General features: G+C 38.1%; 110 protein-coding genes, 2 tRNA genes, 1 other RNA gene, 1 pseudogene, 1 riboswitch and 1 other annotated feature (2 of these 116 cut by a window edge). Of the genes and pseudogenes, 51 read left to right on the top strand and 63 right to left on the bottom strand.

Going from position 1 to position 115,343, the window contains the following annotated elements; translation table 11 throughout:
• Nucleotides 1-331, top strand: a pseudogene (gene adhE, locus A6E03_RS12105) (bifunctional acetaldehyde-CoA/alcohol dehydrogenase) (its annotated part extends 2,270 nt beyond the left edge of the window); the annotation flags it as partial.
• 177 nt (nucleotides 332-508) lie between these two features.
• On the opposite strand, the gene A6E03_RS12110 reads toward adhE, so the two are convergent.
• The 3 genes from A6E03_RS12110 to sodB form a co-directional block, all read right to left on the bottom strand.
• Complete coding sequence (locus A6E03_RS12110; protein ID WP_065600945.1) at nucleotides 509-1,180, bottom strand: SDR family oxidoreductase; 672 nt, start codon at nucleotides 1,178-1,180, stop codon at nucleotides 509-511.
• A gap of 222 nt (nucleotides 1,181-1,402) precedes the next feature.
• A complete protein-coding gene (locus A6E03_RS12115; protein ID WP_065591538.1) occupies nucleotides 1,403-1,909 on the bottom strand; it encodes a VC2046/SO_2500 family protein in 507 nt (168 codons plus the stop codon).
• 207 nt (nucleotides 1,910-2,116) lie between these two features.
• The gene (gene sodB / locus A6E03_RS12120; RefSeq protein WP_065591539.1) at nucleotides 2,117-2,701 is read right to left on the bottom strand and encodes a superoxide dismutase [Fe]; all 585 of its coding nucleotides are present in this window, start codon (nucleotides 2,699-2,701) and stop codon (nucleotides 2,117-2,119) included.
• Between the two features lie 235 nt (nucleotides 2,702-2,936).
• Here sodB and grxD point away from each other — a divergent pair, with 235 nt between their 5' ends.
• Nucleotides 2,937-3,272 (top strand): Grx4 family monothiol glutaredoxin, encoded by a 336-nt coding sequence (grxD, locus tag A6E03_RS12125; RefSeq protein ID WP_060990545.1) that lies wholly within the window; start codon nucleotides 2,937-2,939, stop codon nucleotides 3,270-3,272.
• 120 nt (nucleotides 3,273-3,392) lie between these two features.
• On the opposite strand, the gene A6E03_RS12130 is transcribed toward grxD, so the two are convergent.
• The 3 genes from A6E03_RS12130 to rnt form a co-directional block, all read right to left on the bottom strand.
• Nucleotides 3,393-4,706, bottom strand: a complete 1,314-nt coding sequence (locus A6E03_RS12130) for a response regulator (protein WP_065591540.1) — start codon at nucleotides 4,704-4,706, stop codon at nucleotides 3,393-3,395.
• Nucleotides 4,707-4,896: 190 nt separating this feature from the next.
• On the bottom strand, nucleotides 4,897-6,225 hold the full coding sequence (locus A6E03_RS12135) for a Na+/H+ antiporter family protein (protein ID WP_065591541.1): 1,329 nt from the start codon (nucleotides 6,223-6,225) through the stop codon (nucleotides 4,897-4,899).
• A 47-nt stretch (nucleotides 6,226-6,272) separates the two neighbouring features.
• Nucleotides 6,273-6,938: a ribonuclease T gene (gene rnt, locus A6E03_RS12140; protein WP_065591542.1), complete on the bottom strand. Its 666-nt coding sequence runs from the start codon at nucleotides 6,936-6,938 to the stop codon at nucleotides 6,273-6,275.
• A 201-nt stretch (nucleotides 6,939-7,139) separates the two neighbouring features.
• Here rnt and A6E03_RS12145 point away from each other — a divergent pair, with 201 nt between their 5' ends.
• Nucleotides 7,140-8,018 carry an OmpA family protein gene (locus A6E03_RS12145; protein ID WP_065591543.1) on the top strand — a complete coding sequence of 293 codons (879 nt, stop codon included), beginning with the start codon at nucleotides 7,140-7,142 and terminating at the stop codon, nucleotides 8,016-8,018.
• A 35-nt stretch (nucleotides 8,019-8,053) separates the two neighbouring features.
• On the opposite strand, the gene A6E03_RS12150 is transcribed toward A6E03_RS12145, so the two are convergent.
• From A6E03_RS12150 to A6E03_RS12195, 10 genes are all read right to left on the bottom strand, one after another.
• A complete protein-coding gene (locus tag A6E03_RS12150; RefSeq protein ID WP_065600946.1) occupies nucleotides 8,054-8,488 on the bottom strand; it encodes a DUF2753 domain-containing protein in 435 nt (144 codons plus the stop codon).
• Nucleotides 8,489-8,626: 138 nt separating this feature from the next.
• Nucleotides 8,627-9,043 (bottom strand): lactoylglutathione lyase, encoded by a 417-nt coding sequence (gloA, locus tag A6E03_RS12155; RefSeq protein ID WP_065600947.1) that lies wholly within the window; start codon nucleotides 9,041-9,043, stop codon nucleotides 8,627-8,629.
• Nucleotides 9,044-9,083: 40 nt separating this feature from the next.
• Complete coding sequence (nth, locus tag A6E03_RS12160) at nucleotides 9,084-9,719, bottom strand: endonuclease III (RefSeq protein ID WP_065591545.1); 636 nt, start codon at nucleotides 9,717-9,719, stop codon at nucleotides 9,084-9,086.
• Nucleotides 9,720-9,739: 20 nt separating this feature from the next.
• Nucleotides 9,740-10,426, bottom strand: coding sequence for an electron transport complex subunit E (locus A6E03_RS12165; protein ID WP_065591546.1), 687 nt, complete (start codon nucleotides 10,424-10,426; stop codon nucleotides 9,740-9,742).
• A complete protein-coding gene (rsxG, locus tag A6E03_RS12170) occupies nucleotides 10,426-11,058 on the bottom strand; it encodes an electron transport complex subunit RsxG (RefSeq protein WP_065600948.1) in 633 nt (210 codons plus the stop codon). Before rsxG ends, A6E03_RS12165 begins: the two co-directional genes overlap by 1 nt.
• Before the next feature lie 4 nt (nucleotides 11,059-11,062).
• The gene (rsxD, locus tag A6E03_RS12175) at nucleotides 11,063-12,118 is read right to left on the bottom strand and encodes an electron transport complex subunit RsxD (RefSeq protein ID WP_065600949.1); all 1,056 of its coding nucleotides are present in this window, start codon (nucleotides 12,116-12,118) and stop codon (nucleotides 11,063-11,065) included.
• A 2-nt stretch (nucleotides 12,119-12,120) separates the two neighbouring features.
• A complete protein-coding gene (rsxC, locus tag A6E03_RS12180; protein ID WP_065600950.1) occupies nucleotides 12,121-14,532 on the bottom strand; it encodes an electron transport complex subunit RsxC in 2,412 nt (803 codons plus the stop codon).
• Between the two features lie 3 nt (nucleotides 14,533-14,535).
• Nucleotides 14,536-15,117 carry an electron transport complex subunit RsxB gene (gene rsxB / locus A6E03_RS12185; RefSeq protein ID WP_065591550.1) on the bottom strand — a complete coding sequence of 194 codons (582 nt, stop codon included), beginning with the start codon at nucleotides 15,115-15,117 and terminating at the stop codon, nucleotides 14,536-14,538.
• Nucleotides 15,118-15,119: 2 nt separating this feature from the next.
• The gene (rsxA, locus tag A6E03_RS12190) at nucleotides 15,120-15,701 is read right to left on the bottom strand and encodes an electron transport complex subunit RsxA (RefSeq protein ID WP_065591551.1); all 582 of its coding nucleotides are present in this window, start codon (nucleotides 15,699-15,701) and stop codon (nucleotides 15,120-15,122) included.
• Between the two features lie 144 nt (nucleotides 15,702-15,845).
• Nucleotides 15,846-15,921, bottom strand: a tRNA-Asn gene (locus A6E03_RS12195).
• Nucleotides 15,922-16,398: 477 nt separating this feature from the next.
• On the opposite strand from A6E03_RS12195, the gene uvrB reads away from it, so the two are divergent.
• From uvrB to A6E03_RS12210, 3 genes are all read left to right on the top strand, one after another.
• Nucleotides 16,399-18,429, top strand: coding sequence for an excinuclease ABC subunit UvrB (uvrB, locus tag A6E03_RS12200; protein WP_065591552.1), 2,031 nt, complete (start codon nucleotides 16,399-16,401; stop codon nucleotides 18,427-18,429).
• A 305-nt stretch (nucleotides 18,430-18,734) separates the two neighbouring features.
• Nucleotides 18,735-20,162 (top strand): quorum-sensing sigma-54 dependent transcriptional regulator LuxO, encoded by a 1,428-nt coding sequence (gene luxO, locus A6E03_RS12205; RefSeq protein WP_255310634.1) that lies wholly within the window; start codon nucleotides 18,735-18,737, stop codon nucleotides 20,160-20,162.
• Between the two features lie 14 nt (nucleotides 20,163-20,176).
• Nucleotides 20,177-20,512 carry an Hpt domain-containing protein gene (locus A6E03_RS12210; RefSeq protein ID WP_065591553.1) on the top strand — a complete coding sequence of 112 codons (336 nt, stop codon included), beginning with the start codon at nucleotides 20,177-20,179 and terminating at the stop codon, nucleotides 20,510-20,512.
• Here the strand turns inward: A6E03_RS12210 and yvcK are convergent.
• Nucleotides 20,501-21,379 carry a uridine diphosphate-N-acetylglucosamine-binding protein YvcK gene (gene yvcK, locus A6E03_RS12215; RefSeq protein ID WP_065591816.1) on the bottom strand — a complete coding sequence of 293 codons (879 nt, stop codon included), beginning with the start codon at nucleotides 21,377-21,379 and terminating at the stop codon, nucleotides 20,501-20,503. The two genes, A6E03_RS12210 and yvcK, sit on opposite strands and share 12 nt — an antisense overlap.
• Nucleotides 21,380-21,619: 240 nt before the next feature.
• Nucleotides 21,620-21,767, top strand: a riboswitch (molybdenum cofactor riboswitch).
• On the opposite strand from yvcK, the gene moaA reads away from it, so the two are divergent.
• From moaA to moaE, 4 genes are all read left to right on the top strand, one after another.
• Nucleotides 21,756-22,745, top strand: a complete 990-nt coding sequence (gene moaA, locus A6E03_RS12220; RefSeq protein WP_065591554.1) for a GTP 3',8-cyclase MoaA — start codon at nucleotides 21,756-21,758, stop codon at nucleotides 22,743-22,745. Its footprint overlaps the riboswitch before it by 12 nt.
• A gap of 12 nt (nucleotides 22,746-22,757) precedes the next feature.
• Nucleotides 22,758-23,237: a cyclic pyranopterin monophosphate synthase MoaC gene (moaC, locus tag A6E03_RS12225; RefSeq protein WP_012550453.1), complete on the top strand. Its 480-nt coding sequence runs from the start codon at nucleotides 22,758-22,760 to the stop codon at nucleotides 23,235-23,237.
• On the top strand, nucleotides 23,234-23,479 hold the full coding sequence (gene moaD, locus A6E03_RS12230) for a molybdopterin synthase sulfur carrier subunit (RefSeq protein WP_065591555.1): 246 nt from the start codon (nucleotides 23,234-23,236) through the stop codon (nucleotides 23,477-23,479). Before moaC ends, moaD begins: the two co-directional genes overlap by 4 nt.
• A 1-nt stretch (nucleotide 23,480) precedes the next feature.
• Nucleotides 23,481-23,927, top strand: a complete 447-nt coding sequence (gene moaE / locus A6E03_RS12235) for a molybdopterin synthase catalytic subunit MoaE (protein ID WP_065591556.1) — start codon at nucleotides 23,481-23,483, stop codon at nucleotides 23,925-23,927.
• 118 nt (nucleotides 23,928-24,045) lie between these two features.
• On the opposite strand, the gene A6E03_RS12240 is transcribed toward moaE, so the two are convergent.
• From A6E03_RS12240 to cmoA, 5 genes are all read right to left on the bottom strand, one after another.
• On the bottom strand, nucleotides 24,046-25,011 hold the full coding sequence (locus A6E03_RS12240) for an alpha-L-glutamate ligase-like protein (RefSeq protein ID WP_065591557.1): 966 nt from the start codon (nucleotides 25,009-25,011) through the stop codon (nucleotides 24,046-24,048).
• Between the two features lie 3 nt (nucleotides 25,012-25,014).
• Nucleotides 25,015-26,523 (bottom strand): inactive transglutaminase family protein, encoded by a 1,509-nt coding sequence (locus tag A6E03_RS12245; protein ID WP_065591558.1) that lies wholly within the window; start codon nucleotides 26,521-26,523, stop codon nucleotides 25,015-25,017.
• 109 nt (nucleotides 26,524-26,632) lie between these two features.
• Complete coding sequence (locus tag A6E03_RS12250; protein ID WP_065591559.1) at nucleotides 26,633-27,400, bottom strand: ATP-dependent zinc protease; 768 nt, start codon at nucleotides 27,398-27,400, stop codon at nucleotides 26,633-26,635.
• Nucleotides 27,401-27,479: 79 nt separating this feature from the next.
• Nucleotides 27,480-28,454: a tRNA 5-methoxyuridine(34)/uridine 5-oxyacetic acid(34) synthase CmoB gene (cmoB, locus tag A6E03_RS12255; RefSeq protein ID WP_065600951.1), complete on the bottom strand. Its 975-nt coding sequence runs from the start codon at nucleotides 28,452-28,454 to the stop codon at nucleotides 27,480-27,482.
• A gap of 53 nt (nucleotides 28,455-28,507) precedes the next feature.
• The gene (gene cmoA, locus A6E03_RS12260; RefSeq protein ID WP_065591561.1) at nucleotides 28,508-29,236 is read right to left on the bottom strand and encodes a carboxy-S-adenosyl-L-methionine synthase CmoA; all 729 of its coding nucleotides are present in this window, start codon (nucleotides 29,234-29,236) and stop codon (nucleotides 28,508-28,510) included.
• 371 nt (nucleotides 29,237-29,607) lie between these two features.
• Here cmoA and aspS point away from each other — a divergent pair, with 371 nt between their 5' ends.
• The 16 genes from aspS (at nucleotide 29,608) to nadA (ending at nucleotide 44,035) form a co-directional block, all read left to right on the top strand.
• Nucleotides 29,608-31,383: an aspartate--tRNA ligase gene (aspS, locus tag A6E03_RS12265; RefSeq protein ID WP_065600952.1), complete on the top strand. Its 1,776-nt coding sequence runs from the start codon at nucleotides 29,608-29,610 to the stop codon at nucleotides 31,381-31,383.
• 150 nt (nucleotides 31,384-31,533) lie between these two features.
• Nucleotides 31,534-32,055, top strand: a complete 522-nt coding sequence (gene ruvC, locus A6E03_RS12270) for a crossover junction endodeoxyribonuclease RuvC (RefSeq protein WP_060990573.1) — start codon at nucleotides 31,534-31,536, stop codon at nucleotides 32,053-32,055.
• Nucleotides 32,056-32,146: 91 nt separating this feature from the next.
• The gene (ruvA, locus tag A6E03_RS12275) at nucleotides 32,147-32,770 is read left to right on the top strand and encodes a Holliday junction branch migration protein RuvA (protein WP_065600953.1); all 624 of its coding nucleotides are present in this window, start codon (nucleotides 32,147-32,149) and stop codon (nucleotides 32,768-32,770) included.
• A 46-nt stretch (nucleotides 32,771-32,816) separates the two neighbouring features.
• A complete protein-coding gene (gene ruvB / locus A6E03_RS12280; protein ID WP_065591564.1) occupies nucleotides 32,817-33,830 on the top strand; it encodes a Holliday junction branch migration DNA helicase RuvB in 1,014 nt (337 codons plus the stop codon).
• Nucleotides 33,831-34,204: 374 nt separating this feature from the next.
• Nucleotides 34,205-35,791, top strand: a complete 1,587-nt coding sequence (gene cydA / locus A6E03_RS12285; RefSeq protein ID WP_065601054.1) for a cytochrome ubiquinol oxidase subunit I — start codon at nucleotides 34,205-34,207, stop codon at nucleotides 35,789-35,791.
• 17 nt (nucleotides 35,792-35,808) lie between these two features.
• The gene (gene cydB / locus A6E03_RS12290) at nucleotides 35,809-36,945 is read left to right on the top strand and encodes a cytochrome d ubiquinol oxidase subunit II (RefSeq protein ID WP_045101700.1); all 1,137 of its coding nucleotides are present in this window, start codon (nucleotides 35,809-35,811) and stop codon (nucleotides 36,943-36,945) included.
• Nucleotides 36,946-36,956: 11 nt separating this feature from the next.
• Nucleotides 36,957-37,064, top strand: coding sequence for a cytochrome bd-I oxidase subunit CydX (gene cydX, locus A6E03_RS12295; RefSeq protein ID WP_012550467.1), 108 nt, complete (start codon nucleotides 36,957-36,959; stop codon nucleotides 37,062-37,064).
• The gene (locus A6E03_RS12300) at nucleotides 37,057-37,359 is read left to right on the top strand and encodes a cyd operon YbgE family protein (RefSeq protein WP_065591565.1); all 303 of its coding nucleotides are present in this window, start codon (nucleotides 37,057-37,059) and stop codon (nucleotides 37,357-37,359) included. The genes cydX and A6E03_RS12300 overlap by 8 nt, the downstream gene beginning before the upstream one ends.
• Before the next feature lie 183 nt (nucleotides 37,360-37,542).
• Nucleotides 37,543-37,953: a tol-pal system-associated acyl-CoA thioesterase gene (gene ybgC / locus A6E03_RS12305; RefSeq protein ID WP_065591566.1), complete on the top strand. Its 411-nt coding sequence runs from the start codon at nucleotides 37,543-37,545 to the stop codon at nucleotides 37,951-37,953.
• Complete coding sequence (gene tolQ, locus A6E03_RS12310) at nucleotides 37,943-38,629, top strand: protein TolQ (RefSeq protein ID WP_065591567.1); 687 nt, start codon at nucleotides 37,943-37,945, stop codon at nucleotides 38,627-38,629. Before ybgC ends, tolQ begins: the two co-directional genes overlap by 11 nt.
• Nucleotides 38,629-39,075, top strand: a complete 447-nt coding sequence (gene tolR / locus A6E03_RS12315; protein ID WP_060990580.1) for a protein TolR — start codon at nucleotides 38,629-38,631, stop codon at nucleotides 39,073-39,075. Before tolQ ends, tolR begins: the two co-directional genes overlap by 1 nt.
• A gap of 15 nt (nucleotides 39,076-39,090) precedes the next feature.
• Nucleotides 39,091-40,119 (top strand): cell envelope integrity protein TolA, encoded by a 1,029-nt coding sequence (tolA, locus tag A6E03_RS12320; protein ID WP_065600954.1) that lies wholly within the window; start codon nucleotides 39,091-39,093, stop codon nucleotides 40,117-40,119.
• A gap of 13 nt (nucleotides 40,120-40,132) precedes the next feature.
• On the top strand, nucleotides 40,133-41,485 hold the full coding sequence (gene tolB, locus A6E03_RS12325; RefSeq protein ID WP_065600955.1) for a Tol-Pal system beta propeller repeat protein TolB: 1,353 nt from the start codon (nucleotides 40,133-40,135) through the stop codon (nucleotides 41,483-41,485).
• Nucleotides 41,486-41,517: 32 nt separating this feature from the next.
• Nucleotides 41,518-42,081, top strand: coding sequence for a peptidoglycan-associated lipoprotein Pal (gene pal / locus A6E03_RS12330; RefSeq protein WP_060990583.1), 564 nt, complete (start codon nucleotides 41,518-41,520; stop codon nucleotides 42,079-42,081).
• Nucleotides 42,082-42,106: 25 nt separating this feature from the next.
• Nucleotides 42,107-42,874, top strand: a complete 768-nt coding sequence (gene ybgF, locus A6E03_RS12335) for a tol-pal system protein YbgF (RefSeq protein WP_065591570.1) — start codon at nucleotides 42,107-42,109, stop codon at nucleotides 42,872-42,874.
• A 111-nt stretch (nucleotides 42,875-42,985) separates the two neighbouring features.
• Complete coding sequence (gene nadA / locus A6E03_RS12340; protein ID WP_065600956.1) at nucleotides 42,986-44,035, top strand: quinolinate synthase NadA; 1,050 nt, start codon at nucleotides 42,986-42,988, stop codon at nucleotides 44,033-44,035.
• Between the two features lie 87 nt (nucleotides 44,036-44,122).
• Here nadA and A6E03_RS12345 read toward each other — a convergent pair whose 3' ends face one another.
• Nucleotides 44,123-44,578, bottom strand: a complete 456-nt coding sequence (locus tag A6E03_RS12345) for a hypothetical protein (RefSeq protein WP_065591572.1) — start codon at nucleotides 44,576-44,578, stop codon at nucleotides 44,123-44,125.
• Nucleotides 44,579-44,690: 112 nt separating this feature from the next.
• Entirely contained in the window at nucleotides 44,691-45,698 is a 1,008-nt protein-coding gene (locus tag A6E03_RS12350; protein ID WP_065591573.1) for an AraC family transcriptional regulator, read from the bottom strand.
• Nucleotides 45,699-45,972: 274 nt separating this feature from the next.
• Here A6E03_RS12350 and A6E03_RS12355 point away from each other — a divergent pair, with 274 nt between their 5' ends.
• The 4 genes from A6E03_RS12355 to A6E03_RS12370 are packed head-to-tail and all read left to right on the top strand — an operon-like array spanning nucleotide 45,973 to nucleotide 49,864.
• Nucleotides 45,973-47,100 carry an HlyD family secretion protein gene (locus A6E03_RS12355; RefSeq protein WP_065600957.1) on the top strand — a complete coding sequence of 376 codons (1,128 nt, stop codon included), beginning with the start codon at nucleotides 45,973-45,975 and terminating at the stop codon, nucleotides 47,098-47,100.
• Nucleotides 47,090-48,109 (top strand): DUF2955 domain-containing protein, encoded by a 1,020-nt coding sequence (locus A6E03_RS12360; RefSeq protein ID WP_065600958.1) that lies wholly within the window; start codon nucleotides 47,090-47,092, stop codon nucleotides 48,107-48,109. Before A6E03_RS12355 ends, A6E03_RS12360 begins: the two co-directional genes overlap by 11 nt.
• Before the next feature lie 28 nt (nucleotides 48,110-48,137).
• Nucleotides 48,138-49,199, top strand: coding sequence for an AI-2E family transporter (locus tag A6E03_RS12365; protein ID WP_065600959.1), 1,062 nt, complete (start codon nucleotides 48,138-48,140; stop codon nucleotides 49,197-49,199).
• A gap of 2 nt (nucleotides 49,200-49,201) precedes the next feature.
• Nucleotides 49,202-49,864 carry a potassium channel family protein gene (locus A6E03_RS12370; RefSeq protein WP_065600960.1) on the top strand — a complete coding sequence of 221 codons (663 nt, stop codon included), beginning with the start codon at nucleotides 49,202-49,204 and terminating at the stop codon, nucleotides 49,862-49,864.
• A gap of 442 nt (nucleotides 49,865-50,306) precedes the next feature.
• Here the strand turns inward: A6E03_RS12370 and A6E03_RS12375 are convergent, their stop codons facing one another.
• Nucleotides 50,307-50,897, bottom strand: coding sequence for a UPF0149 family protein (locus A6E03_RS12375; protein WP_065591578.1), 591 nt, complete (start codon nucleotides 50,895-50,897; stop codon nucleotides 50,307-50,309).
• 331 nt (nucleotides 50,898-51,228) lie between these two features.
• Between A6E03_RS12375 and A6E03_RS12380 the strand changes: the two genes are divergently transcribed.
• The 6 genes from A6E03_RS12380 to A6E03_RS12405 all read left to right on the top strand — a co-directional run bounded on the left by A6E03_RS12380 (nucleotide 51,229) and on the right by A6E03_RS12405 (nucleotide 55,359).
• Nucleotides 51,229-51,681: an L-alanine exporter AlaE gene (locus A6E03_RS12380; RefSeq protein WP_065591579.1), complete on the top strand. Its 453-nt coding sequence runs from the start codon at nucleotides 51,229-51,231 to the stop codon at nucleotides 51,679-51,681.
• Between the two features lie 323 nt (nucleotides 51,682-52,004).
• Nucleotides 52,005-52,092, top strand: a tRNA-Ser gene (locus tag A6E03_RS12385).
• A 167-nt stretch (nucleotides 52,093-52,259) separates the two neighbouring features.
• On the top strand, nucleotides 52,260-52,646 hold the full coding sequence (locus tag A6E03_RS12390) for a thiol-disulfide oxidoreductase DCC family protein (RefSeq protein ID WP_065591580.1): 387 nt from the start codon (nucleotides 52,260-52,262) through the stop codon (nucleotides 52,644-52,646).
• Nucleotides 52,647-52,683: 37 nt separating this feature from the next.
• Nucleotides 52,684-53,391, top strand: a complete 708-nt coding sequence (locus A6E03_RS12395) for an SDR family oxidoreductase (protein ID WP_065591581.1) — start codon at nucleotides 52,684-52,686, stop codon at nucleotides 53,389-53,391.
• 179 nt (nucleotides 53,392-53,570) lie between these two features.
• A complete protein-coding gene (gene hflX, locus A6E03_RS12400; RefSeq protein WP_065591582.1) occupies nucleotides 53,571-54,929 on the top strand; it encodes a GTPase HflX in 1,359 nt (452 codons plus the stop codon).
• 4 nt (nucleotides 54,930-54,933) lie between these two features.
• The gene (locus A6E03_RS12405) at nucleotides 54,934-55,359 is read left to right on the top strand and encodes a GNAT family N-acetyltransferase (protein WP_065591583.1); all 426 of its coding nucleotides are present in this window, start codon (nucleotides 54,934-54,936) and stop codon (nucleotides 55,357-55,359) included.
• Between the two features lie 128 nt (nucleotides 55,360-55,487).
• Here the strand turns inward: A6E03_RS12405 and A6E03_RS12410 are convergent, their stop codons facing one another.
• From A6E03_RS12410 to A6E03_RS12430, 5 genes are all read right to left on the bottom strand, one after another.
• Nucleotides 55,488-55,805 carry a hypothetical protein gene (locus A6E03_RS12410; RefSeq protein WP_065591584.1) on the bottom strand — a complete coding sequence of 106 codons (318 nt, stop codon included), beginning with the start codon at nucleotides 55,803-55,805 and terminating at the stop codon, nucleotides 55,488-55,490.
• Nucleotides 55,806-55,888: 83 nt separating this feature from the next.
• A complete protein-coding gene (locus A6E03_RS12415) occupies nucleotides 55,889-57,049 on the bottom strand; it encodes an MFS transporter (protein WP_065600961.1) in 1,161 nt (386 codons plus the stop codon).
• A gap of 281 nt (nucleotides 57,050-57,330) precedes the next feature.
• Nucleotides 57,331-58,185 carry a carboxylate/amino acid/amine transporter gene (locus A6E03_RS12420; RefSeq protein ID WP_065591586.1) on the bottom strand — a complete coding sequence of 285 codons (855 nt, stop codon included), beginning with the start codon at nucleotides 58,183-58,185 and terminating at the stop codon, nucleotides 57,331-57,333.
• A gap of 143 nt (nucleotides 58,186-58,328) precedes the next feature.
• Nucleotides 58,329-58,691: a DUF333 domain-containing protein gene (locus A6E03_RS12425; RefSeq protein ID WP_065591587.1), complete on the bottom strand. Its 363-nt coding sequence runs from the start codon at nucleotides 58,689-58,691 to the stop codon at nucleotides 58,329-58,331.
• A 26-nt stretch (nucleotides 58,692-58,717) separates the two neighbouring features.
• Nucleotides 58,718-59,110 carry a cystatin domain-containing protein gene (locus A6E03_RS12430; protein ID WP_065591588.1) on the bottom strand — a complete coding sequence of 131 codons (393 nt, stop codon included), beginning with the start codon at nucleotides 59,108-59,110 and terminating at the stop codon, nucleotides 58,718-58,720.
• Nucleotides 59,111-59,416: 306 nt separating this feature from the next.
• Here A6E03_RS12430 and A6E03_RS12435 point away from each other — a divergent pair, with 306 nt between their 5' ends.
• Nucleotides 59,417-61,912, top strand: a complete 2,496-nt coding sequence (locus A6E03_RS12435) for a cache domain-containing protein (protein WP_141676873.1) — start codon at nucleotides 59,417-59,419, stop codon at nucleotides 61,910-61,912.
• A gap of 62 nt (nucleotides 61,913-61,974) precedes the next feature.
• Here the strand turns inward: A6E03_RS12435 and A6E03_RS12440 are convergent, their stop codons facing one another.
• The 3 genes from A6E03_RS12440 to ffs form a co-directional block, all read right to left on the bottom strand.
• A complete protein-coding gene (locus A6E03_RS12440) occupies nucleotides 61,975-65,142 on the bottom strand; it encodes a glycosyl hydrolase family 18 protein (RefSeq protein WP_065591589.1) in 3,168 nt (1,055 codons plus the stop codon).
• Between the two features lie 192 nt (nucleotides 65,143-65,334).
• The gene (locus A6E03_RS20475) at nucleotides 65,335-65,625 is read right to left on the bottom strand and encodes a hypothetical protein (protein ID WP_255310635.1); all 291 of its coding nucleotides are present in this window, start codon (nucleotides 65,623-65,625) and stop codon (nucleotides 65,335-65,337) included.
• A 365-nt stretch (nucleotides 65,626-65,990) separates the two neighbouring features.
• Nucleotides 65,991-66,087: signal recognition particle sRNA small type (ffs, locus tag A6E03_RS12450), an RNA gene on the bottom strand.
• A 511-nt stretch (nucleotides 66,088-66,598) separates the two neighbouring features.
• Here ffs and A6E03_RS20485 point away from each other — a divergent pair.
• Together A6E03_RS20485 and A6E03_RS12460 are read left to right on the top strand one after the other, a co-directional pair.
• A complete protein-coding gene (locus tag A6E03_RS20485) occupies nucleotides 66,599-66,832 on the top strand; it encodes a hypothetical protein (protein WP_065600963.1) in 234 nt (77 codons plus the stop codon).
• 224 nt (nucleotides 66,833-67,056) lie between these two features.
• On the top strand, nucleotides 67,057-68,949 hold the full coding sequence (locus A6E03_RS12460) for a diguanylate cyclase (RefSeq protein WP_065600964.1): 1,893 nt from the start codon (nucleotides 67,057-67,059) through the stop codon (nucleotides 68,947-68,949).
• 23 nt (nucleotides 68,950-68,972) lie between these two features.
• Here A6E03_RS12460 and A6E03_RS12465 read toward each other — a convergent pair whose 3' ends face one another.
• The 20 genes from A6E03_RS12465 to dinG form a co-directional block, all read right to left on the bottom strand.
• On the bottom strand, nucleotides 68,973-69,935 hold the full coding sequence (locus tag A6E03_RS12465; RefSeq protein ID WP_065600965.1) for a protein kinase: 963 nt from the start codon (nucleotides 69,933-69,935) through the stop codon (nucleotides 68,973-68,975).
• A complete protein-coding gene (locus A6E03_RS12470; protein ID WP_065591606.1) occupies nucleotides 69,932-70,603 on the bottom strand; it encodes a PP2C family serine/threonine-protein phosphatase in 672 nt (223 codons plus the stop codon). Before A6E03_RS12470 ends, A6E03_RS12465 begins: the two co-directional genes overlap by 4 nt.
• On the bottom strand, nucleotides 70,600-74,121 hold the full coding sequence (gene tssM / locus A6E03_RS12475; RefSeq protein ID WP_065600966.1) for a type VI secretion system membrane subunit TssM: 3,522 nt from the start codon (nucleotides 74,119-74,121) through the stop codon (nucleotides 70,600-70,602). The genes A6E03_RS12470 and tssM overlap by 4 nt, the downstream gene beginning before the upstream one ends.
• Before the next feature lie 11 nt (nucleotides 74,122-74,132).
• Nucleotides 74,133-74,966 (bottom strand): type IVB secretion system protein IcmH/DotU, encoded by an 834-nt coding sequence (gene icmH / locus A6E03_RS12480; RefSeq protein ID WP_065591608.1) that lies wholly within the window; start codon nucleotides 74,964-74,966, stop codon nucleotides 74,133-74,135.
• Nucleotide 74,967: 1 nt separating this feature from the next.
• On the bottom strand, nucleotides 74,968-76,290 hold the full coding sequence (gene tssK / locus A6E03_RS12485) for a type VI secretion system baseplate subunit TssK (protein WP_065600967.1): 1,323 nt from the start codon (nucleotides 76,288-76,290) through the stop codon (nucleotides 74,968-74,970).
• A 12-nt stretch (nucleotides 76,291-76,302) separates the two neighbouring features.
• Nucleotides 76,303-76,791, bottom strand: a complete 489-nt coding sequence (gene tssJ, locus A6E03_RS12490) for a type VI secretion system lipoprotein TssJ (protein WP_065600968.1) — start codon at nucleotides 76,789-76,791, stop codon at nucleotides 76,303-76,305.
• A gap of 37 nt (nucleotides 76,792-76,828) precedes the next feature.
• Complete coding sequence (tagH, locus tag A6E03_RS12495) at nucleotides 76,829-78,103, bottom strand: type VI secretion system-associated FHA domain protein TagH (protein ID WP_065600969.1); 1,275 nt, start codon at nucleotides 78,101-78,103, stop codon at nucleotides 76,829-76,831.
• Nucleotide 78,104: 1 nt separating this feature from the next.
• Complete coding sequence (locus A6E03_RS20490) at nucleotides 78,105-78,233, bottom strand: hypothetical protein (protein ID WP_141676874.1); 129 nt, start codon at nucleotides 78,231-78,233, stop codon at nucleotides 78,105-78,107.
• A gap of 2 nt (nucleotides 78,234-78,235) precedes the next feature.
• The gene (locus A6E03_RS12500) at nucleotides 78,236-79,804 is read right to left on the bottom strand and encodes a sigma-54-dependent Fis family transcriptional regulator (protein ID WP_065600970.1); all 1,569 of its coding nucleotides are present in this window, start codon (nucleotides 79,802-79,804) and stop codon (nucleotides 78,236-78,238) included.
• Between the two features lie 2 nt (nucleotides 79,805-79,806).
• Nucleotides 79,807-82,389: a type VI secretion system ATPase TssH gene (gene tssH, locus A6E03_RS12505; RefSeq protein WP_065600971.1), complete on the bottom strand. Its 2,583-nt coding sequence runs from the start codon at nucleotides 82,387-82,389 to the stop codon at nucleotides 79,807-79,809.
• Entirely contained in the window at nucleotides 82,386-83,420 is a 1,035-nt protein-coding gene (tssG, locus tag A6E03_RS12510; protein ID WP_065591614.1) for a type VI secretion system baseplate subunit TssG, read from the bottom strand. The genes tssH and tssG overlap by 4 nt, the downstream gene beginning before the upstream one ends.
• A complete protein-coding gene (gene tssF, locus A6E03_RS12515) occupies nucleotides 83,384-85,135 on the bottom strand; it encodes a type VI secretion system baseplate subunit TssF (RefSeq protein WP_065600972.1) in 1,752 nt (583 codons plus the stop codon). The genes tssG and tssF overlap by 37 nt, the downstream gene beginning before the upstream one ends.
• A complete protein-coding gene (tssE, locus tag A6E03_RS12520; RefSeq protein ID WP_065591616.1) occupies nucleotides 85,132-85,557 on the bottom strand; it encodes a type VI secretion system baseplate subunit TssE in 426 nt (141 codons plus the stop codon). Before tssE ends, tssF begins: the two co-directional genes overlap by 4 nt.
• 110 nt (nucleotides 85,558-85,667) lie before the next feature.
• Nucleotides 85,668-87,143 (bottom strand): type VI secretion system contractile sheath large subunit, encoded by a 1,476-nt coding sequence (gene tssC, locus A6E03_RS12525; protein WP_065600973.1) that lies wholly within the window; start codon nucleotides 87,141-87,143, stop codon nucleotides 85,668-85,670.
• A 3-nt stretch (nucleotides 87,144-87,146) separates the two neighbouring features.
• Nucleotides 87,147-87,644: a type VI secretion system contractile sheath small subunit gene (gene tssB / locus A6E03_RS12530; RefSeq protein WP_065591618.1), complete on the bottom strand. Its 498-nt coding sequence runs from the start codon at nucleotides 87,642-87,644 to the stop codon at nucleotides 87,147-87,149.
• A gap of 48 nt (nucleotides 87,645-87,692) precedes the next feature.
• The gene (tssA, locus tag A6E03_RS12535) at nucleotides 87,693-89,243 is read right to left on the bottom strand and encodes a type VI secretion system protein TssA (RefSeq protein ID WP_065591619.1); all 1,551 of its coding nucleotides are present in this window, start codon (nucleotides 89,241-89,243) and stop codon (nucleotides 87,693-87,695) included.
• A gap of 273 nt (nucleotides 89,244-89,516) precedes the next feature.
• Nucleotides 89,517-89,669: a pleiotropic regulatory protein RsmS gene (rsmS, locus tag A6E03_RS12540; RefSeq protein WP_255310643.1), complete on the bottom strand. Its 153-nt coding sequence runs from the start codon at nucleotides 89,667-89,669 to the stop codon at nucleotides 89,517-89,519.
• A 43-nt stretch (nucleotides 89,670-89,712) separates the two neighbouring features.
• Nucleotides 89,713-90,264 carry a primosomal replication protein gene (locus A6E03_RS12545; RefSeq protein ID WP_065591621.1) on the bottom strand — a complete coding sequence of 184 codons (552 nt, stop codon included), beginning with the start codon at nucleotides 90,262-90,264 and terminating at the stop codon, nucleotides 89,713-89,715.
• A gap of 27 nt (nucleotides 90,265-90,291) precedes the next feature.
• Entirely contained in the window at nucleotides 90,292-91,062 is a 771-nt protein-coding gene (locus A6E03_RS12550; protein WP_065591622.1) for a TSUP family transporter, read from the bottom strand.
• Between the two features lie 119 nt (nucleotides 91,063-91,181).
• A complete protein-coding gene (gene dinG, locus A6E03_RS12555) occupies nucleotides 91,182-93,266 on the bottom strand; it encodes an ATP-dependent DNA helicase DinG (protein WP_065600974.1) in 2,085 nt (694 codons plus the stop codon).
• 531 nt (nucleotides 93,267-93,797) lie between these two features.
• Between dinG and A6E03_RS12560 the strand changes: the two genes are divergently transcribed.
• The 12 genes from A6E03_RS12560 (at nucleotide 93,798) to A6E03_RS12615 (ending at nucleotide 106,028) form a co-directional block, all read left to right on the top strand.
• Nucleotides 93,798-94,817, top strand: a complete 1,020-nt coding sequence (locus tag A6E03_RS12560) for a porin (protein ID WP_065591624.1) — start codon at nucleotides 93,798-93,800, stop codon at nucleotides 94,815-94,817.
• 628 nt (nucleotides 94,818-95,445) lie between these two features.
• Entirely contained in the window at nucleotides 95,446-96,474 is a 1,029-nt protein-coding gene (locus A6E03_RS12565; protein ID WP_065600975.1) for a porin, read from the top strand.
• Between the two features lie 242 nt (nucleotides 96,475-96,716).
• Nucleotides 96,717-96,840: a sequence feature (His leader region), on the top strand.
• 71 nt (nucleotides 96,841-96,911) lie between these two features.
• Nucleotides 96,912-97,808 carry an ATP phosphoribosyltransferase gene (hisG, locus tag A6E03_RS12570; protein ID WP_065591626.1) on the top strand — a complete coding sequence of 299 codons (897 nt, stop codon included), beginning with the start codon at nucleotides 96,912-96,914 and terminating at the stop codon, nucleotides 97,806-97,808.
• Between the two features lie 5 nt (nucleotides 97,809-97,813).
• Nucleotides 97,814-99,148: a histidinol dehydrogenase gene (gene hisD, locus A6E03_RS12575; protein WP_065591627.1), complete on the top strand. Its 1,335-nt coding sequence runs from the start codon at nucleotides 97,814-97,816 to the stop codon at nucleotides 99,146-99,148.
• 9 nt (nucleotides 99,149-99,157) lie between these two features.
• Entirely contained in the window at nucleotides 99,158-100,198 is a 1,041-nt protein-coding gene (hisC, locus tag A6E03_RS12580; protein WP_065591628.1) for a histidinol-phosphate transaminase, read from the top strand.
• A gap of 73 nt (nucleotides 100,199-100,271) precedes the next feature.
• The gene (hisB, locus tag A6E03_RS12585) at nucleotides 100,272-101,345 is read left to right on the top strand and encodes a bifunctional histidinol-phosphatase/imidazoleglycerol-phosphate dehydratase HisB (protein ID WP_065591629.1); all 1,074 of its coding nucleotides are present in this window, start codon (nucleotides 100,272-100,274) and stop codon (nucleotides 101,343-101,345) included.
• 8 nt (nucleotides 101,346-101,353) lie between these two features.
• A complete protein-coding gene (gene hisH / locus A6E03_RS12590) occupies nucleotides 101,354-101,968 on the top strand; it encodes an imidazole glycerol phosphate synthase subunit HisH (RefSeq protein WP_065600976.1) in 615 nt (204 codons plus the stop codon).
• Nucleotides 101,969-102,161: 193 nt separating this feature from the next.
• On the top strand, nucleotides 102,162-102,899 hold the full coding sequence (gene hisA / locus A6E03_RS12595; protein ID WP_065591631.1) for a 1-(5-phosphoribosyl)-5-[(5-phosphoribosylamino)methylideneamino]imidazole-4-carboxamide isomerase: 738 nt from the start codon (nucleotides 102,162-102,164) through the stop codon (nucleotides 102,897-102,899).
• Nucleotides 102,881-103,654, top strand: a complete 774-nt coding sequence (hisF, locus tag A6E03_RS12600) for an imidazole glycerol phosphate synthase subunit HisF (protein ID WP_045101759.1) — start codon at nucleotides 102,881-102,883, stop codon at nucleotides 103,652-103,654. The genes hisA and hisF overlap by 19 nt, the downstream gene beginning before the upstream one ends.
• On the top strand, nucleotides 103,651-104,271 hold the full coding sequence (hisIE, locus tag A6E03_RS12605) for a bifunctional phosphoribosyl-AMP cyclohydrolase/phosphoribosyl-ATP diphosphatase HisIE (RefSeq protein WP_065591632.1): 621 nt from the start codon (nucleotides 103,651-103,653) through the stop codon (nucleotides 104,269-104,271). Before hisF ends, hisIE begins: the two co-directional genes overlap by 4 nt.
• Before the next feature lie 108 nt (nucleotides 104,272-104,379).
• Nucleotides 104,380-105,066: a TIGR01621 family pseudouridine synthase gene (locus A6E03_RS12610; protein WP_065600977.1), complete on the top strand. Its 687-nt coding sequence runs from the start codon at nucleotides 104,380-104,382 to the stop codon at nucleotides 105,064-105,066.
• On the top strand, nucleotides 105,063-106,028 hold the full coding sequence (locus A6E03_RS12615; protein ID WP_065591634.1) for a class I SAM-dependent methyltransferase: 966 nt from the start codon (nucleotides 105,063-105,065) through the stop codon (nucleotides 106,026-106,028). Before A6E03_RS12610 ends, A6E03_RS12615 begins: the two co-directional genes overlap by 4 nt.
• A 48-nt stretch (nucleotides 106,029-106,076) precedes the next feature.
• On the opposite strand, the gene A6E03_RS12620 is transcribed toward A6E03_RS12615, so the two are convergent.
• The 10 genes from A6E03_RS12620 to A6E03_RS12665 form a co-directional block, all read right to left on the bottom strand.
• Nucleotides 106,077-107,813 carry an ABC transporter permease subunit gene (locus A6E03_RS12620; RefSeq protein ID WP_065600978.1) on the bottom strand — a complete coding sequence of 579 codons (1,737 nt, stop codon included), beginning with the start codon at nucleotides 107,811-107,813 and terminating at the stop codon, nucleotides 106,077-106,079.
• Nucleotides 107,814-107,818: 5 nt separating this feature from the next.
• The gene (locus A6E03_RS12625; protein WP_065600979.1) at nucleotides 107,819-109,312 is read right to left on the bottom strand and encodes an ABC transporter substrate-binding protein; all 1,494 of its coding nucleotides are present in this window, start codon (nucleotides 109,310-109,312) and stop codon (nucleotides 107,819-107,821) included.
• A 17-nt stretch (nucleotides 109,313-109,329) separates the two neighbouring features.
• Nucleotides 109,330-110,130 (bottom strand): ABC transporter ATP-binding protein, encoded by an 801-nt coding sequence (locus A6E03_RS12630; protein ID WP_065600980.1) that lies wholly within the window; start codon nucleotides 110,128-110,130, stop codon nucleotides 109,330-109,332.
• Nucleotides 110,127-110,885: an ATP-binding cassette domain-containing protein gene (locus A6E03_RS12635; protein ID WP_065591638.1), complete on the bottom strand. Its 759-nt coding sequence runs from the start codon at nucleotides 110,883-110,885 to the stop codon at nucleotides 110,127-110,129. Before A6E03_RS12635 ends, A6E03_RS12630 begins: the two co-directional genes overlap by 4 nt.
• Before the next feature lie 175 nt (nucleotides 110,886-111,060).
• The gene (locus tag A6E03_RS12640; RefSeq protein WP_065600981.1) at nucleotides 111,061-112,365 is read right to left on the bottom strand and encodes an MATE family efflux transporter; all 1,305 of its coding nucleotides are present in this window, start codon (nucleotides 112,363-112,365) and stop codon (nucleotides 111,061-111,063) included.
• A gap of 239 nt (nucleotides 112,366-112,604) precedes the next feature.
• Nucleotides 112,605-113,003 carry a GspS/AspS pilotin family protein gene (locus tag A6E03_RS12645; RefSeq protein WP_065591640.1) on the bottom strand — a complete coding sequence of 133 codons (399 nt, stop codon included), beginning with the start codon at nucleotides 113,001-113,003 and terminating at the stop codon, nucleotides 112,605-112,607.
• 55 nt (nucleotides 113,004-113,058) lie between these two features.
• The gene (locus A6E03_RS12650) at nucleotides 113,059-113,361 is read right to left on the bottom strand and encodes a YciI family protein (RefSeq protein ID WP_065591641.1); all 303 of its coding nucleotides are present in this window, start codon (nucleotides 113,359-113,361) and stop codon (nucleotides 113,059-113,061) included.
• Nucleotides 113,362-113,465: 104 nt separating this feature from the next.
• Entirely contained in the window at nucleotides 113,466-113,876 is a 411-nt protein-coding gene (gene yciA / locus A6E03_RS12655; RefSeq protein ID WP_141676875.1) for an acyl-CoA thioester hydrolase YciA, read from the bottom strand.
• A 191-nt stretch (nucleotides 113,877-114,067) separates the two neighbouring features.
• Nucleotides 114,068-114,613 carry a septation protein A gene (locus A6E03_RS12660; protein ID WP_065591642.1) on the bottom strand — a complete coding sequence of 182 codons (546 nt, stop codon included), beginning with the start codon at nucleotides 114,611-114,613 and terminating at the stop codon, nucleotides 114,068-114,070.
• Nucleotides 114,614-114,806: 193 nt separating this feature from the next.
• Nucleotides 114,807-115,343: the end of a dicarboxylate/amino acid:cation symporter gene (locus A6E03_RS12665; RefSeq protein WP_141677276.1), read on the bottom strand. 714 nt of this gene lie beyond the right edge of the window; only the last 537 of its 1,251 coding nucleotides appear in the window; its start codon lies off the right edge, out of view — the gene reads right to left on this strand; its stop codon occupies nucleotides 114,807-114,809.

A 115,343-nucleotide genomic window follows, 5' to 3' on the forward strand; every position in this document is an offset into this window, starting at 1 on the left:
ACAAGCTGCGTTCTCTCAGTACGACCGTCCTAAAGCACGTGCTCGTTACGCTGAGATTGCAGAGCATTTAGGTTACCGTGACGGTAATACTGAAACTAAAGTTAATGCATTACTTAACTGGTTAGAAGAGCTTAAAGTTTCATTGGATATTCCACTGTCAATTCAAGCCGCTGGTGTTGATGAAGCAGCATTCATGGCTAAAGTAGACAAATTAGCTGAAGATGCATTTGATGACCAATGTACTGGTGCTAACCCACGTTACCCATTGATCAAAGAGCTTAAAGAAGTATTAATCGCTTCTTACTACGGTAAAGCATTTGTTGAAGGCGAATCTGTAGTAGCTGAAAAAACAAAAACGAAAAAAGCAAAGAAGTAATTCGATGCTAATTCGTTAAGGTATTTTCATTCATAGTTTGAAAATATTGAAATAATAAAAAACCACCTTATTGATAAGGTGGTTTTTTTATGTCTGAGTCTTTTTGCTTTTAAGATTTAGAGCTTAAGAAAATTAAGCAGTGGCTTCAATTATCCGACCATTAAAAGATTCATTTTGAAGAATATATTCTGTATTTTTGATGAGCTCTTGATTGATTAAGTTAGTATTTGGTTCGGAATTTTCGTTAGAAAGGCGAGGAGTAACACCTCCAACTCTAATATTAAATGGGTTTAATTCTTTAGCCCAGCTTTTAGTTAACCCCGCGAGTAGGGGGGTTGAGGTGTCTTGGCATTGCTCTTGGGTTGAATGTTGGTGATAACCCAAGTTGATAATGACTCCCTCTTTACAATGGTCTCTCATATTTTGAGCAGCGTATTGCCCATAAGTAAATAAGGTAGCGGCTAATTCCGTTAATTGAAATGGGCACTCTTTATTATATGGAGCCAATAAACTTGGCAGTGCTACGTCAGTATAATTGTTGATCAATACATCAATTCCACGACTAAATTTTTTATCAATAGTCAGAAATAAGTGATGAATGCTTTCCAAGGAACGATCTTTTTGTGGAAAACAAACGACATTAGAATTGATTCTAGCGCATAATCGGTAGGTCTCATTAAGGTCGTCTTGATTTGAGTCTGTAATAATGAGAGAAGCTCCAAGGGAGGCAAAATGATATGCAATGTCTCGACCCATAAAGTTGCCAGCCGATGTAATAAGAATCGTTGAATGTTCAATTTGCATAGCATTCCTTCCCTAAAGCGTTGGTTATTATTGTTGAGTAAGGTGCTTTAATAATGGGATAGAAATATGACATCTGCTGTGAGCTTGACGAGAAATGCGGATTAATTTGTATTCAATTGCAGGATTTATGCACTAACTCACATAATCATTATGAATGAGTGATGCGTAAAATTAGGAATGTTGATAACGCATAAATAGAGGGTAGAAAGCGTATGATTCGGCTTAAACGTACAAATTCATTTCTGAATGACGTTTAGCTGTGACTAGTTCATTGTAAAGATCTTGAGGGATAGCATTAAAGATCTCGTTACCTGATTCTAATTGACGGCGTTGGTGCCCAGATAGATTGTGGTAAACATCTTCTGGTAAATCACACGTATCTTGAGGCATATAAGCCATTGCATCAGGCGCTAAGCCATATTGCAATTTAGCACTAGCTAAACCACCGTTATGAAATTGGTTGGCTTGTGAAGCTGCTCGAGAATAACTTTCTTCATTGCTACGTAGTATTTGAGCGTCTGCAAGTTGAAAGCGTTGACGAAGTAGATCTTCGGTTACTTTTTTCTCGTCTATTTTTTCAACGGGTGTATTTTCACGTAAGTCATTAGATAGTAAAGACATCATTAAGGCGAAATCTGCACGGCGACCTGCTTCCATTGCATGGTTTAGGTTTGAACCGTATTGAATTTCACTGATTAACTCGGCTTTATCTAAAGTATGTACTTTCATGAATCAATTCCTCTTGATGATAAATACTTATCGGAAAAGAATTGAAAACCTTTAGCTTTTTTAGGAAATTAATTGCCGTTTTTGAAAATATGTTAGAAGTAGGGCAAAGTGTTACCGCAAAATTGAGTGAATAAAAAAGGTCAGTACAAATACTGACCTTCTTGCTTTGATAATGACTGTTATAAAACAGTCATTCAAAGGATATGATTATTTAGCTAGGTTTTCTTCTACGAAAGACCAGTTTACTAATTCCCAGAACGCACCCATGTAATCAGGACGAACGTTACGGAAATCGATGTAGTAAGCGTGCTCCCATAGGTCAACAGTTAGAAGTGGGGTAACGCCTTCATCTGTTAGAGGAGTAGCTGCGTTAGATGTATTAACGATAGCTAGAGAACCGTCAGCGTTTTTAACAAGCCAAGTCCAAGAAGAACCGAAGTTGTTGATTGCTGAATCTGTAAATTTAGCTTTGAATTCTTCGAAAGAACCAAATGCAGCATCGATTGCAGCAGCAACAGCGCCAGTTGGTTGGCCGCCAGCGTTTGGAGCTAGACAGTTCCAGTAGAACGTGTGGTTCCAGATTTGAGCTGCGTTATTGAAAACACCGCCAGTAGAAGTTTTAATGATCTCTTCTAATGTTTTACCTTCAAATTCTGTACCAGGGATAAGGCCATTTAGCTTAACAACGTAAGTGTTGTGGTGTTTACCGTGGTGAAAATCTAAAGTCTCAGCTGAGATGTGTGGTTCTAATGCGTCTTTTGCGAACGGTAGAGCTGGTAATTCAAATGACATTGCTCATGTCTCCATTTAATAAGAGGTCTACGCCTCACTAAATTCCAAAAATATTTGCTCTATTGAACGTAGAGCTTTATCTGACTTCGATTTGATTCTAGCAAGTTTTGATTTTATTAAAAGAAAAAGTGGTGAATTTTCAATAAATAATACCACTACAAATATTAGGTATTTTTTTCTGAGAGCATAACAAGTAGAATGGATACAACTTAGTGTCGACCCATTAGAGGATACAATGGAAACTATCGATAAGATCAAGCAACAAATTGCTGAAAATCACATCATTCTATACATGAAAGGTTCACCTAAGCTTCCAAGCTGTGGCTTTTCATCTCAAGCATCTCAAGCATTAATGAACTGCGGTGAGAAATTTGCTTATGTAGATATCCTACAAAACCCAGACATTCGTGCTGAACTTCCAGCATACGCACAATGGCCTACCTTCCCACAACTTTGGGTAGAAGGTGAGTTAATTGGCGGTTGTGACATCATTCTTGAAATGTTCCAAAAGGGCGAATTAAAGCCGTTAGTTCAAGAAGCAGCACAACGCAATGCGCCTGAAGCTGAGTAAGAATTAAAACAGTCATAATTTATTTATGATTTGTTTAATTAAAAAGCCACGTATTTTGATAATACGTGGCTTTTTTAATCGCTATAGATTTAATTCTCATCTTAAGAGTAAATAAATTATCTATCCGGATGCCTTAGCTTTTTCAAAGGCAAGAGTTTGGAGCTTTGCGAGGGTTGATTTCCCTTGTTGTAATCTAGCGAGCCATTTTGTTTCAATATACTCTCTTTCATCATCTAGCTTCATCTCACAATACACTAAGTAAACGATATAAGCGGTTTCATAATCTGTAATATCAGCATGTTGAATATCAGAGATTAATCGATTTGCTTCACCATAACGGTTCATTCTTAGTTGAAATAAAGCGGATAATGCTCGTTGTGCTGAGATGCATGGAATACCACGCAGTCGTCCTTTTAATTTAGCACTCACTCGTTGCCATGCACTTTCTGGTGACCATTCTTGCAGAACGTCTTCTGGGGCAAGAAAGAGATCTCCCCAAGCAGCCATTGAGCGTTTTCCTGCAGAATCAAAAGCCGAGTTTGGCAGTAAATAAGCGTACTTTGTTAGTAGATCAAATGCGTCATAACGATCGCCTTTTGCTATCAATGACCAAGTATAATAACTAAAGCGTAAGTAGGAATAAGGAGCGAGTTCAAAGCCTTTTTTCCAATAGCGAGTGGCAATAGATAAATTATTTCGACGAAAGGCAATATCGGCTTTTAGATCGAGAAGATGAAGATTACTGGTTTCATGTTTTGGCAGTAATAAGTCGGTAAGTTGATTTGCAGTATCAAAATCTTCTTGAGCGATATAGATTTCGATCTGCTGCAGTTCCGCTTCTAGCGATTCTTTGATGATAGACAGCAATGCTTTATTTACACTCAGAGCTTCCGCTAATCGATTTACTCTTATTAAACGAGCCGCCAGTTTAAGCATTGAATCTTTAAGAATGATTTTATTTGGAGATTTAAAGATCAGAGGTTTTACACCCGCTAGCCCATCTTTTGTGTAGGCCGCAATCATTCCCATTGAGAATTTACGTTTAATTAAATCATAATTAATAACGGTAATAATTTCTTCTGGTCGGATTGGTTTTTGTATGTATTTAGCAGGCTTGTAATCACTGTAAGCTAATTCGATTTGTGGGTCTTCATTGCCCGTAATGATATAAACAAGTGTATTGTCGTTTATTAATTTAAGTAATCGCAATTGTTCTAGCATTTGAAGCCCTGTACTTCCATGACCTAAATTGTGGTCAACAAAAAGCACATCAAACTTTTTTTGTTTGCAATTACCTACAGCGGCTCCAGCTGTTGGACAGCAGACAATGTTGTTAGTTAGCACCCCAATACGGCTAAGCAATGCTCTAATAGCATTTTGAATGACAGTACTATCGTCAATAATGAGATAAGAAGAGAGCTTAATTAATTTCATGCAAGCAGTAGGCGGTAATAAAACAGCGCTCGAGTATAGCAATTGTCTTAATTAAATATAGATAAAACTAACAATAGAAGAGCTGAAATATATGATCTTAATACAAAAAGCGACAGGATATCCCGTCGCTTTTATATAAATGTTAGCTAAGAAACTAATATAATTGGTTAATCGCCAGTATGTTAATTGACTAAAGAACCATTGCGGCTATCCAGCCAAATACAATTAATGGCAGGTTATAATGCAGGAATGTTGGAACTACCGTTTCCCAGACATGCTCATGCTGACCATCGGCATTAAGACCTGACGTTGGACCTAATGTTGAATCTGAAGCTGGAGAACCTGCGTCACCGAGTGCGGCTGCGGTACCGACTAGCGCAATGGTAGCCATTGGTGAGAAACCAAAAGCGACGGCAAGAGGAACATAAATAGTAGCTATGATTGGGATCGTTGAGAACGATGAACCGATACCCATTGTTACTAATAAACCGACGATAAGCATTAATAGAGCGGCAAGAGGCTTATTGTCACCAATGGAGGTGGATAATGCTTGAACGAGGGTTTCAACGCCACCAGTTGCTTTCATTACTGCAGCAAAACCCGCGGCAGAAATCATAATGAAGCCAATCATCGCCATCATATGAACACCACGAGTAAAGACGTCTTGAGTCTCTTTCCATGCAATAACACCACCAAAAGTAAATACCATAAAGCCGGCTAATGCACCAACAATCATTGATCCTGTTGCTAACTGGACAGAAAGAGCAGCAACAATAGCAACAATAGATATTTGGATATGACGTTTATTGAATGTAGGCGTCGCATTTGTCGCTTGCATTTCAGCATTATCAATATCCGCGTAAGTACGTGGCTTACGGTAAGAGATAAATACAGCAATAAGAAGACCCGTTAGCATTCCTAGAGCAGGCAGAGCCATCGCTAGAGGAACTTGGCTTGCTACTACATCTAAGTTGTTATCATGAAGATTTTTTAACAAAATGTTGTTTAAAAAGATACCACCAAAACCGACTGGAAGGATCATGTATGGTGTAACTAAACCAAACGTCAATACACATGCAACCAAACGACGGTCCAATTTTAATTTATTAAACACTTGGATTAGTGGTGGGATCAAAATTGGAATAAACGCGATGTGTACAGGTACGACGTTTTGAGATGAAATAGTGATCAACAAGATTAAGCAAAGTAAAAGGTATTTTAGACCTGTGGCAGCGTGTAAATTTTCTTGGCCATTAATGCGTTTTATTACACTGTGAGCCAGTAAATCAGTCACACCTGATTTTGAAATGGCAACAGCAAAAGCGCCTAGCATGGCATAGCTTAATGCGATGGTAGCACCTCCGCCTAAACCACCTTCGAACGCAGAAATTGTATCAGATAATGATAAACCTCCTACTAATCCACCGATTAGTGCACTGAACGTTAAGGCAACGACAACGTTAACTCTAAGCAAAGCGAGGATAAGCATTACTGAAACAGAAAGAATGATTGGATTCATTTTGTTTAGTTTCCCTGTAAATATTGTGTTGTTAGTAAAGTAGCCTGTTATTTATTATTAGTATCATTTTCTGGTTCTGGCGCTAGAGGCCAACCACCAAGATCTTTCCATTTATTCACGATATGGCAGAACAGTTCCGCTGTTTTTTCCGTATCATAAAGAGCAGAGTGCGCTTCTTTGCCATCAAAATCCATTCCTGCCGTTTTACACGCTTTCGCTAATACGGTTTGACCAAGAGCTAGGCCACTGATAGCAGCGGTATCAAAAGTACAGAATGGGTGAAAAGGAATGCGTTTTAATTTTGTTCGCGAAGCCGCTTCCATTACAAAACTGTGATCAAAATTGGCATTATGAGCCACCATGATAGCGCGTCGGCAATCATGTTGCTTTTGTTCTTTACGAATGAGTTTAAAAATTTCTTTTAAAGCCACATCTTCTGTTACTGCACCACGTAAAGGACTGAATGGGTCGCGAATACCGATGAAGTCTAATGCTTCTTGTTCAAGGTTAGCGCCTTCAAAAGGAGCTACGTGAAAGTGGATTGTTGTTGCGGGTTTTAAGTAACCCTGATCATCCATTGCTAATGTCACTGCACATATCTCAAGCAGCGCATCTGTTTTGGCATTAAAACCAGCGGTTTCAACGTCAATAACGACAGGGAAATAGCCACGAAAACGTTGTTTCAGTTGATTATGTAATTCTACTTCGCTCATTATTCGGTACGTAAGAAAATGTTGCAGCTATTATTACAGATTATCCATAGCATAAAAACTGCAAATAAGGTGTGATATGGATATATTTTTAGTGATGAAGCCTTTATTTCATTGCTGACTGACTTATAACACTTATTATTGGTCCAGTTTTTGCTTTGTAATAGCTTATCGTCAACGGCATGACCCACAGATTTAGGTATTATGAAAAAAACACTTATCACTTCAGCTTTGCTAGTCAGTTCATTGTTAACAACACCAGCATTAGCAAATCGAAATTATGTTGCTAAGCCTGATCAATCAAAATGGGTGATGCTACAAAATTCACCATTGGAGTGTCGTTTATCTCATAATATTCCAAACTATGGCTCTGGAGAATTCTCTTCGTATGCCAATAAAAAGATGAATTTAGATTTTGAATTGAAGATGAATCGGCCAATGGGGGAAACTCGTTCTGTTAATTTAGTCTCAATGCCAGCTCGTTGGATGCCAGGCGACAGTGCTGATTCAATGATGAATTTAAAATTCTTTAAGCAGTTCGATGGTTATGTGGGAGGTTCAACTGCATGGTCAATGTTAGCTGAATTAGAGAATGGTCGTTTTCCTACATTTACTTATGCTGACTGGCAAAGCCCTAAACAGTTAATTGAAGTAGCTTTATCACCAGTAGTATTTCAAGAACAATATAATGTTTTTAGCATGTGCATTGCTAATTTATTACCTTATAGTTTTGAAGATATATCTTTTACTATTTTACATTTTGATAAAAATAGTGATGAGTTAAATAAAGCGTCGAAAAAGCGTTTAGCACAAATTGCCGATTTTATTAAATACACAAAGGATGTCGATTTAGTGCTTGTTGCTACTTATACCGATTCAAGTGGCGCAAAAAATGTGAATCAACAAGTCTCAGAAAGACGCGCTGTAAAACTTCAGAATTATTTTGAATCAATAGGATTGCCTGCGGATAGGATCCGAGTGCATTCTTATGGTGAACGTCGACCAATTGCCGATAACTCAACACCAATTGGTAAGAATAAAAACCGAAGAGTGGTTATTTCTTTAGGTAGAACTATTATTTAGTCATTATTTTAAGGCGTCCAAATTGGATGCCTTTTTTATTGTAATTTAAAACTAGCGATAAGTTCACATTGAACGGTAGTGTCAATATGTTGGATATGACGGGCGATCTTTGGATTAGGGTGACGTTTCATAAAATCCAGTAATGCACTTTTACAACAACCTAAGTTAGATATAAAAGATTCACAATCACTACGTGGGCATTGAGGTACAAGAGTAAGGATCTTTTCAGAGGCTAATTCTAGGTATTTTAACTCAAAGCGGCTGTCATTTTGACTTCGCCAAAATTGGGCTAAGTTGTGGCATGAAATGACAGATATTGTCGTTTGCTCAATGAGGCTAATGTCATTTTTTTTTGTGATCTCTTCAGCAATTGCAAACGCTTGTTGATAATGTAGGATCGTACGCCAAGAGTCATCATTCTTAAAGGATTGCTCTGCCAATATTGTGTGTTTTTCCCAAAGATCTATCATGATATTTCCGTGAGGAGGTGAGTGAGATAATAGATTAATTGAGAATCATTATCATTAAAAGTATTTGGTATAAAAAAACCTGCACAGATCGCAGGTTTTTAAATAGTTTGCCCATGATTTTAATCAGAGTTGAAAGTATTAACCTTCTAAGCCTGCAGAAGCACTGCTATTTTGAATCAGTTCAATCATGTAGCCATCAGGATCTTTAATAAAAGCAATGTGCGTAGATCCGCCTTTTACTGGGCCTGCTTCACGAGTGACATTCCCGCCTGCTGCTTTAATCACATCACAAGTTTGGTAGACATCGTCGACACCAATAGCAACATGACCAAAAGCATTACCCATATCATATTCCTCTGTGCCCCAGTTATAAGTCAATTCAATAACGGCACCTTGAGATTCATCACCATAACCAAGAAAAGCTAAGGTGTATTTGTATTCTTCATTTGTGTTTTGACGAAGAAGATCCATTCCCATTACTTTTGTATAGAACTCAATTGATTTATCTAAGTTACCTACACGGATCATCGTGTGTAAAATGCGTCCATTAGCCATTGTTTTGCTCCAGTTTTTAATTTAATTATTCAGATCAGTATTAAACTTCTGTTTTTTCTTTAAATTCGCATAGGTCTTCAATCATACAGCTACCACAACGTGGTTTGCGAGCGATACAAGTATAACGTCCGTGGAGAATTAACCAGTGGTGAACATCTAATTTGAATTCTTTTGGCACCACTTTAACCAGTTTTTTCTCAACATCATTAACGGTTTTACCCATTGCGAGTTTGGTTCGATTAGAGACACGATAGATATGAGTATCAACAGCAATGGTTGGCCAACCAAAGGCTGTATTCAGTACTACGTTTGCAGTTTTATGCCCAACCCCCGGAAGTGCTTCTAATGCTTCTTGATCTTCTGGGATCTCACTATTATGAAGTTCAATCAACATACGGCAGGTTTTAATGACATTTTCAGCTTTGGTATTAAATAACCCAATGGTTTTGATGTATGTTTTTAATCCATCTACGCCTAAATCTAAAATAGATTGAGGCGTGTTAGCTACAGGGTAGAGTTTACGTGTCGCTTTGTTAACACTAACATCAGTAGCTTGAGCAGATAATAAAACAGCAATTAATAACTCAAATGGTGTAGACCACTCAAGTTCCGTTTGTGGATGCGGATTATCAGCTCGTAAGCGTTCTAATATTTCTCGTCGTTTTATATTATTCATACTGCTTTTTATGTCCTTATCTATGAAACTCGTGCGCGTTCGATTTTTTCTTTTTCTTGCTTAGGTTTTCGGTCTGCTAATCTCTTATCAATCACGTTTTTTAATGCGATAAGAAAACCTACACCTAAAAATGCTCCCGGTGGCAGCATCGCTAATAAGAAATGGCTATCCACTTGGAATAACTCAATTCGCAATACGGTTGCCCAATCACCAAGTAATAAGTCAGCGCCATCAAATAAGGTACCATTGCCTAAAGCTTCGCGCATTGCACCCAGTAAGACTAAAACGGCGGTCATACCCAAGCCCATCCACAATCCATCTAATATTGCAGGGATAGGATCATTTTTTGATGCGAATGCTTCGGCACGACCAATAATGATGCAGTTTGTTACGATCAATGGAATGAAGATACCAAGGGACAGATATAAACCATAAGCGTAAGCATTCATTAATAATTGAACACAAGTTACTAGTGAGGCAATGATCATCACAAATACGGGAATACGAACTTCTTGTGGGATCCATTGACGGACAAGTGAAACAATTAAATTTGAGCCAATAAGGACTAAAGTCGTCGCGATCCCTAAACCTAAGGCATTGGTCACGGTTGCTGAAACAGCAAGTAGAGGACACAACCCTAATAGTTGCACTAGGGCAGGGTTGTTATCCCATAATCCATTTTTTAGTAATTCTTTATGTGTTGTCATTAGTTAGCCTCACAATTAAGTGGAAGAGTTTGCAGTTCATCTTGGTGTGTTTTATAAAACCAAACTGCTTTTTTTACGGCTTTAACTACGGCTCTTGGTGTAATTGTCGCGCCAGTGAATTGATCAAATTGACCACCGTCCTTTTGAACGGCCCAGCTACTGTCATCGGCAGAATCAACACTTTTTCCTAGGAATCCATCAACCCAGCGGGTAATTCGAGTATCAATTTTATCGCCCAATCCAGGTGTTTCTTGATGTGATAGTACACGAACCCCCGTTACCATTGAACCTGCATCAACGCCGACAATAATCTTAATCGCACCGCTATATCCATCAGGAGCGATAGCTTCAATTGCAGCACCTGAATGCTTGCCATTTAATGAGGCTAAATAGATCGGCATTGCTTCTTCTGTGCCTAATGCGTCTACATTTGATATTAGGATACAAGCTTTAAATAATTCATTGTCATGTTGCTTCTTTGGAATGACTTGGTTCAAGACTGACAATAATTGCTGTTGTTGTTGATAAGCAATCTGATCTTTAGTTAATGCATAAGTGATGGTAACTAATGCGGTTGAAGCAATAGCAAATAAGACCAAAACAAGGCTGCTTTTTTTCATTGTCTGTAGCATAGAATTACCCTTTTTTATGGCCGTAGGTTCTTGGTTTTGTGTAGTAGTCAATTAAAGGTACACACATGTTGGTTAGGAGAACCGCAAAAGCAACCCCGTCAGGGAAACCACCCCAAGTACGAATAATATAAACGAGAGCACCAATAAGAGCGCCATAATATAAACGGCCTTTAGGTGTTGTTGCCGCAGAAACCGGATCGGTAGCAATAAAGAAAGCACCGAGCATGGTTGCACCAGAGAAGAGATTAAACAACGGTGATGTTGCTGTATCTGGCGAGAAAAGAGCAAATAAGCTGCTTATGACAAACAAGCTTGCTAAAAAACTCACCGGAATATGCCAATGAATAAGACGTTGTTGTAATAAGAAAAGGCCACCAAGTAAGAAACCAATATTTACCCATAACCAGCCTAAACCAGCAATGCTATTAAAAATAGGCGCGGTTAAAATTTCATTCGTTGTTAGTCCTGCTTTAAGACCTGTTTTTACTGTATCTAATGGCGTTGCCATTGTCATGCCATCAACATTCATGGTGAGTTGATGGACAGAAAAACCGTCTTGGCTTAACCCATTAAGTATTAACCATATGGAATCAGAGAAGCTGATACTTTCGGTAAGCAATTCTTTTACTGGCAACCAAGTTGTCATTTGAACAGGAAAAGAGATTAGCAGCACGACATAAGCCGCCATTGCAGGATTAAAGAGGTTTTGTCCTAATCCTCCATATAAATGCTTAGCAATGACGATGGCAAATATCACACCAATAACCGTTATCCACCAAGGAGATAGTGGTGGAATAGCAAGAGCAAGTAATACTCCTGTTAGCAAGGCGCTATTGTCACTGAGATAAGGTCTAAGTGGTCTTTTACGACACTTTAAGACCAATGCTTCTGCTGAAATTGCAGTAATAATAGCAATCAAAACTTGTAGGAAGGTGCCCCAACCAAAAAAGTAAGTTTGAGCGAGTAGACCTGGTATTGTCGCTAAGGCAACCAGTTTCATGATGGTTCTTGTGCTCTTTTTACTGTGAGCGTGTGGTGAGCTAGTGATAAAAAAGGCCACTGTTACTCTTCCTTATTCTTTTCAATTTGTTGAGCTGCTTTGCGTGCTTTTGCTCGCGCTATTGCAGCGGCTACCGCTGCTTTTTTAGGGTCTGTTGGTTCAGAAGCTTCATTATTTTCAACGGTCGTCTCAGTGACAGGTTGATTTGATTCAGTTTCTTTTTTAGCTTGAGCTGCTTTGCGTGCTTTTGCTCGCGCTATTGCAGCGGCTACCGCTGCTTTTTTAGGGGCTGTTGGTTCAGAAGCTTCATTATTTTCAACGGTCGTTTCAGTGAAAGGTTGATCTGATTCAGTTTCTTTTTCAGCTTGAGCTGCTTTGCGTGCTTTTGCTCGCGCTATTGCAGCGGCTACCGCTGCTTTTTTAGGATCAGCAGTTTCAGAGGTATCATCATTTTCAATAGTCGTTTCAGTGACAGGTTGATCTGATTCAGTTTCTTTTTCAGCTTGAGTTGCCTTGCGTGCTTTTGCTCGCGCTATTGCAGCGGCTACCGCTGCTTTTTTAGGGTCGGCAGTTTCAGAGGTATCATCATTTTCAATAGTCGTTTCAGTGACAGGTTGATCTGATTCAGTTTCTTTTTCGACTTGTGCCGCTTTGCGTGCTTTTGCACGAGCGATAGCAGCAGCTACAGCGTCTTTCTTGTTAGCGCTATCTGCGCTTTTTTCAGACTCTGTATTATTTGATTCTGCAGCAAGATTTGCTTTTCGTTCACGAGCTTGTTGTTTGCGCTCTTCACGTAATTTTGCCATTTCAGAATTATCAGGTTCAGCAGTATTAGCTTTTGCCGCTTCTGCTTGTTTCGCTTTAGCGCGAGCAATTGCAGCGGCTACTGCAGGTTTAGGACTAGCTATACCAGACTCTTCCGCTGCTTTTTGAGCTTTGACTCTCGCAATTGCTGCAGCAATTGCATCATTGCCAGAACCAGTAGAGGCTTCTGTTTTCATTTCTTTACGTCGATTTTCTGCAGCCAGTTTGAATTTGTTTTCACGTTCTGCTTTGTCACGTTCCATCCGCGCATTTTTTTCTTCAAAACGAACTTTGGCACGATCAGCAGCTTGCGCGTCTTGCTTGCGAGCGTAAATTTCTGATTTAGCTTGGCGATAATATTGAACCAGAGGGATCTCACTTGGGCAAACATAGGCACAAGCACCACATTCAATACAATCAGATAAATGATATTCTTCGCATTTGTCGAACTCTTCTGATTTTGCGTACCAATATAATTGTTGAGGCAATAAAGCCGCAGGGCAGGCATCAGCGCAGCTACTACAACGAATACAAGCCATTTCATGATTATAAAGAGGCAGCTCTTTTCTATCTGGCGTAATAATACAGTTAGTAATTTTCGTTATAGGGATCTGTTTATGTGGGAGAGTAAATCCCATTAACGAACCCCCCATAATAATTCTAGGGTGTTTTTTATCGGCTTTATAACCCGCTAATGTCATTAAATGATCAACGGTAGTACCTAAACGAACCCAAAAATTACCCGGAACATCAAGGCTGTTTCCAGTCAACGTGACGACTCGTTCAATTAGAGGTTCAGCGTCACAGATCGCACGTTTAACCGCAAGAATGGTTCCTACGTTTTGTACGATAACGCCTATATCAGTAGAGCGACCACTTGCAGGCACTTCTTTACCAGTTAAAATTTTAACTAATTGTCGAGAACCACCCGATGGGTATTTTGTTGGGATTACTCGGATCACGATATTATCATGATCAGTAATTACCTTATTTAATGCTTTTATTGCTTCTGGTTTATTATCTTCAATACCAATAACTGCCAATTTAGGCGATAGGATATGTTGAAGGATCTTAATACCAATAATTACTTCTTCAGCATGATCCTGCATTAAACGATCATCGGCAGTGATATAAGGTTCACATTCTGCGGCATTGATAATTAATATATCTGCTTTGCCAATACCACTTTGTAGTTTTCTACTGGTAGGGAAACCAGCACCACCCATGCCTGAAATGCCAGATTGACGAATGCGCTCAATCAGATCTATTGGGTCTTGATTGGAAAAATCAGAGATAGGGTTTCGATCTGCAATCCATTGATCTTGATTATCTGATTCAATAACAATACAAAGATCAGTTAAACCCGAAGGATGAGCAACGGTTCTTGGTTCTATTGCCGTTACAGTGCCAGACGTTGGTGCATGAATAGGAACACACATGGCAATATTACCTTGCGTGAGTGGTTGGCCTTTTAATACAGTCTCACCAACAGTGACTAGAATGTCCCCTTTACTACCAATATGTTGCTTTAATGGCAAAATAAGTTCACTTGGAACACCGGCTTGCTGAATTCTGTTTTGAGTTGAAATTCTTTTGTTTTCTGGCGGATGAATGCCACCATGAAAATCCCACAGTTGACCTTGTTTAATTTGTTCGATAATGGACAACATGGGTTACAGCTCCGATGCTTGAGATGGCTTATCTGCCGGAATATTAACAACAGGGATTGTATTCAAATCCCATTTCCAATTATCAGGTGTCGTGTTCACAGGGATCATTTCAATACAATCAGTTGGGCAAGGGGCAACACATAAATCACAACCAGTACATTCCGCTTCGATGACGGTATGTAATGCTTTTGTACCACCAACAATGGCATCTACAGGGCAAGCTTGAATACATTTAGTACAACCAATGCACATATCTTCATGGATAAACGCGATTGTTTTTATGTTTACGACGTCATCGTCAGAACTTGGTACATCGACACCCATAAGGTCAGCTAATTTTTCAATAGTGGCTTGACCACCTGGAGGGCATTTATTAATGATGTCTCCGTTGGCAATTGCTGTTGCGTAGGGCTTACATCCAGGATAGCCACACTGACCACATTGCGTCTGTGGCAAGATGGCATCAATTTGCTCAACAATGGGGTCTGATTCAACTTTAAATTTAATTGATGCAAAGCCGAGAATTAACCCAAAGATTAAGGCAAGTGCAGCAATAGCAATAACGGCGATTAGAATTGAACTCATGTTTATAATTTCACTAAACCAGTAAAGCCCATGAAGGCTAAAGACATTAAGCCTGCGGTGATCATAGCAATAGACGCACCTTTAAAAGGCAAAGGAACATCAGCAGCAGCGATACGTTCACGCATAGCAGAGAAGAGAATGAGAACTAATGAAAAACCAACGGCAGCACCAAAACCATAAATGATGGACTCGATGAAATTATGATTCTCAGTAACATTAAGTAATGCCACGCCGAGAACAGCGCAGTTCGTCGTGATTAGAGGTAAAAATATACCAAGAACACGATATAAAGTGGGACTTGTTTTGTGTACGACCATTTCTGTGAATTGAACAACAACCGCGATCACAAGGATGAAACTCATGGTACGTAAATACTCAATGCCAAGAGGGGCTAAAATATAGGTTTCAACAAGGTATGAACATACAGAAGCAAGGGTAAGGACAAATGTTGTCGCAAGGCCCATTCCGATTGCACTTTCTAGTTTTTTAGATACGCCCATAAATGGACAAAGACCTAAAAATTTAACCAGTACAAAGTTGTTCACTAAAACAGTACCAACAAGCAGTAATAGATACTCAGTCATGCCAATGATTTTTATGATAATAGATGATCTGGTTATTATCGGACTTTAAGAGCCTGATAACAACCTTAGAAAGAATAGGTTTTTACTCTTTAAGCAAAAAAAAGACAAAAAAAAGCCTCGTCATTTAGACAAGGCTTTAAAATGTGGCTCCCTTTGCTGGACTTGAACCAGCGACATACGGATTAACAGTCCGGCGTTCTACCAACTGAACTAAAAGGGAATCGGTTTTAGGCGGACGATATTAACGAGTCTAAAATAAACTGTCAAGCGTAAAAAGAGAGAAAAGTGACTTGATTATTTCGCCATCAATTGAGTCTATTTTCCATAAAAAATCATTGACAGCACCTCTAAGCTATATTTATCAATGCTTGTGGGTAGTTATCCACTAAAACTGTGGATAAGTATGTTAATGAAACTAGATTAACTATCTTTAAGCTAGCTGTGGCGTGGCCTCTGGAGTATAAGTGTTCTTACTTTGAGTGTTTTGTATGCATAAAATCAATGCGTTATAGCTTTGCTGCTGTTTGAATACACTATATGTATATTTTCCGTGCAAATTGTAGAGTAAAGACTAAAGTTGAGTGTATTTTGACCACTATTGGGGGAAACTTTTATAATTAATAGTTTCTATAAAAATAAGAGTGGATTTGATAGTGTGTATATCCTAAATAAGATGAGTCCATGTGGAGTGTTATAAATGGCCAACGCGTATGAATTAATTTCTAACTATCAACCAGCAGGTGATCAACCTCAAGCCATTAAAATGCTTAATGAAGGATTAGAGAATGGTCTTGCTCATCAAACGCTTCTTGGTGTTACCGGCTCAGGTAAAACATTTACGCTAGCTAACGTAATTGCTGAATCTGGCCGCCCAACGGTTATCATGGCTCACAATAAAACGTTAGCAGCCCAGTTGTATGGGGAAATGAAAGCGTTTTTCCCTAATAATGCGGTTGAATATTTTGTTTCGTACTTTGATTATTATCAACCAGAAGCTTATGTACCAACGACTGATACCTTTATAGAAAAAGATTCTTCGGTTAATGAACATATTGAACAAATGCGCCTTTCTGCAACAAAGGCATTATTAGAACGTAAAGACGCCATTATTATTGCTTCAGTGTCTGCGATTTATGGTCTTGGTGATCCTCAAGCTTATTTAAGTATGATGCTCCATTTAAGTCGAGGAGATATCGTTAACCAACGTGATATTTTACGCCGATTAGCTGAACTACAATATAAGCGTAATGACATGGCTTTTGAACGAGGCACATTTCGTGTTCGTGGTGAAGTTCTAGATGTTTTTCCTGCTGAATCAGAGCATGAGGCTATCCGAATTGAGCTTTTTGATGATGAAGTGGAACGTATTAGCAAGTTCGATCCATTAACGGGTTCAATTATAACTAAAGACATGCCGCGTTGTACTATTTACCCGAAAACTCACTATGTAACACCACGAGAAAAAGTACTTGATGCCATTGAGCAGATTAAAGTGGATTTGGCTGAACGGAAAAAAGAATTATTAGCCAATAATAAATTAGTTGAAGAACAAAGGATCTCACAACGAACTCAATTCGATATTGAAATGATGAATGAGCTTGGTTTTTGCTCTGGTATTGAAAACTATTCTCGTTATTTGAGTGGGCGACCTCAAGGAGAAGCGCCACCTACGTTATTTGATTATCTGCCTAAAGATGGTTTATTGATCATCGATGAATCGCATATTACCGTGTCTCAAATTGGGGCAATGTATAAAGGTGATCGTTCACGTAAAGAGAATTTAGTTGAATACGGTTTTCGCTTGCCTTCTGCATTAGATAATCGACCTATGCGTTTTGACGAATTTGAAGCTCGTGCTCCACAAACGATTTATGTTTCTGCGACCCCTGGTAAATATGAAATCGAAAAATCAGGTTCTGATATTGCAGAACAACTAGTAAGGCCGACGGGTTTACTTGACCCGATTATTGAAGTACGTCCCGTTGGAACTCAAGTTGATGATTTACTCTCTGAGATCAGAATTCGTACGAAAGTGGGTGAGAGAGTGTTAGTCACGACCCTTACCAAGCGTATGTCTGAAGATTTGACGGAATATCTTGCCGAGCATGGGGTGAAAGTTCGTTATTTGCATTCTGATATTGATACGGTTGAGCGTGTTGAGATTATCCGTGATTTACGCTTAGGCAAGTTTGATGTGTTAGTCGGTATTAACTTATTGCGTGAAGGCTTAGATATGCCTGAAGTGTCTTTAGTCGCGATTTTAGATGCAGATAAAGAAGGCTTCTTGCGTTCCGAGCGATCATTAATTCAAACGATAGGTCGTGCAGCTCGTAATCTAGAAGGTAAAGCTATTCTATATGCAGATAGAATTACGGGGTCTATGGAAAAAGCCATTGGAGAAACAGAAAGAAGACGTGAAAAGCAGATATTGCACAACGAAGCATTAGGAATCGTACCAACCGCATTGAAAAAAGAGGTGGCGGATATTCTTGAGTTAGGAGATATGACTAAGAATAAACGTAAAATAGTAGCATCCAAAATGAAGTTATCCGAAGTGGCAGAGGAAAGCGCTAATTATCAATCGATGACGCCGCAAAAGTTAGAAAAAGAAGTGCAACGATTAGAAGCAAAAATGTATCAACATGCGAGAGATTTAGAGTTTGAACAGGCTGCTCAAGTTAGGGATGAGGTAGAAAAGCTAAGACATCAATTTATAACGAATAGTTAATGACTATTTTGTAAATTATTGATTTAAGGAAAAAAAGAAGCCAACCGTAATATACCGGTTGGCTTTATTGTTCATGTGAAAGTAAATTTCACTAACAACGTCAGTTGGCTAGGTGACCCTTTGGCTTAAAGGGTCACTATACATATAGCAGGTAGTGTGCCAACTTTTTAAAGCACCAAAATAAGGTAATTAAGCATAAAAAGTGTTCAAAATGGCTTTTTATTTGCAATTTGCAATTTGCAATTTGCGTTTTGCAATTGCATAATGCGAATTCACATATTTTTGACAAGTGGTATATTTTAATAATGCAAAAGAAATACTTATTGATGGTAGAAGATACCGCTTCGGTTGCTGCGTTGTATCGTTCGTATCTGAATCCGCTTGGTGTTGAAATTAATGTTGTAGCTAAAGGAAGCGAAGCGATAGAAACAGTGGCTAAACGGGCTCCCGATTTGGTATTGCTTGATTTACGTTTACCAGACATGACTGGTTTTGATGTTTTAGCTGAAATAAGAAAATTTAACAAAGAAGTCCCTGTTGTTTTAATGACCGCTCATGGGTCAATTGATGCAGCAGTTGAAGCTATGCAGCTTGGGGCTCAAGATTTTTTAATAAAACCGTGTGAAGCCGATAGGTTAAGAGTTACTGTCAATAATGCATTGCGTCGAGCTCAAAAAGACCTCGACGAAATAAAAGAAAATCCTGAAAATTCTGAAAAATCGAATAAACAATATCAAGGGTTTATTGGTAGTAGCTCTCAGATGAATCAGGTATATCGAACTATTGATTCTGCAGCACCAAGTAAAGCCACGGTATTTATTACTGGAGAGTCGGGAACGGGTAAAGAAGTGTGTGCAGAGGCCATTCATGCTGCAAGTAAGCGAGGTCAAGCTCCATTTATTGCAATTAACTGTGCTGCGATACCAAAAGATTTAATTGAAAGTGAGTTGTTTGGTCATGTAAAAGGAGCATTTACGGGCGCTTCGGTTGATAGAAAGGGAGCTGCGGAACAGGCTGATGGGGGGACTCTATTTCTTGATGAATTGTGTGAAATGGATTTGGATTTACAAACTAAATTATTACGATTCATTCAAACGGGAACGTTTCAAAAAGTAGGCTCTTCAAAAATGAGTCGAGTAGATGTGAGGTTTGTATGTGCGACAAATCGTGATCCCTGGATAGAAGTTCAAGCCGGACGTTTTCGTGAGGATTTGTATTATCGACTACATGTAATTCCGTTAGTCTTACCTCCTTTACGTGAACGTGGTAATGATATTATAGAAATCGCCCATTCAATATTAGGCCATTTTTCGCATGAAGAAGGTCGTGAATTTATTACTTTTAATCCAGAAGTAACAGAACGTTTTTTGCACTATGATTGGCCTGGTAATGTTCGTCAGTTACAAAATGTAATTAGAAATGTGGTGGTATTAAATAGGGGAAAGGAAGTGATTCTTTCTATGTTGCCTCAGCCATTGTCCATAGAACATAACTTTGGTTCAGATATTGCATCTGAAGATAAAGTAAATCGTTATGTTTTATCTAACGATAACGCAATTAATGAAAGTACCGACTTAAAAAAAGAGACAATTATTCCACTTTGGAAATCAGAAAAGAAGCTTATTGAAGCTGCAATTACGTTATGTGATGGAAATATTCCACAAGCCGCTAAAAAATTAGAGGTGAGTCCATCGACACTATATAGAAAATTACAATCATGGGATGATAAATAGCAGAGGGTATTACTGTGAGCCAGTATATAAACCAAATAGCAGTGAATCAATTAGTCCAAGAAGTAGGGGATGAGAATGTTCCTTTTCTTTTTGGCATTTTTTGCGATGAGTTAGATGAGTTTATTGATACACTTTCGACTCACCCTGAAATTGATAAAGTAAGGGAAATTAGCCATTGCCTTAAAAGTAGTGCCGGTAGTTTTGGTGCAGATAAATTAGCGACAATGGCGATTAATATTGAAGAGAAAGCAAAACTACTTCAGCAAGAATGGGTTGAGCGCAATATCTCTGAATTTGTAAATATTGCGCGCGGTACTGAGCTTGCTTATCGTAAGTTGTTAATCAAGTAAATTCATAATTTCTTGCTTTAATTTATCTCTATCATGGCGCCAATCGTGATTTAATGAAGCAAGATCGGTGGTTTTACAATTATATTCTGGTTGTAATTCCACTAACTCTTTATCTGTTAAGATAATATCAACTTTTCTTCCTGAGCATGCTCGCTCGCACCATTCAAGCATCATTCGATGATCCATTTTCCCAGCAGGCCCAAATTCTTTTGATAAGTTGTCAATAAAAACCAGCTTAGCTTTTTTATTTGCACCAATTGCTTTACCTAAACCAGGAAGCAGTAATGGAGGCATAATACTCGTTAAGAAGCTGCCCGGGCCTAGTAAAATTAAATCTGCATTTCTAACGGCTTGAATCGCTTCTTGAGTGGCTGGTACTTCTGGGTCTAAAAATAGGCGTAAAGGCAATTCATCCATATCATCGATATTTGTTTCGCCTGAAATTTTACGTAAATCAGTCGTTAGTGCCCCTAAATCGGATGGATGTTCTGACATCGGAATAATATTCGTTTCTACTTTAAGCATGTTACGAATGAGATTAATCGCATCAAGTGGACGAACACTCAGGTTATCGAGTGCCGTTAGCATCAAATTACCAAGGTTATGCCCGTGTAGTTCGCCTTGGCCTTTAAAGCGGTATTCAAACATCATTGAACTGATTGATGGGTCTGTGATTAATTGGTTTATACAATTACGAGTATCTCCCCAGGCGATTCCTCCTTGGCACTCTCTTATACGCCCCGTAGAGCCACCATTGTCAGTTGTCGCGACTATTCCTGTTGCATTACTACCAAAATCACTTAGCGCAGCGAGAACGCGGCCTAAGCCGTGTCCACCGCCAATAGCTACAATTTGATGCTTATACATAATATTCATACTTAACGTCACATTATAATTAATAATAGTTTGGGTGATATGGAAAGTGACGACAAGCAATGATTAGTGAAATGTTGAATTCATCACAGTTTGCAGATTGAATGACGGCAAAAGCGTCACATTTATTAAACAATATTGAGTAATTTAGCTGAAATAACAAAAAAATTGGAAAATAGCAGGAATATTGAGTATTTTAATAAGAGCACCAATTTAATCAGTGTGGATTAAGTTTGGTTGCCATAACTCCGAGCTTAAGTTACTAAGTTGTTTTTAAGAAACACTCAATATGTAGCGTAAGCCAGTGACAATTCGGTCACAAGGGTTTGTTTGGAAATGAACAAGCCTCCCGTGTTTGGAAAGGTGTTCCGTGGCGAAACAATTTGAAGATAACTATAATCGCAAGTTTTATTACTTACGATTGTCGATTACAGACGTCTGTAATTTTAAATGTACTTATTGCTTACCTGATGGTTATAGGCCTGAAAATGGTAAACGAGAGTCCTTCCTAGAACTTGATGAAATCAAACGTACAGTCAGTGCGTTTGCGCGTTGTGGCACGTCAAAAGTACGTATTACTGGTGGTGAGCCAAGTCTGCGTAAAGATTTTACAGAAGTCATCCGTACCGTAGCTTCTCAACCTGGTATTACTAAAGTCGCAACCACGACGAATGGGTATCGTATGGAGAAGCATGTCGCTGAATGGCGAGAAGCAGGCCTTACCGATATCAATGTGAGTGTTGATAGTTTAAACCCAAATATGTTTTATCAGATCACAGGTGAAAATAAATTTGCCGAAGTTATGGCTGGTATTGATAAAGCAATTGAAGTGGGATTTAAGCAGGTAAAAGTCAATACCGTTCTACTCAAAGATCTCAATAGCACCGAATTACCTCTATTTTTAAAGTGGATTCAAACTCGTCCAATTCAATTGCGTTTTATTGAATTAATGCAAACGGGTGAAATGAACGACCTCTTTAAAAATCATCATCAGTCTGGTGTGTCTATTCGTAATCATTTAATTGCTAATAATTGGATATTAAAACCACGCGGTGAAAGTGACGGCCCTGCTCAAGTTTTTACTCATCCAGATTATGTGGGTGAGATTGGTTTGATCATGCCTTACGAGAAAGATTTTTGTCAAAGTTGCAATCGACTTCGAGTATCAGCAAAAGGCAAATTGCATATGTGTCTATTTGGTGATTATGGTGTTGATTTACGCGAACTATTGCAAGAAGACACACAGCAGGATGAATTAATTCAGTGTATTCAAACTCAGTTAGATAATAAAGCTGAAGGCCACTTTCTACATGATGGCCATGCAGGTATGACCCCACATTTAGCCTCTATTGGCGGATAATAAAGAAGAATTATGTCAAATTTTACTCATATTAATGCCTCTGGTGAGGCGAACATGGTTGATGTATCAGCTAAGCAAGAAACAGTACGTGAAGCGCGTGCAGAAGCGTTTGTTCACATGGCTCCAGAAACACTAAAGTTGATTGTTTCTGGTTCTCACCATAAAGGTGATGTGTTTGCGACAGCACGTATTGCTGGTATTCAAGCCGCGAAGAAAACATGGGATCTTATTCCTCTGTGTCATCCATTATTGTTAACTAAAGTTGAAGTACAATTAGAAGCGATTGAAGCTGAAAATATGGTTCGTATTGAATCAGTATGTAAACTAACAGGTAAAACAGGTGTAGAAATGGAAGCATTAACTGCTGCGTCTGTTGCTGCATTAACTATCTATGACATGTGTAAAGCCGTTCAAAAAGACATGGTTATTAGTCAAGTTCGTTTATTAGAAAAGACTGGCGGTAAATCTGGACACTTTAAGGCAGACGCATGATCACAGTATTATTTTTCGCTCAAACCAAAGAGTTAGTAGGTACTGGTAAACTGGAACTTACTGGCGATTACGCAACAGCAGAAGCGATTCGTGAAGAGTTAAGTAAAAAAGAAGGTAAATGGGATTTAGCCTTAGAGAAAGGCAAATTACTGGTTGCTATCAACCAAACTATTTCAAGTTTAGATTCAGCCGTTTCTGATGGTGATGAAGTTGCCTTCTTCCCACCTGTAACAGGCGGTTAATATGATTTCTGTTCAAGAGCATGATTTTAATGTCGGCGATGAGTATCAATTACTAGCAGAAGGTACTGCCGCAGGTGCAGTGGTTACCTTTATCGGTAAAGTTCGAGACATGAATCTTGGTGATGATGTTACAGGGCTTTCTCTAGAGCATTACCCAGGAATGACGGAAAAGTCTCTGAATGATATCGTTGCTCAAGCAAAATCGCGTTGGCCACTGCTTAAAGTGAAAGTGATTCATCGAGTCGGTGATTTAGAGCTTGGCGATCAAATTGTATTTGTCGGTGTATCAAGTGCGCATCGTGGTGCAGCGTTTGATTCTTGTGAGTTCATCATGGACTATTTAAAAACCAATGCCCCATTTTGGAAAAAAGAACGTACAACGAAAGAAGTTCGCTGGGTAGAATCAAGAGATACGGATAAATCAGCGGCACAACGTTGGGAAAAGTAATTATCTGAATAGCGGCTATCTGGATCGGTACTCGAGTTGGAAAGCAACGATAGAAGATAAAAAAAAGGGAAGAGAGCATTAAGCTGTCTTCCCTTTTTTTATTTATTTACCCAGAGTGCTATTTATTATAAATACCAAACTGTTCCATAGCATAAGCAACACGAGCTTCAGGAGTTGGGTATGGAACCGTCTCTTCTAAGCTTTCAATGTGCTTTAAGCGGGGTAATAAACCCGTACCGTTAGCGATTTGAATGGCTAAACCGGGACGAGCGTTAAGCTCAAGTACCATTGGGCCGTATTTCTTATCTAGCACCATATCAGTCCCCATGTAGCCTAAACCTGTCATTTCCCAAGCACTTGATGCAAGAGTTAACAATTTATGCCAATGTGGAACTTCTAATGTACTTAATAATTTTCCAGTATCAGGGTGCTTTTCAACGGGTAAGTCAAACTGTACTGCACGTACGGCTTTACCTGTACCAATATCAATCCCCACACCAACAGCGCCTTGGTGTAAATTTGCTTTACCATCTGAGTTTGTGGTTGATAAGCGCATCATTGCCATTACAGGGTAGCCCTTAAATACAATAATACGAACATCTGGCACTCCTTCATAACTGAAGCCGTCAAAGACATCATCAAACTCGATCAAATTCTCTATCATAGCGACATCGTTTTTTCCACCAAGGGAGAAAAGACCTGCTAATGTATTAGTAATATGACGTTCGACGTCTTGTTTATTCGCTTCTGCACCAGATGGTTTGTAATAAATTCCATCTTTATGAGATGTGACAACCAAAATCCCTTTACCGCCACTGCCTTGAGCTGGTTTGATTACAAAACCAGGCCAATCTTTAACGATATCGTGAATGTTCTTTACTTCAGCTTGACTATCAATCACACCGATAAGCTTAGGAACGGTTGCCCCAGCTTTCTCAGCAATGATTTTTGTTTTTAATTTATCATCAACCAATGGGTACTTGCTTCGGTCATTGTAACGGCCAATATAGCCACCGTTACGCTGATTCATTCCCATGATCCCTTTTGCTTTTAGTTTTGAAGGAGACGTAAATCGACTAAACATAGATTAGTCCTCCGCTAAAGGCTTAAAGCGACGAAGCTCACTTAAACGGTAACCTGTATAATTACCAAGCATTAGGATAAGCGCTAAGATAATTAATTGAATACCAATAAAGTTAAAGGTTAAGTGCTGTACAAATGGATTCGTCATTGCTATGTAGATTAATACTGCAGTCAACAATGAACCACCGCCTTGAGTTGCCACTTCTTTCCAACCTTCCTCTTCCCATAGGATAGACATACGTTCTACCGTCCAAGAAAGGATGATCATAGGGAAGAAAGTAATACTTAACCCAGCAGTTAAGCCAATCTTAAAGGCTACAATCGTAAAGACTGAGATAATCATAATAACGGCGATGATAACCGCTGAGATCCTGGCCACTAAGAGTAGATTGAGTTTGGATAAGTAACTACGGATGACTAAACCTGTACCTACAATCAGTAAGAAACCGACAATCCCTGTGACTAGCTGAGTCTGAACAAAGGCAACGGCAATAAGTACAGGCATGAAAGTACCAGACGTTTTTAAACCGACAATGACTCGTAAGAAAACAACCATTAGCGCACCGATAGGAATAAGCATGATGGTTTTAAACATCGACTGCTCTTCAAGCGGTAGGCTGTGAATAGAGAAGTTTAACAGGTTATCTGCTTCTACTTTCTTTTCTGTTGCGGCTGTTGGCGAAATCTCTTGTGCAATCATTGAGAAGTTAATTTGGCTGTTCTTTCCACCAACAACATCTAATAAAGAAACATTAGTTTCATCCCAAAGTAGTAAGTTAGCGGGCTGGCCCTGCTCTCCAGTTTCTGGATTGAATAACTGCCACTTTTCACCGCTCCATACTTCAACCATGTGCTGAACAGATTGACGACGACGACCATCTTCTAACCAAAGTGTCCCAACAACTTTGTTATGAATTGCTTCATAGCTTAGTAATTTAGAAACGGCTTGAACTTTAGTTAAGTCGTTTAAAAGTAAAGAGGCATTCTGATTATCAGGATCGTTGAATTGTTTAATTAATTCACGGGTTAAGGTGATGTCATCAGAAGAACGTGCTCTTGCTTGCTCTAATAATGAAATCGCTGCAGCTTCATGCGGGCCTTCAAAAGTCACAGCTTCTGGTTTATCAGATTTTGGTGGTTCCACTGTAGCCTGAGCTTGGGGATCAACTAAAATTTGAGTCTTGTAATACAACGTTTGTGGGCCATTTGCTTGACGAATAGTCCATTCTGCGCGACGTCCATGATCAGTCGTTAGATAAGCAATACCATAACCTGGAGATGAAGCACTCTCATCAACAATGGTAAAACCGGCTTGAGTTTGTGGTGCAGCCATTGATACCTTGACAGGTTTATTTACTGCATCAAATTGAATTCGGGCTTCTACGTCCCAAACTTGGCTTCTTTCTCCTGGTGTCCAAGGCACTCCGTATGAGTCATGGCGTAGCCAGCTCAGTGTAAGTCCAGCGACAACTAATAGTGAGATAAGAAAATAAAAAGGCACTCTTGATGGCATAACGTCCTCATTGTAATGGCATAAGTGGAAGATAAGTATAATTGTAATTCAAGCGGTAATTTTTGCTACTAAGAGATTGAATAAATTACCGCTTATTTGAAGTCGGGTGTTATTTTTTGCTTTGAACAAATTCTTTACTGACATCAATAACAGCAATGTCTTGTATAAACTCACGACCTAATAAAACAGAATGGGTCATGTGAGAACGATCCGCAAGAGTAAATTGTACTTTTTCATGAATTGCTCCAAGTTTGATCCACAGTTCAACAACAGGGCGACGTTCTGCTTCTTCAGTTGTCGATTGACGAATTTTAACATTGCGGATTACAGGAGCAGTAATCCATTCCAATTTGCCATCTTCTTGCGCATCTTGGTTTATTAAATGGAATCGCACCCATTGGGTGCCATTACGTTCAAATTCTTGAAGATCAACGGCATTAAGAGAAGAGGTTGTTGCTCCAGTATCAATACGAGCACTGAATTTTTGCTGTATATCAGCAATTTCTACGTTTTCAATCGCACCTAAAATAAGAGTGTCTTTTAATGATTGGGTTTGCATCGAAATAGGAATAGGTGCTAGGCGGGTTTTCTGTGAAGTTGCTTGCTTTATACTCGATTGAATTTTGGTTTGCTCAGTGCGAACCATTGAAAGCTCTTCTGATACATTCGACAGTTCTTTTTCTAATGTCGAAATATAATCATTTTGTGTCTCAATTTTTGTTTCCATACCACCTAAACGAGTATTTAGATTGGTTTCCATAGACTTAATGGCTGCAACTGTTTCTGTATTATCTGAAGCGACTGGCGTTGTTTGTTGAGTCAGTGCGCATCCTGAAAGGCTTAGGATAGCAACCAATGGTAGAATTCGTTGGATCATTTTATGTTCCGTTGAGTTAAATTAACATGTGCATAATAACGAAAATAAATAGGGGCTGATAGCCCCACAATGTTAGCGTTTAGTCAGGTTTTTTTGCAATTAAGATCGCACGCTTAGGCGCTGGGTGACCTTCAATTGTTTTTGTTGGATCATTTTGGTCTAAGTATTCTGGTAGAGAATTGTGTTTCATCCATTCCGTTGAACGTTGTTCTCCTGTTGTAGTAACGCATTCATCCACAATTTTAACGTCTACAAATCCCACGCTTTCTAGCCATACTTTTAATGCTCGAGCAGATGGGAAAAAGAAAACATTACGCATTTGAGCATAACGATCAACAGGCATTAATACTGCGTTTTCATCGCCATCAATAACCAGTGTTTCTAGCACTAATTCACCGCCAGCGACTAATTGGTTTTTCAATTGAATTAAATGGTCAAGTGGAGAACGGCGGTGATAAAGAACCCCCATGCTAAATACAGTATCAAATGCATTTAATTCTGGAAGCTGTTCAATGCCTAAGGGTAATAAATGAGCTCGTTGGTCATTGCCCATTAATTTACGAATGGCTTCGAATTGAATTAAGAATAAGTGTGATGGGTCAATACCTACACACAGACGAGCTTCTTCACCTAGCATACGCCACATGTGGTAGCCATTACCGCAACCTACATCTAAAATTGAGCGGTTTTTAAGTGGAGTAATGTGGGGCAGTAATCGGTCCCATTTCCAATCAGAGCGCCATTCAGTATCAATATGAATTTCATGGACACTAAACGGACCTTTACGCCAAGGGTGAAAGGTTTGTAATAAGTTTTCTAACTTTTTACGTTCACCATCAATTAAAGGGGTGTTATTTGAAAGGGTAACTGATGATTTTAAATCAATATTATCAGCACAGCCCTCAGGGATTTTTTTAAGCGCTTTTGTCCAACGCTCAATGTCACCATGCTCTGCATTTTGCCAATCAGTTAATTGCTGAGGTAAAGTATTTAACCAAGGCTGAAGAATGGTATCTTGAGAAACGAGCGTATAAAAATTAGCAAAATTTAACATGAGATATCTTTAGTTAATAAATTTAGGTAAAAAATAGAAAGAAACAAAACCAGTTACTTTATCGCAAACATAGATCCAAAGTTGAAGCATTGGAACCATACTTCTGCACTTTTAAAACCAATGTCTTTAAAACGTTCTTTATGAGTATCAATTGGGTCAGGTAGCATTACATGTTCAATCGCGCTACGTTTTTGACTTATTTCTAATTCACTGTAACCATTAGCACGTTTGAAATCATGGTGTAAATCGATAAGTAATTCGTTAGCTGTGTTATCTTCAAAAATGTATTTTTCGGATAAAATAAGAATGCCACCAGGGCGTAGGCCCGCATAGATTTTTTCTAATAACGTTCGACGATCGACGGGGGCTAAAAATTGCAGTGTGAAATTCAACACCACAACAGAAGCATCTTGTATTTCTACATCACGAATATCTGCTTCTATAATCGATACTGGTGTATCTGAACGATAAGCGTTAATAAGCAGGCGACATCGTTCAACCATTGCTGATGAGTTATCGACCCCAATGATTTGACACCCTTCTTGATTGATATGGCGACGCATAGATAACGTTGCTGCGCCTAGAGAACAGCCTAAATCATAAACTGTTGAATGAGGCTTGGCATAGCGCTCGGCTAGCATTCCGATTGCTGAAATTATATTACTGTAACCTGGGATAGATCGTTGAATCATATCCGGGAAGACTTCAGCAACTCGTTCATCAAAGGTAAAGTCACCAATTTTATCAATAGGTGTTGAAAAAATAGTATCAGGGTTAGCCATGGTATTCTCACAAAGGCACGTTGTTTATCCGTACTTATTTATATCAATTCTAGGTAAATATTGGTTTGTTCTACTTACCTAGAATTGCATACATCCGTGCTCTCCTGCACATGATGACACCATTGTAGTTAATTATTATCTTAAAGTCTTTAGGCCAATGATAATTGAAAGTGAACTTTTTTTACTCCGTGCTATGTCGTTAGAATGTTTTTCCTTTATAATGGCGCTATATTTTTGCGTTTTGTATATTAATACAGCAAAGTAGCTGTTTTATTAGTCATTTTAGCAAGCGTAAATCGGTTTATGAAAAATGCAGTAAGGCTTTTTATTGCATTTACTATTGATATGTATATTAGATTGGGAAAATCATCATGCGCACCCATTACTGTGGTAACCTGAACAAGTCCCTTGCAGGGCAAACTGTAGAACTTTGCGGCTGGGTAAACCGTCGCCGTGACTTAGGCGGTCTTATCTTTATTGATATGCGAGATCGTGAAGGTGTCGTTCAGGTAGTTGTTGATCCAGATATGAAAGATATCTTTTCAATCGCTAACCAACTGCGTAATGAGTTCTGTATCAAATTTACTGGTGAAGTACGTGTTCGTCCTGACAGCCAAGTAAATAAAGATATGTCGACGGGTGAAGTTGAACTTTACGCGACAGGTCTTGAGATCATCAACCGTTCAGAAGCACTTCCACTGGATTTCAATCAAACGAACTCAGAAGAGCAACGCCTGAAGTACCGTTATATTGATTTACGTCGTCCAGAAATGAGTGATCGTATCAAGTTACGTGCTCGTGCATCTAGCTTTGTTCGTCGTTTCTTAGATGAGAACCTATTCTTAGACATCGAAACACCAGTACTAACAAAAGCAACGCCAGAAGGCGCTCGTGATTACCTAGTACCAAGCCGTGTTCATAAAGGCAGCTTCTACGCACTTCCACAATCACCACAGTTGTTTAAGCAACTTCTGATGATGTCTGGTTTTGACCGCTACTACCAAATCGTTAAATGTTTCCGTGATGAAGATTTACGTGCTGACCGTCAACCTGAATTTACTCAAATCGATATTGAAACGTCTTTCTTATCATCTAGCCAAGTTCGTGAAATTACGGAACGTCTAGTTCATGATATGTGGAAAGAGCTTCTTGATGTTGAGCTTGGTCAATTCCCTATAATGAAGTTTTCTGAAGCGATTCGTCGTTTTGGTTCTGATAAACCAGATCTACGTAACCCACTAGAATTAGTTGATGTTGCAGATCTTCTTAAAGACGTAGAATTCCAAGTATTCGCTGGCCCTGCCAATGACGAAAAAGGCCGTGTTGCGGTTATTCGTGTCCCTGGTGGCGCATCGCTATCTCGTAAGCAAATTGATGAATACGGTAAGTTCGTAGGTATCTACGGCGCGAAAGGCCTTGCTTGGATGAAAGTAAACGATCGTGCTGCTGGCCTTGAAGGTGTTCAATCTCCTGTTGCTAAATTCCTAAACGCAGACGTTGTAAATGGTATTTTAGAACGTACCGAAGCTGAAACGGGCGATATCATTCTATTTGGTGCAGATAAAGCAAACATTGTTTCTGAAGCAATGGGTGCATTACGTATCAAGCTTGGTGATGACTTGGAATTAACAGATAAGAAAGCATGGGCACCGCTTTGGGTTATCGATTTCCCAATGTTTGAAGAAGATGGCGAAGGTAACTTGCATGCAATGCACCACCCATTCACTTCTCCATTAGGAATGACAGCAGAAGAACTTAAAGTAAACCCTGCTGCTGCAAATTCTGATGCGTACGACATGGTTATCAACGGCTATGAAGTTGGTGGTGGTTCTGTTCGTATTCACAATGCTGAAATGCAAACTGCAGTATTCGGCATCCTAGGTATCGAAGCGAAAGAGCAACAAGAGAAATTTGGTTTCTTACTTGAAGCGCTTAAATACGGCACGCCGCCACACGCAGGTCTTGCTTTCGGTCTTGACCGTCTTGCGATGCTACTTTGTGGTACAGAAAACATTCGTGACGTTATTGCCTTCCCGAAAACGACAGCAGCAGCGTGTCTACTTACGAATGCGCCAAGCCTAGCGAACCCTGATTCTCTTGCAGAATTATCAATTGCAGTAAAACTTGCTGAGAAAAAAGACGCTTAATTAAGTTTTCTTTTTATTAAAAAATGCCCGCCTTATGCGGGCATTTTTGTATCTGCGTTATCTTAAATGAGATAGTAGCACATGACGAATACCTTGAGTTTATGGGGATATCTAGCTAATATACATGTATAAATAATCAGTGGTTTTACTATGTCTATCATTTTAGGGATTGATCCCGGCTCTCGCATTACTGGCTACGGCGTTATTCGCCAAAATGGCCGACACTTGCAATATTTAGGTAGCGGTTGTATCCGTATGTCAGAAAAAGAACTTCCTGGTCGTTTAAAACAAATCTATGCAGGTGTTTCTGAAATAATTACTCAGTTTCAACCTGACGTATTCGCTATCGAACAAGTATTCATGTCTAAAAATGCAGATTCAGCATTAAAGTTAGGTCAAGCGCGAGGCAGTGCAATAGTGGCAGCAGTCAATGCCGATCTCCCTGTTTATGAATATGCTGCACGTTTAATTAAGCAAGCGGTAACAGGAACGGGTGGGGCAGATAAAGCACAAGTTCAGCATATGGTGATGACGATGTTAAAACTTCCAGCAAAACCACAAGCCGATGCCGCTGATGGGTTAGGGGTTGCGATTTGTCATGCTAATACCAATAAGACCTTAATCGCATTAGCGGGTAAAGCAACCAGTGCTCGACGTGGACGATATCGTTAAAGCACACTTAAATTATCATTTCTTTTACTGGATATCTATCCAGTTCTTTATTACTATTCGATGTAGTTAATTATTTTAAAGAGTATCTATTGTGATCGGACGCCTTCGTGGAAATTTATTAGAAAAACAACCTCCAGAATTATTAATTGAGGTAAGTGGTGTTGGCTATGAAGTCCAAATGCCAATGAGTTGTTTTTATGAGTTACCTGAAATTGGCACAGAAGCGATCATTTATATTCACTATGTAGTACGTGAAGATGCCCAATTATTATATGGTTTTAACACAAAAAAAGAGCGTGCGTTATTTAGAGAAGTCATTAAAGCGAATGGTGTTGGTCCTAAATTAGGGCTAGCGATTTTATCTGGTATGACAGCGTCGCAATTTGTTCAAAGTGTAGAGCGTGAAGATATTTCGACTTTAGTTAAATTACCAGGTGTTGGTAAAAAAACGGCAGAGCGTTTAGTCGTAGAGATGAAAGACCGCCTTAAAGGGTGGGGCGCGGGTGATTTATTTACTCCAGCAACGGATTCAGCTCCAATGGATAATGGCTCTGATTTGATAACGTCCCCACAAAGTGCACAAGATGAAGCCGTCAGTGCGCTTATTTCTTTAGGTTATAAACCAGTGCAAGCATCGAAAATCGTTTCTCAAGTTGCTAAACCAGACATGACCAGTGAAACGTTAATTCGTGAATCACTGAAATCAATGATCTAATACCACCTTAGTCCTTTTTACCTATTGAATTTTTGAGTGCTTTTTTATGATTGAAGCTGATCGCCTTATTGCCGCAGATAGTCCTGTTTTTCGTGAAGAAGAAGTTATTGATCGAGCAATTCGCCCTAAAAAGCTAGAAGACTACCGTGGTCAAGATCATGTTCGCAGCCAGATGGAAATTTTCATTAAAGCTGCACAAATGCGTAATGAACCTCTCGATCATTTGCTTATCTTTGGCCCTCCAGGCTTAGGTAAAACGACATTAGCGAATATCGTTGCTAACGAGATGGAAGTAAATATTCGGACTACTTCAGGGCCTGTTCTTGAAAAGGCAGGGGATCTAGCTGCGCTTCTAACAAACTTAGAAGAAAATGACATTTTATTTATTGATGAGATCCACCGATTAAGCCCTGTGGTTGAAGAAATACTGTATCCAGCAATGGAAGATTATCAATTAGATATTATGATTGGTGAAGGCCCTGCAGCACGCTCAATAAAAATTGATTTGCCTCCTTTTACCTTAATCGGAGCAACAACAAGGGCGGGATCATTAACATCACCACTACGTGACCGTTTCGGTATTGTGCAACGGCTAGAATATTACAATGTAGATGACCTTCAATATATAGTTAAACGCAGTGCGGATTGTTTGAATCTGTCTATGGAATCTGATGGGGCACTTGAAGTTGCACGACGAGCACGCGGTACGCCACGAATAGCGAATAGATTATTGCGCCGAGTACGTGATTATGCGGATGTAATGAGTGATAGTCATATTTCTTCTGAAATTGCAGACAAAGCGTTGAATATGCTTGATGTTGATGTTCGTGGTTTTGATTATATGGATAGAAAATTATTATTAGCCATTATGGAAAAATTTAATGGTGGGCCTGTAGGTCTTGATAATGTTGCCGCAGCCATTGGTGAAGAAAGAGATACCATTGAAGATGTCATTGAACCTTATTTAATTCAACAAGGCTACCTGCAACGCACACCAAGAGGTCGAATTGTCTCCGATCGAGCGTATACTCATTTTGGTATTGATAGACCAGATAAATAAACTAGGGACAATTATTCATAATTTGTCATATTTTATTAATAAAATTATAAGTAGAATGAAAGCGGGTGATCAAAATTACCCGCTTTTTTGTATAAGAAATGTGTAAAATGTGAAAAATAAGAGATTATGTAAAAAAAACTGTAATTAACTTTCAAATTTTAGACAAATCTTTTGAAAGATATCGTGTTTCCTATTAATATTAGCAAGTTCTATATTAGGTTATGCTTAACATTAAGCTAACGTTTTGATTACAATCATGTAACACTTTGTGGTTATTAATACGGTATAAATATTAAAACCAATACAAAGTATTACGCTCACCCAAAAGTGTGAAAGCACTGTGTCATTCAGCCTGACACAAAGGAGTTCTCATGATCTTTGATGTAGTGGAGTTATCGCGATTGCAGTTTGCAATGACAGCGATGTATCACTTCCTATTCGTTCCCCTGACTTTAGGTATGGCCTTTCTATTGGCTATCATGGAGTCGTTATATGTAATGACCGACAAACAAATCTACAAGGACATGACTAAGTTCTGGGGTAAGTTGTTCGGTATTAATTTCGCATTAGGTGTTGCTACAGGCCTAACGATGGAATTCCAGTTTGGTACTAACTGGTCTTACTACTCTCACTATGTTGGTGATATTTTCGGTGCGCCTCTCGCGATCGAAGCACTAATGGCTTTTTTCTTAGAATCTACTTTTGTTGGTTTATTCTTCTTTGGTTGGGATCGTTTATCAAAACGTCAGCACCTTACTGTAACTTGGTTAGTGGCGTTAGGGTCAAACTTCTCTGCTCTTTGGATTCTAGTAGCGAATGGCTGGATGCAAAACCCAGTAGGCGCCGAATTTAACTTTGAAACCATGCGTATGGAAATGGTAAGTTTTGCTGAAGTGGTATTGAACCCAGTAGCTCAAGTTAAGTTCGTACATACAGTAGCATCAGGCTACACCTGTGGTGCAATGTTCGTTCTTGGTATCAGTTCTTACTACCTATTAAAAGGTCGTGATGTTGCCTTTGCACGTCGTTCATTCGCAATTGCTGCATCTTTCGGCATGGCATCAATTTTATCTGTAATGGTACTTGGTGATGAATCTGGTTATGAACTGGGTGAAGTTCAACAAGTTAAGCTAGCAGCAATCGAAGCTGAATGGCATACAGAAGAAGCACCGGCGGCATTTACTGTATTTGGTTTACCAAATCAAGAATCAATGGAAACGGATTACGCAATTAAGATCCCTTATGTTATGGGTATTATTGCAACGCGTTCATTAGATAAACAAGTAACAGGCTTACGTGATCTAAAAGAGCAACACGAAGTACGTATCCGTAATGGTATGATTGCTTATGAATTGCTAGAAAAATTACGTAATGGTGATAAAACACCTGAAAATATCGCAGCATTTGATGATGTTAAACATGACCTAGGTTACGGCTTATTACTTAAGCGCTATACCGACAATGTCGTTGATGCAACAGAAGAGCAAATTAAAGCCGCTGCGGATGATTCAATCCCAACAGTTTGGCCTCTATTCTTCTCGTTCCGTATCATGGTTGCTTGTGGTGTAGCAATGCTACTTATCTTCGGTTTTGCCTTTGTTCAGACGTGTCGTCAGAAAATTGGTCAAAAATCATGGTTACTTAAGGCGGCCTTATTTGGTATGCCACTACCATGGATCGCAATTGAAGCTGGTTGGTTTGTCGCAGAATATGGTCGTCAACCATGGGCAGTTGGTGAAATATTACCAGTAAATGTTGCTGCGTCTGCATTGACAGTGCCTGAGATTTTAACCTCAATGGCAATGATTATTGGTCTGTACACGATATTCTTGATTGCTGAAGTTTACCTAATGGTGAAATTCGCACGCAAAGGTCCTAGCAGCTTGAAAACTGGCCGTTATCACTTTGAGCAAGATGGTCAAGATTCAGAAGCGAAATTATCTCGCCAAGTAGAAGTATAACAACGGAGATTTGAGTAATGTTTGATTACGAAGTATTGCGATTTGTTTGGTGGGCATTGATCGGTGTATTACTGATTGGTTTCGCTGTAACAGATGGCTTTGATATGGGTGTAGGTGCATTAGTGCCTATCATCGGTAAAACAGATACAGAACGTCGAGTGATGATTAACTCAATCGCTCCTCACTGGGAAGGTAACCAGGTTTGGTTAGTAACTGCTGGTGGTGCATTGTTTGCTGCATGGCCTTTAGTCTACGCAGCGTCATTCTCTGGTTTCTATTTAGCGATGATGCTGACGTTAGCGGCATTATGGTTTCGTCCAGTAGGTTTCGATTACCGTTCTAAAATTGAAGATAAGCGCTGGCGTTCGGCATGGGATGCTGCAATCTTCATTGGTAGCTTTGTTCCACCAATTATTTTTGGTGTTGCATTTGGTAACCTTCTTCAAGGGGTTCCATTTGAACTGAATAACCTAATGATGCTTAAGTATCATGGTGGATTCTTTGACCTACTAAATCCGTTTGCATTAATTTGTGGTTTGGTAAGCTCTGCAATGTTTGTATTGCAGGGTGCTACTTGGTTACAAATGAAAACAACCGATCAAATTCATGCACGAGCAAGTCAAGTTTCAATGATTTGTTCAGCATTGATTATCGTATTGTTTACCGTTGCCGGTTTTTGGGCTCAAAGCATTGAAGGCTTCGTGATTACAAGTGTTATGGATCATAACGCGCCATCAGATCCTTTAAATAAAGATGTTATCCGTCAAGTAGGCGCTTTATTCTTAAACTTTAAAGAATACCCACTACTATGGATTGCACCAGCTCTTGCGGTTGTTATGCCTGTAATTGCTATGATTGCGACTAAGCTGAAAAAAGCATGGGTTGCGTTTATTGCATCAAGCCTAACCAATGCAGGTGTTATTTTAACATCTGGCTTTGCACTGTTCCCATTTGTAATGCCATCAAGCTTAAACCCAGATCATAGTTTGACTATGTGGGATTCAACATCAAGTGAGCTAACATTGAATATTATGACAGTAGTTGCAGTAGTAATGGTTCCGACTATTCTTGCTTATACTGCATGGACTTATTACAAAATGTTTGGCCGTATCGACACTAAGTTTGTTGAAGAAAACAAAAATTCGCTTTATTAAGGAGCATAACAATGTGGTATTTTGCATGGATCCTAGGCGTGCTACTAGCATGTTCATTTGCAATCATTAATGCTCTTTGGCTAGAGCATTCAGAAATGATGGACAAAGACAGTGAGTAATCTCGCTGACAAAATAGACAATGTTCAACGCCCAATCAATAATATTATCGTACGATTATTATTAGTTGGGGCGGCTATTTTCCACATGGCAATGCTAATGTGGGAGCCAACAGTATATTCTGAACAAATTGGTGGCTTTGGTGGGTTGTTAGCCCCTAGCTTGATTTATTCGGTCTGTACGGCATTCATTTTTGCTGTTGGATTTGTTCCGCAAAAATGGATTTGGAAGTTGTTATTTAGTCCGTATTTTTCAATATTGTTTTTAGGCTACTTTAGTTACCTGTATTTTATGTAACTTTAAGCGCCTCATATAATTCGTATATTGGAACATCATACTAAGCGGTTTATTATTTTTTTAAGTAATGAACCGCTTTTTTTTTGACGATTTAGCTCCAAAATCCAGATTTCATATAGTGAAAATAGTAAGTTATCAGTTATAGTTACCCTATTATTTTTCAATAAAAAGAGAAATGTTGTAGTGAATAAAAGCGCATTTAGATGGCCTATAACCATTTATTATGAAGATACCGATGCCGGTGGCGTTGTTTATCATTCCAATTACCTTAAATTTTTTGAGCGAGCACGTACAGAATTATTACGTCATCATGGTGTTTCTCAAAAAGTGTTATTAGAAAAATCAGTAGGATTTGTCGTTAAAAATGTAACGATGGACTTCATTCAAGGGGCTCGCCTAGATGAGCAACTTATTGTTGAAACATTCATAACAGAAATTAAAAGGGTATCACTGACCTTTTGTCAGTTATTGGTTAATTTTGAAGGGAAAGTATTGTGCAAAGCTACAGTTAAGGTAGCCTGTATTGATAACGCTAAAATGAAACCAACAGCGATACCATTATTTATACTATCGGAGATATCTTGTGACAGGTGAACTATCAATTCTCGATCTATTTTTACAAGCTAGTTTATTAGTTAAGATCGTGATGCTTATTTTATTGAGCTTATCTGTAATGTCATGGGCAATGATTTTTAAACGCTCAAAAGTATTAGCGGTTGCTAGGAGTGATGCAGAGCGTTTTGAAGACAAATTTTGGTCAGGAATGGACTTAGCTCAATTATTTAATGAAGTTAAAGTACGTAAAGAGAGAATTAGTGGAACCGAGAAGATTTTTTACTCAGGTTTTAATGAGTTTTCTCGTTTATCTCGTGTAAATGGCTCGTCATCAGAAGCGGTGATGGATGGTTCAATTCGTTCAATGCGTGTCACTGTATCTCGTGAAGTTGACAGTCTTGAAACAAATTTACCATTTTTAGCAACCGTAGGTTCAATTACACCATACATTGGTTTGTTTGGTACGGTATGGGGCATCATGCATGCATTCATTGCGTTAGGTGCAGTGAAACAAGCAACGCTAGCGATGGTTGCTCCAGGTATTGCAGAAGCTCTCGTTGCTACAGCAATGGGCTTGTTTGCTGCAATTCCAGCGGTAATTGCATATAACCGTTTAAGTGTGAAAGTAGGTAAGCTTGAACATAACTATGCTGCATTTATGGATGAATTTACAAGTATTTTACACCGACAAGCAATGACAAGTCAGGAGAAGTAATGTCTGGCTATCAACCGAAGAAAAGAAAATTAACAGCTGAGATTAATGTCGTTCCATATATTGATGTCATGTTAGTACTACTAATTATCTTTATGGTAACCGCTCCGTTTGTAACTCAGGGTGTTGATGTTGAACTTCCAGAGATGACGAATACTAAATCAGCACAAGCAATGGCAGGGGAAGACCCAAATGCCACGTTTATCATAGTTGAAGTTGATAAAGACGGTAATCTTGGTTTAAGTGTGGATAATCAAGAAGTGCGTCGTCCAATGTCTATGCAAGAAATGATCACTAACGTTAAAGCTGAATTGAGTATTAAACCAAATTCACCCGTTGCGGTTGGTGGTGATGCTAGCACGCCATATTCAGAGATAGTTCTAGTGCTTGATGAACTAAGCCGTGCAGGGGTAAGTAAAGTTGGATTACTTACCGATCTCAAGGAATAGAGTGAATAATCATTGATGAAATCGGATAATAATTACACTTTTGCCATCATTGTTTCTGTCGTATTGCATTTGCTACTCGTTGCTGCATTGCTTTTGGGTAGTGATTTTTCTATGGATGAAAAAAAACAACCTAATACCATTCAAGCGGTTGTTATCGACCCGAACACGATTGCAAAACAAGCTTCGCAAATTCGTCAAGAAAGAGACAGAGCGGAACGTGCAGAGAACGAGCGATTAAAACGATTAAAACAACAATCGGATCAATTGGAAAAAAATCGTAAAGCCGAAGAAGATCGAATTCGTAAACTTAAAGAGCAGCAAGTCAAAGAGAAAAAAGCAGCTCGTAAAGCAGAAGATGACAGAAAAAAAGCAGCCGTAGCTGAAAATGACCGAAAACGTAAAGCAGAGACTGCTGCTAAGGTTGAAGCCGCAAGAGTTGCTAAAGTAAAAGCAGATAAAGAAAAAGCGGCGAAAGCGTCAGCAGAAAAAGCCAGAGTAGATAAAGAACGAGCAGCTAAAGCAGAAAAAGAACGTTTGGCTAAAGAAAAAATAGCCAAAGAAAAAGCGGCTAAAGCAGACGCTGATAAAAAAGCGAAGGCTGAAGCTGAACGAGTTGCAAAAGCGAAAGCCGCAGCAGAAAAAGCGCGTAAAGATAAAGAACGAGCAATAAAAGCAGAAGCTGAGCGTAAACAAAAAGAAGCCGCGTTGAATGATATTTTTGCGGGTTTAGAAGATGAAACGGTTCAAAATAGCTCTGCGAAACAACAGCATATTGATGATGAAGTTAATCGATATGGCGCTATTTATACTCAGATGATCAAGCAGAATTTATTAACAGATCAGGCCTATATAGGTAAAGCTTGTAACGTAAGAATAAAATTATCATCAACAGGTTTGTTATTAAATGTAACTACTCTTAGTGGTGATGCTCAAGTATGTCGTGCGACGAAAACGGCTGCAACAAAAGTCAATGTATTCCCAATGCCAACTGACGGTGATGTTGTTACTAAACTAACAAATATCAACCTTAAGGTAGTACTATAATAAGGAAGAATAAGTGTTTAAACGATGGATATTAACTCTCTTTGTCGTCTGTTTAAGTTTTAGTCAGATCGCAAGAGCAGAATTAGAACTTGTCATTACTGAAGGTGTTGATTCAGCAAGACCAATAGGTATTGTGCCTTTTAAATGGCATGGCGAAGGCAAGTTACCACAAGATATTTCCGCTATCATTTCATCTGATTTGCAGCGCAGTGGTAAGTTTAGTCCAGTCGTTACCAATAAAATGCCACAAACACCATATAAAGATTCGGATATTAATTACGAAGCTTGGACGAAAATGGGGGTAGACGCGATTGTTACCGGTGAAGTGAAGCTTAATGCTCAAGGTAAATATGAAGTAACTTATAAGTTAATTGACGTTGTAAGAGGTCAATTAACAAAAGGTAACTCAAAGGCATTAAATAACGCAGGTGAACTGGTTTCAACGAAAGACCATATTCTTGTTAATAAAGTCGCGACATTATCAACTAAGCAACTTCGTAAATACGCACACCGTATTTCTGATGTAGTCTATGAGAAATTAACCGGTGAGAGAGGGGCTTTTTTAACTCGTATTGCCTATGTTGTGGTGAGTGATAAAGCACAATATCCATACCAGTTAAGAATCGCAGATTATGATGGTTATAATGAACGTTTGGTATTGAAATCTAAACAACCAATTATGTCTCCAGCGTGGTCTCCTAATGGTAAGAGATTGGCTTATGTGAGTTTTGAAAATAGAAAATCACAAGTATTCATTATGAATATCTATACGGGTAAGAGAGAACTAATCGCTTCTTATCCTCGTCATAATGGAGCCCCTCGCTTCTCACATGATGGCAAAGAGCTTGCGATAGTATTATCAAAAACTGGGAGTTTGCAGGTTTATATCGTCAATTTACAGACGAAGAAAATGCGTCAAATAACTCGCGGAAGATCAAATAATACAGAACCTTTTTGGGCTCCTGATAACAAGTCTTTAATATTTACTTCAGATCGGGGTGGTAAACCTCAGATTTATAGAGTAAATTTAGAAGACGGTTTAACAAAACGTTTAACCTGGCAAGGCAGTCAAAATCTTGGTGGGCAGATTACTCCAGACGGTAAATTTATTGTTATGGTTAATCGCTCAGAGACTGGATTTAATCTAGCGAAACAAGATTTAGAAACAGGTGCCGTTCAGGTCTTAACTAAGACACTACTGGATGAGTCACCGAGTATTGCGCCTAATGGCGGCATGGTGATTTACAGTTCCATTTATAGAAAACAGAATGTACTTTCAATGGTTTCTATAGATGGCCGTTTCAAAGCTCGCTTACCAGCGACAAACGGACGTGTAAGGGCACCAGCGTGGTCGCCATTTTTATAGCTACTAAATATTTAGGAAATAAGGAAAATATAATGCAACTAAATAAACTTCTTAAGAGTCTTTTAATCGCGCTGCCTGTGGTTGCTCTTTCTGCTTGTAGTTCTAGCGACAGCGCAACTGACAGTACTGCTGGCCAAGAATCAACAAATGCTGCAGAAACTCAAACAACTGGCGCTGAAGGCCAAACTGATACAACAGTTGTTTCAGCTATCGACGCTGATGCTCAAATGACAGAAGAAGAAGTTCGTGCTCAAGCAGAGCAAGAGCTTCGTAAAGTTCAAACTGTTTACTTCGCGTTTGATAACTCAACAATCTCTTCTGAATACGAAGATATGCTTGCAGCTCACGCGGCTTTCTTAAGTGCTAATGCAGACGTTAAAGTAACAGTAGAAGGTCATGCTGATGAGCGTGGTACTCCTGAGTACAACATCGCACTAGGCGAGCGCCGTGCTAAAGCAGTTTCTAAATACCTACAAGCTCTAGGTGTTTCAGCTGATCAAATCTCTATCGTAAGCTACGGTGAAGAGAAGCCTCTAGTATTAGGTCAATCTGCTGAAGATTACGCTAAAAACCGTCGCGCAGTATTAGTATACTAATCGACAGTTTATAAGGCAGACTTATATGAAATACAGTAACCTTAAGCGATTAATTCCGCTTACGTTGCTGGCGAGTGCGGCGACCCTTGTGGTCGCCGCTCCTGCTCCAGTCACTGATTTAAATGCGACTTCGACTTCTTCTACTCCTGCATCTTCTTCAAGTATTGAGCGTTTAGAACGCTTAATTCAAAGTCGTAACCAAATTCAACTCCAACTTCAACAACAACTTGATGGTTTATCTGAAGAATTATCAGAGATGCGTGGAATGGTTGAACGTAATACTTACGACCTTGAACAAATGCTAGAGCGCCAACGTCAGTTGTATATTGAAATCGACACACTGAGAACAGCAAAGCCAGTTCCTGTAGCAACACCGACCGATGCTACAGACGCTTCATCTTCAGGTGCATATGCTACTGATACTAACGAAAATGAAGCATATCAAAACGCGGTAGATTTGATTTTAAAGAAAAAAGATTATGCAGGTGCAACTAAAGCATTCCAAGATTTTGTTGCTGCCTATCCTGATTCGGTTTACAACTCGAATGCACATTATTGGCTAGGTCAGCTTTATTTTGCGCAAAAGAACGATATTGAAGCCGCTAAGAGTTTTGCAAAGGTAGTAAGCTACTCTGACTCTAATAAACGCGCAGATGCGTTATTGAAATTAGGTGAGCTTGCTAAACGTAACAATAACAATGCAGCTGCAACTAAATACTATCAAAAAGTACTGAAAGAGTACCCTGATAGCACCACCGCTAAAACAGCGGATAAGCAGTTGAAGTCGTTATAAATCCAATGTAAAAAGGAGCTCATGAGCTCCTTTTTTATTACCACTGTCTTGCCGCTTATACCATAAGGGGTATAATGCTCAGATTATTTTTAAAAATTAATGAGCTGAGCAATGGGCCATATTTTAGATCACGTCGACACGGTATATCCTTTTCCACCAAAACCTACGAAGCTAAGTGCTGATGAAAAAGCACAATACATAGCTAAAATTAAGCAGTTACTGAATGATAAAAATGCGGTACTAATTGCTCACTACTATACCGATCCTGAAATTCAAGCATTGGCTGAAGAAACGGGTGGTTTTGTTGGTGATTCATTAGAAATGGCTAAGTTTGGTAACCGTCATGAGGCACAAACATTAGTGATTGCTGGTGTTCGCTTTATGGGGGAGTCTGCAAAAATTCTAACGCCTGAAAAAACCATCTTAATGCCAACATTAGAAGCTGAATGTTCTCTGGATTTAGGCTGTCCTGCTGACAAGTTTACTGAGTTCTGTGATGCTCACCCTGATCATACTGTTGTTGTATATGCGAATACATCAGCAGCAGTGAAAGCCCGTGCTGATTGGGTAGTAACGTCAAGTATTGCTCTTGAAATTGTTGAACATCTTGATGATGAAGATAAAAAAATCATCTGGGGACCAGACCGCCATTTAGGTTCGTACATTGCGAATAAAACAGGCGCTGATATGCTGTTATGGCAGGGCGAATGTATTGTTCATGATGAGTTCTCAGCAAAAGCATTAAAAGACGCAAAGGCACTTCATCCTGATGCTGCGGTATTAGTTCACCCTGAGTCACCAGCCAGTGTGGTTGAGTTAGCTGATGCGGTTGGTTCTACTAGCCAATTAATTAAAGCTGCTAAAGAATTACCGCAACAAAAAATGATAGTGGCAACTGATAAAGGTATCTTTTTTAAGATGCAACAAATGGTGCCAGACAAAGAGTTATTAGAAGCGCCAACTGCTGGTGCTGGTGCAACTTGCCGTAGTTGTGCGCATTGCCCTTGGATGGCGATGAATGGTCTTGTTGCGATTGAGAAAGCCTTAAATGAAGGTGGTGCAGATCATGAAATTTTCGTTGATGAAGAGATCCGCGTAAAATCACTTATTCCACTAAATCGTATGTTAGATTTTGCGGAGCAGCTAAACGCAAATAAGTAATTGAATAAACGATTTGATAAAAAATGGCGACCTCTATGTGGTCGCCATTTTTATTTATTAAGCATTCTTATTTTATAAAGGTTTTAATTATTTTTCTTTCTCACTCAAAGCAAAGTAAATTTTAGATACGGTGATTTCTGCAATTAAGATAGTAAACACTACAGCGAAGAAAGCCACTACACCATTCAATGGACCATCAAACGATACCTTGTCACCAAATAGAATATTAATAGCTTCTAACATAATAAACTTACTGCCAACTAAAATCACATAGCTACTTAACCCTCGGTATATTTTTGGTGCTGTACCTGGTTTATTTTTAAAGTAATCTGCAATTCGGTGTTCTGCATTGATCGATAACTTCAATAATAACTGCAATAAAATCGCAGCAGCGAATGATATAGTAAATGATTCTATGTTTACAAAATCCCAATATTCGTCAAAAAAATTCAATACTGTTAAATCAACAAGAACTGCTAGTGTATAGCCGACAAATAAACGTTGAGGAGTATTAAAACCATATTCTTTTTCTACTGAGCTCATAATAATTCCTGATTGCTAATTAAATTGATGTAATGTTTTTATGTTTATTATATTGCCTAAATATTATTTAAATTAAAAGTGAAAGAAAATTGATTGGCGTATAATGGTAAATTCATTCCACCAGTCCCAAAATAGACTTTTTATATATTTTTGGTGTTAACCCACTAATGCGTTTAAATGCTCGTGAAAAATGAGAAATATTATTATAACCAAGTTGGCTTGATATATGGGTCAATGAGTGACCTTCTTCCATTAATTCACATGATATTGATAAGGTAAGACTTTCTTTTAGCTGCCTAAATGACGTTCGTTCTTCTTTTAGTCGACGTTGGAAAGTCCTTGGTGTCATTTGTAATAACTTAGCGGCTTGCTTAATATTTAAAGAGTGCTCCCGAACATAAGGAAGTAATGAGGTGAAAACACTATCACTGAAGCTAGAATGCCACTCAACGAGTGGTTCTTTATGTTTAGTGTCTGATGGAATAAATTTAACGGTAGAGTTAAGAATTTTTTCATCAATCAATAATGCACTTTTACTTTGAGATATAAAAAATTGTGTTTTTTGATTTAGTGCTGAACGAATTATCTCATCATCAACGTGTTGTATCTTTACTTGTTCGGGAAACCAATCTGATTTTGTTAATGCTTGAATGAGTTCAATAATATATAAGACTGCAAAAACTTCGCCCCAAATAAAATAAATCGTATCTTCATAAGAGGCAGAGCGGCAGAGCCAGTATTTATCATATTCATTTTCAAAAGTAATCTCGCTGCCTGGCGAATCATGGTTGAATATGATGTTCACTTTTTCGAGTGCTTCCTTTACGGTTACGGTGCTATCAAATTGTTTAAGTATCTGAGGTATTATTCTTTGACGAAATGCAGTGCGTAATAATTCACTAAAACTATTTACACCAACCTGTGAAGACAGTAGATATACAAGGCGTTTAACCGGTTCTACTGGTAAATAATCTTTATCTGTTTCAAATAAGTCTGGTGGTAAGCCTGAATCATTTAATAGTTCTTGTACGTTGATACCATGCTTTGAAAACACGTCTAAAAGAATCTTTGTATATCCAGTGCGGATCATTGGTAATGGTTTTGAGGCTATTTTCTGCATAGATAGCGATCCTTTTTATTGCACATTTACTTGTAAGATTAATTATTGGCGCAAAATGGTAAGTTTTCATCCTATCTAGCCTGATATATTTGTTTTTATATTCTCTTTGCGACACAACCCCCAAATTTAATGCGTAAGGGTATTCCCGTCGTTATAAAGTTTTATATAAATAAACTATTAAATAATAAGTGAATTTTGACAAGCATTACTCGATTTATCTCAAAAAACAACTATACATATATATGAATGGAATCAATTAGTAGTAGGTTAAATTATGACGGAAAAAATAGACGTGAATAAAAAAGAAAATGAAGTAGAACAAGCAGTTGAAGCGCCTAAAAAAGTAAATAAAGTTCGAAAAATTACGAATTACTTATTAATTACGGTCTCTGTTTTATTATTGTTTAGCATTATTTCAGATCGAGTGATTCCATTAACAGATAATGCCAGAGTAAAAGGTTATGTTGTCCCAATTAAACCCCAAGTATCTGGACAGGTTCTTGATATTTTAGTACAGCCTAATCAATTAGTTAAGCAAGGAGATGTGCTTGCTAAATTAAACCCAGTTGATTATCAAATTGCAGTAAAACAAGCAGAACAAAGCTTAGAAATAGCAGGACAAAATGTAGGGGCACAAACTGCAACGATTGCGTCTTCACAGGCAAGGTTAACGAGTGCAAACGTTGAATTAGAAAATGTGAAATTACAGTCAGCACGGATTCTTGAAATGGCTGAAAGAGGTGTCGTTTCTCAATCAGATGCTGATCAGGCTCGTGCAACGATAGCAACAGCACGAGCGAATGTGGCTAACGCCCGAGCCGATCTTGAAAAGTCGAAAAGCCAACTGGGTGCAGATGGTGAAGACAATAGTCAAATTAAAGCGGCATTGTTAGCTTTAGAACAAGCTCAAATTAATTTAGAGCGAACAGAAGTAAAAGCACCTACTGCAGGAGGAGTCTCTAATTTTAGTCTTTCTGAAGGTTTCTATGCCTCTGCTGGTCAACCGATCATGACCTTTGTATCAACAGAAAGTATATGGATTGAAGCTTATTTTCGTGAGAACAGTTTAGGCAATATTAAAGTGGGCGATGAAGTTGATATCGCACTTGATTTTGCGCCAGGAAAGGTGATTAAAGGAACGGTTTCTAGCGTTGATTGGGGCGTTGATTGGGGACAAAACAATCAAGCTGGGAAATTAGCACAAGCCAATAATCAAACTGGCTGGCTTCGCCAAACTCAAATGCTACCGATAGCTATTGAATTTGAACATTCACAAACCACAGGATTATTACGTATTGGCGGGCAAGCTGATGTGATTGTTTATAGTGGTGATAATATTGTTTTCAATACTATTGGTAAGTTGTGGATCCGTTTCGTGAGCTTGATGTCTTATGTCCGATAGCCTTATCGAGAATACTCGAATTCAAACGAAGATAATTCGATATACCGTTGGTGTTGGCTTAGCTGTATTTTTGGCCGCTTGGATTGATTGGCCACTTGCTTTTGTTGCGCCTGTATTTGTCGCTAAATTTTTAGTAGATAAACCAGAATTAAACAAAGAAACCATTTATGAACTAATGGTCGCAATGGTAATGACTATCGCGCTCGGATTGTTTTTAGCAAACGGTATTACTCAATACCCAATCCCAATGTTAATTATTATCGGGTTAATGATGTTATGGGGCTATTATTTATTTACTGACCCTAAGTGGAATTTGTTTGCAACAATATTGATTATTGCTGTATTAATGTTGCCTTTTATGGCGATATCAAATCCTGGAGTCTCTGTCTTTTTAGCGACAGGATTAAGCAGTTCAGGGGTTGTTGCAGTACTGATTTTTGCTTTTGTTCATATTTACTTCCCTGAGCCAGAATCAACGTTCTCAGGTTATCAACCTTCTCCATTATCAAAACAACAACGATGGCATGCGGCTTTTAGAGCGATGATTATTTCTTTTCCTGTTGTTTGTTTTTTCTTTATTTTTCAAATATCTGAAGCATTATTAACTATGATGTTTATTGCTTTATTATCACTAATGATCACGGGTGAAAAGTCCGTTAAGTTAAGTGCATTTTTAATTATTAGTAATAGCATTGGTGGATTATTAGCGATAGGCGTTTTTTCTATTTTAAGTCTTGTGCCAAACATTGCGTTTTACACTTTGTTTATTTCATTTGTGGCTATCATTATGGCAACACAAATTTACACTAAACCAGATAAAGCACCAATATATGCAACCGCATTTAGCACGGTACTTGTCTTGTTAGGCAGTACTTTAATGAGCTCAGGTGATATTGATAGCAATATGTTGATACGCATATTTCAATTATTTTTAATTGGAATTTATATGATAGTAGTTTCTTTTTTCTTAGAAACTCGTTATTGGAAATTTTTAAATATGCAGGCTTAAGTGTGCATGTAAATAACAAGGTATGTTTATGAAATTTGAAACTGACTTTTCGAAACAGGCTATCGATGCATTTATTAAAATTGCAGCGATTGTGATTTTAGTTTATTGGTGTTTTTCCATATTACGACCTTTTATTTTACTTGTTGTATGGGGTGGAATTATCGCCACGGCTTTATATCCAGTCGTAGTGTGGGGGAATAAGAAATTTGGATTTAGTAAAGGTAAAATGAGTGGAGGGTTGGCGTTTATTGGCGTTGTGCTTTTACTTATCCCACTGATTGCTATTTCTACAGGGTTGTATACTAGTGGGTCGGAGTTAATTACGGGTTATCAAGATGGAACCATTTCTATTCCTAAGCCGGATGCAAGCATGGCTGATTGGCCCGTTATTGGTGAAAAAGCGTATGCATTTGGTATTCAAGCATCATCTAATTTAGAAAGTGTATTTTTGAAGTATGGAGAGGAAGTTAAAGCGATTGTAAGCAAGCTAGCTTCACTTGTCGGGTCACTTGGTGGTGGATTCATTCAATTTATAATCTCAACTATTATCGCAGGTGCTTTCATGGCAAATGCAGATAAATGTGAACGTGCATTTATTTTAATCGCGGACAGATTAACGGGTGAACATGGCGAAGCATTAACCACACTGTCGAAAACGACAGTTAGAGGGGTTGTACAAGGCGTAATTGGTGTTGCTCTCATACAATCAATTATGGCAGGTATAGGAATGGCTTTTGTTGGCGTTCCTGCGCTTGGTTTATGGATGCTGCTTGTTATGCTTGTGGCTATAATTCAACTTCCTCCCATCTTGGCTTTACTTCCGGTAATTTTTTACGTGTTCAGTGTAGATACAACGACAACGGCGGTTATTTTTCTTATTTGGTGCATTATTGTCAGTGGTAGTGATGCAGTATTAAAACCAATGTTATTAAGCCGTGGTTCTGATATTCCAATGCTGGTTATTTTATTAGGAGCATTAGGAGGGATGGCAATGTCAGGTATTGTAGGTTTATTTGTTGGCGCAGTTGTTCTGAGTTTAACGTATCAGCTATTTACGGTTTGGTTAGACAGTGAAGCAAAAGAGGATTAAAGATGAAGAAAGTGTCAAGAGATGACAATTTTTACTTCTTATTTTTTGCTTTATTAGGCTTGTTATTTACTAGCGCAATGATGCAACAATTATTTGAAGAGGGGCAAAAGATGATTTTGGCTCTGATCATTGCCTGCTTAGCACTTTCAATTGTCGGTGTAAATCATAAACAAACCTTTTATCGTAGCTGGTATGGGTTTCTATTAACTCTTGCTGGTATTTCAGGAGCCTTTTCATTTTTTGAAGGTTATGATTTGTCATTAGTGACGTTAATAGCGCTGTTATTTTTTCTACTCTCTCATACTTACGCAGCATTAAAACAAGTTATGTTAACTGATTATGTTAGCCGAAATCAGATTGTAGGTTCGGTTTGTGTTTATCTTTTACTTGGGGTGTCGTGGGCAATTATTTATCTTATTCAAATAGAGCTTTTTCCGCAGTCATTCTATGGGATTGAAGATAAAGCTTGGATTGATAACCTCTTTGAAGTTATTTATTTTAGTTTTATAACACTAACAACGGTGGGGTATGGTGATATTTCTCCTGTACTACCTATACCTAAGTTTTTTGTTTTTCTTGAGTCACTTACTGGAAGTTTTTATCTTGCGATAATGGTTGCAAGCCTAGTGAGCAGTCGATTAAATCAATCAGATAATCACCGTTAATTCAATTCTTATCTTATAAGATGCACCGCGTTATTTTTATAAGGTAACGTGATGCATACAGTATTTATATTATTAACTCATCACATAGCTATACGTTTTCTTACTTGCCCAAACAATCCCTTTAAAAATATTTAAGCATGATCTTATTACGAACTGTGAGATAGAAAGACTTAACTCTTTAGCAACTTTTAATATGTGATAGAAATCAGAGTGTTTAAAATCATTGATTGTCATTTTAGTATCCAACGTAAGTGGCATCCGAACCAGGGTAGAAGTCATTTGATTGAGAGAATAATACGTTGAAAATGGAAATAATAATTACCATTTAGCGCCAATGACGAAAGATTTAGTCAGTTAATATGAAAGTGCATGTAACAAAAATGGCGACCGCATAGGACGCCATTTTCATTATTACTCTTATTTCGATCTCTAGGTTTATATATTACGCTTCTCTGTTTGCTTCGGCTTCTGCAAGCTCATAACCACGCATAGTTAAACCACAAAGCATCATAGGAACGGCATTGTAGATTTCTACAAATTCATCCAAGCCTTCAATGCCTTGTTCTTTTAGTGTATTTAGTGCTGTTTCTGGATCAAAAAGCATACTTATTGATAATAATACACCACCAAGTAGAGCGTTATTTTCACTCTCTTCAGGCATTAATGTTTCCCAATCATCACGAGTTAATTGCCAACCTTGTAATAAACCTTCAGAAAACTGGCGAGTATGCGTAGTTATAATTTCTTCGTCATCAAGTTGACAAGCTTCAGGCCATTGCCATTTACCAGCAAGGAAACCTTCGCGGTAGTCATTCCATAAATTAACAACAGCATTAGCATATGCTTCTAATTCTTCAGCGGTGGTGAAAGGAGATACTTCTTCTCCACCCCATAAAAAAGCTAACCATTCATTTGGGTTAATAAGGTTTGGAGCTGCTGCCATCGCAGCAACAAATCCTTGCGTTTGCGCTTCAGTAAGTAGTTTGTTTTCTAATTCAGGGTTTGAAAGAATTGCCGTAAGTGATAAAGACATAATGTTCTCATTTCATTCAAAGTTTCCACTATTGTATCAAGAACTTTTAACATTGTCTGAACAGAAATATTGCCTTAATTTTTAGTCATCAATTAAGTTATTTTTTTGTGAAAGTTAATTACGAATTCTAACAAGTAGCTGATTAAACTGATTTTAAATTAAAAATTAGCTGTAAATTTACTACATCGTGTTAACTTCGAGATCTAATTCTAATTAAGTTGTGTTTTAATAGTGATAATTACTGCTACATTGGGTTGTTGTAGTTCGTATGACTGTAATTTAAAACTTAACTAGTGTTATTAACCTTATATTTTTTTGGAGATGGACTGAAATGTCTAGAAAAGGGCCATTTAGTATTCGCAATGCTGCGGCTGATACATTTGCAATGGTGATTTTTTGTTTTATTACGGGCATGTTTATTGAAATGTTAGTTTCTGGGATGACATTTGAGCAATCATTAGCTTCTCGAACCTTATCTATACCAGTGAATATTGCTATCGCATGGCCTTATGGTGTGTTTCGGGATTTTATGTTGCGTCAAGGCTCTCGAGTATCGTCAGCCTCTTTCATGAAAAATCTTTCAGACTTAACTGCATACGTCTTATTTCAGTCTCCAGCTTATGCTGCAATTTTATTTACGGTAGGGGCTAGTACAGATCAAATTATTACTGCCGTTTCAAGTAATGCCGTTGTTTCGTGCGTGATGGGTGTTTTCTATGGCTATTTCCTTGATGCTTGTCGTAAAGCGTTTAAAGTTCCTGGATATACCCGAAAAGCACATTAATGAGTTCGGTATCTAACTTTTAAAGCCAGCAACTTTTTGTTGGCTTTTCATCTTTAAATTTTTAGATTAGATAATGTAAATCCTAAGTTTAATTGGTTTGATTGGTATATCGACAGTTTCTGCATATCGTTATCTTCAGAAAAAGAGTAGAAACAAGAGGCTAGTGACGGTGGTTAAAGCCTAATATGTAGGCTTTAATGCTTATATTCCGACCAAGAAGAGTGAAAATAGAGCAAACAGGAAGGCGAATGAAAGAAAGGCCTTGACCATTCCCTGCTAAATCATTAAATTAGCGCTCGTTGTCTCGAAAAGAACAACAATTTGGTGAGTTGTCCGAGTGGCTGAAGGAGCACGCCTGGAAAGTGTGTGTATGGCAACGTACCGAGAGTTCGAATCTCTCACTCACCACCACATTTGAAACCCTAGCAGAAATGCTGGGGTTTTTTCGTTTTAAGCCCCTAGAAACCTTTGTTTATACTTCCTCGCAATAAATACTTTTCAAACATTAATCTTTTATTTTGATCTAAAAAGCAGCGAATAACGTAGAATTTCGTAATATTCAAAAAATAGAGAATGGTATGTATCAGTTAACGATTTTTTATGATGGAACTTGCCCGTTGTGTGTCAAAGAGATGAATGCACTTATTGCGCAAGATAATAAACAAAAGATTAAAACAATTGATATCTATAGCGAAGAGTTTTCTGCTTATCCGCAAATTGACGCTAACGCTGCAAACACCGTTTTGCATGGGTTAAATGCAAATGGTGAGCTCTTTCTTGGATTAGATGTAACGTATAAAGCGTGGAGTTTAGTAGGGAAAGGTTGGCTCTATGCTCCATTACGTTGGCCTGCTATCAAGCCAGTTGCGGATTGGTGTTATCTTCGTTTTGCCAAAAATCGTTATCGCGTTTCATACTGGTTAACGGGATCCTCGAGTTGCAATAAAAACAGTTGCTTAAAATAGTATTGTGAATTTGGCGTAACTCATGTGAGGGGATGTGATGAAAATCTTGATTGTTGGGGGAAATGGAGGAATTGGGTTCGCGATGCTGCAAGAGAGTCTTACCAGATTTTCTGATGCTCAGGTCCATGCAACTTACCGACAAACTAAGCCACAGTGGCACCATGCACGAGTGGTTTGGCACAAAATTGATGCGAGCAGTAATGAAGACGTGAAATCATTGAGTGAGCGATTCGATGATATTGATTGGGTTATTAATTGTGTTGGCATGCTACATACTCCAGATAAAGGGCCAGAGAAAAATCTTAGTGCAATAGATGAGGCGTTTTTTCAACAGATGATGACCATTAATACGCTGCCTACCTTATTATTAGCAAAGTACTTTACACCAAAATTGAAACGGGCAGATAAACCTAAGTTTGCGGTTATTTCAGCTAAGGTTGGTAGTATTTCAGATAATCAATTGGGTGGATGGTACAGTTACAGAGTATCAAAGGCCGCTTTAAATATGTTCATCAAAACCATGTCAATTGAATGGCAGAGAATGATAAGAGAAGGGGTGGTATTAGCCCTTCATCCTGGAACGACAGATACCGCATTATCTGAACCTTTCCATAGGAATGTCCCTAAAGGGAAATTATTTACTCCAGAGAGGGTCGCACATGATCTGATCGGTTTGATAGAATCAAGTACACCGCAAAAGAGTGGTTCATTTTTGGCTTATAACGGAGAACAATTACCTTGGTAGTGTTAAATGATCGATAAGACTGTTTTCATTGCAGTGATATACCGATGATTTATCACTAATTAAAGTAATATATGTATTTAGTTTTTTATTTCGCTATAAAGCTTATCCAGAACAGCGTAGGATCAAGGTAACTTTAGATAATAATTAGGTTTGGGTTTCGGCTCACTAAGATAAAAACCATGAAATTAACAGAGAAACCATCACTTAACCACGCGTTACTTATTTCTATTTGCACACCGCAATTCAAAGGTGATGAAGCAAAAGAATCCCTTGCAGAGCTTGGACGATTAGTGACAACTTTAGGATTTAAAGTTGTTGGTACACAATCACAAAAACAAAGCTCAACCCAACGAGTGAATGTATTGGGTGCAGGTAAACTGGCTGAAATCGCGCACATTACGGGTAATCAAGGCGAAAATGATGACGCAGACACTGAAGACTTCTTTGATGAAACAGACTTTGGTGATGTCCCGTCGGAAAATTTACCTTTTGGTTGTGCTGATGTGGTGGTTTTTGACTGCGATTTAAGCCCGTCACAGTTACGTAATGTAGAAAACCAATTAGGTGTAAAAGTCTTTGACCGCACCGGTATCATCATTGAAATATTCAGTCGCCACGCTCGTACTCGAACCGCTCGATTACAAGTTGAAATGGCTCGCCTTAATTATGTAGCTCCACGATTAAGAGAATCTACCATTGGTGATAACGAACGCCAAATGGGTAAAGGCGCAGGTGAAACAGATCTAGAATTAGATCGCCGTAAAGTGCGAGATCAATTAGCTGAATTACGTCGAGAGTTAGAAAGTGTTCAAAGTGAGCTGAAGGGCCGCCGTAAACAGCGTTCAGAGCTTTTCTGTGTTGCTTTAGTTGGATATACCAATGCCGGCAAATCATCCATGATGCGAGCGCTTACAGGGAGTGAAGTACTAGTAGAAGACAAACTTTTTGCCACCCTTGATACTACTGTACGTGCACTATATCCAGTTACTCAGCCTCGTATTTTAGTATCAGATACTGTTGGGTTTATTAAAAAACTACCTCACGATTTGGTTGCATCATTCCACTCAACACTAGCGGAAGCACATGATGCTTCATTATTGTTGTATGTTGTAGATGCGTCTGATGCGTCTTTCCGCACACAACTTGATGTTGTGCATGAAGTATTAAAAGAAGTAGGCGTAGAAGACGTTAAGAAGCTACTTGTGCTTAATAAGTCAGATCAATTGACGGTTGAGCAACAAGAAGAGTTAATGGAAGAATTTCCCGATGCGATGATGACATCAACTCGAAATCCTCTTGATATTGCGGAACTGCATAAGTATATCGTTGACGTTTCTCAACATGAAATGATTGAGGAAGACATCATTGTTCCTTATACCGCAAAAGGTATCATTGGTGAAATTCGTTCAAGCATGAGTGTCGTTAAAGAAGAATATGAATACAGCCATATTAAACTGACGGTACGTTCAAGTGCGATTGACTTAGCAAGGCTGAACAAACTGATGTCTAATTTATCAGAAGATAATGATAGCGAGTAATTCCATGTTTGAAGTTAAAAATGTTGAATATCTAGGTGATAATAAAAATGCCATTCGTGAAGTTCGTGATACGGTCTTTATTAAAGAGCAACAAATAGACCCGGAGATTGAGTTTGATGGGTTAGATGAGGTGGCAGTGCATGCACTTGTTTTATTTGATGGTAAAGCGGTGGGTACTGGACGAATTTTAGACGATGGTCATATTGGTCGCATTGCAATTATTAAAGAGTTTCGTGCAAAAGGCTTAGGCTCTAAAATTGTACTGTCATTAATAGATGAAGCAATAGAAAAGGGCTATGATCGAGTGTATTTAGGCTCTCAAAAGCACGCTATCGACTTCTATACTAAATTAGGTTTTCAACCCTACGGTGAAGAGTTTATTGAAGCGGATATTCCTCATTTATCGATGGAAAAGCGATTAAATAATTAACATCATGTGTGGATTCATTCGAATAATAGGCTCATTGTCATTAAATGAATATTAATGGTGGGAATAGGTTTTTATAGTAATAAAAAAGCGCATTATGTTGAATGCGCTTTATATAAATAGATACTAACTTAGTAATCGCTGTCGCTTGGTTCAATAAAAAACTCACCATCGATGGTTTCAGCAATTTCTAGAATTTTCACAATCTCACCATTAATCGTGATGTTTGCTAGGCGGACAGGATCTTCATCATAAGGATGGAAGGGCGCCATTTGTAATTCGATACGGTATTCTTCGTCATCAGGACCTTGGAACCAACCTTCACCAAACTCAAGATCAATTTCATCGCCTTCTTCTGGACAAGTATGATAAGCCGAAACAATTAGGGCACCTTCAAAATTAAGGGTGATTGTTTCGCCCCATTCAACAACGTATTGTGCATCTTCCATTGTAATTACTCATAAAGAATTCTTAGGGTGTATTGTATCGCTATGAACCCTAAGAACCTAATGTTAATACAAGATAGAACTAATTACTCTCCAGCGACCATTGGTCGATGTTGACGCAAACTTGCTAGTAACATATAAATTGCTGTTGCTAGCAAAATAGCAAATAAGTAGCTCATTAAGCCTTCAGCAGTATTCATTAAGGTATTTGCGAGTACTGGGCCACATACAGAGCCAATACTGTAACTAAATAACATAACTTGTGTTGCAGATACAATGTAAGACTCATCTAGCGTATCGCAGCCTAAAGAAATGGCAATTGGATATAACGCAAACGCAGCCATACCTAATAATACCAATGCAGTCGCTAAGACCGCAGTGCTATCACTTAATGTGGTTAAACCAATTGCAAATACACCTAGCACACAAAATAACGCCATTAACAAGGTTTTGCCTAAATGCTTAGATAAGTAAGACACAAGAGGTTGAACGGCCATGCCACCAAGAACAACCAGTGCCATTAAGCTACCAATTTGAGTGATATTGATGTTTCTGTGTTTTAGTTCTAGAGGCATTAATCCATAAACGGCGCCAAGTAAAAGACCAGAAACAACACAGCCCATGATAGAAGCTTTGTTTAATTTTAGGATTTGTTTTAGGTTTAATACATTGTGGTGTTGGATTTGTGGTTGAACACCTTTCCCAAATACTAGGCAAGCAATTGCCATCATGATTAAGCCAATGATCATGTAATAAGGAAGTAATCCGTCAATACCGATAAAGCCAATTCCTAGCTGTCCTAGAGATGAACCACCATAAAGTGCACCCATATATAAACCAAGGCGTTTTGGACGACTTTCAGCATCGCCAATTAATAACCAAGATTCAACGACAACAAATACGCCAGCTACAGCAATACCAGCAATAAAACGAACCGTCATCCATACCCATTCCACAGGAGCTGCAGGTAGAATGATGATCGTTACCGCTAATAAGCCTAAAAAGAGAACAAAAGCATTTTTATGGCCAAGACGAGCCACAAAAGGTTCGATAAGTCCTGCCCCAACAAGTAAACCGGCATAGAAAGCACTGGCTAACCAACTGGCATATTTTGCCTCCATTCCGTACTGACTTAACATCAATGGGATAAGACTCATTAGGTATCCTGATGCTATAGCAAATAAAGAAAGAGCAACCACAGGGGTCAGTAGACCAGCTTGTGATTGAGTTGATGTAGTTGTGTTCACCGCAGTGCCTCAGAGTTATGAATAGGAAGTAGATTTTCCGCGACTATGAGGCTAAAAAGAAAGCAAGTAAAACGAGCAATTTTTCTTGTAAGGATAAAATTTACTCATCAATAACGACGGTAATTTAAAGAAAGTGAATCAATGAATATTGGCTTGAAATTATAGAAGAAAGAGAGGGGAATAAGACAGTTTATAGCAATTTATATCAGGAAAATAAGGCAAACATAGGGCATCATCTATGATTAAGAAGTAATGCCCATTTTACATCGAACCAAAGTTGGTTATTGGTTACGTTTTTTTTCTAATTGTTGGTTGACGATTAAAGCAATAAGAATCAATCCGCCGCCCAGACTTAAACGTAAGATATCCGCATCACGATTCCAAATTAATAGATTTACAAGAATGCCCGCAGGGATCAATAGATTATTCATTACCGCTAATACACCGACATTGACCAACGTTGCCCCTTTATTCCACATGAAATAACCAATCCCAGAAGCTATAGTGCCTAAATAAACCAACACACCCCATTGAGTTGTTGTTGTCGGGAGTTTTTCGCTATTACCAAACAGGGCGTAACAAACACAAGCGACGATCAAGGCACCAATAAAGAAGAATCCAAATACGGTCTTTTGCTCAATTTGTTGATCTTTCATTAGCCTCTTATAGCAAACTTGGCCAGTAGCAAAACAAAGATTGGCCGCCTGAACGGTTGCAAAGCCTAATAGAAATCCTGAATCGATACCATTGTAGCGAATGGCTACGGCACCAAGGGTGGCAATAACTGCGCTGATCATAAAGTGAGGATGAAATTTACCTTCAAAAGCATCATTTAATAGCGTGATATAAATAGGCGTCATCACCGTAAATAATAAAACTTCTGGAACGGTGAGATAGAGAAAAGATTGGTAATAAAACACATACATCAAGCCGAGCTGAATTGCTCCAATCGCCATTAGTTTAATCGCGATAGGCAGTGGCACTTGTTTAGGGCGTAAAAAAGGAAGAAAAACGACTGTTGCTAACCCAATACGCATCAAAACAGAGAACCAAGCATCAACTTGGCCTGCTAAGTACACGCCGATTAAGCTAAAAGAGAACGCCCAAAGTAGGGTGATAGAAAGTAAATATGACATGATTCATCCATTAATATAAGCAATAGATGCATTCTAAATGAGATTAACTATCAGTAAAGTAAAAGGTAACAAAAAAGGCCGAAAAACAGCCTTAATATATTGATAACAGTTATAGATAATGTAATGCAGATTCTATACGAATGTTATTTTTGACTGCTACGGTAGAAATCCCATGCATTAACTACTTCACCTGTCTTTAATGTACAGTCACTACTATCTAAGTTGTAAGCACCTTCTTGTTCAATACAATAGGCCGCTGCTGGATTCGGTTTTCCGACAGGCTTTGTCATGGTATGTTTTTGGCTTCGGTAGTATTCCCACGCATTAATAACATCACCATTATTTAATGTGCAGTTACCTGAGTCTAGGTCGTAGGTACCACGCTCTGCACAAAATTCTGCAGCAGGGTTTGCCATGTCAACCTTTGCTGGTTCTTTAGGTTCCGTTGAGCTGCAAGCAGCAAGAGAAAGAAGTAGGCCAAAAGCAATGATTGTTTTCTTAAACATAAAAAATCCTCGTAAATATAATGGTATTACTGACAGTCTTGACTGAAGCTGCCATGTTGGGCTGGTTGAGTCATTTTAAATTTACCTTTTAAGCTTCTGAACACTTTAGTATTCCAGATTTGACCATCATCTAATTCAAAATCAATTGCGTAATTAATGCCGTTAACCATTTGAGTTTTTACATCTAGGATTTGTTTCAGTTTTGCTGACGTATTCATCATACTTAGTACGTGATCTAATGCGGCTTTAACGTCAGGCGTGACAGAAGAGGTTACCCAACCTCCTGCCATTCCATTGTCAACATTGCACAGTGGATTGGTATTATCAGAAGAGAGTGTTGGAGTTTGTTCTGTTTGCTGAGAGCATCCTGCTGTGAATAGTAAAATTGAAGATAGTGTAAGTATCGTAAATCGTTTCATTTAATACCTCAGAAGAATGCATGAATAAATGGTGATAAATAAGAGTAATAATTTAGTACGGAAGGGGAGAGGATTCCAAAGGAAATTATTGTTTTATGCTTTACTTCTCATAATCAAAGCAATTTCTCATCTTAAATAATGCGTTCTTTCAGTACTTTTTCTTTTTTGTTTCAGTGAATAGGCGATGTATTTTTGGCAGAGCTCACGGCTATCATGGCTATTTATATTATTAACAGTAATAAAGATGTTATTTGAGTGTAAATTTATTTACTATTAGATGTTTGTTTTATAGTTGTGAATGAGAGTATGCCACGTAGATCTGATAAAAAATTATTAACCTTGATCTCCCTTATGCCAGTAGTCTTGATCGGTATTTTTACTTTTATCTTGAATGCGGTGGTTATTCATGAAAATAAAACAAAGGTTGAAACGTTAATTACTTCTCTACACAGTGAGTCGATAGAGAAAGAAAAAGATCAGATTGAACATCAAGTTGATACCATTCTTCAACAGATCAGTTATCAACAAAATTTAACGGAAGAAACCTTAAAGCGTTCCATTAAATTGCGGGTTGATGATGCCTATTCTACGTTAAGCTTTATCTACCAAAAAAATAAAAACAAACCTAAAAGTGAAATTATTGCTTTAATTTCTGATGCATTAAGGCAATCTCGCTTTAATGATGGTCGCGGCTACTTCTTTATTTATGGTATGGATGGAATTAATTTAATGCATCCTATTTTTCCCCATTTAGAAGGGGAGAACTTGTTGCAAACTAAAGACGTTCGCGGAGCCTACCCAGTTAAAAATTATATAAAAATGATGAAAGATAAAGGCGAAGGATTTAGTCGTTGGTGGTATCCAAAACCCGATGTAAAAAACGTCGAATTTGAAAAAATTGGTTATGCAAAATGGTTTAAACCATTAGATTTCTATATTGGTACCGGTGAATACATCGTTAATATTGAAGAAGATATTAAACAAAAACTGTTAGCTTGGATTTCAGAAGTCCGCTTTGGTGATCATGGTTATATCTTTTTACTTGATCAATATGGCAATACATTAGCCCATTACAATAAATTGAAAATTGCGCCTAATAAATACACGAAGGAATCACCTAATCAAGGGCCACTTACTCAACGTATACTTGCCTTAGCTAATCGTGGTGGTGGTTTTATGCAATATATCAGTGCATTTAAACCGGGGACATCAGAACAAGCAGAAAAACTCAGCTTTATTAAAGAATATCATGAATGGGGTTGGGTTCTTGGTGCTGGAGTTTATACCGATGAAAACAAACTACTTTTAGAAAAAAAAGAGGCGCTGTTACTAAAGCAGAATAAGATGGAGTTAACAAAAATACTGTTACTTACCTTAAGCTTAGCTCTTGTTCTTACCATGCTATCTTTGGGCGTGAGTAAATACATAGGAATGCGTTTTAATCAGTTTAAACGACGAATTAAAAGTGATTTTACCCTATTAGAAAAAACAAAAAATAAGATGCAATACATGGCGCTGCATGATGAATTAACGCAGTTGCCTAATCGTGTTTTATTAGAATCAAAAATAGAGCAAGCTATCCAACAAGCCAAAGAAGCAAAGCAATATTTAGCGGTAATGTTTGTTGATTTGGATGACTTTAAAAAAATAAATGACCGTTTTGGCCACGAAGTTGGGGATCTTTTATTAAAGTCGATTAGTCATAAATTTGATGAATTACTTTATAACGATGAAATAGTCTCGCGATTTGGTGGCGATGAATTTGTTTTTTGTATTCCATCGCTTAACTCAAAAGAAGAAGCGGAGCAAAAAGTAAAGACAATACAATCTGTATTTAAAGAAAGCTTTGCTATTAATGGGAAATCGATTAACACCAGTTGCAGTATCGGTGTCGCCATGTACCCAAGTGACGCAGATACCTCACTCGATTTGATTTCTAAAGCTGATATTGTGCTATATAAGTCAAAAGCTAAGCGAAAGGGTTCGGCTTTGTTTTTTGATCATACGATTGATGCACAAGTAAATTATGAGTTTAGTCTAGAAGAAGAGCTTCGCACGGCACTCAGTAATAATGAAATATCGGTTATGTATCAGCCTCAAATTGATATTGAGACGGGTGAACTATATGGGGTAGAAGCATTATCTCGTTGGCATAATAAAACGTTAGGCTTTGTCTCTCCTGTCGATTTTATAGCGGTTGCTGAAGAGATTGGTGGCATTGATGCGATAGGTGATTTTGTATTACAACGAGCCTGTGAAGACATTTTAACACTGATGGCTAATGGACTCGGTGCTGTGATGGTCTCTGTGAATCTGTCACCTAAACAACTTATTCAGCCTGATTTTATTCAAAGAGTAACAGCGATTGTCGATACCACCGGCATTGATATCTCCAGAGTTACTTTAGAGATAACAGAGAATATTCTCATCAGTGATTTAGAGGAAGTATCCCCAATACTTACACAATTACAACAGCTTGGGTTTGGGATCTCATTAGATGATTTTGGCACGGGTTATTCATCTTTAAGTTACTTAAATATATTACCGATCACTGAGATAAAAATTGACCGCAGTTTTATTAATAGTTTGTTTATCAATCAACAAAGTGAAACCTTAGTCAAAGCGATCATTGCAATCGGCGCATCGTGCCATATGAAAGTGGTTGCTGAAGGCGTTGAAACAAAAGAACAGTTGAATAAGTTAATTGAATATAAATGCGATTTGGTTCAAGGCTATTATTTTGATAAACCACTTTCTATTCATGACCTTTGTATTAAATACTCGGTGAATTCATTGGTATAACTAAAAAAGAGCAGCGTATTATGGCTGCTCTTTTAGTTTCTATTACTTAACGCTTAACGGAATTAAAGGTTACACACCTTTGTCCAGCTTCCATCACTGCCAGGAGCAGCCGCTGTCCACCAATTCGCTTGGTAGATCACATTGTTGTTGATCACTTTGTCACCCGTGTTTGCATGGCTTGGATTACCTGCCCAATCTTTTTGTGGAAGATCTGGATAAGTCACTAAGCCTGTTGCATCACAGCCCGCATCAGGTGTTCCTCCACTATCACCATCACCTGGATTTCCACCAGTAGAGAGGTCAGCCAATGGTAGATCTGGTTGCTCAAACTTAAAGGCATAATCAACATTATTGATTGTCACTGTATAGTTTGCAGGACCGGAAATAGGTAGGTAATAAACCATATCTAATTCATACACGCCGCCCGCAGGCAGAGCTTTCCAAGCGGGTAGCGTAAAGGCAACACGGTGCATGGTGCCATCGAAGCCACCGATGTTATCTGCACGAGTATGACCAGAAGCAATTACCTGTAAACCACCACCTGATTGATCTTTTGCATTATCAGGTGCCGAGACTGGAATATCGAATTGGAACTCAGTTCCTCCAGGAATATCTTGTCCAGTATTGTTGGTAAAGTTGATTTTTGGATTGATTGGGTAGTTTTTATCGCCTACTTTAAATCCACCGACACTTACCGCAATATCAACGGTTTCGGATGGAATTGCTCCAGTAGCTACCGTATTACCATATGGCGTTGCAGATTTAAATTTCTCATAAATTGCTTTTGTCATGGTGTTACCCATGTGGTACTCACCATTACCCGTTTGACAAGCCGCTTCTGTTGCATCAACAGACGTTCGGTTACCATTAGCATCTAGAACATAACAGCTGTAATCGCCCGCGAGTTCCCAGAACATGATACCACCGATTTCTTGGTCAATAACATAGTCAGCTTTTACGTTAATAGAGTCTTTATCTTCGGTAGATAGGAATACTTTTTTCTCTGCATTCCATAACCATGGGGCTACAGCGACATTATCGTAATGACGAGTGTAAGTACCTACTAGTTGGTCTGCTGGATCATTCGCAGGGTCTAAGCCATAGATATTTGCGTAGGAACCAAAGATGCCTTCTTGAAGGTTTTTAGCATGCCACATAGGGTTAGAACCTGCGCCCATTTCTTGACCGTATGAGTTCTTATCGTGCCACATGTTATCGATACCTAACGCACCGTAACCACAATTGTTTTTCTCACCCTCACCAGTACCCGCATCACATTGAGCTTGATCTGGTAATGGAGCTCGACCCCATAAACCATTCTCACCGCCAGTCACGCCTTGCCAACCACGAGTATAATAAGGAACACCAATATTGATACGACCTGCAGGCATTGAACCGCGGAAGTAGTGATAAGCCCAGTCAGTATTTAAGTAACCAATACCACCATAAGCTTCAGTATCATAAACGTTCCACTGAGCTAATTCTGAATCTTTACCTGTATCATACAATGCCGCATTATGGCCAACATGGTCATTCCAAGCACCGTGTAAGTCATAAGACATGATATTTACGTAATCTAAGTATTGAGTAACATCAAAGGTTTCCATACCACGCAATAAATAACCTGAAGATGGTGCAGCAATGGTCAGCATATAATGTTGTCCATCTTGGGCTGAAACAGCATCCAGTTTTTCACGAAGTGTTTTCATCAATATTTGGTACGATGCCCATAAATATTGACGACGAGGTTCCATGAATGCTTTATCGTCTGGATTGCCAGCACCAGCCATAGAAGTAGGGTATTCGTAATCAATATCTAAGCCATCAAATTTGTATTTAAGCATCATTTCAACAGCAGAGGCTGCAAATTTCTCAATACCTGCGTGGTTGATGCTGCCATCAGCATTGGTTGTCATGCTATAGAAGCCACCATCAGCAACACGATTACCGTCAGCACCAAAATGACCACCAGTTTCAGCCCAACCACCAATAGAGATAAGTGTTTTAACGCCGTGTTTTTCTTTCGCCGTTGCTAATGCACCAAAGTGGCCTTTAAAGCCAAGTGTAGGGTCAATTTCAACTCCTGCCCACTCTTTACCTGTTGCCGCATTATTTGGATCGGTAACATCACCAACATTAACCTTGCCATCAGAACCAATACTCACAAATGCATAATTGATGTGAGTTAATTGCTCCCAAGGGATATCTTTAACTAGGTAGCTGTTTTGTTCATCGCCACCATCTCGCCAGCTTGTGAAGTAACCAATAACACGACGAGGGTGGTCAGCTCCCATTAACTCACGACCTTCTTTGTCATAAGTAGTACAGTAAGGAACGGTAATACCTTCTGTTTGGTATAAACCATCAGGGCGGCAATTATCCGCAATAGGAAGAGAGCTAGTTACAGTTAACGTAGATGAGGCTGAATTAGTAGAAGCCCCTAAGTTATCAGTTGCTTTTGCATAAACAGACAGTGAACCTGCGGCAGTTGTTTTATATTGTAGTGTGTAAGGTGCAGTAGCGGCAGTACCAACAAGAGCGTTGTTGATATAGAAATCAACTTTATCGATTGTGCCGTCAGAATCTGTTGCGTTAGCCGTTAGTGTTACTGTTGCACCAAGTTCTACACTTGATGCAGATAAGCTTAAACTTGCTGTTGGTGCAATATTGTCAGTTGGAGTCCCTGTTACTGCTACCACAACAGAGCTTGTCGTGCTGACTGCACCTTTATCATCATAAGATTGAGCACTGAAGGTATGAGATCCTTCAAGAGCAGTCCAAGCAGCACTATAAGGGGAGTTAGTTGATGAAGCAATTACAGAGCCATCAACAGAAAAATCAACGCGAGATACTGAACCATCACTGTCAGATGCGGAAGCGGTTAACGTAACGACATCACCAGTTACGATATTGTCAGTAGAACTAGGGGAGGTTAAATCAACGATTGGTGCAACGTTTACTGCTTCACCAGAACAAGCGCCTAAATCTTGCCATGCACCCCATTCGCCAGCTGTCGCTGGGTCATTATTTTGAGTCCAATATTTAGCTTTGTAAGCGTTAGTGCCTTTTTTAACTTCTTCTCCACCGTTGTAAACTTTACTCGAATCCCATGTATCAAGAGGTGTGCAATCTACAGCCGCTTGAGCATTAAATGCCATTAAACAAGAAAGAGTTAAGGTAGAGAGGGTAAATTTATAATTATGTTTTCTTTTTAACTTTGAATGTTCCATTTCATATCCTTAAAGGTAATTCAAAACACCAATCAACTTTTTAATTGGTGTAAATTAAGATTAGAATAGAAATAAATATGTGCTAGGACCCATTTATAAATTACAGGGCAGGTCTCAATAAACCTTATTTTAATATGAGTAATTACATTTATTTTTGTATCAATATTGTCTATTTATTGTGCGGGCATGCGATTAACAGCTTGTACTGATAAATTCAAAGATAGGTGGCCTATTCACGTTTATTACTACGTTATATTTGATGTGGCAATTGTCTTGACTGTATTTTTTGCTTTTATGCATAAATGTAATAAAAGGTTTACCAGTATCATTATGAAAATACCGGTCAGATGGCGTTGTATCGTTAAATTGCGACTCAATGAAGGTTTGAGTCATTAAGTGATTCCACGCGTTAGCGGCATTGGCTTTTGGGTAACCATAAACAATGTGAATGTTATCACCTTCAATGGTGATAGCAATGCTCACTTGAGTATCTATACCAGCAAGAATGGTTTTAGGATGAAGTTGATTTGCTGCACCTGCATCTCTCCTTTTTAGACCTTGAAGCGCTGAAATACGAGCATCACTTTGCAGGTTAAGAGACTTACTGGCTGCTGTTACCGATAAAATACCGAGAATAACAATGACAATGAACAGTTCAATAGAGTAAAACCTTCTTGCTTCATGAATAGGTATCTTAGATAAGAGTACATATACTAGATTTAGAATGGCTTACAGTAAAGTGTAGATTTATAGGATTAATCAAGGATGAGAGATAAAACGAGAGGTTGGACTTTAAAAGCTTCAGATAGTAAAACGCCGCTAATAAAAGCGGCGTTTTAAATAGGTGGAAGCCCCAGCCACATCCCGGCACACACGTCACTCGCTGCGGCTGCTTCCTTCCGGATCTGACCGAGTTCACGAATTAGTGTTGCGGGAGGACCAGGGCCTCCATAGATTCTGTTGTTCCTGAGAACGAGATGGATTATTGAACATGCTCATTTAGATTGCAAGTGAAAATAATAAAAAACACACCAAGCGATCAATAAATAAGCATCTTGGTTCATTTTTAGTAAGTGTTGTGATTTTTATGTGTCTTAAATGTAATGTGTTGGCATGACTGTTCTATAACAGGGGTCATAATTAATTATAAATGTGGCTTCTTTACTATTTTTAAGGAAACGCATACTCAAACAATCCGTTGTTGTATCTTTATTATCTGCTCTTACGCTAGCTGGTTTTTTATACGCAAACGAATGAAGGAGCAATGTCGGTTAATTCAGTTATTACTTTAAAGTACGAAGAACAATTTTGGCACCATGCTGCACTATTCTCCATGTATTATACAAAAGGAATGAAAGTGATGATGGAGCGAATAAAATAAGACCGCTTATGAATTAAAATACGATATGTCAGAGGCCTTTTTTGTTTTTGGAAATGCAATTATGAATATGACAAAATGGCCACCTATCGTGAGCAAGTTTTACTTATGAGTTGTTTTGGAACGAATCTTATAGACACTAAAAATACCTTAGTAGACGTAGGTGCAGGTTATCGTTATTCTAAACGTCAGTGTTTTGATGTTTTTTTAAAGAAAAAATTAATAAAACATTTAGCTTTAATGATTGATGTGAAATACATTTATTATAGTGTTGTCACTATAGATGAAGCGCATGATGAATTTATAGTGTAATCAGTTTACATTACGATTTGTAGTTCCAGTAATATAAAAGGCAATTCTATTTTCTGTTGATTTAGGTATTGTTAAATATATGCATTTGGTTTTTATATTAATATTTTCAATGAGTTGTTACCGATAATTCGTGTATTTACACTAACTATTAGACTGAGGTCACTTATTAATACATATTAATTTGATACCATACAAAAGTAAAAATTGGAATTCTGAATGGTTGTATGATCTATAAACAAATAAAATACTTTATTGTTACTATCTTTTTGATCGGTATAACTCCGATATTTTATTTTTGGAGCTTATATCAAACTGAATTAAATACAATAGTATTCCAAAGGCAGAATGTCGCCAAACACCAGCTAAATTTTAGTAAAAAAGAAATTTATTCAATTGCTTCTGAGTTAGGTACATCGTTAAGATTATTATCTGATAACAGAATGTTATTACGATTTATTCAAGATCCTTCTGAAAAAAACCGAGCGCTATTAGAGTCACTGTGGTTACTAACCGTTACGAATTATGCTTATATTTCTCAAATTCGATTTATTGATATTGATGGCAAAGAAATATTTCGTATGGATGATGATGATAATCAAATTAGAATTAGCACCGACCACCGATCTCAAGATAAATCCCTGAGAGATTACTTTGCCTCTGTCCAAAAAATGCAGGCTGATGACCTTGTTCTTTTTGATATTGATTTAGACGTTGAACAAGGTCAAGTTGTTATACCTACTAGTCCATCATTGCGGATTTATACTCCAGTTGAAATGGGTGGGTTACGTGAAGGGTATTTATTCTTTAATGTGAGTATTTATGAAATTATTACTCAACTTGAAAGTTCTTTAGAGGGAAAAGGTAACGTTGAAGTTGTTAATCAAGATGGTTATTACTTAGCGTCAAAAAATAGGAATAAAACCTTAGGGCACCTTATTTCTGAACGTGAAAAATATAATATTTCACTTGAAAATCCAGAATTATGGAAAAAGATAAAGTCTAATGATTCAAGTATATTTTCAGATGAGAAAAACTTTTATACATTTTCAGACATTACGTTTGATGGTGTATCTGCTAGTCGTTCTTTTTCTTTAATATTGAGTCGTCCTAATTCTGTAAAAGTAGCTAATTTAGACCATAAATTGACGTTTATTATCTACGAATCGATTATGGTAATGATAGTTATCATTTTTATATCCGTGCTAATTGCCCGGTATATTGCAAAACACAGAACAACGAGCCTTGAAAGTCAGTTAGCCTTAGCTGCCCTTAATGGAATGTCAGCTATTGTTATTACAGACAGCAACAACCGCATAATAAAAGTAAATGATGAGTTCACTCGACTAAGTGGGTGGAAAGAAAACGAGGTATTAGGCCGTTTACCCTCAATGTTTCAATCTGGATTACATAAAAAAAGTTTCTATTCGTTAATGTGGAAAACGATTCAATCGAAAGGTTTGTGGGAAGGCGAAATTACGAATAAAAGAAAAGATGGTACGTTATTAACTGAGATTTTACGTATTCAAGCGATTTGTAACTACGATGGTAAAATGGAATATTTCATTGCATCTTTCGTTGATATTACCGCACGTAAAGAACTGGAAAACAGGCTCAGAGACTTAAGTGAAAAAGACGCTCTGACTCAGTGTTGGAATCGTCGTAAATTTGAAAGTGAATTTTCAGCAATTGTTAATCAAGAGCAACTAAATGAAGAAGTAAGTACATCTTGCTTAGCTATTGTCGATATTGATTACTTCAAACGAGTGAATGATAAGTATGGTCATGATGTCGGCGATAAAGTAATCACACAAGTGGGGCATATTTTAAATTCGGAAAGTAGAGAGTTTGATTTTGTTGCTCGTATAGGTGGAGAAGAGTTCGCTATTATCTTACCTAACACTACGTTAAAAGAAGCGGATGTAATTTTGAATCGTTTTAGAGTGGCAGTGCATTTATATGATGGTGTGAAAATTACCATTAGTGGTGGATTTACTGATATTTGCACTAGCAGTGAATCAAGTTACAAGCGTGCAGATCTTGCTCTATATGAATCTAAAGCATTAGGTAGAAATAAAATTTCTTGTTTTTCTTCTGAAGAGATGGGGGAAATTGCATAGAATAAATGTCGTAAATATTGATTTTATTTTCGATAAAATACAGACGTCATTTTTTGTAATAATGGCTTTTTGCTTTCTATTGCTTGTTCGATCTTTATTTCCTTGAATACGGATATTAGAGCTTTGAAATTAAGATTTCGTTCTGCAGGTACTGGCTTCATAGCCTGAAGAAGTAATTGATGTAGTTTCTTTTGTTCTTTTGTCCTTGCTTCTAGAGTCGCTTCTTTTTGTTGATAAGGATGGGTTTTAAGTAAAAGCTTGTAAAGTAAGATAGAAAGCGAATAAAGATCGCTTTTTACGGTTGGAGCATTACCTTGAAGTACCTCCGGTGCTGCATAATCACCAGTCCACGCATGGACTTGGTTGAAGTTAATGGCAAAATTATTATTGTCGGGGTTAATGTTTCTACTAATACTAAAATCAAAAAGATGCAATTCGTTATTGTCTGAAATAAGTATATTCCCTGGTTTTAAATCGCCATGTATAACCCCTCGTTTATGGCAATGAATCAAACAGTTGATTAAAATAAAAGCGTATTTTAATCGTGCGTCGTCAGGAATATCCTCGAAAGGAGAATCAAGTAATAAAGACAGTAATTCTCCTTTTACCATGGGCATGACAAGAAACCCACGTTGTGACTCTTCACATAAAGATAAGTGTTGTATTGGAACAATATTTGGATGTTGCAGTTGACTGGCTTGTAAGTACTCATTTACTAATAGTAAATCGGCATCATGATATTCTGCTGATTCACTATTCAATACTTTTATAGCGAATTCGTAGTGATCAAGACCAATGCTCTTAAGTAATAAGTCATCTACTTGATAAACGATCCCCATACCTCCAACACCAAGAACGCGTTTGATTTTATATCGACCATTAATGACTTTAGGGATTGGCTTTATTGTCTTTTTTTTAGTAAGAGAGCCCTCTTGCTCTAACTCAGAATCATCCGAAATAAATTGGTCGATATTAAGTTCAGTCATCGATGTGCCTTAATCATAATTGCAGATAAATTATCATTTGCTTCAGTGAGTAACACTTGCTCTTTTAAGTGGTAGCATCCCTTTAATGCACTAGGTAAGGCCATGCAAGCTTCTATCATCGCCGTACCTAGGTATTTATGTACACCATCACTAGAAAGTAGAAATGTATCTTGGTGCTGTAAGGGGACGATACAATGTTCAATGGCTAAATCATTTCCCATCCCGATAGCTTGCGTTAATGCTTCTCTACCATTTTGTTCGAGAGTATGATCTTTTGATATTTGATAAAGCTTATTATGTCTAAATAGATAGCAACGTGAATCTCCAGCCCAGATGCAAGCAATATGTCCATTATGAGCAATAAGCATACACACAGTACTACCAATAACCGCACTGTGTGAAAGCGTTTTTTCTTGACTTAAATGATGATTTACTTTGCATAACATTCGTTTTGCTTTTTCAATCTTTTGTTCTATTGTGCCGTATAGACGTTCAGATTGAAAAGCATCGGTGATCATATTACTGGCGATTTCACCATATTCATATCCTCCCATACCATCAGCAACGATCCAAAGTCCTTGTTCAGTAAAAGACAAAATAGCATCTTCATTTTTGTCTCTTACTTTACCTTCTTCGGAAAAATGGGCAGTTTGAAATTGCTGACTCATCCATTAATCCTTTTTGGCAGATAGAAGTTAGTTAATATCTTACGATTAAACGGATTTGGAGTACGATCGCTGTAAATTAAGTACTTTGCTTTCATGCCTTTATTTTCTAAATCAAGTTTAATGACATCATTGCCTCGGTATTTATTTACACTGAATTTATCTAATACCCTAAAAAATGCCCAAGGACCTGAGTTTTGTTGATTAACAACTTTTGTTCCACTTAAATCTTGAAGAACAAAACTGACATATTGACGTTGATTCGTTATAGGCCAAGTAAACCTTTTTTTCTGAATAGGCCCGTGACGATACGCAAACTTATTTTTCCCGTAATAGAATGTAGATTGGAGTGCGCTAGCGTCTAATTCAAAAGGAGCGATACGGAAAGAAACGTTGGCCTCTTTACCTTTAGAACCATAAAACATTTTTTGTATGGTTAACCCATAGTGATATTGATTTAAAAACGATTTAGACAACCCAAGCGAGTGACCATGTAATGTTTTTTGTTGAAATTTCCCTTTTTGCTTATTAACAAAAGAGGTTAAATAAACATCAAAGAAAGAATCAAGAATCCCTCCATTTTGGAAAAATTCATCAAAATCAGCAATATTCACATCATGATTACTGTTTTTGAATGGATAGCGTCCAGATAGGGCGACATCGTAGTGATTAACCACTTTATCGTTGTAGACCATTTGGATGTAATCACGAGAGTGACTTAGAGTGATACCCCAAGCGTTATTTGAGATTTGCTTCCACCATTGCTGTAATGGTTGAGGGAGTGTTTCTGCCATTACTCGAATGTCGTTTAATTCGTTTGGTATCCCTTGCATACGGTCGCGTGCAATCTTAAAAGCGGCTTGATCAGGATTAGGAGAGAATTTAACGATTGATAGGCGGCCACTAAGCTCATTGATAACAACTAATGCGTCTTCAAGAGGAATTGTCGCTTGGGATTTATCTGTTAGTAGTAAGTTTAATGGTTCAAATTGGTTGCTTACCGCTTTTCGTGCACTTTGTGATCGTTCCTCTACACTATGTAAACCTAGAGATGCTACTTTTTTAAGTTTACTATTAATAGGTAGTTTCTTCGCTGTTTTGGCAGCATTCGATGCAACTTGAGCCTGATCTATAAACGTAGTGTTTTCTCTAATTAAATTTAATAATTTTAAAACAGGCTGGCTAGAACCCGTCATATTAGCGATTTGAAGAATAGCTTCATCTATATTCTTCACTGGTTTGATTTGCAGTTGGTCAACCGCGTCTTTCCAATAGCGAATATAATCATGAAAATAAAGGTCTTCGACTTCAGCATACAATGCTCTTATCTCATTTGTACTTAAATCACTAGATAATCCTATTACCCAATTTTCATCAATTAATTGTTTAACTTGATCAAGCCCTTTATTTAGAAAAACACGTTGGTAGCCTTCTTGTGTGTATAAACCAGGGATTAGAGTATTGGTATGATTAAAGATATTTTGATTAGGTCCAAGATGGTCACTTATTTTAATATCTCTTAAATTCATCTCTTTTGCATCTTGTTTTAGTTGCTGGTAAACCAAAGATGATGTCGCGGCCTCTCTGAGATATTTACGTGATTTCGCCACTAAATTGTCGTTTAAAGAAACGGGTTCAAAACCAATATCCATTAGGTTTGAAAAGTGAACTTGTAAGGCATTTTGTTCAGTAGCTGAACCACTGTACAAATAGGACCAGTGTAATCCCATCCACTGTTTTAAGTAATTATCATCTAAGTGCTCATGGATGTTTAGCATTAAATATGCACGTAATGAGGGGGTGAGAAACTCTCGATTGTCTTGATTGTTGGTCACTTGGTATTCAAGTTCACTCGTTACTTTAGGTAGTAATAATTCAATCAATTGTTGCTGATAAGCCTTATTTGCAGTTTCTCTTAGCTGTTCACCTTGTTGTAACCCTGCGATATTTTCAGGGAAAGCATCTTCTGTTTCTGAGTACACTTGTGCTGCTTTTAGTAATGCATCAAGGGTAGGTAATAGTTCTATTGATGGAGCTAAGGGAGAAAGGTGCACAATGTGTTGGTTATAGTCATTAGCTAATTCAAGTAGGCGTTGTTGCTTGTTATGGTTGTTTAAAAAGCTTGTTGCCCATAATGACCCTAAACCAATCACTAAGACAAATGACCCCGCATAAATTGAGAGGTTTTTAAGTTTTACTTTTTTCTCATAATTATCGTTTAGTGTTGCTAATTCGCTATTTGGAAAGATAACGTCATTTAATAGTTTACGAATAAAGAATCCACGTTGATGTTGATAAGTGGGTAGTACTCGTGAACTTATCCCAAGATTTTGACCTATATTTGACGTAGTAGAATCCATTTTTGCGTCTGTTGGTGCGGGTACGGAGGTTAAGTATAAACCACGTAAATGAGAAGCTTGATGATAACGCGTTTTAGTAAACGCTAATTCAGAAAATAAAGCGAGACGCTCAGCAAGGAAGCTAAGTTGTCTTGGAAATTGCAATAATTCGGCACGTTTCATTACATCACGCTCATCATGTAACTTAGACATAACTTGTGAATCTATGCGCAGGATGAGCTTTTCGAACTCTTGTTTTATTTTTTCTGCTTGTTGTCCTTCACCTTCATTAAATGTGACGCCAAAGACCTGGTCCATTTCTTCGCGAGAGAGGGAGGAAAAGAAAGGTTCAAATCCCTCTACTTTGTCCATTTTGGTTAATAAAAAATAAATTGGCATATCAGAATTTAGATCATGCCTTATTTCTTGTAATCGCTCTCTTACATAACGAGCTTGTACTTCAATACTGTTTTCGTCAGGTGATTGTAGAGTGGTAATATCAATGGTTAAAATAACCCCGTTGAGTGGACGGCGACGACGCTTATTGTGTAAAGCTTTTAAGAAGCGCCCCCAAATTGGTTTATCTAATTCATTTTCATGTTGATCAAAAAATCGACCTGCAGCATCAAGTAATACTGCATGGTTGGCAAAATACCACTCACAATGTTGGCTATTTTGAATGTCTCTTGTGTAATGTCCATCTGTTTGGTTTAAAGGGAAGTCTAATCCTGAGCATTCTAACAGGGTCGTTTTACCACTATTTTTAGGGCCGATAACCATGTACCAAGGCAGTTGATATTTTACGTTATTACTGAGTTTGCCATAGAGCCCAGCCCGTTTTATTGTGGCAATCGCAGCGTCTAATTTTTCTTTTAATTTTGATGTATGTTCTTGTATGTAAGCTAATTCTGATTGAGCCGCTTCATATGCTTCTTTATTTTCTTCTTTCTGTGCTTCACGTTTGGCCAGCCACCAAAGAGTGAGATTTAAGGCTCCCCATAATACTAAGCAGATAAAAACGGTAAGAACCTTACCTGTAGTGGTTTCAATTAATGGAGTATTAGCGATAGCAATATGTTTACCAAATAAACAAAGCAATAAAGCAATGAATAAAGTAAAAATTAGACTCCAACACCATGTTTTCTTTAAGGTGTTTAACAATGAGTTAAAAAATGATTTCATCTATGAAAATCCTATAATTTAATCTGTTGGAAGGCATGTATTACAAGTTCTGATTGTTGATTTAATACGTAATAAAACCCACCATAAATGGCACATAACGAAACCGTTACGACACAAATAATTCCAATCCATGAGGTTTGTCTTGTGAGTTTATGGCATTGAACCTGTTTGGGTTCCCAGTTGGGAGATAAACTTGATTTTTCATCACCTCGTAAGGATCGTATTTGTCGATATAATGAATCACGAATAGCATCAAGTTCGACTAATCCTCTTGATAAAACACGGTACTTCCCCTCAAACCCTAAACTTAAACAAAGGAACATTAGTTCTAACAAGTCTAAATATTTTGCTGGGTTACGGCTGAGTTTTTCTAATAAAAGAAAGAATTTTTCTCCGCCATAAGTTTCATTATGAAAGCTACTGAGCATACTTTGTGAGGCCCAGTGACTTTCTGAACCCCAAGGTGTAGTGACGATAATTTCATCCATAAATGAACATAATAGATAACGAGATAATGCGACGTAGTTATTTTCTACTCCCGAGTTTAACGCTTGGAATTCAAATGATTTTAGTTCTTCGACCAATTTTGGTTTTAAAAGCTCAATATCTTGATAGCTCTCTTTTTTTAAATCGCAAGTAATACAAAGTAAGGAAGATGCGGCACTGATTAGTGGGTTATTTCCTGCAAAGTTATATTCTTCTGGCTTGATTCTTGCAGCATAAACCATACGTTCCTGTAACTGATCAAACTTAGGCGCACTCGAATTTTGAGTTAATACCGGATTGATCTGATGGGGTTCTTGTGTGATTAGGACTGTACGATCATCCATATTTCTGCTGTTCATCTTAACTGTTCCTTATTGCCCAGAAAAAGAGAGAGAGTTCAGGGAAATCACCAGCAATATGAAAGGCGAATCCACCAGATTGGCTTAATTGAGAGCGGTCATTTGCATTAAGATCTAAGGTGAAATAACAATAATCACCATGGAATGGAACTTGTCGTGGTGCTACAGAAAGAGAGCGGCAGGTTATTCCTGGTAACTGCAAATTTACTAAATTTCGGATTTTTTCAACAGGTCCGACTTTTAGTTGTGGCGGCAGTTGTTTGCGCAATGTTTCTGTATCAGTGTGGGAGCGAGCAGCAAGGATAAAGGTCGCTTCTTGTAATAAAGAATCATCTGATATTGGAGCAATGAGTACACCGTGATTACGTTTTTGAAGTGGTATTTCAAACGCATTTTGCTTCAGTGATTGGTTAAGTTGCTTACGAAGTTGGAATAATATCTTCTCGAAAGCATCTCCTTGCTCCTTGTGATTATAGGCAAGTTCTAGATTTGCTCTGCGACGGTTAGCATCATAGGCAGAAAGCTCTCCTTGTAATGAGGCTAAGAGCAAAAAGAGCTCTTCAGGGTGATAATGAGCGCTTTTGTTTAAGTAATTGAGCTGAGGTTCGTATTTATTCAATAATTGTAATAATAAAAAATCACCAATTTCGGACGTTGCATGCCCTGATTGAGTAATACGCTCGGCCAGTATATCGGCCTTGTGAGTGATTAAAGTGAGTACTTCTCGCAGTGCTCTTTGTATTAATGAAGAATGCTGGCCATTTATGAAACTGGCCTCAAAATTAGGATTGAGTTGAATCGCACCTTCCGGAGTCACTTGTTTTATTTCACACAGTTTTAATTTAACCCAGTGATTATCAATTTTTTCTTCAGTGATAATATGAAAATCTAATTCCCCACAACTTATTGTTTGCAAGTTTTGAACTTGTGCATTGTTATCTGCAATCGTTAAATCATAGGATATATAACGAGTGTTGATTTCTGTTTCTTTTTCATTACGCGTTTCAGGGCTATTTATTGTAGAAAGTGAAATAGCTAAATATAAATTTAAGTTTGTTGCTGGCGCGTCTGATTCCCAAATGATTGGATTCGTTTGATGCTGGATGTCAAATAAAGATCCATCAGGAAGAATACCAGAGGCTTGGTTGATAACAATCTTCCCAACAGATAGGTGGTGGCTATCAAAGCTTAATGAATGAAAGCCCCAATTGAACCTATGTTGTTGTTGAGTTCTCACTTGCAACTGGTTTTGGTAATAACGGTCATTTTGTTGGAAGTGTTGAGGGCGCAATAACATGCCTTCTTTCCATATTACTTTTTGCATTTATTGGCCTCTCTATATCCGTGAGTTATTTTTTGTTGGTGATATTTTTTTCTTAACTCGTTCTAATTTTACGATCGAGGTATCGGTTGCGATTAATTCGATTTTTTGTGCTTCTTCTTGTTCAACGGTGTAGATGTAATACCAATCTGCAGAATCAATGTTTTGATAAGCCCCAATGACAGCAAGATATTGTCCTTTGGTATCCAATTTTAACTTGATGGTTTTTTTATCTCCGGGTCTTAAAATAAGTTCTTCTTCGGCAATAAAATCAGAGCCAAGAGTTGATTTTGCATTGTTGTATAAGTCAAAAAACTCGGAATTTTCAAAGCTAGTAATTGATGAAATTTCAATGATCTTAACAACTAGTGGCGAGGGCCTCTGAACATGGTCTGGGTTTAAATTAGCAGAAGCATTGAGAGTCAGAGCCACATAAGTGGGATCAGGAGTACTGCTACAAGCACTGATAAAGAGCAGCGTTATGAGAGAAAACAGTTTTTTCATGATGGTTATTTCCTTTTTATCACTCATGGTCCGATCGTTACACACGTAACGCTGCGGATAATATTTGTAACTGGGATTCATATTGCTTTGCGAAATCTTGCTCTAGTAATGCGTTTCGCCAATCTTTATCTTTGCTTATTTTTTCATGTAACTTTGCATAGGCTTTCCAATATTGAGCATCAGCTTTACCAAATTTGCTGTGTATACCGTCTTGAACAAAGCGGTAGACTAAGGTCTGTGGCGATAGCTTTTCAATTAAGGAATCTAACGTATGCTGACAGGCATCATGAATGGCGATCTGGTTAGCTTGAATGTCTTTACAACTCTGATTGATGGCCTCAATACCTTGTAAATAGCCGGGTTTATGATGAATGATGACATTCAATGCATCATTAACATCATGGCTAAATTTGATCGGATTATTTCCTTGGGCTTGAATTGTGGTCGCGTTTGCTGTCAGTTTATTTTTAATCTCAGTTCGAGTTCGTAGTAACTGTTGAATTCCATTAACGGAACTTCGTAATGCAGAGCCAATATCAAATAGAGTTTGCTCTGGGTTCTCTAAATTAGTTAATTCAATTCCTAGCCCTTTTGAAAGTGCCGCTAAATAAGCTTCGTTACTCGTATTTGATTTTGTTTTTGGTTGTTCACTAGCCTGCTTTTGTGTGCTTTTTTCTGTAACGAATGATTCTATTGGTTGTGGTTCAAGATCAATATCTTCATTAACAATATCGTCATTGAATACTGGAGAGATAAATTGTTCTTTGAGTAAAGCATCATCAATAATAGCTTGAGAGGGAATATTATCTTCGACTTGTTTTAGAAGTATCTCCTCATCGCTATTTAACAGTTCTTCAATTGGAGTATTACTTAAAAAGCTATCATCAGGGATCATGTCGAAAACGGAAGGATCTTGATCGGTACCGTGGTTCGATAGTGGGTCTAAAGAGCGATTATTGGTTGATTCTGGAGAGACATAATTTGTAGGATCTTGAAGAATACGAGCTCTTATTTTAATAAATCCAAGTTCGTACACATCACCATGAGAAATAGGATGTAATTCACCAGTGTTTAAAGAGGCTTCTTGGCCATTAAAATAGGTACCATTGGTGCTGTTATCCATGATGAAATATTGCTCTTTATCATAGCTAATAGATGCATGAATATTAGATAGCTGACGTTTTGAATCCGCAATGTACCAATCTGCATTCGGACTACGGCCAATAGTTCCACCTGCCTTTTTAAAGGTAAATGTAGGCAGAGTATCTATAGGAAGATCGTGTGATTGAATAATATCAAAGGCAAGTTCCATGTTATTCCTCCTCTGAAATTAAAGTGGTTTGTTCTTGTGGCTCAGGTTCGCCAACAGGACGGTAATCATCGTAATTACTGCATGCAGAAAGCAGTAAGGTCATAATGAGCAGTGAGAAGCGTAACAACATGCTTAATATCTCCATTCCTTGGCGGATAAGTTAAATTTTCTTAGTCGATAATCGAGTGAGCCTTTTGAAAGCTCTAATCGATTTGCGATAGTCTGTAGGTGTCCTTGGTGCCTTTCTAAATAAGCCACTAATACCGTTTTTTCAAATTGCTCTATTTGAGAAGAAAGACTGCCTATTTGTGGGTTATTGTCTTTTGTTTTTGGGGTCATCATCATGAGTTCATTTAAGACTTGAATGATAATGACCTTATCTAATTTTCGAGTGTCGGGTGCTTCCATACAACAACGTTCAATAATGTTTTTTAGTTCTCTAACATTGCCAGGAAAAGAGTACTCAACAAGATAATCAATAAAATCTTTAGTTAACTCAGGGGTTGATTGATGTTGTTCCTGGGCGTAATTATCAGCAAAAAAATGGCTCAGTAATGCCACATCACCTTCTCTTTCTCTCAATGCTGGGAGTGGAATTGTAAATTGAGCTAAACGGAAATAGAGGTCTTGACGAAATTCACCTTGTTCTATTTTCTTTATTAGTGCTTGGTGAGTAGCTGAAATGATTTTCACATCAACATCGTAAAGAGTTGTGGACCCAAGAGGGCGGACCTTTTTTTCTTCTAATACCCTAAGGAGTTTTGCTTGTAATGAACTTGGCATATCACCAATTTCATCTAGAAATAAAATGCCTTTATCTGCTGAACGTATTAAGCCAATATAATCTCTATCTGCACCAGTAAATGCCCCTTTTTGGTACCCAAATAATTCACTTTCTAATAAATGTTCAGGTATTGAGGCGCAGTTTTGAATTACATAGGGTTCATTTCTGCGATTACCGAATTGGTGAATTGCTTTAGCTATTAGTTCTTTACCACTACCCGTTTCACCCGTAACTAAAACATTGCGGTTTATATGTAATGCTTTAGAAATAGTTAAGCGAACTGTTTTTATCGCTTGGCTATTACCAATGATATTTAAATCCGAAGGTATGTGGTTGCCGTCATTATTGGGAGTTAGTATTTTCTCTAAAGAAATATGCTGTTTTTTTAATGTTGATGTTAGGCGATCTACTGCCAGTGAATTTAGTGTATGTATTGTTTGTCGGTCACTTTTTTTATATGACGTAAAGTTTGGATAATAGAACATTAATACACCAGAGACTCGTTGTTGGGTATTTTTTAGTGGCACGAATTCTACTTCACCATCTGTTAATAAATAATGGTCAGATTGTTCAAAGAGTAAATCCTTAATATCTTCACTGCATTGGCTAAAGTGAAGGTTAAAATTACGACCTTCTGTCATGCAAAGCGTTAAGGTATTGAACTCACGGTAATCAGTATTAAGGTTTTTATTTTTGGTTTGATTATGATCTAAATAAGTGAGATTAATCATGTGTTTTTGATTACGTTGAGTTTGTCCTTCTGCCATTTTAAATAGCTGAGTTCCCGACACTTGAGATAAGAAACAAATTACTTTTTGAGCGCCACTGTGCTTGAGGACCCCTGATAACCAACACTGGGTAAATTCACCTAGGTCGTTGTGCTGGTTATTGGTTGTGTTATTTACATGTTTTTGCATCGCTATTCCCCAAACTCACAAAACACGTGACCATCGTCATCGATATTGAGCGATATATTACTTAGAGGTTCTTTTCGAGCTAATGCTAATAGAATCTGAGAGGAGAATGCTGGCTTTAATTGGTTATTAATAATGGCATCTATGTTTCTTGCACCGGTTTCGGTCAGCGTGCAACTTTTGGCAATGTGCTGAATTATATTTTCGTTATAAGTGAGTAGTATATGTTGTTTATCTAGTTGTATTTTAAGTTGTTCCAACCGAATAGTTACAAGATCTTCCATGCTTTCCATATCTAATGGGAAAAAGGGTACTACACTCATTCTGCCAACTAATGCGGGTTTAAAATATTGATTTAATGTTGGACGAATTGCTTTTGTGAGATCCTCGACTGTTGGTTTTTCTTCTTGATTGCAAAGCGCTTCAATATGATCTGATGCAAGGTTAGACGTCATAATAATTAAGGTTTGTCTGAAGTTTATTTCACGACCTTCACCATCGTTTGCTGTACCTTTATCAAAAATTTGATAAAAAATATTCATCACTTCAGGGTCTGCTTTTTCGACTTCATCTAATAAAATAACGGAATAAGGTCTTTGACGGACAGCTTCGGTTAATACTCCGCCTTCTCCATAACCGACATAACCAGGAGGAGAACCAATTAAACGAGATACGGTGTGTTTTTCTTGAAATTCAGACATGTTAATAGTAGTAAGAAATTGCTCGCCCCCATACATTAGATCTGCAATTGCTTGTGCGGTTTGTGTTTTACCAACGCCGCTTGGGCCTACAAATAAAAACACACCGGTAGGCGCATTTGGATTATTTAAGCCAGCAGCTGTTGCTTGAATGGCTTTTTCTAAAGCAATAACCGCTTGATCTTGTCCCTTAATTTGTTCTTTAAGCTGCACTTTAATGCTCAATACTTGAGTTGCTTGCCCGCGCTCTAAGGTGCTCATTGGAATACCAGTCCAATGAGAGACGACTTCAGCTACAAGAGAAGGGCATGTTTCGTAATTAACTAAAGAACCAGATTCTTGTGCCGTGAGAAGTTGTTGGTAAATGTTTTGTTGATTACACACTAACCGTTCTCGCTCTTTGTCATTAGAGGTGCGTGCTATATCGATTCTTGATGTTAATAAAGCTTCAGCCAATTCTTTTTGGGTTAACCATTGCTGTTCTAAAACATTTGCTTCTAAGTGAGTATCTGCAAGTAGAGATCTAAGATTAGAGATAAGTTTTACATCAATAGAGATCCCTGCTTGTTGATCTCTCACAACGCAATCGAGTTCACGCTGAGTGATTGCAATCTTATGTAAAAGGGCTTCGAGTGATTCAGGTTTTGCTTTGAGATTTATTTTTACTCTAGCGCAAGCGGTGTCCAGAAGATCTATCGCTTTATCTGGAAGTTGTCGACCACTAATGTATCGAGCTGACAATTCAGCTGCGGCAATGATGGCATCATCTCGGACATACACACCGTGACTTTCTTCATAGCATTCAGCTAATCCACGCAAAATAGTCACGGCTTGCTCAACGCTTGGTTCATTAACCTTCACTGGTTGGAATCGTCGAGCTAATGCGGGATCTTTTTCTATGTGTTTTTTATATTCTGACCATGTGGTAGCTCCAATCGTACGAAGCTCTCCACGAGCAAGAGCCGGTTTTAATAGATTTGCTGCGTCATTACTCCCAGCTTGTCCACCAGCACCGATAAGAGTGTGAGCTTCATCAATGAAAAGTATGATAGGTGTTGTGCTTTCTTGTACGGCCTTAATTACTGAATTTAGACGACGTTCAAATTCACCCTTTATACTCGCTCCTGCTTGTAATAACCCTAAATCGAGAGACAGTAAGGCGACATTTTCTAATAATTCAGGAACTTCACCATGTGCAATCTTCAGTGCCAAGCCTTCTACAAGTGCTGTTTTTCCGACTCCGGCTTCACCGACAATCATTGGGTTATTTTTACGACGGCGAGCTAAGATATCGATCATTTGCCTGATTTCACTGTCTCGGCATAAGACGGGATCTATTTTATTTTCTTTGGCTAATTGAGTGTAATTTGTTGTGTAAGATTCAAGAGCACTTTGGTGTTCTTGATTTGTATTACTACTTTTTTCTGTTGAAGAAATTAAGCCTTCTACTTGTTGTTTTAACGATGTAACAGGTATCACACTTAATTCACGATAATAGGGGGTGTGGCCATATTTATTTGGGTGAGATAGCAACGTTAATAATAGGTTAGCAGCAAGAACTTCAGGTAATTGCATTTCTAATCTTGAATATAAATAGCTTTCTTGTAACCACTCAATTAAGGCAGTAGACAGTACGGGGTGATTACTTTCAGAAGCCGTACTTTTTCTACCGTGCTGTAATGCTTCAATTAAACGTTCAGTAGATACTTGATATTGCAGGCAGACTTTGTTCCAAAAACTTTGAGAGTTATTGAGGGCGGCTAGAATAAAGTCTTCACAAAGAACTTCGTTACCACCTCGAACTACGCAGAGTTGAGCTGCTTGTTCTAATGCTAAATGAGATTCTTTATCTAAGGTTTTTATAAGTTGAGATAATTCTACGTTAATCATGATGCTTTTCCTGAAAGTGTAATACGGCCTTCATTTGCACTTGAACCTAGCCAACTCGTCCAACCTAAGCAGCATTCATTGCTGTCTGATAGTGTTAATGGACGGGGTTCTCCGTTTTTTAAATGAAGCTGAATATCAAAGTCGAGTGGATCTTTAATGGTAAATTGAACCAATCTATTTAGCGTAATCCAATTCGGTTTATCGATTAAAAATGAATGAAAATGTTCCCAAGTTAACTGCGTAATATGGATTCGGAACTTGTTAGCACGGTCGGGGGCGCTATCACCTAACACCGAGCTAGTGGATAATGAAGCGTTTGCTTGTCCTAAAGCACAGAGTTGTGTCGTTGGGATTTGGCAATGACGCAAAATACATTCCTCGATATAAATATCGGAATGTTGGAAGTAGTATCGTAATAACGCTTCAATGGTATTTGCGGACCGAACTCGTTGACTAAGCAACCCTAAATAAGGGAAGAGACGTGACCAGTTTATTGATTTATCTTCTCGAAGTTCTTCTTCTTTTAAGCCGAGTAATGCAAAAATATGTTGAGAGAAAGGGTCGTTAGCCCCCTCTCTAAACGCGGCATTGTAACGATATTTTTGCCATACGGTTCGGATAAGGCGATGAAGACGATGGTGGAAAATATCTAAAAAAGGTTTCAGAATATTATTTTCATCTTGTAATAAATAATCATTGTAATAATGCGGTAAAGGCGAAGACGCCCCGATTAATGACAACATATTTAAGGACATGATAACTTTTGGTAAGCCATTACCATCGATGCAGATTGATATTGTTTGAATCTCTCGAGCGGCAAACCCTTGTGACGCATTCGCTATAAATTGAATGCGTTCATAAGCCTGATCATGAGAATAATCGTAATGTAGGCTTAATTGATGACATACATGATCTAACGCTTTCATTAAAGATAAATGACCGATGAACTCAATGGAGATTTCCAGTGTTTCTACAAGAGAAGAGACCGGCGTTATTAGATTAGAGGTTGTTGCCCCATTCTTGGTTGCCATGAATAGTCTCCTCCATCGGTACTTGTTACATTTAACTGATTAAATGAATTCATGCTCGTATAAAGAGAAAGAAATTCATTAATGACACTCGCAAATAAATACAACTCACCTTCACATAAAAAGTTTTTACTATTGAGTTTTAAATGGGTATTCATTGCTCGGACAGGAGCACCTTGATAAAGCATATCGCTAGGTTTAGTTGTTATGTTTTCAATACCATCAATTAGTCTCTGGTGTTTTTTCCCTTTCGCATCATCCTGTTGGCCTGCAAAATCGTATGCAGATAAAATACGTTTAAAAGCTTCAGGTTTTGTTAATGATAGGTAGTTTAAAGACATATTAGAAATTAAAGACCACAAGCCATCTTTCTCAATTGGCGGTGTGTAGCAAGGTGTTACGGTGCGAATGTTAGTAAAGGTTACAGAACCTGCGGTTTGCGATGTCGTTTGGGTTATAGAATCAATAGCTAAACGTTGTGCTAAAGGACCATTACAAGCCGTTACCCCAAGAGATACTGTTATGTTATTAGTAAATGTATACTGAGAACGAAATGATAAATAGGTATCAAAATGCCCAGTAACAATGTTCTTTTCTTGTCGGATGCTGTAGTAATTTGAATGTTTATTTGAATCATTATGTTCAAAGGATTCGAAATGATAAAAATCAATACGTCCTTTTTGGCCAGGGTTCCAACCATGAACTTCTTCGATTGATAAAATAGTACTTTGATTATCGGTTAGTGATGCTGGTGTAATTTTATACTGGTCTTTACGATGTGTTAATAAGAGTGGTTGCGTGTCTGTTTTAAATGAATTGACAATAGGTGTGCAAAATAATTCTGGTTGTACACGATTAGCATAAAAAGGTTGCTGAGTAATATTAGCTAGTGTGAATTTGAGATCGATATATTTACAACCTTCACTAAACGAAGCTGGCCAAACAGGCAACTCAGTTAAGTCAATGTAGTAATATTTTTCGGGATAACAAAAAAACTCTTGTATGTGACGATAACCTTCAAAAGTATTGAGTGGGTAATCGAATAGGTTTTGTTCAGTGGAAAAACCTACAGCTTGAATACTCTCTATTGGGAAAGTACCTCGGTTAATAATTTCTTGTTCATTATTTAATGCACAAAATTCAGCTTGAGTGGTTGCAGATCTTAGGGCCATTATTAAAGAAAGGCAGCTTGCTTTATCACCATTAAAATGGACTTTCAGTTTTGACATATCTAATGAGTGAAGATGAACACCAGACGACAGCTCTAGTCTAAGTTGATATATCCCCCCATGACCATTTGCAGTAAAAGATGAAGATTCTATAGAAATAGGATATATATCGATGTCATAACAGGTTTTGAATTGACATTGAATACCATCAATAGATTGGCTTAATACCTCCGTCCCTTTAGCTATGTGTGTTTTTTGAGTTAATTCACTAGCCGGAGTAAACTTTAATGTACTCATTGCAGGGATAGCTTGAACATAATTAGGCCAAAGTAACCGCATTAGTGAATGAGTTAATTCTGGTAATTGATTATCTAAGCGCTGATGTAGGCGTCCGACTAAAAAAGCAAAACCTTCAAATAAGCGCTCAATATCAGGGTCAAGACCTTCTTGACCAAGAAAAGGGGCTAAGGCGGGGTTTTCTTCCGAAAAAGATTTACCTAGCTCTCGTAGAGCAACTAGCTCAGATTGGTAATATTGATTAAAACTCATGCAGCACCTTGCATATTTCTATTAGCTGATTGTTGTCCGCTAGTTTTTGCATGAGTTGTAAATGAGATAGGAACACTCTGGCCATTCAATATGACGTCACCTTGAACATCAAAATAAAGGTGAAGAGGGCTATAAATATCACCTAGATAATTGACTTTAATATTCGTAAGACGGGTTTCATAACACTGAATCACTCGCTCTACCTCTCTTTTTACATGAATGATCGCATCGTGAGGAGTCATGTGAGACATATTAAGATCTGGTAAACCTAAGTCAGGACAAATAAGAGCGTCTCCTTGTCTGGTTGATAGCAATTGCGAGACATGAGATCGAATTGATTCCGTTATGTCACTAGGCTTAACAACAGCATTGTTCCGTGTTATTCCTGTTAATAGCCGTTCAAATAATCGTTGTGCAGCCATGTTTTGTTAGTCCCTTAAATATATCGTTCGAGAAAATAGGATCGTGGTTATGTTTTGTAAAACATCTGCGCTGACGTCATTATTGGAGTCAACGCAGAGTGGAGTAAGCATTACTCTTGGTCTAACTTGCCAACTAATGAGAGCGTAAAGTCTGACCCCATATATTTAAAGTGGGGGCGAACTGATAGGTTAACTCTGTACCAACCAGGGCTTCCTTCTACATCGCAAACTTCAATGTTTGCCGCACGAAGAGGGCGTCGACTACGAACCTCTGCGGGTGGATTTTCTTGGTCTGCGATGTATTGTCTTATCCAAGAATTTAATTCTTGCTCTAAATCGGTTCTTTCTTTCCAACTACCAATTTGTTCACGCTGTAATACTTTTATGTAATGTGCAAGGCGACTGATGATAAATATATAAGGAAGTTGCGTACCTAAGCGATAATTAAGTTCCTTATTTCTTCCTTCTTCACTGTTACCAAAAAACTTTGTTTTTTGAACTGAATTTGCAGAGAAAAACGCTGCATTATCAGAGCCTTTACGCATGGTTAAAGCGATAAAGCCTTCTTCGGCTAACTCATATTCACGACGGTCTGAAACGAGTACTTCTGTTGGGATTTTTGTTTCAATATCACCCATACTTTCAAAATGATGTAGAGGTAAATCTTCAACAGCCCCACCAGATTGTGGACCAATGATATTTGGACACCAACGGAAGTTAGCAAAACTTTCTGTAATACGAGTCGCCATTGTGAAAGCAGTATTACCCCATAAATAATTTTCATGAGTGGCAGAAACATTTTCATGATAATTAAATGTTTTGACTGGATTACCTTCAGGGTCGTAAGGTTGACGTAGCAGGAATCTTGGAAGGGTTAAACCTACAAAGCGAGAATCTTCTTGTTCACGGAATTTTTGCCATTTTGTATATTGTGGGCTCTCAAAATGGTCGTTTAAATCTTTGAGGTCAGGTAAGCCTTCGAAAGAGTCTAGACCGAAAAATTTAGGACCAGCAGCAGAAATAAACGGCGCATGAGCCATGGCTGCTACAGACGCTAAATTTTGAAGATTTTTAATATCGGGAGCAGAAGGACCAAAGTGGTAATTACCAATAATAGCACCAACCGGTTGGCCACCAAATGTACCAAATTCGTTAGTATAAACATGCTTATACAAACCAGATTGGGTAATATCTGAGGCATCTTCAAAATCCTCTAATAAATCATTTTTTGAAATACTAATAACTTCAATTTTAATGTTTTCACGGAAATCAGTTCTATCAACGAGTAATTTTAAGCCACGCCATGCTGATTCTAATTGTTGAAATGATTCATGGTGTAAAATTTCATCAACTTGCTTACTTAATTGTTGATCAATTTCAGTGATCATTTTATCGATTAATGCTTTTTTTACAGGCTCTTCTTGGTTTTTTGGTTTTAATAGCTCTTCAATAAAAGCACTGACGCCGCGTTTAGCAATGCCATAGGTTTCATCTTCTGGTGTTAAATTGGTTTGAGCAACGATTTGGTCAAGAAGACCAACCGTGATTTCAGGTTGAACTTCTTGTACTGCGCTTATATCGGACATTGATTATTCCTTTTCCTTTGTTAAACCTAATTCGCTCAGTAGCTTTTCTCGTGCATTTTCATCAACGAGAGCGTCTTCAATTGCTTTTCTAAATGAAGGTGCATTTCCTAGTGGACCTTTTAAAGAGACTAAAGCTTCACGCAAATCCATCAGACCTTTTAGTTCAGGCACTTGCTCAACGATACTTGCAGGATCAAAGTCATTGATTTTTTTGAATGAAAGATCGACAGAAATTTTCTCAGGCCCTTCGCCATCTTGGAGTTGGTTTTTTACACCAAAAGAGATGTTTAGGTTCTGTTTTTCAATGACATCGTTAAAGTTGCTTTTATCCACATTGAATGGCTTTCTGTCTTCAAGTTGACGATCGTCTTGTTGGAGAGTGAAATCACCAAGTACCATCACTTTAAGTGGCAATTCAAGTTCTTCAGTTGAATCAGACTTTGCAGGTTTGAATGTCACATTTACACGCTCTTTTGGCGCGACAGATCCATCTTTTGACATGGGGGCTCCTAGATTTTCAATTTAAGAACAGTTCATTATATAAACTGTTTAGTCATTAATTACTCGTATTGGGTTTAGGCAACAGAGTCGTTCACGTAAAGTCGTTATGAGTTGAGTATCTTGTTTTTTTACAGGTAGCTTGCTTTGACACGAAAGCCAGAGATCTAATAGACGTTCTTCAAGCAAAGGATCCCAGTGTTTTAATACAGAATGTGAGTATTGGGTATCAAGCCACTTAAGAAGAGGACTTGCTAACTCGTACTTCTTTGCTTGTAATAACAAGGTTGCCTGTGAAAATTGCCAAAAAAAGGCTTCACGAGCAGAGCGTGATTGATGGTGGCCTGTAATAAGAGGCTGGAGTACGTCACTTAAAGGTTCTTGTTTCAATAAAGTAAGAGCTTCTCTTAATACAAGGTCCCATTCACTTGTTGTATTGCTTTCAACAAAGTGCGGTGTGGATTTTGTTGGGGGATTATGTTGAAGGCAGTTTTGCTCAATCCATGCTTGCGTATCAGGTTTTGCAAATTCAGAATTATCATCAAATTTTAGTGAAGTGATGCCAGGTGTTTTTTTCATAAGTAAAGAAAGTTGATCAACAATAGATTGAGCTGCTTCATGATGATTTAATTCGATTAAACTTTCCCATGCCATGAAATGGCCATCTAGCCAGAATGGAGATTTAGATAAACTCTCTTCAAGTTCAATGAGTAAACTCGCGTAGTTGGCCTCACTCTTTAATTGCTGAAAATGCTGCTGTCTAGCGAGAGGTACAGGCTTGAGCATGGTGACATTATCACCATCACTCGATGGAGCTTGAGTAATATTTAGCCAGGTTAGAGTACGGTTTAATTGATATGCTTTTTCATCATTTGTTTTTTGATTAAGCCAATATTTTGAAAGGCTGCGTGCTACATCCTGTAAATGACGTAATGCTTTATTTGCATTACGATCATCTGTTATTTCGTCTTGAGAAAATGAAAGGTTAGTGCTTGTATTTATAGATTTAATACTATTATTGGTGATTGTATTTATTTGTTCGCTTGGTACTGATTCTTTCCCTGATGTTAATCTTTTTTTATGCTTTTTAACTTGATTTATTAATAGGGTGACATTATCTGTTTGTGAATCAAAATTAGAGGTAATTGAGTTTTCTAATTTTAATAAAATGTCAGTTAAACTATCAATAATTTCAATGTCGACTATATTGTCAATGATGTCCTTTGTTTCTTTATTAATATGAGTGATTATTTTGTTAATCGATGAATATTGTTGTTTTTTTCTTTTTGGATAGATATCACTTTTATATTTAATGATAAAGTTGTGAATTGTTGATAAAAACTCAATAAACGTCACTGAAGATGGGACGTGTTTAAAAGAGAGTAGTAACCAATAAATAATCCTATAATCTTTACTTTTAATGGTTAGTAAATTCAATGAATTAGAGTGAACACTGTGCCAGTCCGTTTTGCTTGTAGCAAACAGATCGATAGCTTTATTGATTTCGATTTCAATAGTTTCAAACTCAGGCTCATAAGTAAGATCTATGCCTAAGCGATCCTCTTCTGATATATCAGAGAGAATTTCATTATAAGAATACATATTTACCCTAGCTAATATCAATCGATGTAAGCATTAAATAGCTTTTTATCAATATTGATATGGTGACATTATAATTATTTATTACTGATTTGATTGTTATTATCAATCTATTTATAAGTAAATATTAAATGGATAAAATGAAATAATAAAGAGGAATAATTCGTGGTTAAATTAATTGAGAAATAGATCTAAGTTTTATGCAAATAAGTCAAATAGATTTATTTGCATAAGAATTAATTTAAAAACAGCTGTCTCATTGGTGAGTCGTTTGTCTTATTTTTTCTTGTAATCATTAAGGACAATTTCAAGTGCGCTAATTGCTGTCTGTTTATCAACATTATTATTCTCTAGCAAATAGATTAAATCTACAGCTAGTTTTATGTCGTCAGGAGCGTGATCAAGAGGACTATTATTTTCTATTTCAATAATGGTTTCTGTGTTATCTGTGTTCTCAGAAAGTTTAGATTGATTAGTCATGTTGCTCTCGATAAGTAATTTGTTGTTCTAAACGAACCATTGCTTCTTTACAGCGTTGTAGTCGCTTTTCTGTCGTTAAGAGTGTTTTTTGTAACCCTTGTTGTTGAGTGAATGAATTACATTGATTAACCGCATGTTCTTGCTCTCGTATCATTTGAGTTAATCGGCGATCCCATTCTTGATGCTGCGCTAAGTCCTGGTACATATCGCTTATTGGTTTCTTATAACTGCCTTTGGGGCGCGGCTCATTAGACCGAATACGTTGAGTTGCAACTTCTCGTTGAACGGCTTGAATTTGAGAAACCAACATTTGGGTTAAATATTCAGCTCTTTGCGCGGTTAAAATATTTGCTTTTTCTTCTCTTTGTATCGATTTTAACGTTTCTTTTGTTTCATTAATACAAGGGACAAGATAGCGACTGCGGCAGCCGAACAATCGTTCATCAAATAAAGGCAATCGTTGCTCTCCTCGACGACGGTCAATTTCTGCGGCTGTTTTACCTAGTTGCTCAAGCATGATCTGAATTGAACTAAAGTTTGTCATATGAACCTCAGTGGTGATAGCGTGAAATTAGAACCAAGCATCTAAAGCCAATTTGAATGCTAAAATACACACAACAGTAACAAAGACAGGACGAATAAACTTAGAACCAAAACGAATCGCGGAATGCGCACCAATAAATGCACCGACCATTAAACACACTCCCATAGTAAGACCTAACGCCCAGTTAATATGCCCCAGAATGGCAAAAGTAACTAAAGAGGTAATGTTACTTGTGAAATTCATTGCTTTAGCTAAACCTGACGCTAATAAGATATTAAGGCGATACATAGCCATGCTACTTACCGTCCAAAAGGCACCAGTACCAGGACCTGCAACACCATCATAGAATCCTAATGTTAAGCCTTGTATTACTTGCTGTTTTTTTAATGTTGGTGTTTTTTCTGGTAATTGATTTTGTTCAGATATTACACGTGTAGGCCATATAGTATAAAGAGCAGCGGCAAGAATAATTAGGGGTAATCCTTTTTCTAACCATTCGGTAGAAATATAATTAACCAGTAATGTCCCGAAGGTAGCACCAAAAAGAGTGGCAACAAATGAAGCTTTCCAAAAACCAGGGTCAAATAGTTTCTTTTTAAAATAGGTTAAAGCCGCCGTTGATGAAGCAAAAGTAGCTGCAAGTTTGTTTGTACCTAAAGCAATGTGAGGTGGTAATCCAATTGAAAGTAAAGCGGGTACGGTTAACATACCACCACCACCAGCAACGGCATCAATAAATCCAGCAATAAAGGCAACCAACCCTAAAACAATTAGGGTACTAGGTTCAAGAAATTCCATATCAACTCTTATATAATAATGGGTATAGTGATATCAATACCAATAACATGATCTCTACTATTTTATAGAGAAATCATTTAATTATTGGCATAGTCTTAGGTTCGCAATGTGCGAAAGGTTTACTCAATTACCCTCTTAAAAGGAGGTAATGCATCTAAAAGCGCCTTGCCATAACGTTTAGTTATTACTCGGCGATCAAAGAGGACAACTCTACCAGAATCTTCTTCTTTACGCAGTAAACGTCCAACGGATTGAATCAATTTTTTACTGGCTTCTGGAACACTGATCTGCATAAATGGATTTCCACCTCTGCTTTCTATGTATTCAGAATGAGCCTCTTCAACTGGGGAGGTTGGGACACCAAATGGTATCTTGGTTATTATTAGGTTTGTGAGCAAGTTTCCTGGTAAATCTAACCCTTCAGAAAAACTCCCGGTTCCAAATAAGATACTAATTTTATTAGATTCACAAAGTTTTGAATGTTTTTTAATTATTTCTTGACGAGATTCTTGCCCTTGAATTAATAAACTCCATCCGTGTTTCTTTGCTATTTTTTCAATACCTTCTGCTACTTTATTCATTTGCCAATAGGAAGAGAATAAAACTAAGCTTGATGTTTGGTCTGCTAAATAAAAAGGCAGCTCTTCAATTAATAAATCTGTAAAACCGGGATCAGAGGGTTCTATTGGTAATTTTGGAATGACTAACTGTGCATTTTCTTGGTAATTAAATGGTGATGCTAAAGAAAGAAAACGAACGCCATCCTCTGGTTTTTCTGATATACCAGCTTGCTTACAGAAAAAAGAATAGCTATTAAGAGCACGCATAGTCGCTGATACAATTACTGCACCCGCGGCTCTGCTCCATAAATTTTGATCTAGCTGCCAACCTACTTCAAGAGGAGATACGTTAATTACAACGTCACTTTCTCTGTCTTTACTTTTTTCTAACCAACGAGCAAGTGGGGCTCCTTTATCACTATTGGGTTTTGCCATTAAAAACCACACTTGAGCCAAATTTTCTAATCGTTGAAGATAAAATCCCATTTCGGCTAATGCAGGTTCTGCCATTCTTGGTGCGAGTTCCCCATCTTTCATGCGTTCAGAAATCAAATCACTGATCTTCGCTAAAGCTTGATTGGCTTTCGTTGATAGTTCTTTTAAATCTTTTGATTGCTCTGCAAGCCAAGTTGGAATTTCACCATGCTCAAAGCGGTAAATTCCATCATTATTAAATAAGGTAGGATCGAATTGTTTGCTTAGTTGACTTAAAGAGGGGATTAACTCTTGTAAATTATCATGCAGTGTATTTTGAAAGCGATTTACGCGTTTTTGGTCTGCAAGATTACAAAATTTACTGACAGATTTATTTAAAGATTCTAACCAAGACACGGTACCTTTTAAATTTGCAGCAGCAGCAGAATGTTCTCGAGCAACATGTGGTAAATGATGAGCCTCATCGAATATATAGATAGTCTGTTCTGGCTCAGATAAAACCACGCCACCACCAAGCTCAATATCAGCCATCACTAGACTGTGATTTGCTATGACTACGTCAGCTTTATCAAGGTGTTCACGTGCTTTTTGAAATGGGCATTCACGGTGCATTGGCAAACCGTTATGGCAACTGTATTTATCTGAAACGATAGATTGCCAAATAGATGATGGAATTGTACTAGGCCAGCTATCGGTATCACCATCCCACTTACCCTCAGATAATGCTTTATACATACGTTTTAAAAGATCTAAATCTTTCTTTTTAGGTTTTTCTGTAAATAAGGCTGTTTGCTTATCTTCTTCATGATTCGTTTCTACTAATAAAGCCAGTTTGTGGCTGCAACAATAGCGCTGACGTCCTTTAGCTATAATAAAAGAGAAAGGTAATGGTGAAATACGACGATAAAAAGGAAGATCCTTATGAGCTAATTGTTCTTGTAAGGCAACTGTTGCTGTCGAAATCACAATTTTTTTATTATTTAGTTTAGCGAAAGGGATGGCACTTAGCAGATAAGCTAAAGATTTACCAATGCCTGTACCTGCTTCAGCAACAATCATGCGATGAGTTTCACTATATTCCCCAGCAAGTGATTTAGCGATTTCTGCTACTAAATAGTTCTGTGCACGGCGAGGTATAAAGCCGGGAAGTTGGTCTTGCAGTGTTTTATAGCTTTCGCGAATGCAATCAGTAACAGCTTTGTTCAGCATGAGTCGACTCAAATGGATATAAAAAACCATTGTAACACGCTTGTTTAAATGTGATCTCCTGCAAAAAATGGATTCTTATATAATAAATTAGAGACTTTTGTCACGATTTTGAGATGTATGCACTCTTAAGATGTAAATGTTAATTTTTAGATTGTATATTTTGGTTGTTTTTCGTTTTATTTTGGTTTTTTATTCTTATTTTTCATACCTAAGTTTGCGTTATTTGGATTTATATTCTTTTAATGTGGAAAATAAATATTTATATATTTGTTTTTAATTGTGATTTTAAAGGACGTAAATTCATGCTGGTTGGGGTTATCTTGTTGTATTTTAAGTGTTTATATATTTTTATATTACTTTTGGTTTGGGTTTGACATGCGTTAAAACTTTTTGCAAAGTAGCTCTCGAATTAACGAAGTATGGATTAATCGCACGGTTAGATGCGTTGGTCGATACGGAATGAAAAATACATAAATACATGGAACCGGAAAACGGATTTCCAATCTTTCTAAGAAAAGGCAGTGGATTATTATGAAAAAGACTCTTTTAGCTCTTGCAGTAGCAAGCATCTCAACTTCAGCTTTTGCTGTTGATACAAGCAGCCAAAACAGTAAAAACGATGACATGTTTGCATTTGACTCTATGCATAAAGACCAGTTTTCTGTGTCTGGTTCTGTAGGTGTTGGTGGTTATTACGATACTGCATCTAAAGCAATATATGATGATTGGGCAACAGGTCTTACTTTAGCCGTTAACTACCGTAATAATCGTATTGTTGGTTATTTTGAAACTGACTTTATGTTGAACTACTCAACTGACCCTGATGCTAAAGCTGCATCTTCTTCTGATAAGTATTCAGGTCCTGCGACTGATGTAGATAAAGCATGGTTAGGTTTTGATACTGGTTTTGGTATTGCCTCTTTTGGTTGGGAAAATGATACTGCACTTGATGCTGTAGATGGCGCTGGTGATAATACTTACGAGTTTGGCGCTTCTGCGGGTGACGCTTCTGATGGTTTTAATGTTGTAAAATTCCAAGGTTCAACAAGCGGTTTTGCTTACGGTATTTCTTACTTTGAAACTGGTGACAATCATGTTGCTGCAGATAAAGGTGTGAATGGTTACGTAGGTATCGAGCAAGAGATCTTTAATGTATATGCTGGTTACGAAACTCGTGACGAAGCTGAGTATGATGTAATGACTGTTACTGGTAACGTTAAGCTTGGTGCCGTTAAACTTGGTGCAAACTTCTGGATTGAAGATGGTGATTCAGATGATCTAACAGGTAAAAACCTAACTAATAAAGAGAATACTGGTTATTACCTATCTGCTGGTTATGCATTAAGTGAAGACTTAACATTAGCAGCAGGTTACGCGGCTAATACTAAAGAAATTTCAAAGAAAGAGACTGATTACTCTTATATGAACGTGGCAGCAATGTACACACTAGCTAAGAATATGGATATGGGTATTGATATTCGTCAGGATCTTGATGCCGGTGCTTCTGATGAAGAAACTTATGTATTCGCAGCTGGTTATTACTACTTCTAGTATAACCATTTAAGTTTTTAAATTATTAAAACCAGTCTTTTGACTGGTTTTTTTTTGCTCTTTTTTTATGTAATTTAGCTGTTTGGTGTGTCGAGTTTTTAACATTGTTTTTTTTATTGATTGAAAAGTGAGGTAAAGGTCACAATTATTTTTTAGCATTTCTTATGAATTCTTTATTGTGGCTCTCGTGATTGAAAAAAAATACGACTAAATATAATTAGTTTTGTCGTATTTATTATTGTCAATTTCTATCTATAAATATGAATGCCCTGGTAGTGGTGTTTCGGGTAATTTAGGTTAATTTACATTTATTGCTTATTATTATTAATGACTTACTGGCGAAGTGTTGATTCTCTCTGTGTTTATTTTTATTTTTATTTATATTTTCCAGTTTGAACTACGTCACATAATCAAAATGTCCGCTGTAACCCTCTGTATTGCTTGTATTTATCAATTTTTACTTTCCTTGACTTTGTGCGTTGACACAATGAGAAAACTTTAGCAAAGTAGCGTCCAGAAACGGAGACGCTAACAAGTCGCACAATTAGATGTAACTGTAGCGCTCTAACATAAAGGGAACCGGAAATCGGATTTCCAAATCTTTCTAAGAAAAGGCAGTGGACTTATTATGAAAAAGACTCTTTTAGCACTTGCAATCGCAAGCATCTCAGCATCAGCATTTGCTGTTGATACAAGCAGCCAAAACAGCAAAAACGAAGACATGTTTGCATTTGATTCAATGCACAAAGACCAGTTCTCAGTATCTGGTTCTGTTGGCGTTGGTGGTTACTACGACACTGGCACTAAAGCATTTTATGATGATTGGGCTACTGGTCTAACTCTTGCTGTTAACTACCGTAACAACCGTATTGTTGGTTATTTTGAAACTGACTTTATGCTTAACTATACAACTGACAATGAAACGAAAGGTTGGGGAGCAAATAAAGATCAAGCGTCTAACCCTGCTACAGATGTAGATAAAGCATGGTTAGGTTTTGATACTGGTTACGGTATTGCTTCTTACGGTTGGGAAAATGATACAGCATTAGATGCTATCGATGGCGCTGGTGATAACACATACGAGTTTGGTCTTTCTGCTGGTGATGCGTCTGATGCATTCAACGTAGTTAAATTCCAAGGTTCAACAAGCGGTTTCGCTTATGCTGTATCTTACTTTGAAACTGGTGATAATCACGTAACAGCTGACAAAGGTGTGAACGGTTACGTTGGTATTGAGCAAGAAATTTTCAACGTTTATGCTGGTTATGAAACTCGCAGTGATGCTGATTATGACGTAGCAACTGTAACAGGTAATGTTAAATTAGGTGCAGTAAAACTAGGTGCTAACTTCTGGATTGAAAATGGCGATTCAGATGACCTTACTGGTACAAATGCATTTGATAAAAAGAATACAGGTTACTACTTGTCAGCAGGTTACGCTCTTTCTGAAGATCTAACATTAGCTGCAGGTTATGCTGCTAATACAGTTGAAAAGAAAAACCTTAAAGATCTTGACCAGTCTTACATGAACGTTGCAGCTATGTACACACTAGCTAAAAACATGGACATGGGTATCGATGTACGTCAAGACATTGACATGGGTGAAGGCAACGAAGAAGAAACTTACGTATTCGCTGCGGGTTACTACTACTTCTAATCTCTTGATTTAAAGTAAACCAAATTATTAAGCCAGTCATTATGACTGGTTTTTTTTCGTCTGAAGAAAATTAAGATATAAGAGTATTTATTAAACTTTTTATGACATCAAAACTTTCTTTAAAATAATTGTTCTTTTTTGTTGAAATAAAACCACAGTTTGATAATGTATTTACAAGGTTAAAAACAAAATCAATTTGTTACTTAAAGGTTTATTATTATGCGTATTCAAGGTCTGAACATTCATCACCATCACCATCCTGAGTAGTCTTTCGGGAGGATACGTTATATCCGGAAGGCAATTAGAATTACCTTCCGATGAATAAAATTTCAAACCCTCGGAAGGTAAAACTTCTGAGGGTTTTTTCGTTTTATGACCAAAATTAGTAACAGATAACCACAACAAATTTAGAATTACATTTTTACAAGGAAGAGATTATGTCAGCACAACGTTTACGCATCGCAATTCAAAAGAAAGGACGTTTGTCTAAAGAGTGCCAAGAGCTGTTTAAGCGCTGTGGTATGAAATTTAACATCTCAGGTGAGCGCCTAGTGGTTCATTCTGAAAATATGCCGATTGATTTATTGTTGGTTCGTGATGATGATATTCCAAGTCTTATCATGGATGGCGTTGTTGACTTAGGTGTTATTGGCGAAAACGAATTAGAAGAAGTACGTCTAGAGCGTAAGGCATTAGGCGAGCCTTCAGCATTTACAACATTACGTCGTTTAGACTTTGGGGGTTGCCGTCTGTCTATCGCGATTGATAAAGATGCTGTTTATAACGGACCACAAGATCTAGCAGGTAAACGTATTGCAACAACCTACCCACAATTACTTAAAAGCTTTATGGATGAGCAAAATATCCCATTCTCAACCTGTATCTTAAATGGTTCAGTTGAAGTTGCTCCGCGAGCTGGTTTATCTGATGCAATTGCCGATCTAGTATCAACAGGTGCAACCCTTGAGGCAAATGGCTTAAAAGAAGTTGAAGTGATTTTCCGCTCTAAAGCCACGCTAATTCAACGTGAAGGAGAGTTCGATGCGGATAAAGCAGCATTGATTAATAAGCTACTTACACGTATGCAAGGTTGTATTCAAGCGAAAGAATCTAAATACATCATGCTACACGCGCCAACTAATAAGTTAGAAGCGATTAAATCATTACTACCGGGTGCGGAAGATCCAACGGTACTTCCTTTATCAAGTGATGGAGCGAAAGTGGCTGTTCACCTAGTGAGTACTGAAAATCTATTCTGGGAAACAATGGAACAACTAAAAGCATTGGGTGCAAGTTCAATTCTTGTATTGCCAATTGAGAAGATGATGGAGTAACCATTATGAAAACCTTAGTTTGGCAATCATTAAGCGACTCACAACAAGATACGGTGCTTCAACGTCCTGCAATTACAGAAGGCGCTAATATAACGGCTGCTGTAACCAGTGTGATAAATACGGTGAAGCAAGACGGCGATGCTGGCGTGTTAGCGTTAACTGAAAAGTTTGATAGGGTTAAACCTGATTCTATTCGCGTTTCAGCAGCAGAAATTGAAGCAGCGAGTGAGCGCTTATCTGAAAAGATGAAAGCGGCACTACAACAAGCTTATAGCAATATTTCTAAGTTTCATAAAGCACAAAAGCCTCAACCAATCAAAGTTGAAACTCAACCTGGTGTCGTATGTGAACAAATCACGATGCCAGTGAATAAAGTTGGCTTGTATATTCCGGGTGGTAGTGCGCCATTACCTTCAACAGTGTTGATGTTAGGTATTCCTGCACAGATTGCAGGTTGTCATAAAGTGGTACTTTGTTCGCCACCGCCGATTGCTGATGAGATCTTATACGTTGCTAAGCTATGTAAAGTCGATGAGGTGTATAACATTGGTGGCGCACAAGCGATTGCAGCTATGGCGTATGGTACTGAATCTGTCTCTAAAGTGGATAAGATCTTTGGCCCAGGTAACGCATACGTCACTGAAGCAAAACGCCAAGTATCCAATGATTTCCGTGGTGCTGCTATTGATATGCCTGCGGGACCTTCTGAAGTCTTGGTTATTGCGGATGAAACGGCTGATCCAGACTTTATTGCGGCCGATCTTCTTAGTCAAGCTGAACACGGACCTGATTCACAAGTTATCTTAGTAACGCCATCGCCAATCATTGCAGATCAAGTGGCTGATGCCATCGAAAAGCAATTAAAAGAACTGACTCGTGCGGATATCGCTCGCCAAGCGCTAGGCTCTAGTTTGTTGATTATTGCTGAATCATTAACGCAATGTGTTTCAATATCAAACTTTTATGGTCCTGAGCACTTAATTGTTCAAACTAAAAATCCACGTGAATTATTACCATTGTTAGATAACGCAGGTTCTATTTTCTTAGGTGAATATTCTCCAGAATCAGCAGGAGATTATGCGTCGGGAACTAACCATGTATTGCCGACTTATGGTTATACCAGAACCTATTCAAGTCTTGGTCTTGCTGATTTTTCTAAGCGTATGACAGTACAAGAATTGACGGCGAATGGTTTAAAAGGATTAGCACCAACGGTAGTCACAATGGCAGAAGCAGAAGGGCTTGATGCTCATAAGCGAGCGGTTACCATCCGAGTTGAAAAACTAGCTAAGCTAGAAAAAGATCAGCTAAAAGCCAATCAGCTAGAAACGAATCAATAGGAATTCATGATGGAAAAGTTAGCCAGAAAACAAGTGCAAGCATTAACGCCTTACCTCTCTGCCCGTCGAATCGGTGGTACAGGGGATGTGTGGTTAAACGCCAATGAATCTCCATTTGATAATGAATACAAATTCAATTTTGCACGCCTTAACCGTTACAGTGAATGTCAGCCACCAGAGTTGATCAATGCTTATGCGGCTTATGCAAAAGTAAAACCAGAGCAAGTGCTAACATCTCGTGGTGCTGATGAAGGAATTGAATTATTAGTTCGTGCGTTCTGTGAGCCAAATGAAGATGCAATTTTATATTGCCCACCAACCTATGGTATGTACTCAATCAGTGCAGAAACCATTGGTGTAGAGACAAAAACGGTTCCGCTGACCTCTGATTGGCAATTGGATTTACCATCAATTGAGCAAAATTTAGATAATGTAAAACTGGTCTTTGTATGCAGTCCAAATAACCCAACTGGCAATGTGATTAACCGTAAAGATATTTTGTCTTTATTAGAGATGACAAAAGATCGTGCCATTGTGGTGATGGACGAGGCGTATATTGATTTCTGTTTGGAAGTCTCAACCGTTGATTTACTTGCTGATTATCCGCACCTAGCTATTTTGCGTACGTTGTCAAAAGCCTTTGCATTGGCTGGCTTACGTTGTGGTTTTACATTAGCAAATGAAGAACTGATTAATGTATTACTTAAAGTGATTGCACCATATCCAGTCCCCGTTCCTGTAGCTGATATTGCAACTCAAGCGTTATCTGAAGCAGGTTTAGCTCGCATGAAATACCAAATGCTTGATTTAAGCGCTAACCGAGCTTATTTGCACGCAGGATTAATGGTATTGAATGGAGTTACTGTTCATGAAGGTTGGGGTAACTATTTATTAGTGCAGTTCCCTGATGGCGATGCAGTGTTTAAAGCCGCGTGGGATCACGGCATTATTTTACGTAATTCACCAATTAAAGATTGTGTGCGTATTAGTGTTGGCAACCGCGAAGAGTGTGAAAAAACAGTAAGCTTTATTCGTAACCAATTAATTTAATGTTATCCCCAAACTTAGGAATAAGGCTTGGGGCTATCAATAATAGAATTAGAAAAATTAAAAGGACGTTCCTGTGAGCAAACAACAAAAGATTTTATTTATTGACCGTGATGGCACCTTAATTGTTGAGCCGCCTGTCGATTTTCAAGTAGACCGTTTAGATAAGCTAAAATTTGAGCCTCTGGTTATTCCTTCTCTATTGTCTCTTCAAGAAGCGGGTTACCGTTTAGTGATGGTGACGAACCAAGATGGTTTAGGGACAGATAGCTATCCGCAAGATGAGTTCGATGCGCCACACAATATGATGATGGAGTTTTTTGAATCTCAAGGCGTTAAATTTGATGATGTTCTGATCTGTCCTCACTTTGAAGAAGACAATTGCTCATGCCGTAAACCTAAATTGGGCATGGTAAAAGAATACCTTCAAGGTGGAAAAGTGGATTTTCAACACTCGGTTGTGATTGGTGATCGCCAAACGGATCTTCAACTGGCTGAGAACATGGCAATCCGTGGTATTCAATATCACCCCGAGACAATGAATTGGCCTACGATCTTAAAAGATCTTACGGTAAATGCACGAACTGCAGAAGTTATCCGCACAACTAAAGAAACAGACATTAAAGTGTTTGTTAATTTGGATGAGCAAGGTGGCAATACAATCTCAACCGGTCTTGGTTTCTTTGATCACATGCTTGATCAAATTGCTACGCACGGTGGCTTCCAAATGAAGATCAATGTCGAGGGTGACTTGCACATTGATGATCACCACACCATTGAAGATACGGCTCTAGCACTAGGCGAAGCGTTAAAAGAAGCCTTGGGTGATAAGCGTGGTATTGGTCGTTTTGGTTTTAGCTTACCAATGGATGAATGTTTAGCGCAGTGTGCACTGGATTTATCTGGTCGCCCATATCTGAAATTTGATGCGGAATTTAGTCGTGATCAAGTGGGGGATTTATCAACAGAAATGGTGGTTCACTTCTTCCGTTCATTAACGGATACCCTTGCTTGTACATTACACCTTTCTTCTGCTGGTCATAATGATCACCACATTATTGAAAGCCTATTTAAAGCGTTCGGCCGTACATTACGCCAAGCGATTAAAGTGGAAGGTAATGAACTGCCAAGCTCAAAAGGCGTATTGTAGGAGTGACTATGACAAAGCAAAATGTCGTTATTATTGATACAGGCTGTTCTAACGTATCGTCAGTGAGATTTGCTATTGAGCGTTTGGGTTATGACGTTACGATAAGCAGAGATCCACAAGTGGTATTAGCGGCAGATAAGCTGTTTTTACCGGGCGTTGGCACAGCAAGCGAAGCGATGAAGAACTTGGCTGAACGTGATCTCATTAAGTTGGTTAAGCAAGTTGAAAAACCGCTATTGGGTATCTGTTTAGGTATGCAACTTTTGGGTAAGCTTTCTGAAGAGAAAGGCCAAAAAGCAGATCAAATTGTGGATTGTTTAGGCTTATGTGACGGTGAAGTTCGTAAGCTTCAAACGGGTGATTTACCACTGCCTCACATGGGGTGGAATACGATTAAACCCGTTGAAGGTAATCCACTCTTTAAAGACATTCCAGAGAACAGTTACTTTTACTTCGTACACAGCTTTGGCATGCAAGTGGGTGATTATACGATTGCCTCTTGTGACTATGGACAACCCTTTACCGCCGCATTACAAGTGGGTAATTATTACGGTGTTCAGTTTCACCCAGAGCGTTCAAGTAAAGTGGGTTCAAAGCTTATTCAGAACTTTTTGGAGTTGTAAAAGAAAGAGTTCAGATCGGTCGCAAGCTCCCTTGCAGAATTCAGAGGAAGGTGAGGGTATTATTAATACCAAAGCGGATTTTCTGAATTCTTCAAGCGAAGCGATCTGAACTCTATTACTCAGAAAGTACAGTATTTGATAGCGTAAATAAAAATTAGGAACTCACAGTAGAGTGAGGCGTAAAAGGATATTTATGATCATTCCAGCATTAGATTTAATTGAAGGCCAAGTAGTTCGTCTATTTCAAGGCGACTACGGGCAAGTAACAGAATACAAAGTTGATCCGGCTGAACAGTTCAATTTGTATCACCAAGCGGGTGCAAATTGGTTGCACCTTGTTGATTTAACTGGCGCAAAAGACACGACAGCGCGTCAATTGGATTTGATCGCACGTTTATTAGCAAGCACCCCTGCTAATATTCAAATTGGTGGTGGGGTACGTAATGAAGCAGACGTTCAAGATTTATTAAACGCTGGTGCGCAACGTGTAGTTGTAGGTTCGACAGCAGTAAAGCAGCCAGAATTAGTCAAAGGTTGGATGGAAAAATACGGCGCAGAAAAAATCGTATTAGCGCTAGATATCAACATTGATGAAAACGGCACTCGTAACGTTGCTATTTCAGGCTGGCAAGAAGATTCAGGTGTAACGATTGAAGCATTGCTTGAAGATTATCTAACGGTTGGCCTTAAGCATGTATTGTGTACTGATATCTCACGCGATGGCACGTTGCAAGGCTCGAATGTAGAACTCTACGTAGACCTATGTAAACAATACCCACAAGTGCAATTCCAATCTTCTGGCGGCATAGGGTCACTGAATGATATCGCCGCGCTGAAAGGCTCTGGTGTTGCTGGTGTCATTGTTGGTCGAGCATTACTTGATGGCAAGTTCACCGCAGAGGAGGCATTCCAATGTTGGCAAAGCGAATAGTTCCTTGTCTTGATGTTAAAGATGGGCAAGTAGTAAAAGGCGTTCAATTTCGTAACCATGAAATTATTGGTGATATTGTCCCTCTGGCACAGCGTTACGCAGAAGAGGGCGCGGATGAGTTGGTATTTTATGATATCACTGCATCAAGTGATGGTCGTGTAGTAGATAAAAGTTGGGTCGCACGCGTCGCAGAGGTGATTGATATTCCATTCTGTGTGGCAGGTGGAATTAAAACGGCAGAAGATGCGGCGAAGATTTTAGAGTTTGGTGCTGACAAAGTATCAATTAACTCACCTGCATTAGCGAATCCAGAGTTGATCACAGAGCTTGCCGATAAATTTGGTGTTCAGTGTATCGTGGTAGGTATTGATTCTTACTTTGATAAAGAAACGGGTAAATACCAAGTTTATCAATTTACCGGCGATGAAGAACGCACCAAAGCAACCAAATGGGAAACCAAAGATTGGGTGCAAGAAGTTCAAAAACGCGGAGCAGGCGAAATCGTATTAAACATGATGAACCAAGATGGCGTGCGTAATGGTTACGATTTAGAACAATTGAAAATGGTACGAGAAGTGTGTCATGTGCCATTAATTGCATCAGGCGGTGCCGGTGAAATGGTTCACTTTGCGGATGCTTATAAGAAAACCAATGTTGATGGTGCGTTAGCAGCGTCAGTATTTCACAAACAAATCATCAATATTGGTGAGTTAAAAGAATATTTAGCCGAACAGGATGTAGAGGTACGCCGATGAGCCAACAAGAATTAGCAACACGAATTGATTGGGAAAAAGTGGATGGTTTAGTGCCTGCTATTATTCAAGATTTTGGTTCAAGCCAAGTATTGATGATGGGTTACATGAACCAAGAAGCATTGGCGAAAACGCTAGAGACAGAAAAAGTCACGTTTTTTTCTCGTACTAAAAATCGTCTATGGACCAAAGGTGAAGAGTCGGGGAACAGTTTAAATCTAGTTAATATCTCATTAGATTGCGATAACGATACTCTGCTTATTAAAGTTAATCCAGTGGGCCCAACGTGCCACACAGGAACAACCACTTGTTGGGATGGTGATAAAACTGAAGAAACACAATTGGTGTGGCTTCATCAGTTGGAACAGCTACTTGCCGAACGTAAGAATGCTGATCCTGACTCATCTTACACAGCAAGTCTCTATGCCCGTGGCACCAAACGTATTTCGCAGAAAGTTGGCGAAGAAGGCGTTGAAGTCGCGCTTGCAGCGACGTCGGGTGACAAGGCGGAGCTAGTGTGTGAATCAGCAGATTTAATGTATCACTTGTTTGTTCTGCTTCAAGATCAAGGTCTATCGTTCGATGATGTGATCAATAAATTGAAAGAACGTCATAAGTAAGCCTCTTTAATTACAAATAATAACTCAACGCCGATCATCTGATCGGCGTTTTTATTGGAATTGAGATACCATCCTCGTTATACTCTGCGCTCAATTTTAGGAGCGCCAATGTTCGATATCCTTTATCAAAATTCAGATTTTCTTGTTATAAATAAGCACCCAAACATCAGTGTTCATAAAGACGATGGTGAAACCTCATTATTGATTGAACTCGCTAAAGTTACGGGAGATAAGCAGCTTTATTTAATCCATCGTTTAGATAAAATGACATCAGGATTATTGCTTATTGGTCGTAATCAGTCGGCTGCAAGTGAATTATCACAATTGTTCGCAAAGCGTTTAGTTGAAAAATACTATCTTGCTATTGGTGATAAAAAGCCTAAGAAAAAACAAGGTCTGGTTATTGGCGATATGGAGCGTTCACGTAGAGCGTCATGGAAGCTAATCAACAGTAAAGAAAACCCTGCGATTACTCAGTTTTTCTCAACGGCAGCCCATAATGGCAATCGTCTGTTTTTATGTAAACCGCATACAGGGAAAACACACCAAATTCGAGTGGCGTTAAAAAGCGTAGGCTCGGGTATTCTAGGCGATTCAATTTATAGCTCATCTAAAGCAGATCGCGGTTATCTTCATGCATATGCTTTACGCTTTACTTATCAAGAGCAAGCGTTTGAATTTGTTGAAACACCAAAGCAAGGTGAAGAGTGGCAAGATGACACCATTCAAGCAGGATTAGCGCAGTGGCAAACACCGTGGACATTAACTTGGCCAGAGATTAAGAAGAAATCATGAAGATAGAAGCATTAGATACGTTATTTACTCACTTAGAAGCACAGCTAGCAACACCACAGAATGAGCTTCGTCGTTTATTCCATGGTCGTGGTCAATGTTTTGAAGGCTTAGAACAACTCACGGTTGATTGGCTTCAAGGTCAAGCTCCTCAAAATCAAGGGGCTCAAGGTCAACTAGTGGTGGCGCTATTTAAAGAGCAAGCTCCTACTTTTGTTGACGCTCTAGAATCAAAGCTGAACGCATTTGCCAGTTCAGACGTATGGAAAAACGCTAAAGGCCAAGCTATTTTATTGCAACATCGTTATCAAGAATTAGCACCAACGCAAGTGGTGTGGGGCAGTGAAGAAACCTTCCCTGTAGCGGTAGAGAACGGATTAAAATATCAGCTAGAGCTTAAAAAAAACCAGAACATGGGGCTATTTTTAGATATGCGCTATGGTCGAAAATGGGTTCAAGCACACAGCGAAGGTAAATCGGTGTTAAACCTGTTTGCGTATACGTGTGGTTTTTCTGTTGCTGCTATAGCGGGTGGTGCGACTCAAGTGGTTAATTTAGATATGGCAAAAGGGCCGTTGAGTCGTGGTCGTGATAATCACCGTTTAAACGAACATGATTTATCAAAAGTAAAATTCTTAGGTCATGATATTTTTAAGTCTTGGGGCAAGATTAAGAAACTGGGCTTGTATGATTTGATCATCATTGATCCACCTAGTTTCCAAAAAGGCAGCTTTGCACTGACCAAAGATTATCAGAAGATCTTACGTCGTTTACCTGATTTATTAAGTGAGACTGGCGAAGTGTTGGCGTGCGTAAATTCACCAGCAGTGTCTACAGATTTCCTGATTGATGGTATGGCTGAAGAAGCACCTGAATTGAAGTTTGTAGAGCGTTTAGATAACCCGCCAGAGTTTGCAGATATTAATCCTGAAAGCGGCTTAAAAGTGATGCGTTTTACTCGCTAAACTTGAATTTGATATAAAGAAGCCCCCTTTGCGATAAGGGGGCTTTTATTAATCATCGAACAGTAAATTAATGGCAATTCCCATAAGAATAAGTCCAAAAATCGGCCCTAAAACACCCAGAGGTGCTCTCTCTATATAAGGAAGGTTCTCTGCTATCATTAATCCCCATTCTGATTCTGGTGGTTTTGCCCCTAACCCAATAAAACTTAAAGAGGTTAAGCTTAATGTAATGACAGGAAATTTTAATAGAGTATGTCTTAATAACGGAGGCAGGACATAAGGCAATAAGTAGAAACGGAAAATCGTTAACTTATTTGTGCCCCAAGTAGGTGCTAAATGAGTATAGGGTTGAGCTTTAGCTTCGACGATTAAGCTTGAGCAATGTGCTGCCAGCGGGGCCCATGACACTAAAACAATAGCGATGAGTGCACTGTTCGCATTCATACCTGAAATGCCTGCGACTAATAAGCCAGCCACGATATACGGCACCCCTTTAGTGACTTCAATAAGTCCTTGAGTCCATCGCGTATTAAACCCCATGACAATGCCAGTTAATAAGCTTAGAAATGTAGCTAAAATTCCAGCTTGAAACGTTGATATCATGCCCGCGCCAATTCGAGCCAATAAATCTCGACCTATGCCATCAGCTCCTAATGGGATGTGTATGTTAGGAGAGGCTAAACGAGAAAATTGACTTGAGTAAGGATCTCTAAATAGTGCCCAAACAGCAATGAGTAATAGAAATGATAAAATACTAAATGCGATCATTCGCTTAGGTGCACTTTTAGTCAATTGGAATGATGAATGACTACTAATTAATTTCCCACTTTTAAGACTATGACCTAAGATTAACTGTTGTAATAGAAGCCCAAAACTACTGATCATAATAGATAAAAACAATAGTACTAATAAGCCGCCCTGAAGAATGGGTAGATCTTGTGCTTTTGTTGCACTAAGAATGAGCTGTCCAATTCCCGGAATTGAAAAAATTTGTTCTACTGCAACCGCTCCGCCGGTGATCCCTATGATAATCATTGAAATTTGAGGGATTAGGCTACTGAGTGCTTTTTTAAGAGCAAAACGGATTATTTGGTTTGTGTGTACATTTGCACTTAACCAAGTCGTTATCCACGGTTCATTAAACACACGGAGTAGGCTGTCGTGTAATAAGCGACTGAATAATCCACTTGCAGGTAAAGCAAGAGCTAAGCTTGGTAACCAAATATTTTGCCAACTTTGCCAGCCATAAGGCGGGAACCAACCAAGCCAAATAGAAAAAAATAGAATGAGTAAAGAAGCAATAACATATTCAGGCAATGATATAAAAACAATGCTTAAAGAGTGGTGGTTACTTTTTAGTGTTCCTTTTTTCCAGAGCCTTAGCATCCTGATTAAAGCCATACTGCAAAGTATAAACGTCAATATTAATGCAGTAGACATTAAAAATAGAGAAGTAGATAGTGCCTTTTGAATAGAAGATGTCACGGAAGATCCGTCTATCCAAGATACCCCTAAATCCCCTTTTATTAATCCGGAAAACCAATCAATTAACCGTTCAAATGCACTACGATGAAGTTGAAGATCTGTTCGTACAGCTTGTAAAGATTCAGCCGTTAATAGTTGCTGTTGTCCAGAACGTGCTCTAAGAATAGATTGACTTGGATCTATACCCGCAATTTCAGGTATTAACCCGACTAAAATCACCACAGCAGTAAGTGAGACTAGTCGGGATAACCAAGGTACTAATATAGATAATACAGAGCGTATCGTTGAAACAGAAAACATGTACTTTAGTTAACCTGTGTTTGTTGGTTAATTAAACGACGTTCACTAGGATCACGAATTACATTATTTACCCTTTTACTTTCGCCTTGAATTACGCGTTCATGGAGTAGAGGGATAGCGGCGTAATCATTTAATATTTTTTGTTCAGCCTCAATAATAGCTTGTTGTCGTTTCGCCCCTAAAGATTGTAAATCAGCATGATAAAGCGCGCTATCAACGTCTTTAGAGCAATACAGTCCAAGGTTATATGAACCTTGGCATCCAAAATCACTCATCATATAAGCCACAGGATCACCCGAATCAAGTACTGTTGCACGAGAAAGAATAAAGGCATCAAATTTACCCGCTAAAGCATCATTTTCAATCTGAGCATACTCACGGATATCAAGCTTAACGTTAAAACCGACCGCTTCAAATTGCTGCTTTAAAATTGCTGCGACCTCGGGAAGCTCTGCACGGTCAGTGAAAGTACCAATGACAATGGTTTCTCCGTTAGCTTTTAGGTTTTTATCTAAAAGCGGTGCTTCTGGTCGAAGTGGTGCGGCCCAAGCCAGTGCTGGTCCAAATAAGCCTTGAGCGATATCTGCATGATTTTCATAAACCATTTCGACTATTTGTTGTCTATTGATCGCTGCTGCAGCGGTTTTACGTAGTGCTATTTGGCTGAAAACTTTTGATTGGTTATTTAAGTAGAGCGTATTTGTTCTTGGCATCGCAACTTCATGAAGTAGTTCAGAATCAATTGTGGCTATTTGTGATACAGGAACAGCTTCAACAATATCTGCGGTACCTGTGCGTAGAGCGGCTGCACGAGAAAAACCGTTTGGAACATACTCTACATGAACGACATCTATTTGAGCTTTTTCTCCCCAGTAGCCATTGAAGCGACGAAGTTCAGCACTTGTACTGCCATTAATATTCACTAGTTCAAATGGGCCTGTGCCCATTCCTGTAGGAATGACTTGTCCATTTTCTTTATAAGCATCTGACGCTAGAATCGCTAATTGAGGGCTTGATAGACGGTTTGGTAAAAGTGGATCGTTAAAAGTGGTATTAATCTCGACAGTAGAATCGTTTAGCGCTTTTATTTTTAAATCGATACCATCAAGAATACGAGGTTTAGGCGCAGCTTCTAATGCTTTTTGTAAAGAGTGAGTGACTGCAAATGCATCTAATGTTGAACCATCATGAAAAGTAACACCTTGTCGGACAGTAAAATGCCAAGTAAGGGGATCGATTTGTTCCCATGCGGTTGCTAGCATAGGCTCTGCGTTAGATTGCGCATTTAAGTTTACCAGTGTTTCTGCTGTACTCCATCGAGATAACTTGAAAGCATCATCAGATAAAGGAGATAGCCCTGTTCTTGGTGGTTGCATCATGGCAATGTTAATTACTGATTCGGAGTTTTCTTTATCAGCATCGACTTTAACATCAAAACAACCAGTCAAAGGTAGAGTCAATGCAAGCATGCAAGCTAGCTTTATTGTATAGAGACGCATAATGATGTTTTATTCCATTAGTTATTTGGTTGATTAGGTATGATTAGAGATTGGGCATTAATCAGTGCTTGAGTAGTAGGGTGGTTAGGTGCTGTCATTATTTGATGGGATGAGCCAAACTCTGCAATTTCGCCATGATTTAACACTAAAATATCTTCGCATAATGTTTTTGCAGCTTGTAGGTCATGGGTAATTAATACAAGGCGCATATCTAAGCGTGATTTTAATGACATTAATAAATCAAGTATCTTTTGACGACTAACAGGATCGAGACTGCTCGTTGGTTCATCAGCAATAAGAACGGATGGATTTACCACTAATGCTCGGGCAATCGCGACTCGCTGTGCTTGACCTGTTGAAAGTTGAGCAGCAGTTAATGGTAATAGTTTATTTGATAAACCTACGTCTTTTAAAGCGTCTTTAATTCTTACTTCATGATTACTTTTGTCGTTAAGATTTAAAAGAGGCTCCTTTAATACCTGATAAACAGTGTAGTAAGGATTTAAACTTGTATGCGGTTCTTGTGGGATGAGTTGCATGTGCTTACATACGTTAGTTTGAACTTTAGGTGAGTTTATTGGTAAGGAATTCCCAAAGAGAATAATATCGCCGTTCGTGGCTTTACGTAATCCGAACAATAATTCAATTAGAGTAGATTTTCCTGATCCAGAAGGACCAACAATGGCTAAGCTTTTGTCTTCAATGCATAAGTTTATATTATGAAGGGCTTTAAAAGGCTTCCCTCCTAACCAACGAGGTAGGGAGTAATAATAAAGTGAAACATTATTAAATTGGATTGATGCTGTCATGTCATTCATGCGATAAGATCTTTTAATGAGCAACAAAAAGAGTGAGAACTATTTTCTAAAGCTTCTCTAGGTGGACCATACGCAACCATACCGCCGTCATCAATAATTAGTAATTTGTCACAAGCGAGAGCACTACTAAGATTGTGAGTAATTAATATTCCAGCAAGTTGTTTTTGTTTAACATTTTCACGGATTAACGTTAGGATCTCTTTTTCTGTTATAGGGTCTAGCGCACTCGTCGGTTCATCTGCGATCAGAATTTCAGCCTTACTTAGAAGACCTATTGCGATGCATATCCGTTGGCGTTGGCCTCCAGATAATTGACTAGGATATAAAGGAAGTATTAAATCAGGTTCTGAAAATTCAAGTTTCTTGAGAAGCTCAATGAGAGTTTTTTTTTCTATTTTATTTGGTTTTGTTTGAGATCTTGTTAATGAAAGACATAACTGACCTTCAATAGATACTAATGGATTAAGAGCTTGAAGAGCATCTTGAAATATAAAAGCAGGGCGTTGGGCTGCTGTTCTGTGTAATAAAGATACATTAGATACGTCATGACCAGACAGTGATATATAACCTTTAACTTGAATTGGATCTGCAGTGAAACCCGCGATAGCACGAGATAACATTGATTTACCTATACCAGAAGGTCCCATTATTGCGAGTAGTTCTCCACGGGATACGTCGAATGTAACATCGCTAAATAATACTTTTGAAGGCGTTGAGATACTTAATTGACTGACTGAAACTATAGGTAAATTCACACTAACTCTTAAATTGATATGTTATAACATAACAATAATATCATTTTGAAAAGATAATGAAAAGTGCAAAAAGTTAACAACTGAGTAATTTAACAACAAATTAATTTTAATGAGCCTCCCTTAGTTTAAAACTGAGGATCCATCAAGTTATATGCTTTTTATTTGTATATTTAAATTAAATGACTTTCTGTTTTATTTTATAAATAAATGGGTATAAAAACATAATTCGGCCAAGGTAGAAGGCTGTAAATGCAAACCAAAGACCATGATTTCCCCACCAGTTCACAGTGAACATTAGCATCACTAAAAATAAGAATAGTGTAGCTAGGCTTGAATCTCTAACAGGTCGAGTTGTCCCCGTCCCTGTAAAAATACCGTAAGTAGTTAAGCCAAATCCAGCGACGAGTGGAAATATAATAAGCCAAGGTGCCATTGTATGATAAAGCGTTATAAGTTCAATTTGATCGGTAAATAGCAGAATAAGGCTATTTCTGAATATGACAATTAGTAATGTAAGAAGAATAATGAACCCTGCAGTCCATTGAGCGTTGAGTTTTATTACTTGGTTGAACATTGCTTGATCTTTTTGACCTACGGATTTTCCTGCAAATACACTTGAGGCATTAGCAATGCCATCAAACATATAGCTAATAATAAAAGTGATCTGCATTAAAATGGCATTAGTTGCTAAAACGTCAGTTCCAAGTTGAGAGCCTGTACGGGCGATCATATTAAAAAATATTAAGATACAGACAGTGCGAATTAATAAATCAGAGTTAGATGATACGATTGCAGATAACTCTTTTTTATTGATCTTTGTGGATTGTAAAAATGCAGATACAGAGATGTTACTTGTTTTCAGTACGATGGTTATTCCAATAATAAAGGTTGTGATTTGAGCAATTAAACTAGCGTAAGCGACGCCAGCGACACCAAGATCAAAGTAGAAAACAAAGATAACATCAAGCACGATATTTAGCAGGTTACCAAAAACCTGCGTATAGAGGGTCTCTTTTGCTTTTGCTTGCCCCATTAACCATCCGATAATGGAATAGTTTATTAGAACGAAAGGGGCGCCATAAATTAGAATGCAAAAATACAAATGAGCTTGCTCAGCAACAAGGGGGTCTGGAGATATTACCCAAAGGGCTCCTTGCCAAATGAATGATTGGAAAATAATAAAGATGAAGCCGACAGATGCAGAAAGAATAAATGGCCTCATTAAGCTATTTATTAAACTCGATTGGCATCCTTTTCCTAAAGCTATTGCGCTTTGTCCTGTCGTACTGACACGAAAAAAGCCAAATAACCAATAGATGGTGTTCATGATAACGGTGCCTATAGCCACGCCGCCAATTAATTCAGCAATGCCCATTTGCCCAATAACTGCAGTATCAACAGCACCTAATAAAGGTTGAGTGACAGTTGATATAATGAATGGAAAGGCAATTTTAGAATAATCTTTGTGTGTTATAGTCATGAAGTCCTGTTAGTGATAATCATTTTCATTAACGATATCTCTTATTATTAAGCTTGTCATTAAATATTTTGTTAATTTTTGATAATAGCTATTAAGTTTCGTTATATTTAGGGATGTTACATGGGAAGTGTTGTAGGTATAACTTAGGTATAGTGTTTACAAGTAGGAGGAAAAGGCATTAAAACGGCAAGTTAAATGGCCTCATATTTGAGTAAATATCAGACCATTTTTTATTTGTATTACTCTTCTTCGGTTGGTTTACGATCTAAACAAGACTGCTCATTAACAAAAATATCATTCTGTTTTTGACCTCTAGCATTACGAATAAGGTAGCGGTAAGCGACACCTTTTTTTAACACCGGGCGGATTTCTTTGCTTCCACAGTAAGTTGTAATGCTCTGTTCAATGATTTGATTTGTGCTAATCTCACCATTACCACTATCTAAAAATATCATTTCAACCACTCCTTGTTTTTCTTTTACTTGAATTAGAGTGAGTGGGCCCATCTCTAAAGGAAGTGAACTCGCAAGGATACTGGCACGATAATCGGCAAGCATTTCTATTTCTTGTTGTTGTTCGTTAGAGGCACATCCAGAAAGAATGAGGACACTTAACGCTGTCAAAATAAGTTTTTTCATTATAGTTCTTTATGGTTTTTGAGCTTATATTTACTATAAATTCATATCATTAATATTAAGCAGGAAGTACTTTTTTGAATGGTTTTACGATTACATCAGCGTAAACCCCTGCATCAATATATGGGTCATTGTTAGCCCATTTTTTTGCAGCATCCAAAGAATCAAATTCTGCAATAACTGTTGAGCCTGTAAATCCAGCACTTCCTGGGTTTTCAGAATCAATTGCAGGCATGGGCCCTGCGACTAATAAACGGCCTTCATTTTGCAGTTGAGTAAGGCGCTCTAGATGTTTTTCTCGAACACTTAAACGACGTTCTAAGCTATTTTCAACATCTTGAGAAAAAATTACATACCACATAGTTGAATCCTTTTATTTTTTATCATCATTGATAGAGCCATCATAAAAAAAGCCCTAGCGATAAACCAGAGCTTTTTGATAATTAATAAGAAAAATTGTAATTACTACGCACTTTTCGGAATTGGGCGCGGTTTTCCGCTTGAATCAATCGCAACATAGTTAAATGTGGCGTCACAGACCATAAAACGTTCGCCTACACCGTGCTCTTTTACCGGTTTAATCCATACTTCAAGGTTGATTGTCATGGATGTTCGACCAATTTTTACACATTCGCCATAGCAACAGACTACATCACCTACTTTTACTGGTTTTTTGAAGGTAATACTAGAAACTGAGACGGTAACAATACGTCCACCAGAGATCTCTTTAGCTAGGATCCCGCCTGCTAAATCGAGCTGAGACATAATCCATCCACCAAAAATATCACCATTGGCATTGGTATCTGCTGGCATTGAAAGAGTACGTAAAAGGAGTTGGCCTTTAGGGGCTTGTCCAAGAGATGATGGGCTTGTCAAATTGATTTCCAATACAGCTAAAAATGAAATTATGCTGAGTTTACCACAAAAAAATAGATATAAAAAAACCGTGCTGTAAAACAGCACGGTTATGATTATTTTTTAAGTATTAGGTCTTATTTATGGTGATTAAAAATCAACGATTTAAATAATTTCTTGGCTAAATGAAGAATAAAAAAGGGAAATTAAGATTACTCTTGTTCTTCTTTTTTCTCTTTTGGCATATGTTTATATACGTACATACCAGTAAATAAAGTATATAAGAAGGTTAGTCCAAGTAAACCAAATACCTTAAAGTTAACCCATACATCTAATGGCATTTCAAATGCCACGTATAAGTTGGCAATTGCACATACTGTGAAGAATAAGATCCAAGCGTAGTTGATCTTGTTCCATTGAGGATCAGTTAGCGTCACTTCTTTGCCTAGCATACCTTTAATTACAGGTTTACCTATAATTTGAGAGACTAATAAACCCGCCGCAAAGACGCAGTATACGATGGTTACTTTCCACTTTATGAAGTTATCATCATGTAAGAAGATCGTCATGCCACCAAAGACGGTCACCATAAGAAAGGTGATTAGCTGCATTTTTTCAACTTTCTTATAAAGAACATAAGTCAAAACAAGTTGAACCGCTGTCGCTATGATAAGTGCGCCTGTTGCAGTGTAAATATCGTACATTTTGTACAGGGTAAAAAAGATAATCAGTGGGATAAAATCTAAAATCTGTTTCATATTTATAGGTTGAGCCAATAATTAATTATGTAGCGAGTGTATCTAAAATTTACAGGGGAGGGAATCGCTAAAAATTGCTTGTTACATTTTATGCGTACTATTGGCTAAAAAGAAAAGCCAACTCATACGCTTTCAACGAGAAAGATCAAGTGTGAGTCGGCTTAACGATATTTGATGTACGGACGTAATGAATTTACGCTTCTTTATTTTCTGTCGTTGTTTCTACTGTGTCTTCAACCATTGAGTCAACAATTACGGCACACGCTGCATCTCCGGTAATATTGAGAGCAGTACGGATCATGTCAAAGATTCGGTCTAATGCGAATAGCAGTGGTAGACCTTCGATTGGAATACCAGCAGAAAGTAGTACCGCAACCACTAGGAAAGAGGGACCAGGAACACCTGCTTGACCAACAGCACCCAGTGTTGATGTCACAATAATTGCTACATAAGCCCCAATTGACAGATCAATGTTGAACAGTTGAGCAAAGAAGATAGCGACTAGACCGTAGTAAATTGCATTACCAGACATGTTGATGGTTGCGCCTAATGGCAGAACAAATGATGCGGTAGAGTTACGAACACCTAAGTCTTTCTCAACCGTTTCCATCGTCACAGGTAGGGTTGCCATTGAAGACGCGGTTGATAGCGCAACGGCTTGCGGTTTCTTCATTGCAATCAGGAATTTCTTTGCAGAGGTTTTGGTTAGAAGGCCAACCATTAGTGGGTA

Source organism: Aliivibrio sp. 1S128, assembly GCF_001691065.1.
Taxonomy (GTDB): domain Bacteria; phylum Pseudomonadota; class Gammaproteobacteria; order Enterobacterales; family Vibrionaceae; genus Aliivibrio.

Coding starts and splice junctions, on each gene's coding strand:
- cydX (WP_012550467.1), top strand. CDS start 36,957: ATGTGGTATTTTGCATGGATCCTAGGCGTGCTACTAGCATGTTCATTT.
- A6E03_RS12405 (WP_065591583.1), top strand. CDS start 54,934: ATGTTTGAAGTTAAAAATGTTGAATATCTAGGTGATAATAAAAATGCC.
- uvrB (WP_065591552.1), top strand. CDS start 16,399: ATGGCCAACGCGTATGAATTAATTTCTAACTATCAACCAGCAGGTGAT.
- A6E03_RS12425 (WP_065591587.1), bottom strand. CDS start 58,691: ATGTTTAAGAAAACAATCATTGCTTTTGGCCTACTTCTTTCTCTTGCT.
- rsxC (WP_065600950.1), bottom strand. CDS start 14,532: ATGTTGTCCATTATCGAACAAATTAAACAAGGTCAACTGTGGGATTTT.
- tolR (WP_060990580.1), top strand. CDS start 38,629: ATGTCTGGCTATCAACCGAAGAAAAGAAAATTAACAGCTGAGATTAAT.
- ybgF (WP_065591570.1), top strand. CDS start 42,107: ATGAAATACAGTAACCTTAAGCGATTAATTCCGCTTACGTTGCTGGCG.
- tssF (WP_065600972.1), bottom strand. CDS start 85,135: ATGAGTTTTAATCAATATTACCAATCTGAGCTAGTTGCTCTACGAGAG.
- ruvB (WP_065591564.1), top strand. CDS start 32,817: ATGATTGAAGCTGATCGCCTTATTGCCGCAGATAGTCCTGTTTTTCGT.
- moaC (WP_012550453.1), top strand. CDS start 22,758: ATGTCAAATTTTACTCATATTAATGCCTCTGGTGAGGCGAACATGGTT.
- A6E03_RS12115 (WP_065591538.1), bottom strand. CDS start 1,909: ATGAAAGTACATACTTTAGATAAAGCCGAGTTAATCAGTGAAATTCAA.
- A6E03_RS12620 (WP_065600978.1), bottom strand. CDS start 107,813: ATGTTTTCTGTTTCAACGATACGCTCTGTATTATCTATATTAGTACCT.
- A6E03_RS12565 (WP_065600975.1), top strand. CDS start 95,446: ATGAAAAAGACTCTTTTAGCACTTGCAATCGCAAGCATCTCAGCATCA.
- A6E03_RS12245 (WP_065591558.1), bottom strand. CDS start 26,523: ATGCCATCAAGAGTGCCTTTTTATTTTCTTATCTCACTATTAGTTGTC.
- gloA (WP_065600947.1), bottom strand. CDS start 9,043: ATGGCTAATGGACGCATTTTACACACGATGATCCGTGTAGGTAACTTA.
- A6E03_RS12375 (WP_065591578.1), bottom strand. CDS start 50,897: ATGTCTTTATCACTTACGGCAATTCTTTCAAACCCTGAATTAGAAAAC.
- A6E03_RS12345 (WP_065591572.1), bottom strand. CDS start 44,578: ATGAGCTCAGTAGAAAAAGAATATGGTTTTAATACTCCTCAACGTTTA.
- yvcK (WP_065591816.1), bottom strand. CDS start 21,379: ATGTATAAGCATCAAATTGTAGCTATTGGCGGTGGACACGGCTTAGGC.
- hisG (WP_065591626.1), top strand. CDS start 96,912: ATGTCAGCACAACGTTTACGCATCGCAATTCAAAAGAAAGGACGTTTG.
- A6E03_RS12550 (WP_065591622.1), bottom strand. CDS start 91,062: ATGGAATTTCTTGAACCTAGTACCCTAATTGTTTTAGGGTTGGTTGCC.
- tssH (WP_065600971.1), bottom strand. CDS start 82,389: ATGATTAACGTAGAATTATCTCAACTTATAAAAACCTTAGATAAAGAA.
- A6E03_RS12390 (WP_065591580.1), top strand. CDS start 52,260: ATGTATCAGTTAACGATTTTTTATGATGGAACTTGCCCGTTGTGTGTC.
- cydB (WP_045101700.1), top strand. CDS start 35,809: ATGTTTGATTACGAAGTATTGCGATTTGTTTGGTGGGCATTGATCGGT.
- aspS (WP_065600952.1), top strand. CDS start 29,608: ATGCGCACCCATTACTGTGGTAACCTGAACAAGTCCCTTGCAGGGCAA.
- A6E03_RS12250 (WP_065591559.1), bottom strand. CDS start 27,400: ATGATCCAACGAATTCTACCATTGGTTGCTATCCTAAGCCTTTCAGGA.
- hisA (WP_065591631.1), top strand. CDS start 102,162: ATGATCATTCCAGCATTAGATTTAATTGAAGGCCAAGTAGTTCGTCTA.
- A6E03_RS12145 (WP_065591543.1), top strand. CDS start 7,140: ATGAAAAAAACACTTATCACTTCAGCTTTGCTAGTCAGTTCATTGTTA.
- sodB (WP_065591539.1), bottom strand. CDS start 2,701: ATGTCATTTGAATTACCAGCTCTACCGTTCGCAAAAGACGCATTAGAA.
- tssE (WP_065591616.1), bottom strand. CDS start 85,557: ATGGCTGCACAACGATTATTTGAACGGCTATTAACAGGAATAACACGG.
- A6E03_RS12395 (WP_065591581.1), top strand. CDS start 52,684: ATGAAAATCTTGATTGTTGGGGGAAATGGAGGAATTGGGTTCGCGATG.
- dinG (WP_065600974.1), bottom strand. CDS start 93,266: ATGCTGAACAAAGCTGTTACTGATTGCATTCGCGAAAGCTATAAAACA.
- A6E03_RS12625 (WP_065600979.1), bottom strand. CDS start 109,312: ATGCGTCTCTATACAATAAAGCTAGCTTGCATGCTTGCATTGACTCTA.
- hisC (WP_065591628.1), top strand. CDS start 99,158: ATGGAAAAGTTAGCCAGAAAACAAGTGCAAGCATTAACGCCTTACCTC.
- A6E03_RS12430 (WP_065591588.1), bottom strand. CDS start 59,110: ATGAAACGATTTACGATACTTACACTATCTTCAATTTTACTATTCACA.
- A6E03_RS12500 (WP_065600970.1), bottom strand. CDS start 79,804: ATGCAAAAACATGTAAATAACACAACCAATAACCAGCACAACGACCTA.
- A6E03_RS12545 (WP_065591621.1), bottom strand. CDS start 90,264: ATGACAAACTTTAGTTCAATTCAGATCATGCTTGAGCAACTAGGTAAA.
- rnt (WP_065591542.1), bottom strand. CDS start 6,938: ATGAGCGAAGTAGAATTACATAATCAACTGAAACAACGTTTTCGTGGC.
- A6E03_RS12240 (WP_065591557.1), bottom strand. CDS start 25,011: ATGTTTAGTCGATTTACGTCTCCTTCAAAACTAAAAGCAAAAGGGATC.
- tagH (WP_065600969.1), bottom strand. CDS start 78,103: ATGGAACTTGCCTTTGATATTATTCAATCACACGATCTTCCTATAGAT.
- A6E03_RS12645 (WP_065591640.1), bottom strand. CDS start 113,003: ATGAAAAAACTTATTTTGACAGCGTTAAGTGTCCTCATTCTTTCTGGA.
- A6E03_RS12360 (WP_065600958.1), top strand. CDS start 47,090: ATGTCCGATAGCCTTATCGAGAATACTCGAATTCAAACGAAGATAATT.
- A6E03_RS12640 (WP_065600981.1), bottom strand. CDS start 112,365: ATGACTATAACACACAAAGATTATTCTAAAATTGCCTTTCCATTCATT.
- A6E03_RS12440 (WP_065591589.1), bottom strand. CDS start 65,142: ATGGAACATTCAAAGTTAAAAAGAAAACATAATTATAAATTTACCCTC.
- luxO (WP_255310634.1), top strand. CDS start 18,735: ATGCAAAAGAAATACTTATTGATGGTAGAAGATACCGCTTCGGTTGCT.
- A6E03_RS20485 (WP_065600963.1), top strand. CDS start 66,599: ATGGCCACCTATCGTGAGCAAGTTTTACTTATGAGTTGTTTTGGAACG.
- pal (WP_060990583.1), top strand. CDS start 41,518: ATGCAACTAAATAAACTTCTTAAGAGTCTTTTAATCGCGCTGCCTGTG.
- A6E03_RS12355 (WP_065600957.1), top strand. CDS start 45,973: ATGACGGAAAAAATAGACGTGAATAAAAAAGAAAATGAAGTAGAACAA.
- ruvC (WP_060990573.1), top strand. CDS start 31,534: ATGTCTATCATTTTAGGGATTGATCCCGGCTCTCGCATTACTGGCTAC.
- hisH (WP_065600976.1), top strand. CDS start 101,354: ATGACAAAGCAAAATGTCGTTATTATTGATACAGGCTGTTCTAACGTA.
- A6E03_RS12165 (WP_065591546.1), bottom strand. CDS start 10,426: ATGACAACACATAAAGAATTACTAAAAAATGGATTATGGGATAACAAC.
- A6E03_RS20490 (WP_141676874.1), bottom strand. CDS start 78,233: ATGTTGTTACGCTTCTCACTGCTCATTATGACCTTACTGCTTTCTGCA.
- nth (WP_065591545.1), bottom strand. CDS start 9,719: ATGAATAATATAAAACGACGAGAAATATTAGAACGCTTACGAGCTGAT.
- A6E03_RS12150 (WP_065600946.1), bottom strand. CDS start 8,488: ATGATAGATCTTTGGGAAAAACACACAATATTGGCAGAGCAATCCTTT.
- tssG (WP_065591614.1), bottom strand. CDS start 83,420: ATGGCAACCAAGAATGGGGCAACAACCTCTAATCTAATAACGCCGGTC.
- tssC (WP_065600973.1), bottom strand. CDS start 87,143: ATGTCCGATATAAGCGCAGTACAAGAAGTTCAACCTGAAATCACGGTT.
- A6E03_RS12630 (WP_065600980.1), bottom strand. CDS start 110,130: ATGAATGACATGACAGCATCAATCCAATTTAATAATGTTTCACTTTAT.
- A6E03_RS12365 (WP_065600959.1), top strand. CDS start 48,138: ATGAAATTTGAAACTGACTTTTCGAAACAGGCTATCGATGCATTTATT.
- A6E03_RS12435 (WP_141676873.1), top strand. CDS start 59,417: ATGCCACGTAGATCTGATAAAAAATTATTAACCTTGATCTCCCTTATG.
- A6E03_RS12135 (WP_065591541.1), bottom strand. CDS start 6,225: ATGAATCCAATCATTCTTTCTGTTTCAGTAATGCTTATCCTCGCTTTG.
- hisF (WP_045101759.1), top strand. CDS start 102,881: ATGTTGGCAAAGCGAATAGTTCCTTGTCTTGATGTTAAAGATGGGCAA.
- tssM (WP_065600966.1), bottom strand. CDS start 74,121: ATGAAATCATTTTTTAACTCATTGTTAAACACCTTAAAGAAAACATGG.
- moaE (WP_065591556.1), top strand. CDS start 23,481: ATGATTTCTGTTCAAGAGCATGATTTTAATGTCGGCGATGAGTATCAA.
- A6E03_RS12420 (WP_065591586.1), bottom strand. CDS start 58,185: ATGTCATATTTACTTTCTATCACCCTACTTTGGGCGTTCTCTTTTAGC.
- hisIE (WP_065591632.1), top strand. CDS start 103,651: ATGAGCCAACAAGAATTAGCAACACGAATTGATTGGGAAAAAGTGGAT.
- A6E03_RS12470 (WP_065591606.1), bottom strand. CDS start 70,603: ATGAGTCAGCAATTTCAAACTGCCCATTTTTCCGAAGAAGGTAAAGTA.
- rsxA (WP_065591551.1), bottom strand. CDS start 15,701: ATGACTGAGTATCTATTACTGCTTGTTGGTACTGTTTTAGTGAACAAC.
- A6E03_RS12560 (WP_065591624.1), top strand. CDS start 93,798: ATGAAAAAGACTCTTTTAGCTCTTGCAGTAGCAAGCATCTCAACTTCA.
- hisD (WP_065591627.1), top strand. CDS start 97,814: ATGAAAACCTTAGTTTGGCAATCATTAAGCGACTCACAACAAGATACG.
- nadA (WP_065600956.1), top strand. CDS start 42,986: ATGGGCCATATTTTAGATCACGTCGACACGGTATATCCTTTTCCACCA.
- A6E03_RS12410 (WP_065591584.1), bottom strand. CDS start 55,805: ATGGAAGATGCACAATACGTTGTTGAATGGGGCGAAACAATCACCCTT.
- A6E03_RS12610 (WP_065600977.1), top strand. CDS start 104,380: ATGTTCGATATCCTTTATCAAAATTCAGATTTTCTTGTTATAAATAAG.
- icmH (WP_065591608.1), bottom strand. CDS start 74,966: ATGAACAGCAGAAATATGGATGATCGTACAGTCCTAATCACACAAGAA.
- A6E03_RS12110 (WP_065600945.1), bottom strand. CDS start 1,180: ATGCAAATTGAACATTCAACGATTCTTATTACATCGGCTGGCAACTTT.
- tssB (WP_065591618.1), bottom strand. CDS start 87,644: ATGTCAAAAGATGGATCTGTCGCGCCAAAAGAGCGTGTAAATGTGACA.
- A6E03_RS12465 (WP_065600965.1), bottom strand. CDS start 69,935: ATGACTGAACTTAATATCGACCAATTTATTTCGGATGATTCTGAGTTA.
- A6E03_RS12380 (WP_065591579.1), top strand. CDS start 51,229: ATGTCTAGAAAAGGGCCATTTAGTATTCGCAATGCTGCGGCTGATACA.
- A6E03_RS12615 (WP_065591634.1), top strand. CDS start 105,063: ATGAAGATAGAAGCATTAGATACGTTATTTACTCACTTAGAAGCACAG.
- tolA (WP_065600954.1), top strand. CDS start 39,091: ATGAAATCGGATAATAATTACACTTTTGCCATCATTGTTTCTGTCGTA.
- A6E03_RS12130 (WP_065591540.1), bottom strand. CDS start 4,706: ATGAAATTAATTAAGCTCTCTTCTTATCTCATTATTGACGATAGTACT.
- grxD (WP_060990545.1), top strand. CDS start 2,937: ATGGAAACTATCGATAAGATCAAGCAACAAATTGCTGAAAATCACATC.
- A6E03_RS12370 (WP_065600960.1), top strand. CDS start 49,202: ATGAAGAAAGTGTCAAGAGATGACAATTTTTACTTCTTATTTTTTGCT.
- rsxG (WP_065600948.1), bottom strand. CDS start 11,058: ATGCTACAGACAATGAAAAAAAGCAGCCTTGTTTTGGTCTTATTTGCT.
- A6E03_RS12660 (WP_065591642.1), bottom strand. CDS start 114,613: ATGAAACAGATTTTAGATTTTATCCCACTGATTATCTTTTTTACCCTG.
- A6E03_RS12350 (WP_065591573.1), bottom strand. CDS start 45,698: ATGCAGAAAATAGCCTCAAAACCATTACCAATGATCCGCACTGGATAT.
- cmoB (WP_065600951.1), bottom strand. CDS start 28,454: ATGTTAAATTTTGCTAATTTTTATACGCTCGTTTCTCAAGATACCATT.
- tssK (WP_065600967.1), bottom strand. CDS start 76,290: ATGCAAAAAGTAATATGGAAAGAAGGCATGTTATTGCGCCCTCAACAC.
- tssJ (WP_065600968.1), bottom strand. CDS start 76,791: ATGAAAAAACTGTTTTCTCTCATAACGCTGCTCTTTATCAGTGCTTGT.
- rsxB (WP_065591550.1), bottom strand. CDS start 15,117: ATGAGTTCAATTCTAATCGCCGTTATTGCTATTGCTGCACTTGCCTTA.
- tssA (WP_065591619.1), bottom strand. CDS start 89,243: ATGTATTCTTATAATGAAATTCTCTCTGATATATCAGAAGAGGATCGC.
- cmoA (WP_065591561.1), bottom strand. CDS start 29,236: ATGGCTAACCCTGATACTATTTTTTCAACACCTATTGATAAAATTGGT.
- hflX (WP_065591582.1), top strand. CDS start 53,571: ATGAAATTAACAGAGAAACCATCACTTAACCACGCGTTACTTATTTCT.
- A6E03_RS12460 (WP_065600964.1), top strand. CDS start 67,057: ATGATCTATAAACAAATAAAATACTTTATTGTTACTATCTTTTTGATC.
- A6E03_RS12650 (WP_065591641.1), bottom strand. CDS start 113,361: ATGTGGTATGTAATTTTTTCTCAAGATGTTGAAAATAGCTTAGAACGT.
- moaD (WP_065591555.1), top strand. CDS start 23,234: ATGATCACAGTATTATTTTTCGCTCAAACCAAAGAGTTAGTAGGTACT.